Annotated in this window: 105 protein-coding genes, 3 pseudogenes and 1 riboswitch (1 of these 109 running past the window's edge); of the genes and pseudogenes, 75 read left to right on the forward strand and 33 right to left on the reverse strand. The window is 31.6% G+C overall.

Annotated features, from left to right (window positions below):
- Nucleotides 1-85: 85 nt before the first annotated feature.
- A complete protein-coding gene (locus tag ACVBFA_RS03825; RefSeq protein WP_002475913.1) occupies nt 86-886 on the reverse strand; it encodes a LysM peptidoglycan-binding domain-containing protein in 801 nt (266 codons plus the stop codon).
- Nucleotides 887-1,296: 410 nt separating this feature from the next.
- Here ACVBFA_RS03825 and ACVBFA_RS03830 point away from each other — a divergent pair, with 410 nt between their 5' ends.
- The 5 genes from ACVBFA_RS03830 (at nt 1,297) to ACVBFA_RS03850 (ending at nt 6,312) form a co-directional block, all read left to right on the forward strand.
- Entirely contained in the window at nt 1,297-1,956 is a 660-nt protein-coding gene (locus ACVBFA_RS03830) for a Bax inhibitor-1/YccA family protein (RefSeq protein ID WP_002457532.1), read from the forward strand.
- Nucleotides 1,957-2,220: 264 nt separating this feature from the next.
- A complete protein-coding gene (locus tag ACVBFA_RS03835; protein ID WP_126122174.1) occupies nt 2,221-4,395 on the forward strand; it encodes a helix-turn-helix transcriptional regulator in 2,175 nt (724 codons plus the stop codon).
- Nucleotides 4,396-4,508: 113 nt separating this feature from the next.
- Entirely contained in the window at nt 4,509-4,868 is a 360-nt protein-coding gene (locus ACVBFA_RS03840; RefSeq protein ID WP_126122175.1) for a transcriptional regulator, SarA/Rot family, read from the forward strand.
- Between the two features lie 251 nt (nt 4,869-5,119).
- On the forward strand, nt 5,120-5,836 hold the full coding sequence (locus tag ACVBFA_RS03845; protein ID WP_002445853.1) for a YebC/PmpR family DNA-binding transcriptional regulator: 717 nt from the start codon (nt 5,120-5,122) through the stop codon (nt 5,834-5,836).
- The gene (locus ACVBFA_RS03850; RefSeq protein WP_126122176.1) at nt 5,836-6,312 is read left to right on the forward strand and encodes a cupin domain-containing protein; all 477 of its coding nucleotides are present in this window, start codon (nt 5,836-5,838) and stop codon (nt 6,310-6,312) included. Before ACVBFA_RS03845 ends, ACVBFA_RS03850 begins: the two co-directional genes overlap by 1 nt.
- Nucleotides 6,313-6,681: 369 nt before the next feature.
- Here the strand turns inward: ACVBFA_RS03850 and scdA are convergent, their stop codons facing one another.
- Nucleotides 6,682-7,356: an iron-sulfur cluster repair di-iron protein ScdA gene (scdA, locus tag ACVBFA_RS03855; RefSeq protein WP_002499628.1), complete on the reverse strand. Its 675-nt coding sequence runs from the start codon at nt 7,354-7,356 to the stop codon at nt 6,682-6,684.
- A 171-nt stretch (nt 7,357-7,527) separates the two neighbouring features.
- Here scdA and ACVBFA_RS03860 point away from each other — a divergent pair, with 171 nt between their 5' ends.
- From ACVBFA_RS03860 to ACVBFA_RS03885, 6 genes are all read left to right on the forward strand, one after another.
- Complete coding sequence (locus ACVBFA_RS03860) at nt 7,528-8,673, forward strand: globin domain-containing protein (RefSeq protein ID WP_002475902.1); 1,146 nt, start codon at nt 7,528-7,530, stop codon at nt 8,671-8,673.
- Between the two features lie 19 nt (nt 8,674-8,692).
- Nucleotides 8,693-8,878 (forward strand): hypothetical protein, encoded by a 186-nt coding sequence (locus tag ACVBFA_RS03865; RefSeq protein WP_002457527.1) that lies wholly within the window; start codon nt 8,693-8,695, stop codon nt 8,876-8,878.
- 294 nt (nt 8,879-9,172) lie between these two features.
- On the forward strand, nt 9,173-9,766 hold the full coding sequence (locus tag ACVBFA_RS03870; RefSeq protein WP_002475896.1) for a DUF402 domain-containing protein: 594 nt from the start codon (nt 9,173-9,175) through the stop codon (nt 9,764-9,766).
- Between the two features lie 80 nt (nt 9,767-9,846).
- Nucleotides 9,847-10,701 (forward strand): LysR family transcriptional regulator, encoded by an 855-nt coding sequence (locus ACVBFA_RS03875; protein ID WP_002445859.1) that lies wholly within the window; start codon nt 9,847-9,849, stop codon nt 10,699-10,701.
- A 57-nt stretch (nt 10,702-10,758) separates the two neighbouring features.
- Nucleotides 10,759-11,967, forward strand: a complete 1,209-nt coding sequence (locus ACVBFA_RS03880) for a sugar efflux transporter (protein ID WP_070592488.1) — start codon at nt 10,759-10,761, stop codon at nt 11,965-11,967.
- Between the two features lie 6 nt (nt 11,968-11,973).
- Entirely contained in the window at nt 11,974-12,462 is a 489-nt protein-coding gene (locus tag ACVBFA_RS03885) for a DUF456 domain-containing protein (protein ID WP_002445860.1), read from the forward strand.
- A 55-nt stretch (nt 12,463-12,517) separates the two neighbouring features.
- On the opposite strand, the gene ACVBFA_RS03890 is transcribed toward ACVBFA_RS03885, so the two are convergent.
- Nucleotides 12,518-13,207, reverse strand: a complete 690-nt coding sequence (locus tag ACVBFA_RS03890) for a DUF1129 family protein (RefSeq protein ID WP_070592870.1) — start codon at nt 13,205-13,207, stop codon at nt 12,518-12,520.
- Between the two features lie 441 nt (nt 13,208-13,648).
- Here ACVBFA_RS03890 and ACVBFA_RS03895 point away from each other — a divergent pair, with 441 nt between their 5' ends.
- From ACVBFA_RS03895 to ACVBFA_RS03905, 3 genes are all read left to right on the forward strand, one after another.
- Nucleotides 13,649-14,068 carry an SA0632 family lipoprotein gene (locus ACVBFA_RS03895; protein WP_002499291.1) on the forward strand — a complete coding sequence of 140 codons (420 nt, stop codon included), beginning with the start codon at nt 13,649-13,651 and terminating at the stop codon, nt 14,066-14,068.
- A gap of 133 nt (nt 14,069-14,201) precedes the next feature.
- Nucleotides 14,202-14,498 (forward strand): hypothetical protein, encoded by a 297-nt coding sequence (locus ACVBFA_RS03900; protein WP_002445863.1) that lies wholly within the window; start codon nt 14,202-14,204, stop codon nt 14,496-14,498.
- A gap of 125 nt (nt 14,499-14,623) precedes the next feature.
- A complete protein-coding gene (locus ACVBFA_RS03905) occupies nt 14,624-15,172 on the forward strand; it encodes a GNAT family N-acetyltransferase (RefSeq protein ID WP_002496368.1) in 549 nt (182 codons plus the stop codon).
- Between the two features lie 318 nt (nt 15,173-15,490).
- On the opposite strand, the gene ACVBFA_RS03910 is transcribed toward ACVBFA_RS03905, so the two are convergent.
- The 3 genes from ACVBFA_RS03910 to ACVBFA_RS03920 are packed head-to-tail and all read right to left on the reverse strand — an operon-like array spanning nt 15,491 to nt 17,200.
- On the reverse strand, nt 15,491-16,057 hold the full coding sequence (locus ACVBFA_RS03910; protein ID WP_002445865.1) for an LOG family protein: 567 nt from the start codon (nt 16,055-16,057) through the stop codon (nt 15,491-15,493).
- Between the two features lie 10 nt (nt 16,058-16,067).
- On the reverse strand, nt 16,068-16,517 hold the full coding sequence (locus tag ACVBFA_RS03915) for a YaiI/YqxD family protein (protein ID WP_002475907.1): 450 nt from the start codon (nt 16,515-16,517) through the stop codon (nt 16,068-16,070).
- Between the two features lie 2 nt (nt 16,518-16,519).
- Nucleotides 16,520-17,200, reverse strand: coding sequence for a hypothetical protein (locus ACVBFA_RS03920; RefSeq protein WP_126122177.1), 681 nt, complete (start codon nt 17,198-17,200; stop codon nt 16,520-16,522).
- Nucleotides 17,201-17,395: 195 nt separating this feature from the next.
- On the opposite strand from ACVBFA_RS03920, the gene ACVBFA_RS03925 reads away from it, so the two are divergent.
- On the forward strand, nt 17,396-17,860 hold the full coding sequence (locus tag ACVBFA_RS03925) for a GyrI-like domain-containing protein (RefSeq protein WP_126122178.1): 465 nt from the start codon (nt 17,396-17,398) through the stop codon (nt 17,858-17,860).
- Nucleotides 17,861-18,152: 292 nt separating this feature from the next.
- Here ACVBFA_RS03925 and ACVBFA_RS03930 read toward each other — a convergent pair whose 3' ends face one another.
- On the reverse strand, nt 18,153-19,025 hold the full coding sequence (locus ACVBFA_RS03930; RefSeq protein WP_126122179.1) for an undecaprenyl-diphosphate phosphatase: 873 nt from the start codon (nt 19,023-19,025) through the stop codon (nt 18,153-18,155).
- 210 nt (nt 19,026-19,235) lie between these two features.
- On the opposite strand from ACVBFA_RS03930, the gene ACVBFA_RS03935 reads away from it, so the two are divergent.
- Nucleotides 19,236-20,870, forward strand: coding sequence for an ABC transporter ATP-binding protein/permease (locus ACVBFA_RS03935; protein WP_164539688.1), 1,635 nt, complete (start codon nt 19,236-19,238; stop codon nt 20,868-20,870).
- Entirely contained in the window at nt 20,867-22,561 is a 1,695-nt protein-coding gene (gene cydC, locus ACVBFA_RS03940) for a thiol reductant ABC exporter subunit CydC (protein WP_126122181.1), read from the forward strand. The genes ACVBFA_RS03935 and cydC overlap by 4 nt, the downstream gene beginning before the upstream one ends.
- A 239-nt stretch (nt 22,562-22,800) precedes the next feature.
- Here cydC and mgrA read toward each other — a convergent pair whose 3' ends face one another.
- On the reverse strand, nt 22,801-23,244 hold the full coding sequence (mgrA, locus tag ACVBFA_RS03945) for an HTH-type transcriptional regulator MgrA (RefSeq protein WP_002445872.1): 444 nt from the start codon (nt 23,242-23,244) through the stop codon (nt 22,801-22,803).
- A 221-nt stretch (nt 23,245-23,465) separates the two neighbouring features.
- Between mgrA and ACVBFA_RS03950 the strand changes: the two genes are divergently transcribed.
- The 5 genes from ACVBFA_RS03950 (at nt 23,466) to ACVBFA_RS03970 (ending at nt 29,034) form a co-directional block, all read left to right on the forward strand.
- The gene (locus ACVBFA_RS03950) at nt 23,466-24,392 is read left to right on the forward strand and encodes a CobW family GTP-binding protein (RefSeq protein ID WP_126122182.1); all 927 of its coding nucleotides are present in this window, start codon (nt 23,466-23,468) and stop codon (nt 24,390-24,392) included.
- A 20-nt stretch (nt 24,393-24,412) separates the two neighbouring features.
- Nucleotides 24,413-24,706, forward strand: a complete 294-nt coding sequence (locus ACVBFA_RS03955) for a hypothetical protein (RefSeq protein ID WP_002457641.1) — start codon at nt 24,413-24,415, stop codon at nt 24,704-24,706.
- Nucleotides 24,707-24,834: 128 nt separating this feature from the next.
- Nucleotides 24,835-25,776, forward strand: a complete 942-nt coding sequence (mdh, locus tag ACVBFA_RS03960) for a malate dehydrogenase (RefSeq protein WP_164539689.1) — start codon at nt 24,835-24,837, stop codon at nt 25,774-25,776.
- Between the two features lie 132 nt (nt 25,777-25,908).
- Nucleotides 25,909-27,465 carry an SLC13 family permease gene (locus ACVBFA_RS03965; protein ID WP_126122184.1) on the forward strand — a complete coding sequence of 519 codons (1,557 nt, stop codon included), beginning with the start codon at nt 25,909-25,911 and terminating at the stop codon, nt 27,463-27,465.
- A gap of 195 nt (nt 27,466-27,660) precedes the next feature.
- Nucleotides 27,661-29,034, forward strand: a complete 1,374-nt coding sequence (locus tag ACVBFA_RS03970) for a cryptochrome/photolyase family protein (RefSeq protein ID WP_126122185.1) — start codon at nt 27,661-27,663, stop codon at nt 29,032-29,034.
- Between the two features lie 49 nt (nt 29,035-29,083).
- Here the strand turns inward: ACVBFA_RS03970 and ACVBFA_RS03975 are convergent, their stop codons facing one another.
- On the reverse strand, nt 29,084-29,353 hold the full coding sequence (locus ACVBFA_RS03975) for a hypothetical protein (protein WP_002445879.1): 270 nt from the start codon (nt 29,351-29,353) through the stop codon (nt 29,084-29,086).
- Nucleotides 29,350-29,967 carry a DUF1361 domain-containing protein gene (locus ACVBFA_RS03980; RefSeq protein ID WP_002445880.1) on the reverse strand — a complete coding sequence of 206 codons (618 nt, stop codon included), beginning with the start codon at nt 29,965-29,967 and terminating at the stop codon, nt 29,350-29,352. The genes ACVBFA_RS03975 and ACVBFA_RS03980 overlap by 4 nt, the downstream gene beginning before the upstream one ends.
- 415 nt (nt 29,968-30,382) lie before the next feature.
- On the opposite strand from ACVBFA_RS03980, the gene norA reads away from it, so the two are divergent.
- The 10 genes from norA to ACVBFA_RS04030 all read left to right on the forward strand — a co-directional run bounded on the left by norA (nt 30,383) and on the right by ACVBFA_RS04030 (nt 42,391).
- Nucleotides 30,383-31,546 (forward strand): multidrug efflux MFS transporter NorA, encoded by a 1,164-nt coding sequence (norA, locus tag ACVBFA_RS03985; protein WP_002476307.1) that lies wholly within the window; start codon nt 30,383-30,385, stop codon nt 31,544-31,546.
- 395 nt (nt 31,547-31,941) lie between these two features.
- Nucleotides 31,942-32,406 (forward strand): hypothetical protein, encoded by a 465-nt coding sequence (locus ACVBFA_RS03990; RefSeq protein ID WP_020363638.1) that lies wholly within the window; start codon nt 31,942-31,944, stop codon nt 32,404-32,406.
- A gap of 109 nt (nt 32,407-32,515) precedes the next feature.
- On the forward strand, nt 32,516-32,998 hold the full coding sequence (ybaK, locus tag ACVBFA_RS03995; RefSeq protein WP_002457634.1) for a Cys-tRNA(Pro) deacylase: 483 nt from the start codon (nt 32,516-32,518) through the stop codon (nt 32,996-32,998).
- Nucleotides 32,999-33,253: 255 nt separating this feature from the next.
- Nucleotides 33,254-34,012, forward strand: coding sequence for a DeoR/GlpR family DNA-binding transcription regulator (locus tag ACVBFA_RS04000; RefSeq protein WP_002457633.1), 759 nt, complete (start codon nt 33,254-33,256; stop codon nt 34,010-34,012).
- A complete protein-coding gene (pfkB, locus tag ACVBFA_RS04005; protein WP_002476306.1) occupies nt 34,009-34,929 on the forward strand; it encodes a 1-phosphofructokinase in 921 nt (306 codons plus the stop codon). Before ACVBFA_RS04000 ends, pfkB begins: the two co-directional genes overlap by 4 nt.
- 5 nt (nt 34,930-34,934) lie before the next feature.
- On the forward strand, nt 34,935-36,887 hold the full coding sequence (locus ACVBFA_RS04010; RefSeq protein ID WP_126122656.1) for a PTS fructose transporter subunit IIABC: 1,953 nt from the start codon (nt 34,935-34,937) through the stop codon (nt 36,885-36,887).
- Between the two features lie 355 nt (nt 36,888-37,242).
- Nucleotides 37,243-38,415, forward strand: a complete 1,173-nt coding sequence (gene nagA / locus ACVBFA_RS04015) for an N-acetylglucosamine-6-phosphate deacetylase (protein WP_002445893.1) — start codon at nt 37,243-37,245, stop codon at nt 38,413-38,415.
- 236 nt (nt 38,416-38,651) lie between these two features.
- A complete protein-coding gene (locus ACVBFA_RS04020) occupies nt 38,652-40,001 on the forward strand; it encodes a hemolysin family protein (protein WP_002445894.1) in 1,350 nt (449 codons plus the stop codon).
- Between the two features lie 241 nt (nt 40,002-40,242).
- Nucleotides 40,243-41,082 carry an aldo/keto reductase gene (locus ACVBFA_RS04025; protein WP_126122657.1) on the forward strand — a complete coding sequence of 280 codons (840 nt, stop codon included), beginning with the start codon at nt 40,243-40,245 and terminating at the stop codon, nt 41,080-41,082.
- Between the two features lie 202 nt (nt 41,083-41,284).
- Nucleotides 41,285-42,391 (forward strand): glycosyltransferase family 2 protein, encoded by a 1,107-nt coding sequence (locus ACVBFA_RS04030; protein WP_447158784.1) that lies wholly within the window; start codon nt 41,285-41,287, stop codon nt 42,389-42,391.
- A gap of 68 nt (nt 42,392-42,459) precedes the next feature.
- Here the strand turns inward: ACVBFA_RS04030 and ACVBFA_RS04035 are convergent, their stop codons facing one another.
- The 9 genes and pseudogenes from ACVBFA_RS04035 to queC all read right to left on the reverse strand — a co-directional run bounded on the left by ACVBFA_RS04035 (nt 42,460) and on the right by queC (nt 48,891).
- On the reverse strand, nt 42,460-43,512 hold the full coding sequence (locus ACVBFA_RS04035) for a sensor histidine kinase (RefSeq protein WP_447158787.1): 1,053 nt from the start codon (nt 43,510-43,512) through the stop codon (nt 42,460-42,462).
- Nucleotides 43,513-43,514: 2 nt separating this feature from the next.
- Entirely contained in the window at nt 43,515-44,204 is a 690-nt protein-coding gene (gene saeR / locus ACVBFA_RS04040; protein ID WP_002475960.1) for a response regulator transcription factor SaeR, read from the reverse strand.
- Nucleotides 44,179-44,652, reverse strand: a complete 474-nt coding sequence (locus ACVBFA_RS04045) for a DoxX family protein (RefSeq protein WP_001830332.1) — start codon at nt 44,650-44,652, stop codon at nt 44,179-44,181. Before ACVBFA_RS04045 ends, saeR begins: the two co-directional genes overlap by 26 nt.
- A gap of 50 nt (nt 44,653-44,702) precedes the next feature.
- Nucleotides 44,703-45,140, reverse strand: coding sequence for a DM13 domain-containing protein (locus ACVBFA_RS04050; RefSeq protein ID WP_002475954.1), 438 nt, complete (start codon nt 45,138-45,140; stop codon nt 44,703-44,705).
- Between the two features lie 449 nt (nt 45,141-45,589).
- Nucleotides 45,590-46,032: pseudogene (locus ACVBFA_RS04055) on the reverse strand (hypothetical protein).
- Between the two features lie 350 nt (nt 46,033-46,382).
- Nucleotides 46,383-46,982 (reverse strand): hypothetical protein, encoded by a 600-nt coding sequence (locus ACVBFA_RS04060; protein ID WP_002445900.1) that lies wholly within the window; start codon nt 46,980-46,982, stop codon nt 46,383-46,385.
- A gap of 99 nt (nt 46,983-47,081) precedes the next feature.
- Nucleotides 47,082-47,795 carry a 7-carboxy-7-deazaguanine synthase QueE gene (queE, locus tag ACVBFA_RS04065; RefSeq protein ID WP_002457623.1) on the reverse strand — a complete coding sequence of 238 codons (714 nt, stop codon included), beginning with the start codon at nt 47,793-47,795 and terminating at the stop codon, nt 47,082-47,084.
- Nucleotides 47,796-48,215: a 6-carboxytetrahydropterin synthase QueD gene (queD, locus tag ACVBFA_RS04070; protein WP_126122689.1), complete on the reverse strand. Its 420-nt coding sequence runs from the start codon at nt 48,213-48,215 to the stop codon at nt 47,796-47,798.
- Nucleotides 48,216-48,219: 4 nt separating this feature from the next.
- Nucleotides 48,220-48,891 (reverse strand): 7-cyano-7-deazaguanine synthase QueC, encoded by a 672-nt coding sequence (gene queC, locus ACVBFA_RS04075; RefSeq protein ID WP_126122688.1) that lies wholly within the window; start codon nt 48,889-48,891, stop codon nt 48,220-48,222.
- Between the two features lie 130 nt (nt 48,892-49,021).
- Nucleotides 49,022-49,068: riboswitch (PreQ1 riboswitch) on the reverse strand.
- A gap of 118 nt (nt 49,069-49,186) precedes the next feature.
- Between queC and ACVBFA_RS04080 the strand changes: the two genes are divergently transcribed.
- The 8 genes and pseudogenes from ACVBFA_RS04080 to ACVBFA_RS04115 all read left to right on the forward strand — a co-directional run.
- Nucleotides 49,187-49,774 carry an anthranilate synthase component II gene (locus ACVBFA_RS04080; protein ID WP_002487106.1) on the forward strand — a complete coding sequence of 196 codons (588 nt, stop codon included), beginning with the start codon at nt 49,187-49,189 and terminating at the stop codon, nt 49,772-49,774.
- Nucleotides 49,764-50,915, forward strand: coding sequence for a chorismate-binding protein (locus tag ACVBFA_RS04085; RefSeq protein ID WP_002445905.1), 1,152 nt, complete (start codon nt 49,764-49,766; stop codon nt 50,913-50,915). Before ACVBFA_RS04080 ends, ACVBFA_RS04085 begins: the two co-directional genes overlap by 11 nt.
- Nucleotide 50,916: 1 nt before the next feature.
- The gene (locus ACVBFA_RS04090) at nt 50,917-51,525 is read left to right on the forward strand and encodes an aminotransferase class IV (protein ID WP_002490714.1); all 609 of its coding nucleotides are present in this window, start codon (nt 50,917-50,919) and stop codon (nt 51,523-51,525) included.
- Nucleotides 51,526-51,573: 48 nt separating this feature from the next.
- Complete coding sequence (locus ACVBFA_RS04095; RefSeq protein WP_001830353.1) at nt 51,574-51,780, forward strand: hypothetical protein; 207 nt, start codon at nt 51,574-51,576, stop codon at nt 51,778-51,780.
- 18 nt (nt 51,781-51,798) lie between these two features.
- The gene (locus ACVBFA_RS04100; protein ID WP_126122687.1) at nt 51,799-52,530 is read left to right on the forward strand and encodes a 5-oxoprolinase subunit B family protein; all 732 of its coding nucleotides are present in this window, start codon (nt 51,799-51,801) and stop codon (nt 52,528-52,530) included.
- Entirely contained in the window at nt 52,518-53,522 is a 1,005-nt protein-coding gene (locus ACVBFA_RS04105) for a 5-oxoprolinase subunit C family protein (protein ID WP_126122686.1), read from the forward strand. The genes ACVBFA_RS04100 and ACVBFA_RS04105 overlap by 13 nt, the downstream gene beginning before the upstream one ends.
- 508 nt (nt 53,523-54,030) lie before the next feature.
- Nucleotides 54,031-55,971, forward strand: a complete 1,941-nt coding sequence (gene ltaS / locus ACVBFA_RS04110) for a polyglycerol-phosphate lipoteichoic acid synthase LtaS (protein ID WP_126122685.1) — start codon at nt 54,031-54,033, stop codon at nt 55,969-55,971.
- A 324-nt stretch (nt 55,972-56,295) separates the two neighbouring features.
- Nucleotides 56,296-56,846: pseudogene (locus ACVBFA_RS04115) on the forward strand (transposase); the annotation flags it as partial.
- Between the two features lie 304 nt (nt 56,847-57,150).
- On the opposite strand, the gene ACVBFA_RS04120 reads toward ACVBFA_RS04115, so the two are convergent.
- A complete protein-coding gene (locus tag ACVBFA_RS04120; RefSeq protein WP_126122497.1) occupies nt 57,151-57,966 on the reverse strand; it encodes a ZIP family metal transporter in 816 nt (271 codons plus the stop codon).
- 121 nt (nt 57,967-58,087) lie between these two features.
- Here ACVBFA_RS04120 and ACVBFA_RS04125 point away from each other — a divergent pair, with 121 nt between their 5' ends.
- The 6 genes from ACVBFA_RS04125 to ACVBFA_RS04150 all read left to right on the forward strand — a co-directional run bounded on the left by ACVBFA_RS04125 (nt 58,088) and on the right by ACVBFA_RS04150 (nt 66,369).
- Entirely contained in the window at nt 58,088-59,977 is a 1,890-nt protein-coding gene (locus ACVBFA_RS04125) for an ABC-F family ATP-binding cassette domain-containing protein (RefSeq protein ID WP_185843289.1), read from the forward strand.
- A gap of 10 nt (nt 59,978-59,987) precedes the next feature.
- Nucleotides 59,988-61,769: a DNA helicase RecQ gene (recQ, locus tag ACVBFA_RS04130; protein ID WP_126122517.1), complete on the forward strand. Its 1,782-nt coding sequence runs from the start codon at nt 59,988-59,990 to the stop codon at nt 61,767-61,769.
- Between the two features lie 199 nt (nt 61,770-61,968).
- Nucleotides 61,969-62,943 carry an ABC transporter ATP-binding protein gene (locus ACVBFA_RS04135; protein ID WP_002486651.1) on the forward strand — a complete coding sequence of 325 codons (975 nt, stop codon included), beginning with the start codon at nt 61,969-61,971 and terminating at the stop codon, nt 62,941-62,943.
- Entirely contained in the window at nt 62,936-64,450 is a 1,515-nt protein-coding gene (locus ACVBFA_RS04140) for an ABC transporter permease/substrate-binding protein (protein WP_237638955.1), read from the forward strand. Before ACVBFA_RS04135 ends, ACVBFA_RS04140 begins: the two co-directional genes overlap by 8 nt.
- 202 nt (nt 64,451-64,652) lie before the next feature.
- Nucleotides 64,653-65,708, forward strand: coding sequence for a histidinol-phosphate transaminase (hisC, locus tag ACVBFA_RS04145; RefSeq protein ID WP_126122500.1), 1,056 nt, complete (start codon nt 64,653-64,655; stop codon nt 65,706-65,708).
- Between the two features lie 121 nt (nt 65,709-65,829).
- Nucleotides 65,830-66,369, forward strand: a complete 540-nt coding sequence (locus ACVBFA_RS04150; protein ID WP_126122501.1) for a 5' nucleotidase, NT5C type — start codon at nt 65,830-65,832, stop codon at nt 66,367-66,369.
- A gap of 66 nt (nt 66,370-66,435) precedes the next feature.
- Here ACVBFA_RS04150 and adhE read toward each other — a convergent pair whose 3' ends face one another.
- From adhE to ACVBFA_RS04175, 5 genes are all read right to left on the reverse strand, one after another.
- Nucleotides 66,436-69,045, reverse strand: a complete 2,610-nt coding sequence (gene adhE / locus ACVBFA_RS04155) for a bifunctional acetaldehyde-CoA/alcohol dehydrogenase (protein ID WP_126122502.1) — start codon at nt 69,043-69,045, stop codon at nt 66,436-66,438.
- Between the two features lie 396 nt (nt 69,046-69,441).
- A complete protein-coding gene (locus ACVBFA_RS04160; RefSeq protein WP_002486672.1) occupies nt 69,442-70,365 on the reverse strand; it encodes a diacylglycerol/lipid kinase family protein in 924 nt (307 codons plus the stop codon).
- A 625-nt stretch (nt 70,366-70,990) separates the two neighbouring features.
- Nucleotides 70,991-72,496: a peptide MFS transporter gene (locus ACVBFA_RS04165; RefSeq protein WP_002486654.1), complete on the reverse strand. Its 1,506-nt coding sequence runs from the start codon at nt 72,494-72,496 to the stop codon at nt 70,991-70,993.
- A gap of 281 nt (nt 72,497-72,777) precedes the next feature.
- Nucleotides 72,778-73,278, reverse strand: coding sequence for a preQ(1) synthase (queF, locus tag ACVBFA_RS04170; protein WP_002468857.1), 501 nt, complete (start codon nt 73,276-73,278; stop codon nt 72,778-72,780).
- A gap of 13 nt (nt 73,279-73,291) precedes the next feature.
- Nucleotides 73,292-74,167, reverse strand: a complete 876-nt coding sequence (locus ACVBFA_RS04175; protein WP_002445920.1) for a DMT family transporter — start codon at nt 74,165-74,167, stop codon at nt 73,292-73,294.
- 753 nt (nt 74,168-74,920) lie between these two features.
- On the opposite strand from ACVBFA_RS04175, the gene nrdI reads away from it, so the two are divergent.
- From nrdI to ACVBFA_RS04215, 8 genes and pseudogenes are all read left to right on the forward strand, one after another.
- The gene (gene nrdI, locus ACVBFA_RS04180) at nt 74,921-75,319 is read left to right on the forward strand and encodes a class Ib ribonucleoside-diphosphate reductase assembly flavoprotein NrdI (protein WP_001829589.1); all 399 of its coding nucleotides are present in this window, start codon (nt 74,921-74,923) and stop codon (nt 75,317-75,319) included.
- On the forward strand, nt 75,282-77,387 hold the full coding sequence (gene nrdE, locus ACVBFA_RS04185) for a class 1b ribonucleoside-diphosphate reductase subunit alpha (RefSeq protein ID WP_002457603.1): 2,106 nt from the start codon (nt 75,282-75,284) through the stop codon (nt 77,385-77,387). Before nrdI ends, nrdE begins: the two co-directional genes overlap by 38 nt.
- 118 nt (nt 77,388-77,505) lie before the next feature.
- Nucleotides 77,506-78,474 (forward strand): class 1b ribonucleoside-diphosphate reductase subunit beta, encoded by a 969-nt coding sequence (nrdF, locus tag ACVBFA_RS04190; protein ID WP_001829597.1) that lies wholly within the window; start codon nt 77,506-77,508, stop codon nt 78,472-78,474.
- Nucleotides 78,449-78,705 (forward strand): annotated as a pseudogene (locus ACVBFA_RS04195) (hypothetical protein). The gene nrdF and the pseudogene ACVBFA_RS04195 overlap by 26 nt, the downstream one beginning before the upstream one ends.
- 15 nt (nt 78,706-78,720) lie before the next feature.
- Complete coding sequence (locus ACVBFA_RS04200) at nt 78,721-79,695, forward strand: ABC transporter permease (protein ID WP_002491228.1); 975 nt, start codon at nt 78,721-78,723, stop codon at nt 79,693-79,695.
- Nucleotides 79,679-80,638 carry an iron chelate uptake ABC transporter family permease subunit gene (locus tag ACVBFA_RS04205; RefSeq protein ID WP_046044482.1) on the forward strand — a complete coding sequence of 320 codons (960 nt, stop codon included), beginning with the start codon at nt 79,679-79,681 and terminating at the stop codon, nt 80,636-80,638. The genes ACVBFA_RS04200 and ACVBFA_RS04205 overlap by 17 nt, the downstream gene beginning before the upstream one ends.
- Nucleotides 80,635-81,414 (forward strand): iron ABC transporter ATP-binding protein, encoded by a 780-nt coding sequence (locus ACVBFA_RS04210; protein WP_002505671.1) that lies wholly within the window; start codon nt 80,635-80,637, stop codon nt 81,412-81,414. Before ACVBFA_RS04205 ends, ACVBFA_RS04210 begins: the two co-directional genes overlap by 4 nt.
- 79 nt (nt 81,415-81,493) lie before the next feature.
- The gene (locus ACVBFA_RS04215; protein ID WP_447158785.1) at nt 81,494-82,537 is read left to right on the forward strand and encodes a ferrated catecholamine ABC transporter substrate-binding lipoprotein SstD; all 1,044 of its coding nucleotides are present in this window, start codon (nt 81,494-81,496) and stop codon (nt 82,535-82,537) included.
- Between the two features lie 151 nt (nt 82,538-82,688).
- Here the strand turns inward: ACVBFA_RS04215 and ACVBFA_RS04220 are convergent, their stop codons facing one another.
- From ACVBFA_RS04220 to ACVBFA_RS04230, 3 genes are all read right to left on the reverse strand, one after another.
- Complete coding sequence (locus tag ACVBFA_RS04220) at nt 82,689-83,003, reverse strand: CHY zinc finger protein (RefSeq protein WP_001829567.1); 315 nt, start codon at nt 83,001-83,003, stop codon at nt 82,689-82,691.
- A 21-nt stretch (nt 83,004-83,024) separates the two neighbouring features.
- The gene (gene murB / locus ACVBFA_RS04225) at nt 83,025-83,957 is read right to left on the reverse strand and encodes a UDP-N-acetylmuramate dehydrogenase (RefSeq protein ID WP_002445929.1); all 933 of its coding nucleotides are present in this window, start codon (nt 83,955-83,957) and stop codon (nt 83,025-83,027) included.
- A 116-nt stretch (nt 83,958-84,073) separates the two neighbouring features.
- Nucleotides 84,074-84,601: a GrpB family protein gene (locus tag ACVBFA_RS04230; RefSeq protein WP_046044484.1), complete on the reverse strand. Its 528-nt coding sequence runs from the start codon at nt 84,599-84,601 to the stop codon at nt 84,074-84,076.
- Nucleotides 84,602-84,717: 116 nt separating this feature from the next.
- On the opposite strand from ACVBFA_RS04230, the gene ACVBFA_RS04235 reads away from it, so the two are divergent.
- From ACVBFA_RS04235 to ACVBFA_RS04245, 3 genes are all read left to right on the forward strand, one after another.
- On the forward strand, nt 84,718-85,608 hold the full coding sequence (locus tag ACVBFA_RS04235; RefSeq protein WP_002491236.1) for an EMYY motif lipoprotein: 891 nt from the start codon (nt 84,718-84,720) through the stop codon (nt 85,606-85,608).
- 148 nt (nt 85,609-85,756) lie between these two features.
- The gene (gene ytxJ, locus ACVBFA_RS04240) at nt 85,757-86,077 is read left to right on the forward strand and encodes a bacillithiol system redox-active protein YtxJ (RefSeq protein WP_126122504.1); all 321 of its coding nucleotides are present in this window, start codon (nt 85,757-85,759) and stop codon (nt 86,075-86,077) included.
- Nucleotides 86,078-86,347: 270 nt separating this feature from the next.
- Nucleotides 86,348-87,478: a glycerate kinase gene (locus ACVBFA_RS04245; RefSeq protein WP_002457596.1), complete on the forward strand. Its 1,131-nt coding sequence runs from the start codon at nt 86,348-86,350 to the stop codon at nt 87,476-87,478.
- Between the two features lie 90 nt (nt 87,479-87,568).
- On the opposite strand, the gene pepT is transcribed toward ACVBFA_RS04245, so the two are convergent.
- From pepT to gdpS, 4 genes are all read right to left on the reverse strand, one after another.
- Nucleotides 87,569-88,807 (reverse strand): peptidase T, encoded by a 1,239-nt coding sequence (gene pepT, locus ACVBFA_RS04250; protein WP_002499906.1) that lies wholly within the window; start codon nt 88,805-88,807, stop codon nt 87,569-87,571.
- Nucleotides 88,808-88,827: 20 nt separating this feature from the next.
- Nucleotides 88,828-89,322 carry a threonine/serine exporter family protein gene (locus ACVBFA_RS04255; RefSeq protein WP_001829634.1) on the reverse strand — a complete coding sequence of 165 codons (495 nt, stop codon included), beginning with the start codon at nt 89,320-89,322 and terminating at the stop codon, nt 88,828-88,830.
- Between the two features lie 15 nt (nt 89,323-89,337).
- The gene (locus tag ACVBFA_RS04260) at nt 89,338-90,099 is read right to left on the reverse strand and encodes a threonine/serine exporter family protein (RefSeq protein ID WP_002445935.1); all 762 of its coding nucleotides are present in this window, start codon (nt 90,097-90,099) and stop codon (nt 89,338-89,340) included.
- Between the two features lie 195 nt (nt 90,100-90,294).
- Nucleotides 90,295-91,365, reverse strand: coding sequence for a GGDEF domain-containing protein GdpS (gene gdpS / locus ACVBFA_RS04265; RefSeq protein WP_002457594.1), 1,071 nt, complete (start codon nt 91,363-91,365; stop codon nt 90,295-90,297).
- A 341-nt stretch (nt 91,366-91,706) separates the two neighbouring features.
- Between gdpS and ACVBFA_RS04270 the strand changes: the two genes are divergently transcribed.
- Nucleotides 91,707-92,786, forward strand: a complete 1,080-nt coding sequence (locus tag ACVBFA_RS04270) for a glycosyltransferase family 4 protein (protein WP_002457593.1) — start codon at nt 91,707-91,709, stop codon at nt 92,784-92,786.
- A gap of 59 nt (nt 92,787-92,845) precedes the next feature.
- Here the strand turns inward: ACVBFA_RS04270 and ACVBFA_RS04275 are convergent, their stop codons facing one another.
- On the reverse strand, nt 92,846-93,487 hold the full coding sequence (locus ACVBFA_RS04275; RefSeq protein ID WP_002445938.1) for a YigZ family protein: 642 nt from the start codon (nt 93,485-93,487) through the stop codon (nt 92,846-92,848).
- Nucleotides 93,488-93,631: 144 nt separating this feature from the next.
- Here ACVBFA_RS04275 and fakB1 point away from each other — a divergent pair, with 144 nt between their 5' ends.
- The 17 genes from fakB1 to rapZ form a co-directional block, all read left to right on the forward strand.
- Entirely contained in the window at nt 93,632-94,498 is an 867-nt protein-coding gene (fakB1, locus tag ACVBFA_RS04280) for a fatty acid kinase binding subunit FakB1 (RefSeq protein ID WP_002445939.1), read from the forward strand.
- A 323-nt stretch (nt 94,499-94,821) separates the two neighbouring features.
- The gene (locus ACVBFA_RS04285) at nt 94,822-95,904 is read left to right on the forward strand and encodes a DEAD/DEAH box helicase family protein (RefSeq protein WP_126122505.1); all 1,083 of its coding nucleotides are present in this window, start codon (nt 94,822-94,824) and stop codon (nt 95,902-95,904) included.
- Entirely contained in the window at nt 95,897-96,571 is a 675-nt protein-coding gene (locus tag ACVBFA_RS04290) for a ComF family protein (protein WP_002486656.1), read from the forward strand. The genes ACVBFA_RS04285 and ACVBFA_RS04290 overlap by 8 nt, the downstream gene beginning before the upstream one ends.
- A 60-nt stretch (nt 96,572-96,631) precedes the next feature.
- Complete coding sequence (gene hpf, locus ACVBFA_RS04295) at nt 96,632-97,201, forward strand: ribosome hibernation-promoting factor, HPF/YfiA family (protein ID WP_002445942.1); 570 nt, start codon at nt 96,632-96,634, stop codon at nt 97,199-97,201.
- 667 nt (nt 97,202-97,868) lie between these two features.
- Nucleotides 97,869-100,403: a preprotein translocase subunit SecA gene (secA, locus tag ACVBFA_RS04300; RefSeq protein ID WP_002476191.1), complete on the forward strand. Its 2,535-nt coding sequence runs from the start codon at nt 97,869-97,871 to the stop codon at nt 100,401-100,403.
- 195 nt (nt 100,404-100,598) lie between these two features.
- Nucleotides 100,599-101,715, forward strand: a protein-coding gene (prfB, locus tag ACVBFA_RS04305) for a peptide chain release factor 2 (RefSeq protein WP_126122507.1) whose coding sequence is annotated in 2 segments (ribosomal slippage) — nt 100,599-100,670 and nt 100,672-101,715 — 1,116 coding nt in all. Because the reading frame shifts where the segments join, the coding sequence is not laid out codon by codon here.
- A 346-nt stretch (nt 101,716-102,061) separates the two neighbouring features.
- On the forward strand, nt 102,062-102,862 hold the full coding sequence (locus ACVBFA_RS04310) for a COG3942 and LysM peptidoglycan-binding domain-containing protein (protein WP_126122508.1): 801 nt from the start codon (nt 102,062-102,064) through the stop codon (nt 102,860-102,862).
- A gap of 308 nt (nt 102,863-103,170) precedes the next feature.
- A complete protein-coding gene (locus ACVBFA_RS04315; protein WP_002476221.1) occupies nt 103,171-103,812 on the forward strand; it encodes a YfbR-like 5'-deoxynucleotidase in 642 nt (213 codons plus the stop codon).
- Between the two features lie 5 nt (nt 103,813-103,817).
- A complete protein-coding gene (locus tag ACVBFA_RS04320; protein ID WP_002445947.1) occupies nt 103,818-104,051 on the forward strand; it encodes a CsbA family protein in 234 nt (77 codons plus the stop codon).
- A 558-nt stretch (nt 104,052-104,609) separates the two neighbouring features.
- The gene (gene uvrB / locus ACVBFA_RS04325; protein WP_002438912.1) at nt 104,610-106,595 is read left to right on the forward strand and encodes an excinuclease ABC subunit UvrB; all 1,986 of its coding nucleotides are present in this window, start codon (nt 104,610-104,612) and stop codon (nt 106,593-106,595) included.
- A gap of 7 nt (nt 106,596-106,602) precedes the next feature.
- A complete protein-coding gene (gene uvrA / locus ACVBFA_RS04330) occupies nt 106,603-109,437 on the forward strand; it encodes an excinuclease ABC subunit UvrA (RefSeq protein WP_126122509.1) in 2,835 nt (944 codons plus the stop codon).
- A 354-nt stretch (nt 109,438-109,791) separates the two neighbouring features.
- On the forward strand, nt 109,792-110,724 hold the full coding sequence (gene hprK / locus ACVBFA_RS04335) for an HPr(Ser) kinase/phosphatase (protein ID WP_126122510.1): 933 nt from the start codon (nt 109,792-109,794) through the stop codon (nt 110,722-110,724).
- A gap of 5 nt (nt 110,725-110,729) precedes the next feature.
- Nucleotides 110,730-111,569 carry a prolipoprotein diacylglyceryl transferase gene (gene lgt, locus ACVBFA_RS04340; protein WP_126122511.1) on the forward strand — a complete coding sequence of 280 codons (840 nt, stop codon included), beginning with the start codon at nt 110,730-110,732 and terminating at the stop codon, nt 111,567-111,569.
- The gene (locus ACVBFA_RS04345) at nt 111,566-112,102 is read left to right on the forward strand and encodes an acyltransferase (RefSeq protein WP_447158786.1); all 537 of its coding nucleotides are present in this window, start codon (nt 111,566-111,568) and stop codon (nt 112,100-112,102) included. Before lgt ends, ACVBFA_RS04345 begins: the two co-directional genes overlap by 4 nt.
- Complete coding sequence (locus ACVBFA_RS04350; protein WP_126122513.1) at nt 112,069-113,508, forward strand: tetratricopeptide repeat protein; 1,440 nt, start codon at nt 112,069-112,071, stop codon at nt 113,506-113,508. The genes ACVBFA_RS04345 and ACVBFA_RS04350 overlap by 34 nt, the downstream gene beginning before the upstream one ends.
- A 64-nt stretch (nt 113,509-113,572) precedes the next feature.
- Complete coding sequence (trxB, locus tag ACVBFA_RS04355; protein WP_002438914.1) at nt 113,573-114,505, forward strand: thioredoxin-disulfide reductase; 933 nt, start codon at nt 113,573-113,575, stop codon at nt 114,503-114,505.
- 175 nt (nt 114,506-114,680) lie between these two features.
- A protein-coding gene (rapZ, locus tag ACVBFA_RS04360; RefSeq protein ID WP_002457583.1) for an RNase adapter RapZ crosses the window boundary here: on the forward strand, nt 114,681-115,343 show its 5' portion. 246 nt of this gene lie beyond the right edge of the window; 663 of the gene's 909 nt are visible here — the first part of the coding sequence; the start codon lies at nt 114,681-114,683; its stop codon lies beyond the right edge, outside the window.

Genomic DNA, 115,343 nt, shown 5'->3' on the forward strand with positions numbered 1-115,343 from the left:
TTTATTTGAATTGCCTAAAATATAAAATAAAAAAACTACAAGGTATGCTCCTTTACCTTGTAGTAAAATCATTAATCATCAATGATTAGTGGATAAATGCATATGAAGATACTTCTGAAGCTGGGATAGTACGATAGTTCATATTGTATGGACCATTTGTATAATTCATTTCTGAAATTAAAATACTACCATCACCATTAATACGTTCCACGTATGCTACATGGCCATATGGTCCAGGTGTACTTTGCATAATTGCACCAACAGATGGTGTGTTATCAACTTGATAACCATCATTCGCTGCATTTGATGCCCAATATTTTGCATCAGACCAGTAAGTACTGATAGGTTTACCAGCTTGAGAACGTTTATCGAACACATACCATGTGCATTGACCTTCAGTGTATAAGTTTTGATGATTGAATGAAGGTGAAGTATAATTACCGCTAGTTTGAGTTGCTGTACCACCTGATCCTGAACCAGAACCACCATTAGGGATAGTTAATGTTTGGTTAGGCATAATTAAATAACCATTTAGATGATTTGCTTGCATTAATGCATCAACTGAAACACCATATTTATTAGCTATGATATTTAATGACTCACCTGCTACTACAGTATGTGAAGATGCTGAACTTGAAGAAGTGTTTGAACTAGTACTTTGTGAAGCACTTCCACCTACATTAATAACTTGTCCTGGGAATACCATATTGTTGCTAAGATTATTATTCTGCTTAATGCTTTCTACTGAAGTATTGTATTGTTGAGCAATAGTCCATAAAGATTCTCCAGATTGAACCTTATGTTGTGTAGAAGCTTCAGCATCATGATGTGATAGAACTGCTGCTGCGCCTGAAGCGGCTGTAATTGCAAAGGCTAACTTTTTCAAAGTAACTCCTCCTTAAATATAACAAAGATTTAATTGATTTAAGTTTAATGATTTAGATAATTGTCCCGACAAGTCTCCGTACATTAACTTTTTGTTTTTTTATTACGTACCCCATACTAACAAAAATATTTGACTTTGTGGGCTTTGTTATTATCTTGTAACATTGTTAAAATAATGTATTGTTCTGAACATTTATTAAAGAAAGTTGATATATCGCTATTTATAAGACATATTTCTTTACTTTTCTTAATATTTATTAGATAAATTGTAATAAAGTAAAGTTCATTGTAATGAGTTTTCTAAAACTTCTATATATTTAGAATTTATGAACTTAAATACTTTTGTAATTCTTTATAGTATTGTAAAATTTTTATTACCCAATTATTTAATATAGAAAAGGAGTTATTATAATGTCACAATCGACACACCAATCAACTGATCATAAAAGACAATCTCAAGATAAGAACCAAACACATGCCTATGCAAAAGTATGGTTATATTTTATGTATTATTGGATAATTTTTGGGATTGGTTGTTATTTTGGACAATATCTTCCCATGTCATGGAGAAAACCATTGTCTCTAGGATTGTTAATTCTGATATTAGCAACGTTATTTATTAAACGTGCGCGAAAATATGGTTTAGTGATCTCCCATATATACGCCATTATTGTAGGGTTGCTTTCGTATGCTCTTTTTACGACTTACTTACAAAATTTAGGAGCAGAAGTATTCTATAAAAATATTATTCTTGCTATTGGTGCATTTATAGCTTTTGGTATTGTGGGTTACTTTTTAATAAAAGACGCTTCGAGTATGGGAAAATATCTGTTTGTGACATTAATTGCGCTAATTATAGCTGGGATTATAGGGATATTTATTAATAATCCAATTTTTCATACTGTTATTACAATAGTGAGCTTATTATTGTTTCTCCTTTATACTTTATACGATTTTAATAGAATGAAAAGAGGTCAATTCTCACCAAGAGAAATGGGATTTAATTTGTTTATCAACTTATTAAATATCATCGAAGATATACTTAGTTTAGCAAATCGCTTTAAAAACTAAAGAGATCATGAAGGAATTAAAAGATGTGATCGTGTTTCTCTATCAGAGAGTTTCTGAGTTTTTCATTTAATGTTGAACTCTCAACACGACACATCTTTTTTGTATCTAATTAGAAAAGGTAAAGAACAAAAATAAAAAAATGATTAAATACATCATTTTTCTTTTTGATTTATTTTTTATGTTGTGTTAGATTGTTTTCTGATACTTGTGAAAATTTACATGAATTGGTATGGGCATAAAAGACTGAGGGAAAGAGGTAAAGATATGGCAAATTCTTGTTTGCATATACTTTCAAAAAAAGAATATACGGCAACACGATGTCAAGACGGCATTTTATTATTTTGGCCTATCGAAGGGAGTATGTACTTTCAACAATTTATGAAAGAAAGGATACTCACAGATGAGTTATATATTGTGAATAATATGGATGTGTTTAGTATCAGTGACAATGGCATCACACTAGAAGTATATATTTCTAGTGATTGGTTTACAGAGTTAGGCTATTCTTTTTTCAATTACCATTATACTTCGGATTTAATACAATCTAAGAACGAAATTAAAGAACTAGTTGCTCAACTTACGTTGAATTTTTTAGATGGTAATGTGGATAAAGAACAAGATATTATCAATAAAATTGTTCATATTCTTGCTAATGAAGCTATTATTGACAAAAAAATTGCTGAAGACCAATATATGTATGATTATTATGGTGAGTTAAAGGATGAATTGAATTATATATATAATCACATCGAAGAAAGACTGACCCTAAAAGATATTTCCAATAAGTTGTATGTTTCTAAGTCCAATCTTTCTACGCAGTTTCATTTGTTATTAGGTATGGGATTTAAAAAATATATAGATACACTTAAAATTAGTAAATCTATAGAGATGCTACTTACGACAACTAAAACGATAAGCCAAATTAGTGAAACGTTAGGATTTAGTAATGCATCTACATATTCCAGACAATTCAAAAATTATTTAAGTGTAACACCCAATGCATATCGTGCAATGAAAAAATATGATAAGTATAATGGATGTTCTGATGATGATGTTTCAGAACACTTAAAATCACGTGTCCAATCATTAATATGTTCTAAAATGCCAACGAATGAGTTAGATAATTATGATGAAATTGTTATTGACCAATATCCAACTTCTAATGTTTCAACGTTTTATTCTGTCGTTCAAATTAATTCAATTGACGAAATTAAAATGTTGTTTTTGCAAGGTATTCATAAAAAAATAGGGTATGAAGGTTCAAAAATTATTTTTTGTATTATGCCTAACTTATGCCAATATAAAAATACGTTCTCTCAAGAAGAGATGAATGGTATCATTAAAATTATTATTGAATATCACTTGCACGTTGCATTTAGCATCGATAAAATCGAGCAAATATATGAACTCAATCAACTTTTTACATATCAATATGATAACTTAAAAAATATGAATAAACGTTTTGTTTCAGATTACAATGTGCAATTTATATTTAATTTGGACGAAAAAAGTATTCGAGAAATTTATCGTAATATATTGAAGATACAAAACATCAAATTGGAATATAAAATAGGTTTAGATATTAGTTGTATGTTTAATGACACTGCACAATTTAAATCATTAGCTTCACAAATAAAGCGTTTAAAATTTGACTATCTTTATATTGATAATGCTAGATTAAAGTCACCCTATTTACTTGATAATGAGGAAGGTTTATTACTCAAAAATATCCTGCAACTTAAGCATTTAATAGATGATTTAAAGCAGTTTGACTTTAGTAGTGAAAATTTAATTTTTCTAAATTTATACAATCATCAATTACTGAATAATAATGAAATTGATTTAAGTAATAGTGCACCATTACTATTTCAAGCAATTTCAAAACTAAAAAAACATTTTAAAGGCTACGGATTAAATGTATTTTCAAATCCTAAAGTCTTTAACGCTGTACATTTATTTGATGAGAATGGGTTTAAAACAACTTTTGGCCTGATTTTTAATCATTTGAGTTGGATGATTAATCAAAATCAAATTCAACAACGATTCTATAATATTATTGAAAATACTGATCAATATTACCTCTACTTATATGATTGGCGTGTGATTGAAAGTGAATCGAATGAGAGCGACTTTAAAGATGTTGATATATGGATTAATTTTGAAGATGAAGCGTTAATAGATGAATATATTTGTGTGATTGCTAAAGTTGATGATGAAGGTGGCAATATTAATCATATGATTTCTCAAAATTTACGTCATAAATATGTTTGGTCTACACCGTTCTTGATGAGAGTTGAGGAGAACTTTAGACCATACATGAACATTATGGAACATGACTTTAAAAAGGGCCCATTGAAAATCAGAATGAAATATAATGCAGTATATTTAGTTGAAATATATAAAAAAGGTAAAATAAATAAAAGACGTAGCACAACTTAAATTGTGTTTATTCGTAATTTTGACAATTGTTTAAAAACAAATGTCAAAGACAATTATCCAAATATTTAAGATAATGATATATGCATTGTCACTTATATTTGGAGGTGCAGATTTTGAATGAGCAGAAATTAATTAAATTACTAGAATTTTACAAACAATATAAAGCATTATCTGGATATATAGATAAAAAATATAAGTTGACGTTAAACGATCTTGCTGTACTATATTTAGCTAAAAAATATTGCTTAGATGAGCGAATTCTTATGCAAACTTTTCTAAAACTGGCTACTGGAGAGTTAGATATTAGTAGAACTAAGATTTTGATGTCTATTAGAAGATTGATAGACAAAGAAAAGTTAAATAAAGTAAGATCGAATAGAGATGAAAAAAAAATTTTTCTATATATGGATGAAAATAATATGAGTGAATTTGATGCTTTATTTGAAGATGTTGAAAAATTCTTAAGTTGTTAACGACATTTTAATCACTATACAAAATGTATAGAGAAGTGTCGAAATGAATCAAGCTACATAAAATGAGTTTGCTGTCGTCAAAAGTTTTATTTTGATGACAGTTTTTTATTAAGAATGTTTATTGTATTATGCTGAACAATAGGTATCTATAATGATTGATTTAACAATGTTTGTAACATATTCACAGATTTTACAAAGGCGGTAGCTAAATATATAATATGGTACATAGATGATGAAAGTGAGATGACATTATGGGACGTAAATGGAACAACATTAAAGAGAAAAAAGCCCAAAAAGATAAAAATACTAGTAGAATATATGCCAAATTTGGTAAAGAAATATATGTAGCTGCAAAATCTGGTGAGCCTAATCCAGAGTCAAATCAAACTTTAAGATTAGTATTAGAACGTGCAAAAACATATTCAGTACCTAATCATATTATTGATAGAGCTATTGATAAGGCTAAAGGCGCTGGTGATGAAAACTACGATCACTTAAGATACGAAGGTTTTGGTCCGAATGGCTCAATGCTTATTGTTGACGCATTAACAAACAATGTAAATCGTACAGCATCAGATGTACGTGCTGCGTTCGGTAAAAATGGAGGAAATATGGGGGTATCTGGTTCGGTAGCTTATATGTTTGACCATACTGCAACCTTTGGTGTAGAAGGCAAATCTGTAGATGAAGTCTTAGAAACACTAATGGAGCAAGATATTGATGTCAGAGATGTAATTGATGACAATGGCTTGACTATTGTTTACGCAGAACCAGATCAGTTTGCACAAGTTCAGGATGCATTACGTGAAGCTGGCGTTGAGGAATTCAAAGTAGCAGAGTTTGAAATGTTACCTCAAACTGATATTGAGTTGTCTGAAGAGGATCAAGCTACTTTTGAAAAATTAATCGATGCACTTGAAGACTTGGAAGATGTTCAAAATGTTTTCCATAATGTAGATTTAAAATAATGATGACTGCTGATGATTGGATAAATCGGTTGGGATTAATTTCGCATCCAGAAGGCGGATATTTTAAAGAGACAATGAGAGGCGACAGTAATGGAAGAGCGTCTTTTAGCAGTATTTATTTTCTATTAACACAGCACGATATATCACATTTTCATAGAATAGATGCAGATGAAGTATGGTATTATCATGCTGGCCAGACGTTGAAGATTCATATGATAACCCCAAAAGGTGAATATCAAACTGTTAAATTAGGTAGAGATATAGATTGTGGTGAGTGTTTACAATACTGTGTGCCTAAAGGGACAATTTTTGCCTCTACATTAGATAACGCAGAAGGATATAGTCTAGTTGGATGTATGTGTCAACCTGGATTTGAATACGAGCATTTTGAACTTTTAACACAAGAATCTTTGATTCCTCAATATCCGCAATATGAAAACATAATAAAAAGATTAGCTATATCTCAAGATGATTAATAGAATATATATTAAGTAGAAGAACCTGAGACATCGGTAATAGTCTCAGGTTTTTTAATATATTGACAGTCGATAACTAAATTAAAATATGACAATTTCAATTTTTTTAGAACCCAACATAGAGAATTTCACCGAGAAATTCAACAAGCAAAGCAAGTTGGGGTTCGGGGCCCCAACACAGAGAATTTCACCGAGAAATTCAACAAGCAAAGCAAGTTGGGGTTCGGGGCCCCAACACAGAGAATTTCATCGGGAAATTCAACAAGCAAAGCAAGTTGGGGTTCGGGCTTCTGGACGTGTGGCAACGAATTCAATTTGAATTTTGACATGTGCACGCAGTTAATTAAATGAAGCCTAAGTCTTAATTAATTAACTTACCTTTTTAAATAACACATGGTTTTCAAGATGTACATGTTGGTGTGTTTGATGTTCGATATTTTGTAATCTTTGGTAAACAAGCTTCCATGTTCCACATGCTTCTTCTGGTGCTTGATAATCAGAGGTTAGTTGATTCATAACCTTTAATAATTGTCCAGTATCTTCGTGGTCATTAATTAAATCTTCTAATATGATTTTAATATTTTGTACATCTTGTCCTTGACTATATTGAATGAGTTTAGGAAAGTCCTCCTCATCTTCTTTACGTATATGATCCAACATACTATCACGAAACTCGCGATATAAGTCTTGTAATTTTAATAAGTATGGGTGACTAGGACCATGTACTTTTGTCAATTTAGTCACGTAAGGTGTAAGGTTCTTAAATTCTTCTTTAAGCGTTTCGTGATAAGCTGATTGTATATATTGTATAAGAGATTCAACATTTAAAAATTTAGGATTAATGGTACTGTTACTTTCTGTATTATCAATATGATTCAACTTATTTAACAAGGAATTTAAGTCAATATTTGGTTTATGATTGACAGCAGAAGCGATACTCTCTTGCCCGCCACAACAAAAATCTATTCCTTCATTTCTAAATATATCTGCACTTTTAGGAAAATCTGTTACAACATCTGCAACAATATCTTCTTTTTTAATCATAAAAACTCCTCCTTAATATTTAGTATAGATGAAAAGTAAAAAATTGAATCAATCATAAAGATAAACTTCATAAAATATTCAAATAATAATAAAAAGTTTACAATTCATAAATTTATACTTTGAAAAATAGCATAATAACTATCATAATTAGAAATGAGGGAGGAATGAATCATGCTAACTGAAAAAGAGCAAGATATTATTAAACAAACTGTACCATTATTACAAGATAAAGGAACTGAGATTACTTCAATTTTTTATCCAAAGATGTTTGAGGCTAACCCAGAATTATTAAATATGTTTAACCAAACAAACCAAAAGAAAGGTATGCAATCTGCTGCATTAGCACAAGCAGTACTAGCTGCAGCAATGAACATTAATAATTTAGGTGCAATTAAGCCAGCAATTATGCCTGTGGCACATAAGCACTGTGCTTTACAAGTTTATCCCGAACATTATCCAATTGTAGGTGAAAATTTACTTGCTGCAATTCAAGATGTGACAGGGTTAGAAAGTGACGACCCAGTAATTCAAACGTGGGCAAAAGCATATGGAGAAATTGCAGATGTATTTATCAAATTAGAGCAAGAAATATACAACCATATGTTATGGAAAGGTTTTAAACCATTTAAAATCACAAACATTACACAAGAAACAAGTGACATCAAATCTTTCACAGTTGAATCTGACGAATATGATTTAAGTCAATTCGAACCGGGTCAATACATTACCGTAGATGTTTCTAGTGAAAAGTTACCATATAGAGCTAAACGTCATTATTCAATCATAGATGGAGATGAAAATCACTTAATATTTGGTGTGAAACGTGATGTGACTACTGAACATGAAGGTGAAGTTTCAACAATTTTACATGATGAAATATCAGAAGGTGACATGATTAATCTATCTGCTCCTGTTGGTGGTTTTTCAATAGAAAATACTGAAAGACCGCAATTGTTTATTGGTTCTGGCGTAGGTATGACACCATTAGTTTCAATGTTTAAAAAAGCTGCTTCATTAAACGTTCCAACTCAAATGATTCAAGCGGTTGTAACAGAAGATGAACGACCATTTGCTCAAAAACTTGATAGTATTACAGCTAATCATGAGCAAGCACAGTTACATTTACACGTGAAAGATAAAGAAGGTTATTTAGAAGCTAAAGAATTAGAACAATATTTAAGTGAACAACCTGAAATTTATATTTGCGGTGGTACGAATTTCTTACATTCAATTATAAATTCCCTTAAAGAATTAAATTATGATATGAATCATGTTCATTTTGAAACATTTATTCCTCGTTTAAGTGTTCAAGTATAGTTTTAAAGAAGGTCATATAATGAAAATGAATCCAAGATATGTAAAAGTGTTTTTTCTTTATTTAGTAAGTACATTTATTTCTGATCGCTTAACAACGAAGAAATCTTTGTGCAAAACATTAATGCAAGGCATTTTAGGTTATGGTTTATTTGCATTAGGGTTAAAGTACTTAACTATTAAGAAAAAACAACATCAAGCGCAATAGAATTTTAATGATTGTTTTACCATTATATAAAATAGGTATTTTATCAAGCAACGAGTAACAGTGTTTATGACTCTGTCACTCGTTGCTTATTTTTATGTTCACATTTGTTTTTTTAATTTCAATATTCATGTGATAAAACCTAGTATTTCTATCTATTTTAAGTAAAATACATCTATTTATAGTAGAATAGTCTTAATGATTTAATAAGAACATTTATGTAAACAGCATTTATCTGAGACTTAAGATGACATTGACACCCTAGTTTAATATAATAAAAGCAAGGAGTTGGTGACTGTGAAAGTAAAATATATAGACAAACGTCACTGGCGTCGCCTGGTAGAGAGAGAATATACAGAGGTTAAAGTTAATAATAATAGATTTAAAGGTATTATAGGCTTGGTCACGATGAAAAAGGTTCGTGAGCCTTTAGAGGTGACGGTAGTTGGACAAAACATAATAGTTGCAGATGACAATTATAAATGGTTACAGATACTACCGGATAAGAAGCGGTATAGTATAACTGTCATGTTTGATAATAAAGGTAATCCATTAGAATATTATTTTGACATTAATATAAAGAACATTACTCAAAAAGGAAATGCACGTACCATCGATTTATGTTTAGACGTTCTCGTTCTACCTAATGGTGAGTATGAACTTGTAGATGAAGATGATTTAATGTACGCACTACAAAATAAACAAATTTCAAAGAAGCAATATCATGAGGCTTATATTATCGCCCATCAATTAATGATTGAAATAGAAGATAATTTTTCAGAAATACAAGATAAGGTTATGCGTTGTTATCATAAAATCAATCATAAAGCACAGAAAATGAAACATAAACGTCCCTATAAAGCTAAAAAGAAATCACACCGACGACATTAACTATTTTAATCAATTTATCGATGATGGTAAGTTAAGTCGTTTCACTAAGATTAAAGTATAAACATATGTAGGGGGACGCTATGAAAATAGATGATTATCGTTTGCTCATTACTTTAGATGAGACAAAAACTTTGCGCAAAGCAGCAGAAATTCTATATATATCTCAACCTGCAGTTACTCAACGTTTAAAAGCAATTGAGGCAGCATTTGGAGTTGAGATTTTTATTCGTACAAAAAAACAGCTCATTACTACGACTGAAGGTTCAATGATTATTGAACATGCGCGTGATATGCTCAAACGTGAGCGTTTATTTTTTGATAAAATACAAGCACATATCGGTGAAGTGAACGGTACAATTTCAATCGGTTGCTCTTCGCTTATTGGACAAACATTACTTCCTGAAGTATTGAGTCTTTATAATTCGCAATTTCCTAATGTGGAGATTCAGGTTCAAGTAGGATCTACTGAACAAATAAAAGCGCATCATCGAGACTACCATGTGATGATTACACGTGGAAATAAAGTAATGAATTTATCGAATACACATTTATTTAACGATGAGCATTATTTTATATATCCTAAGGATCGTAAGGAAGATGTAACTAAACTGCCTTTTATTGAATTTCAAGCAGATCCAATTTATATTAATCAAATTAAACAATGGTATAACAATCATTTGGGACATGATTATCACGCGACGATCACAGTTGATCAAGTTGCCACATGTAAAGAAATGTTGCTTAGTGGTGTAGGGGTAACAATACTACCAAAAATTATGATAAAAAATATCGACAAGAACATGTTTGAATTTGAAAAAGTCACTATTGATAAAAAGCCGCTTATTCGGTCAACATACATGAGTTATGACGCAAGTATGCTACAACTTCCTCAAGTAGACGCATTCGTAAATTTAATGTTGAACTTTATTAGGTAATTGAGGCTAAATTTTGTTGTGTAACTGCAATCTAAAAATAGGATAGAGGTCGAGAAGATGTTTACAGCATTATTGCAAATAAAGAATTATAAATTGTTTGTGGTCAATATGTTGTTACTAGGTATGGGAATAGCAGTGACTGTACCTTATTTAATTTTATTTGCTACAAAAGATTTGGGGATGACGACGACACAATATGGACTGCTACTTGCACTTGCTGCGATAAGTCAGTTTATAGTCAATTCCATTATTGCAAGGTTTTCTGATACACATCACCTTAATAGAAAGATTCTAATCATCACTGCTTTGTTTATGGGGGCAGTGAGCTTTTCAATTTATTTCTACGTTCATCAAATATGGTTGTTCATCGTGCTATATGCGCTGTTTCAAGGTTTATTTGCACCAGCAATGCCACAATTGTATGCCTCTGCCAGGGAATCAATCAATGCTTCAAGTTCACGTGATCGTGCTAAGTTTGCTAATACTGTTTTACGTTCAATATTTTCACTTGGTTTTTTATTTGGGCCATTTATAGGTGCGCAACTTATTGAGTTAAAAGGTTATTCTGGATTATTTGGTGGCACAATAGCTATTATTTTATTTACTTTAATTTTACAAGTGTTTTTTTATAAAAATTTACCGGTGAAAAATCAAATTTCTGAACAACAGCATATTGAGAAAATTGCACCAAATATGTTTAAAGATAAATCATTATTTATTCCATTTATAGCGTTTATATTACTTCATATTGGGCAATGGATGTATACGATGAATATGCCACTTTTTGTGACAGATTATTTAAATGAAAAAGAAAGGTATGTAGGCTATTTAGCAAGTTTATGTGCGGGTTTAGAAGTGCCGTTTATGGTTATTTTAGGTATATTATCAGCTAAATTGCCAACTCGAACTTTATTGATCATTGGCTCTGTATTTGGTGGCGCATTTTACTTTAGTATTGGTGTATTTAAAAATTTTCATATGATGCTTGTTGGGCAAATATGTTTAGCCATCTTTCTAGCAATATTACTAGGTCTTGGGATTAGTTATTTTCAAGATATTCTTCCTGATTTTCCTGGTTATGCATCAACACTTTTTGCCAATGCCATGGTAATAGGACAACTTGGTGGTAATTTGCTAGGTGGTGTGATGAGTCATTGGGTTGGTTTGGAAAATGTATTCTTTGTCTCAGCAAGTTCTATCTTCGTAGGGATGATACTCATCTTGTTTACGAAAGATCAAAAAATTACAATAGAAGATGTGGAGTAGATAGAGATGACAGCGATATTATGGATTTTAATTATTATAGCCTTTGCATTAGCATTTATTGGTTTAATTAAACCGGTGATACCATCACTTTTAATGCTATGGATTGGGTTTTTAATTTATCAATTTGGTTTTCATGATGGAAGATTATCGTGGATTTTTTATGTTGCAATGATCATCTTTACCATTATGATATTAGTAGCCGATTTTGTGATGAATAAATATTTCGTCAATCGTTTTGGAGGAAGTAAAATAGGTGAATACACAGCGCTCATAGGTGTGATTGTAGGGTGTTTCGTTTTTCCTCCCTTTGGTATTATCATTATTCCTTTTGTTGCTGTGTTCATTGTTGAATTGGTTCAAGGATTTAACTTTCAACAAGCTATAAAGGTGAGTTTTGGCTCAGTGATTGCATTTTTAGCGAGTACAGTTGCTCAAGGTCTAATAATGATTGTGATGGTTATTTGGTTCTTTTTAGATGTCTTTCTAATAAATTAAATTGAGATCAAATAAAGACTTACACTCAAAACAAACGTTTTGAGTGTAAGTCTTTTTATATGCGTGTATTTGCTTCTTTATTATAAAAGTGATGATTCACATAAAATGAAATAGGGGTGATTATTATCGCAATAATGATGAAAGTCCAATTACTAACTTTAATATATGGTCCAAACGCTAAAAATGATTGCGGTATAAAAAAAACATAAAAAAGAGTGATTAATAATAATGCAATGACACCATAGGTGAGCCACCAGGTCCAATAAGAGTTGTTAAAGCACTGTAATTGTACCGTTTTAAAGTTCATCCAAATAAATAAAAATATAATTACTAAACCAATAATGACAGTTAGGGGAAACGTATAAAAATATAGTAAATTACTATCGCCCCCTATAAAAAAGCCAATCAATCCTTTGAGAAAACAAAAAATACCTATTAAAAGAATGAAGTTATGACTTATATATTTAAAAATGTTTTTAAATGTTTCATTTGGGAGTGCTCTTATCTCTTTTTTAGCATGTGCTTTAGGATCATGGTTGAAAAACTCCATCGCAAGCATTCCAGTGTCACCTGCACGAATTAAGTGTTTCAAAGTACGGTTTAACATTAATTCTGAATCATGAGGGTTAACACGTAAGTCAGCACGCACATATGTCATGTAATTTTCAAATATTTCACGATCGGTATTGTTCAGTCGTAAAGCTTTGACATTATTCTCCTTTGTTAATTGCGCAGTGGATTTCATAATAAAATACTCCCTTAAATTTTAAATTCATAAATAAATACTACTTTAAAAAGGATAACTAAGCTAAATTATCATTTAAAAACATGATGATTAGTATGATAAACACAATCATATCATAATTATTACCTGTATATCATTACTCTTATACAAGTTCAAACGGCTATTGCACAAAATGATAAGAATTGTAAATCTTTTTTCTATTTCACACAAATATCGTTTAATTTTGATAAAAAAGCGCGAATGATATCATAACTAAAAATATAGCTTTAATAAAAGTAAACTTTTATAAATAAAGAGTAAATAATTTCCCATTAAATATATATGTTACTTTGTGAAATTAAATGTAATGAAATGAATTGATATTTTATGTTAAAAAATGATTAAATCAAAAAACCATGTTAAAATAAAGTGTATCGATGAGTAACTACAAAGGAGTCTATCATGAAAAAATGGTTAACCTTACTATTAATTACAACATTGGTGTTAACTGCATGTGGTAAAAGTAACGAAAAAGCTTCTTTAGAAAAAAGCATTGACCAATTAAAAAAAGAAAATAAAGATTTAAAAAAGCAGAAGAAAAAGTTACAAGAGCAAAAGGATAAGCTTAAACACAAACAGGATAGTCTCCAAGAAGATGTAAACGAATTACCTGCTAAAAGCACATCCCGAGATAAGAAAAATAAAGATAATCATGATGCAAAAGAAAAGTCTTCAAATAATCAATCAACATCTGCTAATCATGATGATCAAACTAACAAAATAAAAAGCAATCAAGATGAACATGACGGTCAATCCTCTAAACCACATACACAGCAGAAGCCATCAGAGGATAATAGAAAAAATAATCATCGACAAGAATGATAGTAGTTATTCCTAACGTTTGAATACGAAATGAGAAGGGTATTATATGTGGCGAATAGGTATTAGTGAGTTTAACAAACATTTAGATTGGAAGATAGCGAATAGTTGATAGCTTTAAGAGGAGAGAAGAACGATGCATGAACAAGATTTTAATATTTTAGAAGGTAAAAAGATGACATTAGTAGAGTTAGGTCGTGAGTTAGAGAATCTGACTGGTCGAACTATTAAAGATACAACAGGTGATATTAAACGAGTCATTGCACATTTGCCTAACTTTGAATCAGATACAGATACATTTGTGGCAACATACCACCTTAATCACCAAAATGATTTTATTGATGCGACGTTTGTTGCACCTAAAAATCAAAGTGATCGTTTGAAAGAAATACCGGTACACATTAAACTGATTAGTTATATTTCTAAAAACTAATAAATATAAAAAAGAATATATGTTTAAATAACGCGATATGAGTAGAGTTAAAAACTTCATAACGCGTTAATTTTATATTAAAATATAGGCAAAATAAACATTTTCGATTAAATGGAGTGTTTAAGATGGTTATTTATATTGAAACTGAACGTTTAAACTTAAGAGATTGGAAAACCGAAGATTTATTACCCTTTCAAAAAATGAATGCTAATACGCAAGTACGTAGATACTTCCCTAGTTTACTTAGTTATCGTCGTTCTGAGATAGACATGGAAAATATGGATAGCATAATACAAGAAAGTGGCCTAGGTTTATTTGCTGTCGAGTTGAAAGAGACGGGAGAATGGTTAGGTTTTATAGGTGTGAATTACGTATCAAAAGATAGCCATTACCCTTTTAAAGAGTTACCGTTTTATGAAATAGGGTGGAGGCTAATTCCAGAAGTATGGGGAAATGGTCTAGCTACAGAAGGGGCGGAAGCCGTAATGAAATATGCTAGAGATAAAGGAATTAAAGAATTATATAGTTTTACTTCTGAAAATAATTTGCCCTCTAGAAAAGTCATGGAAAAATTAGGAATGACTTTTTTAGACAATTTTGAATATCCGAATCTTAGTAAATACCATCCCCTTAAACGTCATGTAAGATATTATAAAGAGCTACTTCCTTCTTGAAAGGAAAGTTAGTAGTTCTTGTAAAAATGAAAATTATGACTCATAAAAGCGCCTACATGAAATGGGATTTGTAGTTTTTGTATAATTGAAAATGATCATCCATATAATAAAGAACTGAAGAATAATAAGTTAATAATATAAACTACAAAGTTATTAATTACCAAATTTCTACTTAAATAAGATACGATTATGTTTATTTGATACTTAATTTTAAGATAAATTTTAATAAAGATGAAAGAGTTTGATAATTTTATTGAAAAATACCCACAAATGTTTCTTTAGAGGAAATCATTTGTGGGTTCTCTACTTTTTACGTTATTAATCGTATGTACGTACACCTAACGGTTTGTAATGTTTAAGTCCTTCGATGAGTGATTCTTTAGTATCATATAATGGGGCAAGTTTTTGATATTTCTCATCAATAAATCCTTCTTTAATCATATGGTCGATTAAGTGTTGTAGTGGCTCAAAGAATCCATTTAAATTAAATACACCAATAGGCTTTTGGTGTATACCAATTTGAGCCCAACTATACATTTCAAAAAATTCTTCTAATGAACCAGCGCCACCTGGAGCCATAATAAAAGCATCGGCAAGTTCAGTCATTTTATTTTTTCGCTCATGCATAGAATCTACTAATATAAGCTCACTTACTTTTTGACTTGTTATTTCTCGTTCATCTAACATTTTAGGCATGACGCCGATAGCTTTACCACCATGCTCAAGTACGCCATCTTGAATCGCTCCCATAATGCCGACTGATCCTGCTCCGAATACAAGCTCGTATCCTTGTTCAGCCATATATTTTCCTAATTCGTATGCCTCTTTAACGTAAGACGGGTCTTTTCCTTTACTTGCACCACAATAAACAGCAATTCTTTTCATAATATGCCTCCTAGATTTGATTAATGATTTTTCTAAAAGCCTGCTCGAATTTAAGTCTATCTTCTGTTGTGAAGGGAGGAGGGCCTTTGTGACGACCACCTCGTCTTCTTATTTGAGCATTTAGATATCTTTGATCTAATAAGCTTTGGATGTTGTCTGAGTGATAAATATTTCCTTTATGATGCATGACAGTATGTACTTTGTCTATCAGTAGACTGGCAAGTCCATAATCTTGTGTGATGACGATATCATTATTGCTAGCAAGTTCGACTATTTTATAGTCTACCGCATCGGGACCGTCATCAACATATACAGTTTTTACATGTTCGGGTTGTATTTGTTGTGAAAAATGGCTAAAACTTCTTAAAATCGTAACAAAAATGCCTGTCCCTTTCGTCAATTCAATGACAGAATTAACAACAGGACAAGCATCTCCATCTATAATTACGTTAGTCTTCATGGTTAAGAATGATTTGATTCCTTATGTTGTTTTACGACACTGTCAGCCACGTAATTTTCATATTTTTTAAATTCTTTTTTTCTAGCTTTTTCTGCTTCTTCACGCTGTTTTTGTTCTTCTTTATGACGTTTTTCAATATTCTTTTGAAGCTTTTTGTCTAGTTTTTTAATATCTTTACGATTATCTTTTTCTAGTTTTTCGCCTTTTTTCTCAATTTCGTGATCTATTTTACCAGGAGTTAAGCCAACTTGCTCTTCGTATTTTTGAGATTTTTTCATGTCTTTAATACGTTGTTTCTGATTAGCTTCATGTTGTTTTTGTTCTTCTTTATGACGTTTTTCAATATTCTTTTGAAGCTTTTTGTCCATTTTGTCTGCTTCTTTACGATTTTGTTTAGCTAATTTTTCGCCTTTTTTCTCAATGTAAGCTGGATCATTTTCCTTCGCAATTTTCTTCAATTCACGCTTATTATCAAATTCTTGCTTTTTATCTCCTACGTACTCTTTGACGTCTGAAGCTTTATTTGAAATTGCAGATGTTGTTTTTGAAGTTGCTTTAGATGTAGCATTAGTTACTTTCTGTACATCTGGATGTTTTTTAATACGCTTACGTTCAGTTACTAATGGTACGATAACGATTGGTAATACATTGATAAGTGTTTTAATGAGTTTCTTTTTGTCCATACACGTTGCCTCCATAACTTTTACTATTCTTTTTCATACCCTATGATACATGAAAATAAACGATTGATACTAGTTGTATGGTTGAAAATGAATTTTTCATATTAACATCATAAAGCGTTTTTTGTATAACAAAATTTTAAAATTCATATTGCAAAAAATTTTAACTCGGGTTACTTTCTCAGTGGAGGCGATAATATGAAATATAAGATTGAAAAATTGGATGACAGTAGCGTCGTTTATATGAGAATGATAGGTACTTATCAAAGTGATAAAAACTTTGAAATGATGAAGGCCTTTAAGCATTGGATTCATACTCATCATTATTGGAAATATGTTGAGAAATACGGTGTGTTAGGTATAGCATTAGATAATCCTCTCCACGTTCAAAGTAATCAATGTAGATATGACGTTGTTTTGAGAATAGATGAAACAGTAAATGATCAGACAATATCTAAAAGAAATTTTATAGGTGGCATTTATGCTGTGTTTAAAATTAGTCATACAAAAAGAAATATAGAGAATTTCTTTAGTCATTTAGAAAATATTTTAAATGAAACTCATTTGCGTATGAGAAATGAACCAATTATAGAGAGATACATTGAGGAAGAGGGAACAGATAAAGTGTGTGAAATGTTAGTGCCTATCTATGAAGTAAATTAAAAAAATAGACAAATTCGATATTTTTTAGTACTCATACTAAAAAACCTTTATAGCAACAAAGTACATTTTATTTATAATAAAGAAAATATAAGGAACAATAAGTTTAATAAAAAACTCCCACCTGTCTGGCGAGAGTTTAATGATTGGTAACTTTCATTACCTAGTAAAACCTGAAACATCTTACAATATTTCAATTTTATACGTAATGATGGTAAACATACTGAAAATAAGTTGATATACAACCATTTCTATATTATTGAAATAGACTAATATATTTCATACGTGTGTTTTATTAAATTCCTTTGCCAATACCGAATCCGAAGTATAGGATTGCTATAAAAATAACTAAGACAATTCTATAAATGGCAAAAGGGACTAACTTAACTTTATTAATTAAGTGTAAGAATGTTTTAATTGCAATTAATCCAACAATAAATGCCGCTAAAAATCCTAAAATGTAGAATGGTATATGTGCTAAATGAATGTACTCATAATGTTTTAGTAAAGATAACCCACTTGCAGCTAACATAATAGGTACCGACATAATAAAAGTGAAATCAGATGCAGCTTTATGATTCAATTTCATAAGAACACCTGTTGAAATCGTTGAACCAGATCTACTAAATCCAGGCCACATAGCTATTGCTTGAGAGATACCAATAACAAATGCTTGGAAATAATTAATTTGATCTACTCTTTGAGGATGCTGAACAGTTTTAGAATACTTATCAGCTATAATCATATAAATAGCACCTATAAATAAACCAATTAAGACTGTTGGAACACTAAATAAGTATTTTTCAATTAAATCATCAAATAAAAATCCTAAAATCCCTGCTGGGACCATACCTACTAATACATGTATTAAATTCAGACGTCGTGGTTTTGAACGTCTATCTCCTAAAGTGGAAGGTTCAGGTTTATGTTGACCAATGTGTAAAATTTCTAAGAAGCGTTCTCTAAATACCCAAGCAGCCGCAAATACCGAACCTAACTGTATAACAACTTTAAATGTGAATGCTGATTGAGAACCGAGAAAATTAGTTGACTTTAACCACATATCATCGACAAGTATCATGTGCCCAGTAGAAGAAACAGGGGCGAATTCGGTAAGTCCTTCTACGATACCTAAGATGATGCCTTTTATTAATTCAAGTAAAAACATACTTTACCCACTTTCTTATCTCTATTAATTTATTACTAGTACTCAAAATACCATATTATCATAGCATAGAAAATCATATTGATGGTGTTTACAATCTAAATACTAGACCAAAGTCTTATAAATGTATTAAGTTATGACTAGAATTATTCTGTGAGCGAAATGATTTTAATTTTTTGTAAACACTCTATAATATATGTAGGTGAGATTATTGTGAAAAAACTAACAAAAATGGTTTTAAGTTATAAATTATACCCCGCACTCATGTTAATCATGAGCGTTTTTTTATCTTTTACGGTCGTTGTGCAAAACATTTCAATTTCACACTTTTTAAATCACTTACTGTATTACCAACAACAATCTTTATTATTATTGTTATCAGTTATTTTTATCTCCCTTATTTTAAGGGCAACATTTAATATGCTGATTCAATTTTTAGGAGATCATTTGGCATTTAAAATAAAACATATGCTTAGAGAACAAATGATTTTGAAGAAAAGTGTCCGTTCAATTGGTAAAGAAATAAATATTTTAACTGAAAGTATTGATGGTATCGGTCCGTTCTTTCAGAGTTATTTACCTCAAGTCTTTAAATCAATGTTAATTCCTATCGTTATTATTATTACCATGTGTTTTGTTCATTTACCTACTGCTATTATTATGATAGTTACCGCACCTTTTATTCCATTGTTTTATGTTATTTTTGGACTTAAAACAAGAGATGAGTCGAAGGATCAAATGACATATTTAAACCAGTTTAGTCAACGTTTTTTAAATACTGCTAAAGGTCTTATTACATTTAAACTTTTAAATCAAACGAAACATTCTGAGCAACAACTTTATAAAGACAGTACACGTTTTAGAGATTTAACAATGCGTATTTTGAAAAGTGCCTTTTTATCAGGACTTATGCTTGAATTCATAAGTATGTTAGGGATTGGATTGGTCGCATTGGAAGTGGCTTTAAGCTTAGTTGTGTTTAACCATATCAACTTTGTGACTGCAGCGATTGCGATTATTTTAGCTCCTGAATTTTATAATGCGATTAAAGACTTAGGTCAAGCATTTCATACAGGCAAGCAAAGTGAAGGTTCTAGCGATGTGGTGTTTTCATTTTTAGAATCTGAAGATAAAGCTGACTCTCCTACATTAAAAGTGGATGAGAAACAGTTTGAACAAGTTTTAATCAAACATGTTGATTTTCAATACGCTAATAGTAATCATATGGCATTGAAAAACATTTCATTTTCGGTAAATAAAGGAGAAAAGGTTGCTATTGTGGGACCGAGTGGTGCAGGGAAATCCACTTTAGCTAAGTTGCTTAGTCAATCAGTAACACCCACACATGGAACACTTTCATTTAACCAAGCATCATTAAATATTGGATTTCTAAGTCAGCGCCCATATATATTTGCAGATTCTATCAAAAATAATATTGCAATGTATGATGATGAGATATGTGATGCGCAAGTGATTCAAGTGCTTGATGAAGTGGGGTTAAAAGAGAAAGTACTTTCATTGAAATATGGTATCTATACTTCTATTGGTGAAGGTGGGGAAATGTTATCAGGTGGACAAATGAGACGTATTGAGTTAAGTCGTTTATTATTATTGAAACCTGATATTGTTATTTTTGATGAACCAGCGATAGGATTAGATATTGAAACTGAAAAGGTCATACAACAAGTATTAGAGCATCATTTTTCTACAACGACAGTGTTTATTATTGCACACCGTGATTCAACCATTCGAAGTTCAGCACGGCGTATATATCTCGAAAGTGGTCATCTTATAAAAGATGACTCGATCATTTCTGTTTCGCGTAGTGAGGTGACGATAGATCAATGAAATCACGTATTCATTTTAGTATAGATAGAGATTTAACATGCGCTATCATGGTAGGTGTTTTAGGTGGAATTATAGCATTAGCAATGTTCTTTTTAAGTGGTTATATGATTACTCAAAGTGCGCTAGGTACGCCACTCTATGCATTAATGATTTTAGTTGTATCTGTTAAATTGTTTGGATTTTTAAGAGCAATCACACGCTATATAGAAAGATTACTTTCACACAAGACGACATTTACAATGTTACGTAATGTACGAGTTCAATTTTTAAAAATGCTATATCCAGTCGTTCCAGATATCTATAGAAAATTTAATTCAAGTGATCTTATTACAAAAATGATAAGCCGTGTAGAAGCTTTACAAAACATATATCTGAGAGTATATTACCCACCGATTGTAATCGGATTAACTGCAATTGTTTCAGTAATGACTATGTTGTTTTTATCTCCTCTACATGCATTAGTGATTACTTTAAGTATGTTATTAACTTTATGGATTGTTCCTTGGTTAAGCGCTAAGAAAGCACGTAAATTAAAGCAACAAGTGACTCAAACGCAAAAAATATTTCTTAAAAGATATTATGATTATAAAGAAGGTCATGAAGAATTAAAACGTTTCAATCGTAGCGATGACTTCAAAAAGACAGTTTCCCATGCTTTACGACAATTTGATGATATGCAACTTAAGGAACGCCGATTTCTTTCAATTTATGACTACTTGTTAAACTTAATTGCAATGTTCTCAATATTTATGTGTTTAGTGTTAGGCGCGCAACAGATTCATGATGGTCAGCTCAATGCTATTTATATTACAAGTATTATATTGATGATATTAACTTTATTTGAACAAGCAGTACCTATGAGCAATGTGGCATATTATAAAGCGGATACAGACCAGGCACTTGAAGAGATACACGAGGTTATTGTACCTAAGTATAAAATTCCTTCAGAACATACAAACTTAAAGCGTTCGCAAAATGTTTTATTAAAAATTAAAAATGTCACTTTTAAATATGAACATCAATATCACTCTATTCTAAAACAGATTAATCTAACCTTTGAATATGGTGATAAGGTAGCGATCATTGGTCCTTCTGGATCAGGTAAAAGTACTTTACTTCAAGTATTACTTGGGCTATATCAAATAGAAGAGGGAAAAGTGAGATTAAATGGTAAAGATATGAACAGTATCAATGACAATGAAAAATATCAAACATTTAATGCAATGCTTCAATCTCAATATATTTTTGATGGTACAATTCGTGATAATTTATTTTCTGAGCAATCAGATGATAATCTCAAAAAGGTTCTCGGAGATGTTGGATTAGAATATTTAAATTTAGATAGAATAGTTACGTTAGACGGTCATAATTTATCAGGTGGGGAAGCTCAACGTCTAAGTTTAGCGAGATTGCTATTAAGACCTTCGGCCGATTTTTGGATATTAGATGAACCTACTACAGCACTAGATATTAATAATACCCAAAAAATTATAAATTTGATTGAATCCTTATCCCAAACACTCATCATAGCTACACATGATTTAGAAATACTTCCAAGATTTAATAAAATTATAGTCATGAATGATGGAGAAATATTAGAAAATGGCTCATATCAAGAATTAATGCAGCATGACGGTTATTTAAAAAAAGTAATAGAAATGAATAGAAACGAAATGAAATTTTTTAATTAAATCATATATAACAAAATCCTAAGACACTAAATTTTGTCTCAGGATTTTGTTATATATTGGTAGTCGATGACTAAGATGAAAAAGAACTTGTATTCAGTCTTCTCAGTCATAGTTCTCGTTACCACAGGAAGAACATGAATTTAATTCAAATTCTGTCCACACCTTTATTATATAATATGTTTAAGTGTACAATGTATTTAAAACTTAACCTTTAACTTTAGTTTCATGACAGCAACACATTACTTTTCTTTTGTTTCGATAAATGCATCGATGACTTTACCTAATAAACGATTAAGTTCTTTGACCTCATCTTTAGATAAAGAAGAAGCAGTTGCAACTTTCTCAGATGCGTTGCTTAATTCGGGCCTAATCATTTCACTTTTGTCTGTTAAGTGAATAAATACTTCACGTTGATCTACCTCAGAACGTTCACGTTTGATTAAATCAACTTGTTCCATTCTCTTGAGTAATGGTGATACAGTTCCAGTATCAAGTGCTAATTCTGTAACGACCTTTTTGACGTTAACAGGTGATTCATCCCATAATATTGTTAAAACAAGAAATTGTGGGTATGTTAGATTGTACTTTTTAAAGACTTTGTTTGAATAGTAGCGATTAACTTGTCTTTGAGCGTTGTACAAACTAAAGCATAGCTGCTCTTTTAAATTATGTTGTTCAGACATTAAAGTTCTCCTCCAGACATTCTATCCGTATTCTCTTTTTTTTCGGATTGGAATCCATCTATGTTGCTTGTTTTATATACAACACTATGATTCAATGTCATGCTAAAATTAAAGTATGTTTAAAGTTTAGAAGATATCTTACATTAAATCAAGTAAAAAGATAATTAAATATTTATGTTATCATATATTAAAATGTTTGTAATAGTAAAGGATATATTAAAATGAAAAATAATAAAAATGAAAAGTTGAAAATCACAATCGTTAGCGGTTTCTTAGGCAGTGGTAAAACCACGTTCCTGACACATTATATTAATGAATTATTAAAAATTGATGAGAAAATAACAGTAATTATGAACGAATTTGGATCATTTGATGTAGATGGTAACCATTTGAGTGAATTAGTCAAAGTGTATCCATTATTGAATGGTTGTGTTTGTTGTGATATGAAATCAGATTTAGTTCAACAAATTGAGATGCTCAGTCACAACCATGAAACGGACCATATTATAATAGAAGCAACTGGTATCGCGCATCCTATTGAATTGATCATGGCGTGTCAAGATCCTCGCATAGTTCAGTTTGTTGAACGTCCCCATTTTGTTAGTATTGTTGATGCACTTCGCTTTTTACAAAGACAACAATATACTGACTCCACAAAGCGTCTCATGGAAGAACAACTCGAGGTAAGCGATGTGCTCGTCGTTAATAAATTAGATTTAATAACTGTTGAAGACAGAGATACTTTAAAAAAACAACTTAACGAAGTAAACAAATATAGTTCAAAAATATATACTATTTATGGACAAGTTAATATCGATGAGATGTCACAATTTCGTGATCAATTAGTAATGACACATACACATTCTCATCACCATGGTATAAATAGTATGCAATACACATTTACAACAGCCATTGATCGACAATTATTTTACCAATTTATTTTGCGTATGACTGATAATGTTTTAAGATTAAAAGGATATGTACAATTTAAAGATGAACCCAATGTGACATATGAGTTTCAATATTCATTTGGTATGCCAGATTATGAAGTTATTAATGGGGATTATCCGTTAACGATAGTATTGATTGGTGAACAACTTGATGTTAACAGATTAAAAAATAAACTCGATATGTTGCAATTCTCATAAATAAGGAGAGTAAGATAAAAATGAATGAAGATAATCGTAACAAACAAATTAAATTTGAAAGAAACCTAATCACTTTTCCATATTTAGGTTTTGCCTTTGTTGTTTTATTATTTAATATCTTTTATACCGATGTAAAAATTACAATGGTCTTATTTGGTCTATTCTTTGCTTACAATTTAGGAATGCTTTTTATAGCCTTCATAAGACATTTTAAACGTACACTTATATTAACCTTAATACTAACAATATTAAGTGGTATAGCATTTTTTGTACTGCTTTATGTTTTTGGATTAAATCATGATATTTTTGGATAGTCAATCATTATATAAATATTTATTTCACATAAGTCTTCAAGCGCTTTGTCATTTCAATGTTATAATTAACATGAATTGGCAAAGCTTTTTGATTTTTAAAGAGAAAATTAAACAAGGGGGCATTGCTTATGGTCAATAGAAGAAAGATATCAATTATTGGTGCGGGACATACAGGAGGGACTCTAGCATTCATTCTTGCACAAAAGGAATTAGCAGAAATTGTGTTGATTGAACGCCAGCAATCAGAGGGGATGGCTAAAGGAAAGGCGTTAGATATTTTAGAAAGCGGACCCATTTGGGGGTTTGACACACCTATACATGGTTCAGTAAATATAGAAGATATTAAAGACTCAGACGTAGTGGTGATGACTGCAGGTATACCTAGGAAATCAGGAATGACAAGAGAAGACTTAGTTCAAACTAATGAACAAATAGTACGAGAAACTGCACTACAAATTGCAACGTATGCACCTCAGTCAATAATTATTGTACTGACTAATCCGGTTGATGCTATGACATATACAGCATTTAAAGCATCAGGTTTTCCTAAAGAACGTATTATTGGTCAATCTGGAATTTTAGACGCTGCAAGATATCGAACTTTTATCGCTCAAGAACTTAACGTGTCTGTCAAAGATGTAAATGGGTTTGTGTTAGGAGGACACGGTGATACGATGTTACCTTTGGTAAATACAACACACATTAATGGGATTCCCGTTAAGCATCTTATTTCTAAAGAAAAGATTGATCAAATTGTTGAACGTACACGTAAGGGTGGTGCAGAAATTGTTGAATTATTAGGTCAAGGCTCAGCTTATTATGCACCAGCAACTGCCATATATGAAACCATAGATGCAATTTTTAATGATCGGAAACGTTTATTACCAAGTATTGCTTATCTAGAAGGAGAATACGGATGCTCAGATATTTGTTTTGGTGTTCCTACTATAATAGGATATCAAGGAATAGAAAAGATTATAGAAGTAGATATGAATAATGATGAGTATCAACAACTACAACACTCTGCGCAAGCTGTGAGTGAAGTTAAAAACTCATTAAAATTCAAATAAATAACTAGGAAGTCCTTCATCGTGAATTGTTAGATTTTTGTGAAAATTGTGTGAAGTGTATTTATCGTTGAAATATAAAAGCGCTTTCTTGATATAATGAACATATATTCATAGAATAAGGAGACGATGATAATGGCTAAAGGTGACCAATATCAAGCGCATACTGAAAAATATCATGATAAAAAGTCTAAAAAAAATTATAAACCTGTGTGGATTATCATTAGTTTTATTATTTTAATTACTATCTTGTTATTACCCACACCATCAGGATTGCCTGTAATGGCTAAAGCAGCATTAGCTATTCTAGCTTTCGCTGTAGTTATGTGGGTTACAGAAGCAGTTACTTATCCAGTTTCTGCAACATTAATTTTAGCATTAATGATACTTTTACTAGGTTTAAGTCCAGTTCAAGATTTATCCGAAAAACTTGGAAACCCTAAAAGTGGCGACATAATACTAAAAGGTAGCGATATTTTAGGAACGAATAACGCGCTTAGTCACGCTTTCAGTGGTTTTTCAACCTCAGCCGTAGCACTTGTAGCTGCAGCATTATTTTTAGCAGCAGCAATGCAGGAAACCAATTTACATAAACGACTTGCATTACTTGTGCTATCAATTGTAGGAAATAAAACTAGAAATATAGTCATTGGTGCTATTTTAGTATCTATTGTTCTAGCATTTTTTGTACCATCAGCTACAGCGCGTGCTGGTGCAGTTGTCCCAATATTACTGGGAATGATTGCTGCATTTAATGTGAGTAAGGATAGTAGACTTGCTTCATTATTAATTATTACTGCTGTACAAGCAGTTTCGATATGGAATATAGGTATTAAAACGGCTGCAGCACAAAATATTGTAGCCATCAATTTTATTAACCAAAATTTAGGACATGATGTATCATGGGGAGAGTGGTTTTTATATGCTGCGCCGTGGTCAATCATTATGTCTATAGCTCTTTATTTTATAATGATTAAGTTTATGCCACCTGAACATGATAAAATTGAAGGTGGCAAAGAGTTAATTAAAAAGGAACTTAATAAATTAGGACCAGTCAGTCATAGAGAATGGCGACTAATTGTGATTTCAGTGCTTTTATTATTCTTCTGGTCGACTGAGAAAGTATTACATCCGATTGATTCAGCTTCGATTACACTAGTTGCTCTAGGTATTATGCTGATGCCAAAGATTGGTGTTATTACTTGGAAAGGTGTTGAAAAGAAGATTCCGTGGGGAACGATTATAGTATTTGGTGTAGGAATCTCACTTGGTAATGTATTACTTAAAACAGGAGCCGCTCAATGGTTAAGCGATCAAACATTTGGTTTAATGGGGCTTAAACATTTACCAATCATAGCAACTATTGCGTTAATTACCTTATTTAATATATTAATACATTTAGGTTTTGCAAGTGCAACGAGCTTAGCCTCTGCGTTAATACCTGTGTTTATTTCTTTGACTTCAACGCTAAATTTAGGTGATCATGCTATTGGTTTTGTATTAATACAACAATTTGTGATTAGTTTTGGTTTCCTGCTACCTGTTAGTGCACCACAAAATATGCTTGCATATGGTACTGGGACTTTTACTGTAAAGGATTTTTTAAAGACAGGTATACCTTTAACGATAGTAGGTTATATTTTAGTTATCGTATTTAGTTTGACGTATTGGAAATGGCTTGGTTTAGTGTAAGTAAAAGATTTAGGTATTTAAATGATAATTATAAATGTCTCGTAAAGTTTAATATTTTAACTTTACGAGACATATTTTATAAATTCGTGGCAAGTTAATCTTAATAGTTGAAATGAAGCGTATAAAAATATATGAATGTAAATAGAATTTAGTATTAGGGTATAACAAAAAATTAATGTTAGGTGGTAATTTCTAATGGCTATAGGTGTCATATTAAATAGAGTTTTTAGGATAAATAATAATCCCTTATTTGATTATATATATAGAAATAAAGAATCTATAAATCAATGTTATTTTATTATTCCAACTGAAGAGTTTGAAGAAGAAGCAAAAAAGAAAGCACAATACTATTATGGGTCCATACAGAAGTTTATGTATGAACTACAACGATATGATATAGAACCCTTTTTGATGTCTTATGATAAATTAATAGATTTTTGTAAAAAACAAACTATAGACAAGGTTGTTGTTGCAGGTGATATTATGAGTTATCATCACGAAGAATATGATATTTTACATCAAAGAAAACGGTTTAAACAAGCTGATATTCAAGTAATAACATTAAGGGCAAACCATTATTTTAAACCTTGCAAAACACATAATAAACAAGGTGAACCATATAAAGTATTTACCAGTTTTTATAGAAAATGGCGTCCTTACTTAATGATTAGAGATGAATATGACTATCATTTAGAAGATATTACAAAGGTTGCAGTGAAATCTCAACATAAAATTAAAGAAGATTATCATTCATATGGCATAAGTGAACGTGATGTTCAAAATCGTTGGTCTGAATTTTTATCTCAAGATATCGAAAATTATAAAGAAAACAGGGAATATTTGCCTGAAGTATTAACAAGCCAACTAAGTATTTACTTAGCTTATGGAATGATAGATATTATACAAGTTTTCAACGATTTACTTCAAAATTATGATAAAAATGAACAAAATTACGAAGCTTTTATACGTGAATTGATTTTTAGAGAGTTTTATTATGTATTGATGACCAATTATCCCGAAACAGCTCATGTTGCTTTTAAAGAAAAATACCAACAATTGAAATGGTCTTATAATGAAGAGAATTTTAAATTGTGGAAAGATGGGAATACTGGTTTTCCTATTATTGATGCAGCAATGGAGGAACTTAAAACAACTGGATTTATGCATAATCGCATGAGAATGGTAGTTTCTCAATTTTTAACTAAGGATTTGTTTATTGACTGGATTTGGGGTGAGTCATTTTTCAAACAAAAATTAATAGATTATGATGCAGCTTCAAATGTTCACGGATGGCAATGGTCGGCTTCTACTGGAACAGATGCTGTACCATACTTTAGAATGTTTAATCCTATAAGACAAAGCGAGCGTTTTGATAATAATGCTCGATATATTAAAACTTACATTCCAAAATTAAATCAGATAGATGCTAAGTATTTACACGATACCCATAAATTCGAGCAACAAATAAAGGGTCAAGGTGTTGAAATAGGTAAAGACTATCCTAAACAAATGATTGATCACAAAGAAAGTAGACAAAGTGTAATGTCAGAATTCAAAGCATTAGATTAAAGAAAAAAGATCTGAACAACAGTATACGTGCGTTCAGATCTTTATCTAGTTACATAAAAAAACAAACATAGATTAAAATATATTCTAACAAAGTTAAAATATACATATATTTAAGGTTTAATTTAGTTTTAAAAGGGACTTCCCAATTTGTATAACGGGTCTCATAATAAAATAATTGCATCAAATATAATCCTATCCCCAACGGTAAACACATTAATAAAATAGCTTTAGTATAGCTCCATCCTATTTGATGCCATAAATGACCTATCATGAGTTGAATCATGATGAGACATACCATTAATATTACTTCAATCATCATTGGTAAAATCTCACCCCTTTAACAAACAATATGACTGTTGCTTGTATGAGCACCATTAGAATGACAAATAGTAACGCTTTAACATCAATGATTAAAAAAACCTCTTTCACAATTTTTAAAGGTGCATTTAATAAATAGACAGTATGTAATCTTAAGAATCGACCGATGTAAATACCTAATCCATTTAAGAACATTAATATAACTATCAATAGTCGATTTAACCATACATAAGACGTAAAATGTGCAATTTCTAAAAATATAAGAATTGTGAGGTATATTGCTAAGAGTACGCCAAGTATTAGATAGGTGAAATAAATCCATTCTGTGATGTTTAATCCAGCTAAAAAGTTAAATTGAAATTGGTTTAAGTGTATGAGATCGGTAATCATATAAAATGTATTTGGAACTAATAATAGAAATATGAGTCCGAAAACAATAAATAAGGGCCATTCAAAAGCTTTGACTGGTTTGAATAATTTTAAAAGTAGACAAAGTTCAAAAGGCACGTATGCTAAAAATAAATTTAATGTCATAAAGTTAAAAATATGTGATTCAGTCATAGATATAGCAAATAAGATAATGAAATATATTCTTGCAAAGTAACGAGATTGCATAACCACGCACTACTTTCTATAGAGTTTGATAGTCGAGAGTTAATGATAACTTTTACAGTGAGGCATTTCAAACAATTTGAGGTGCTTTCTGTTTATACAGATGAGAAAGCGAAGAAAAATTACTCCATACATTCATTAGACTTTGGTAAATTTGATTAAGATTTTGTCGAAAGTTTAGGAAGATACAGTTTCGTTTAATTATATGTTAAATTTTTAACTAAAAAATAGAGTTTAGTGAAATTTAAATATTAAAGTTTTTCAAAATGATTGTCATGCCACGTTAAATTGTTATACAATGTAGAAACTTTTAGTAAAGTAAAGTTTTTATGCGGGACATTAAAATTAAAAAATAAACTTGCGATAAAATTCAAAATGATTGGTATGCTTACTATATTAGAAAAAAGGGGGGTGTCATATGAAAAAGCAATTATTTATTCTTTATTTTAATATATTTCTTATATTTTTAGGAATTGGGTTAGTTATTCCTGTACTTCCTGTATATTTAAAGGATTTAGGATTAAAAGGTAGTGATTTAGGAATGCTAGTTGCTGCCTTTGCATTATCACAAATGATTATTTCACCATTTGGTGGGACACTAGCTGATAAATTGGGGAAAAAATTAATTATATGTATCGGTTTAGTATTCTTTTCTGTCTCTGAATTTATGTTCGCAGCCGGTCAAAGTTTTACCATTTTAATCATTTCACGTGTTTTAGGTGGTTTTAGTGCAGGCATGGTCATGCCTGGTGTAACAGGTATGATTGCAGATATTTCTCCAGGAGCTGATAAAGCTAAAAACTTTGGTTATATGTCGGCAATTATTAATTCAGGTTTCATATTAGGACCTGGATTTGGAGGGTTTTTAGCTGAAATTTCACATAGATTACCTTTCTATGTTGCTGGAACATTAGGTGTTGTTGCATTCATTATGTCAGTTTTATTAATTCATAATCCTCACAAAGCAACCACAGATGGATTCCACCAATATCAACCAGAATTATTCACTAAAATTAATTGGAAAGTATTTATTACGCCAGTTATATTAACACTTGTATTAGCATTTGGTTTATCTGCTTTTGAAACATTGTTTTCTTTATATACAGCTGACAAAGTAAATTATACTCCTAAAGATATTTCGATAGCTATTATCGGTGGAGGCGTGTTTGGCGCATTATTCCAGGTATTCTTCTTTGATAAATTTATGAAACATATGAGTGAACTTAATTTTATTGCATGGTCATTACTATATTCAGCTATTGTTCTCGTTATGTTAGTGCTTGCAAACGGTTATTGGACGATTATGATGATTAGCTTTGTTGTTTTTATAGGTTTTGATATGATTAGACCGGCTTTAACCAATTACTTCTCGAATATAGCAGGTAAACGGCAAGGTTTTGCAGGTGGATTGAATTCAACTTTTACCAGTATGGGTAACTTTATAGGTCCTCTTGTAGCTGGTGCATTATTCGATGTTAATTTAGAGTTTCCTTTATATATGGCTATTGCGGTTTCATTAAGTGGAATTATCATTATTTTTATTGAAAAAGGACTTAAGTCACGTCGTAAAGAAGCAAATTAATACTCAATATGAAATGTGGGGCCCCAACAAAAAGAATTTCACCGAGAAATTCTACGGACAGAGCAAGTTGGGGTTCGGGGCCCCAACAAAAAGAATTTCACCGAGAAATTCTACGGACAAGGCAAGTTTGGGCGGACGAGGTGGGACACAGTGTTCAAGACGGAATCTGTGCCCCACTTCTTTTGTTTTATAACTTGTAATGCAAAGTTGATCTTACCTTAAATATAAGTTTTAAAAGATTATGAATTATTAGTGGTTTATGTAACAAAAATAACAACTACATTAATGTTATTGTTACAAATATTACAATCTATTTAAATTGTAATCTACATATCTTTTATTAAAAGTTGTTGTGTTAAGATAGAATAAATCTTAAGAGAAATGTGGGTAAGGAGATGAAATTGAAAAACTTATTTTTAAGTTCTGTTGCAGTTATTTTGTCAATTTGTTTAGTACTTTTATTATTTTTAGCTACAAACCAAAATGCATTAGCGAAAGTCCATAAAACAATTTGCACTTTTACTAAAGTAAAAACAGTTTCTCATAACAATATATTCCCTAACTTAAATATGAATCATGTTGCTGAAGCTTCAGAAAAAAACTTTGATCATCAAAAGAATGTTAATAAAGCAAATCAACAAAGTGTAAGAACGCAAACATCTTATGATTTCAACCCACAGGAATGTAAAGTAATTGCTTTGAATTACGCTGAGAATCATTTAAGTAAAAAATATAATATAGAGCGTACCTTCAACGAGTCGCTTCATTCAGAATATGTATTTTCTAGTGAAAATAAACTTCATCAAACTAAGGTTAAAGTCAATAAAAGTGGGACTGTACATGCATCAAACATTAATTAACACGCTTTCTACTATATAAGAAAGGGTGTTTTTTAATAGTGTTAGTGTAAATGAAATAAAGTTTTCATGTTAAAATAAGATGTGAATGATTGTTATAAAGGGTGAGTATATGTCTAAAACTAAAAAAACAAATGCAATGCGGATTTTAGATAGAGCTAAAATTAATTATCAAATGAATACTTACGAAGTTACTGACAAGCATCAACATGGAGAGGAGATTGCACAACTCGTAGGTGCTAAAATAGAAGAAGTCTTTAAAACACTTGTATTAGAGAATTCTAATCATGAACACTATGTTTTTGTCATTCCAGTTAATGAAACGTTAGATATGAAGAAGGCGGCTCATGTTGTTAATGAAAAGAAATTGAATTTAATGCCTCTCGATCAATTAAAACAAGTAACAGGGTATGTTAGAGGAGGATGTTCACCTATCGGTATGAAACATTCCTTTAAAACGACGATTGATGCTTCCGCTAGAAATTTAGAGAAAGTTTATATTAGCGGAGGTCAAAGAGGAATGCAAATTATCATTCATGTGAATGATTTAATTGACATGACAAAGGCTCAAGTAGAATCTATTACACAGAATTAATCGTGTATAGACATTTAATGTTTCAACATTATTTGAATAAATTTGTAAAGACATTGTTTAATACTTAGAAAATGATCTCTGAAAATTAAAATGTACGACTTAAATTGTGATGATGTAATCCATTTTAAACACCTAATCTGAAAGGTGTTTTTATTTTTGTCACAAAATGATTGTTTTTGATTGAAAATGGAAGATTTTGATTGAAATATGTAAGCGTAGCCATTACAATATAAGTGAGTTAGGGGAGGTATAGCAGTGATATCAGAAAAACGACAGAATTTAATTTTACAAGAATTAACTCAAAAGGACTTTTTAACACTTCAAGATTTAGTTGATAGAACAGGATGTAGTGCATCAACTATACGAAGAGATTTATCTAAGTTGCAAAATATGGGTAAATTACAACGTGTACATGGTGGCGCTACAATTCATCAAAATCGAGTTAAGGAACCTAAGTTATCTGAAAAAAGAACTCAGAATTTACGTGAAAAACAAGAAATCGCTAAACGTGCTGCATGTGATATACAAGATCATGAATGTATATTTCTAGATGCGGGTTCCTCAACTTTTGAGTTAATTCAATATATTGAGGCAAAGGATATTACTGTTGTAACAAACGGAATGACACATGTTGAAGAACTATTAAAGCACGGTATTAAAACTTTAATGGTTGGTGGCCAAGTTAAACCTACGACAATGGCTACAGTTGGTGCTAACGCGTTAGAAACATTAAGACGTTATTGTTTTGATCGCGCTTTTATAGGAATGAACGGTATTGATTTAAAATATGGATTAACAACCCCTGATGAACAAGAAGCTTTGATTAAAGAAACAGCTATGAAACTATCAAATCATAAATATGTGCTTGTCGATCAATCAAAGTTTAATCAAATTTATTTTGCAAGAGTTCCAATTTTAGATGGGCTTAGCATCATAACTTCGCAAAAGGCAATGCAAAGCAAGATGACTGAAGCTTACATGAATGAATTTAATTTTATAGGAGGGAAATCATGATATATACAGTTACTTTCAATCCTTCAATCGATTACATCATTTTTACTGATGGATTTGAAATAGCAGGATTAAATCGGGCAAAAGCAACGTATAAATTTGCTGGAGGTAAGGGGATCAATGTATCAAGAGTACTTAAAACTTTAGATGTTGATTCTACAGCTTTAGGATTTTCAGGAGGTTTCCCTGGGGATTTTATTACTCAAACACTTGAGGACAGTAATATTCAATCAGATTTTGTTCAAGTAGATGAGGATACGCGTATTAATGTGAAACTAAAATCAGGTCAAGAAACAGAAATCAATGCACCCGGACCTAAAGTGACACACGCGCAATTTGAACAACTTTTATCACAAATACGTCGCACTACAAAAGACGATATTGTTATTGTAGCTGGAAGTGTACCGAACAGTATTCCAAGTGATGCTTATGCACAAATCGCACAAATCACTGAAAAAACTGGTGCGCAACTAGTTGTTGATGCAGAAAAAGATCTTGTTGAAACAGTATTACCATATCGACCATTATTTATTAAACCAAACAAAGATGAATTAGAAGTAATGTTTAACACTACAGTCAAGAGTGATGAAGATGTTATAAAATATGGTAAAGAAATTTTAAAAAAAGGGGCACAATCAGTCATCATTTCACTTGGTGGCGATGGTGCGATATATGTTGATCAACATCAAAGTATTAAAGCTGTGAATCCACAAGGACATGTAGTTAATACAGTAGGATCTGGTGATAGTACAGTGGCAGGTATGGTAGCAGGGTTGTCCATGGGTCTTAATGTAGATGAAGCTTTTCAACAGGCCGTAGCTTCAGGAACAGCGACTGCTTTTTCAGAAGATTTAGCGACAAGAGATGCTATAGAAAATATTAAATCTCAAGTGACAATTTCTGTACTTGATGGGGAGTGAAAAAGATGAGAATTACTGAACTGTTAACTAAAGAAACAATAGCGATGGATTTAGATGCTTCTGATAAGAGTGGGGTGATTACTGAGCTAGTTAATCAATTGGATAAAGCAGGTAAGTTAAGTGACCCTGTATCGTTTAAAGAGGCAATTCATAATCGTGAATCTCAGAGTACAACAGGGATTGGTGAAGGTATTGCTATACCACATGCTAAAGTTGCAGCAGTTAAAACACCTGCAATTGCATTCGGTAAATCTAAAGAAGGTGTGGATTATCAGAGTTTAGACATGCAACCTGCACACTTATTCTTTATGATTGCAGCGCCTGAAGGTGGAGCACAAACGCACTTAGATGCACTTGCGAAACTTTCCGGAATATTAATGGATGAGAAAATACGTGAAAAATTAATTCATGCTGAATCTCCTGAAGAAGTGTTAAACATTATCGATGAAGCGGATGATGAAGCAACAAAAGAAGAAGAAGCAGAAGCGAATGAAAATTCAACTGTTTCAACTGACAACTCAAATCAAGATAATAATGAGCCTTATGTTTTAGCAGTTACAGCATGCCCAACTGGTATAGCCCACACATATATGGCACGTGATGCTTTGAAAAAGCAAGCTGAGAAGATGAACATCAAAATTAAAGTTGAAACAAATGGTTCTAGTGGTATTAAAAATCATTTAACTGAACAAGACATAGAACGTGCAACTGGAATAATTGTTGCAGCAGATGTCCATGTAGAAACTGATCGTTTTGATGGAAAAAATGTGGTTGAGGTTCCTGTTGCTGATGGTATTAAACGCCCCGAAGAACTAATTAATACAGCATTAGATACAAATCGTAAACCATTCGTAGCGCAAGGTGGATCGAAAAAACATGACGATAATGAAGAAAAGTTAAGTCCAGGAAAAGCATTCTATAAACACTTAATGAATGGTGTTTCTAATATGTTACCACTTGTTATTTCGGGTGGTATCTTAATGGCAATTGTATTCTTATTCGGCGCAAACTCATTTAAACCTGATAGTTCAGAATATAATGCATTTGCTGAACAATTATGGAATATCGGTAAAAATAGTGCCTTTGCTTTAATTATTCCGATTTTAGCTGGTTTCATTGCACGTAGTATTGCAGATAAACCAGGTTTTGCAGCTGGTTTAGTTGGTGGTATGTTAGCTATTTCTGGAGGTTCTGGATTTATTGGTGGAATTATTGCAGGTTTCTTAGCAGGTTATTTAACTCAAGGAATTAAATATATTACACGTAAATTGCCACAAGCAATTGAAGGCTTGAAACCTACTTTAATCTATCCATTGCTTTCTGTTTCAATTACTGGATTATTAATGGTGTATGTCTTTAATCCGCCAGCAGCTTGGTTAAATCATTTGTTATTAAATGGTTTAAATAGTTTGTCAGGCTCTAATATTATGTTACTTGGTCTTGTGATTGGAGCTATGATGGCAATTGACATGGGCGGTCCATTTAATAAAGCAGCTTATGTATTTGCTACTGCTGCACTAACTGAAGGTAATGCAGCTCCTATTACTGCAGCGATGATTGGTGGTATGATTCCTCCATTAGCTATCGCTACAGCAATGTTAATCTTTAGAAGAAAATTCACTAAAGAGCAAAGAGGCTCAATTGTACCAAACTATGTTATGGGATTATCATTTATTACTGAAGGTGCCATCCCATTCGCAGCTGCCGATCCATTACGTGTGATTCCTTCAATGATGGTTGGTTCAGGTGTGGCTGGAGCAATAGCTTTAGGTTTAGGATCAAGTATCAAAGCACCTCACGGTGGAATTTTCGTCATTGTTGGTACTGATTTTAGCCATATACTTCAAACTCTTATTGCTTTAGTTGTAGGTACGTTAGTTTCAGCTTTACTTTATGGTTTCTTGAAACCAAAAGTAACAGACAATGAAATTCAAGCATCTCAAGCTATGGATGAATAGTAATCATATAATTAGTAATAACAATGCTTTAAATATTTAGAAAATTAATTGAATTAAACGGTGATTTCCATTTCAAAATAAATGGGAATTGCCGTTTTTTTAATAGAAATTTATGTTGCATTAGTTAGATTGAATGTTATCGTTGTAATAAAGAATAAGAAGTTTAATAATTAAATAGTTATTGTGTATGAAAATAATATCTTAAATTAAAAATACAGTTATTAAATTAAGAATATATAGTAAAATTCATCTGTTAACCAGTAAAATATTGAAAAAGTGATATTCAATACAAAGAAAGATATAATAAAATAGTTCAATCAACTACTATTAATTTAAAGAAAAGAAGGGTTCAATCATGTCAGAATATGTTTTAACGAATGGCATCGTATATACAGAAAATGAAATGATTAACAATGGATATGTTCATATTAAAGATGGGAAAATTTTGGACGTTGGTAAGTGTCCTTTTCATCCGTCATCGTCTCATAATACAATTGACATTATTGATGTAAAAAAACGACATATACTGCCTGGGTTTATAGATATTCACATTCATGGGGGGTATGGTGAAGATGCCATGGATGCATCTGAACAGGGTTTACAACATTTAGCAGAATCACTCCTTTCTGAGGGGACAACATCTTTTTTAGCAACAACAATGACACAGTCAACGGTCAACATTGAGCGGGCTCTTCAAACTATTGCTAAATATACTCAACAACAAGATGTTACAAATGCTGCCGAAATTGTCGGAGTACATCTTGAAGGTCCATTTATTTCAGAACATAAAGTAGGCGCACAACACCCTCAATTCGTACAACGTCCTACGGTTGATAAAATAAAGTCGTTTCAGAAAGTAGCGAATGGACTAATTAAGATTATTACGTACGCTCCTGAAGTTGATGGAGCAACAGAAACTTTAAAGACAATGAAAAATGATATCATTTTTTCAATCGGACATACGGTGGCAACGTTTGATCAAGCGAATGCAGCTGTAAGTCATGGTGCCAAACATATCACTCATTTGTATAATGCAGCGACCGGCTTTCAACATCGAGAACCGGGCGTATTTGGTGCAGCCTGGTTAAATCAAGGATTGCATACTGAAATGATTGTGGACGGTATTCATTCACATCCGGCATCCATCGCACTTGCATATAGGCTTAAGGGGAATCAAAGTTGTTATTTAATTACAGATGCGATGAGAGCTAAAGGAATGCCAGAAGGACATTATGATTTAGGTGGTCAGGATGTGATTGTAAAGGGAAGTGAAGCACGTCTGTCTTCTGGGGCTTTAGCTGGAAGTATACTCAAAATGAACGAAGGACTTAAAAACTTAATACAATTTACAGGTGACACGATTGAGCATTTATGGAGAGTAACAAGTTTAAATCAAGCGGTGACATTAGGCATAGATGACGTAAAAGGTAGTATTAAAATCGGGAAAGATGCAGATATTGTTATCATAGATGATGCATGTAATGTTGAAACGACGATTAAAAATGGAAAATATCATGCTTTCAAATGATTTATCATTGGTTGAACAAAAAAATTATTTTGTCTACAATATAGCATTGGCATATGTTTAACATATAACAAAAGATTTATGATAGAATGAAGCCAATCACATTTTTTACGGGGAGTGTCACGATGGGAAGGTCTTAGCATGTAGTTGTCACTTATTGATTCATGATGATTTAAATACGTGTTACCTAAGCGTGACACAATATATATGGAGGTGAATCCCTAGAAATAGGGAATTAATTGGAAACTTCGACCATAATTAGTTTAGTTATATTTTTTCTTTTGATTGCATTAACAACAGTATTCGTTGGGTCAGAATTTGCATTAGTAAAAGTGAGATCAACGCGTATTGAACAATTAGTAGATGAGGGTAATAAGAGTGCAAAAATTGTCAAAAAGATGATAGACAATCTTGACTATTACTTATCTGCCTGTCAATTAGGTATCACAGTAACGTCTTTAGGCTTAGGTTGGTTAGGTGAACCAACATTTGAAAAGATGATGCACCCACTATTCGAGTTATTACATTTACCGAGTCCTTTAACAACGACGATTTCATTTGTTGTTTCATTCATTGTTGTGACATATTTACATGTTGTATTAGGCGAATTGGCACCTAAATCATTTGCTATTCAACATACAGAACAACTTGCACTTTTATATTCAAGACCACTATTTTATTTTGGTAATTTTATGAAACCACTTATATGGTTAATGAATGGTTCTTCTCGTGTGATTGTCAGAATGTTTGGATTTGATCCAGATGCTCAAACTGATGCAATGTCAGAAGAAGAAATAAAAATTATTATAAACAATAGTTATAATGGTGGAGAGATTAACCAAACCGAGCTTGCGTATATGCAAAATATTTTTTCATTTGATGAACGTCATGCAAAAGATATTATGGTGCCACGTACACAAATGGTTACGCTCAACGAACCATTTAACGTAGATGAATTATTAGATACTATCAAAGAACATCAGTTTACAAGATATCCAATCACTGAAGATGGTGATAAAGACCATGTAAAAGGATTTATAAATGTTAAAGAGTTTTTAACAGAATATGCGTCAGGTAAACCGATTAAAATCGCCAATTATATTCATGAATTACCCATGATTTCAGAAACAACTAGAATAAGTGATGCTCTTGTAAGAATGCAAAGAGAGCATGTACATATTAGTTTGATTATAGATGAATATGGTGGGACAGCAGGTATTTTAACAATGGAAGATATTTTAGAAGAAATTGTTGGTGAAATCAGAGACGAATTTGATGATGATGAAGTTAACGATATAGTTAAACTTGATGATCATACTTATCAAATTAATGGTCGTGTTTTACTTGATGATTTAAATGAAAAATTTGACATAGAGTTTGAAGATTCTGAGGATATTGATACTATTGGTGGTTGGTTACAATCACAAAATACTAATTTGCAAAAAGATGACTTCGTTGATACTGAATATGATCGTTGGACGATTACAGAAATCGACAATCATCAAATTATTTGGGTCAATTTGAATTATGAATTTAATAGTGGACGTCCTTCTGTTGATGAAGAACAAGAAGATGACGAACGTGATTAATACTTAAAAAGATAAGTTGTGGGATAGAATACCAAGTGAATTCTATCCCACTTTTTGTTTTATATAAGGATAGTTAAAATGTTGAAGTTAACAAAGATACTCATCATTTAAGGAATAATAAATTACTTTATATTAAAATAACAGAATGAATAGCTCAAATTTGTTTTATCAGTAAATAAAAAAGGTATTAAAATGATAATAAGTGAATAATATCTATGTAAATAAGGAGAGTTAATGTACTATGACAAATGATGTTCAAATTTTAAATAACGGTTATCCAATGCCTGCAGTTGGATTAGGAGTTTATAAGATAGCGGATGAGCAGATGGAAGAGGTTGTTCGTACAGCTTTAGATGCAGGATATCGCGCATTTGATACGGCTTACTTTTATGGAAATGAAAAAGCGTTAGGTAGTGCATTAAAACAATCAAATATTAAAAGGGACGAGTTATTCATAACATCTAAACTTTGGAATGATTATCAAGGTTATGACCAAACAATAGAGTACTTTAATAAATCATTGGACAATTTAGGGTTAGACTATTTAGATTTATTTTTAATTCATTGGCCTTGCGAAAATGATCAATTGTATATTGAATCATATAAAGCCTTAGAACATTTATATGAAGAAGGTAAAATAAAAGCCATTGGTGTATGTAACTTTAAGATACATCATTTAGAAAAGTTAATGAGAGAAACTAAAATTACACCACAGGTGAATCAAATTGAGTTGCATCCGTACTTTAACCAACAAGATGTACAAGACTTTTGTGATGAACATGATATTAAAGTAACAGCATGGATGCCGTTAATGCGTAATAAAGGATTGCTTGATGATCCTGTAATTACAGATATTGCTCATCGTTATGATAAAACACCTGCACAAATTGTCTTACGTTGGCATCTCGCACATAATCGTATTATCATTCCTAAATCACAAACACCTCAACGTATTAAAGAAAATTTTGATATTTTTGATTTTAATCTTGAGTTAACAGATGTTGCAGAAATAGATAGTTTAAATAAAAATGCTAGACAAGGAAAAGATCCTGATGATGTCAGTATTGGAGATTTGAAATAAATATAATTAACCAGTTAGCGTTAACTTTTAAAAGATAATTAAATTCTTTTTACTAAAAATTAATATAATGCTCATAAAAGAAAATGTTTAAAACTATTAAGCTTAAGTTAAGATTATGTAAATACACACTATTTAACTAGAATGTATGACAAGGAAATTGATAAAATGATAGCAAATAGTTCAGAGAAAAGGATGTCATTTAATGAAAATCAGAGTCATCGTCCCTTGTTATAATGAAGGCGAAGTCGTTTTGAAAACTTATGACAAATTAACTGAAATAATGAAGAAAGATAGTTTAATCAAAAACTATGAATACGATTTACTCTTTATTAACGATGGTATTAAAGATACGACAATACATCATATCAAGAATATTGTTGCGTATGATAACCATGTTAAATATCTTTCGTTCAGTCGAAACTTTGGCAAAGAAGCTGCAATGATTGCTGGATATCAGCATAGCACAATGCACGACGCGGTGATTATGATTGATGGAGATTTACAACATCCGCCTGAATATATTCCACAAATGATAGAGGGTTACATTGAAGGTTACGATCAAGTGGTTGCTAAGAGGAATCGTCAGGGAGAGAATTTTGTACGTAAAACGTTGTCTCGATGTTATTATAAGTTAATTAATGCATTTGTAGAGGATATCCAATTTGAAGACGGCGTTGGTGATTTTAGATTACTCAGTCGACGTGCAGTTCAAGCTTTAACAACCCTTGATGAATATAATCGTTTCTCTAAAGGTCTATTTGAATGGATAGGTTATGAAACAAAAGTATTTCAATATGAAAATGTGACCCGAGAAGATGGAGAATCTAAGTGGACTTTTAGAAAGTTACTCAACTATGGTATAGATGGACTCATCTCTTTTAACAATAAGCCTTTACGCATGATGATATACCTAGGTATGTTCACGTTTTCTATCAGTATTTTATATATAATTTATTTGTTAATAAATATTTTGATTAATGGTATAAATATACCTGGTTATTTTACTACGATTGCTGCTATATTATTGTTGGGTGGTATTCAATTAATGTCTATTGGCGTAGTAGGAGAATATATCGGTCGTATTTATTATGAAGTTAAACATAGACCGAAGTATATTGTTGAAAATTCTAATATTCAGACTGAGAATCTCGACATGAGATATAATGCTTTAAACCTGAATAAAAATAGAAATAACAAGCGTAGTAATGATTTATATAAATTAAGTTCTTTTTATAAAGTTAAAACATATAGTGATACGTATGCATCAAATTATTCTCAAGAAGAAGGCTTTAAAGAGCGTGTACATTAATGAAAACCGAATGTAGCTAGAATGTTCAAACTCATTCCAGCTACATTCGGTTTTTTATACAGTACAAATTACTTTTTAAATTGAAATTTTTTTAAGGTAAGTGTCATCGTGGTTCCAATGTCTAAATCACTTTGGACTGTGATAGAGGCGTCAATTTGTTGTGCTAACTCATTAGCAATGTATAACCCTAACCCCGAACCACCAGTCTTAGTATTTCGAGAATCTTCAACTCTAAAAGTTCTTTCAAAGATACGTGATTGAAGTTCTGGAACGATACCTATCCCCTCATCTTTTATTGCAATACTAATGGCGTCGTTTTCTTTACACTCAGAAATAATAATATCAATACGGCTAACAGAATTAGAAAATTTTAATGCATTATCTAGTAAATTAGTCAAAATACGTTCGATTGGAGGTCGATACTGGTAGAATGCATCAATATCTGTGCAGAAATTAACTTCAAGCGTACGATTTTCTTGTTTTATGTGTTGTTCGTATGGTTGTAATATATTAACAAGTAATTGATCGAGCTGTATTAATTCTAAAGGATAAGAACGTCCAGTATTTAAATTAATCACATGTGTAATGTCATCAAATAAAATTGATAAACGATTTGCTTGTTTGATTAATGTTTCATATGCTTCATGAACTTCTTGAGGATTACTAATGACGCCATCTCGCAGACCTTCAGAATATGATCGAATACCAGCTAAAGGTGTTTTTAAATCATGTGCAAGGTTTTGTATAATTTCAGTTTTTTCTTGTTGCTCGTTTTTTATCATATTCATTTGATTATTGATTTCATACGCCATTTTATTAAATGAATCATTCAACTCTTTAATTTCTCTTGGAGACTGGAATGTTTCATCATCGATGAATTTTTCGTGATTTATAAATTGCTTAGTCTTAATGTTGAATTGCTTAATCTTCTGAATTAAAGGATTAATAAAAATACTACAAATCGAAAGTGTTAAACAGCTTGTTATCATAGTAGTGATGGCTAAAGTGAGTGTCATGTGACCATTAAACCACATGAGCTTATATGCAATAACCAGTATAATTGTTGTTAAAATAACACTTGAAATGACACCGATAATGATTTGACTTCTTATTGAAAAAATAGCTATCGGCTCCTTTCAAACTTATAACCAAGTCCCCATACAGTTGTAATAGTGTAGGGTAAAAAATCATGTTTTTCTAATTTCTCGCGAATTCTATGTATGTGGACATTGACAGTGTTAGCATCTTCGTAGTAGTCATACCCCCATACTTTTTCTAGAAGTTCGGATTTAGAAATAACTTCACCTTCTCTAGAAGCAAGATACCAAAGCAATTCAAATTCTTTAATGCGCATAGGTATCTCTATGTTGTTAATGGTAAGCGTCTTGCTTAAATTTTTTAAAACTAAACCATCAAATTCTAATTGTTCAATTTTATTAGAATGATTTGACTTACTCATTCTGGCAAGAAGGTTATTAGTACGTAATACTAGTTCTCTTGGGCTAAAGGGTTTTTTAATATAGTCATCAGCACCTAATGTCAGTGCGTATATCGTGTCATGTTCTTGAGTTTTTGCTGTTAGATATATGAAAGGTATATCAAGTTGCATATCTTTCATTTTTTTGACAATATCGTATCCGTTAACTTCAGGCATCATAATATCTAAAATCATAATATCAATATCTGAAGATAATAATTTTAGTGCTTCTTTACCACATGTTGTTGTCGTAACTTGATATCCTTCATATTCGAAATACGTTTGACAAATGTCTACAATATCTTTTTCATCATCCACGATTAGTAAGTGGGTCATGCTTATCTTCACCTCTGTTATTACGGTCTCTAAAATAAGCGATGATTTCTTTAAGTGATACCTTAGCCAATAAAGAGTGACTCATGAGTAAAATAATAAAGAAAGCTAATTGTAGAGGGTACGTAAAAATCATATCTGCTAAAATATAATTTATCATAACGAAGGCTCCAAAGAAACTTGCGGCGTATGCAAATATACCTAAAATTAAACCTAAACCAATGGCCATTTCCCCTAAAGGCACGATTATATTAAATAATCCTGTTGTGTGTGCAACAATATGTTCAAAAAACCATTTATACCATTGTGGAGAATCTGTGTTATCTCTAATTACCGGAACTAGCCCGTTTAATGTAAAATCACCTGTAAATTTCTCCCATCCTTGTCTGAAAATAACAATGCCTGAAATTACACGAATTAAAAATATTATAAATAAACTTATTTTCTTCATGATTAACACTCTCTTTCTATAGTTAAAAACGTCTACATTTAATAGCTAAATTATTTTAATTTAGCGCCACCAAAAATGACATGTGCTTTTTCGCAATAAATTGTTACTTCATTGTATTTTTCTAAATCTACATTTTTTAAATCAAAAGTTTGTTTGGATTTATTGTAGTCTACTGTTGAAATCTTTTTACCGGATTTAATATCTCCGTTTTTAGTTAGGTAAACATACAGGTCTGGACCTTTTGAAGATTTGTAATTCTCTAACATAAGTTTGCCATTTTCAATTTTAGCTTTACCTTCTACTTTTTCTCCGTTTTTAGATTCAAAATTACCAGATAATTTTTTCGTTGTGTCTGTTTTTACATTACTTTCTTCTTGTTGTTTATCTTTGTGATTAGCGTGATCACTTTCTGAGTTAGAATTTCCACATGCGCCTAACGTAAGTGATGTAACAATTGCTCCGACTGCTAATAAATATTTTGTATTCATAATGTATTCCTCTTTTCTGTTTTTATTTAAGAATAGTTTAATCGGAATACGTGAACATAACCATTAACTGTTTCTTAACTACATTTAAAAAAGAATTAAATCAAAATGATTTTTATTTATAATTATAAAAATGAAAGAGTTTTATTAGAATGTAATAGGCTTGATAAATAAAAAATGAAATAAATAAAAGAGATAAAATGAAGAAAAGGTGTCAATATTGAAAATTAATATGAATTAACAGTTGGAGGACGAGGGTATTCATTTTGAATTCTTTATCCTAATATGAGTTCGACACAACTTATATAACAAGTGAAATTTCTCAGTGACATTTTCTTATTGAATCAAGTGTTTAAATTGGAAATTGCTATAAAGATATTCTCAATTCTGTATTAGACTGTCTAAAAAATATGCCTAATCCAATCATTTATGACCTAAGCTCAAAAGATGTTTCACTTTATATATTGTCTACAAATAAAAGAGGCTGCGACATAAAGTTCTAGGATAAGTAAATAAAGACAATTTCTATTGAAATAATATAGAAATTGTCTTTTCTATAACTTTTTTGAGTATTCTCAGCTCGTTGAGCTGTTACTTTTATTATATTAAGTGTCATTAGCACAAATCCTAGTTCTCTTTCGAACGGACATACAAGTGGAACCCAAAATAAGCTTCATAAATCCAAAAAAAGCTCCACATCAATTTTTATACCAGAAAATACAGATTGTGTGTAAACATATAGAACTACTTTTAACATCATTTTTGGATAATATGATGTTGCACCTCGATGATGTCTGAATTCAGTCTTGGGAATTTCTACAATATCATTTGTGGGGATAAGAACTGAAGTTTCCATTGGTAGAATAAGTTGATCCATGTTATAATCTTTATACATAAGGCGCCTCGTTAATTTAGTTTAGTGATGTTTATTAAATTATACGAAAGTGCCTTATTTTTTAGAGTATTTCAATGTAAAATTACATATAAATACAAAGTATTTTGGCGAGACTCTTGAGGAAACAGGACAAGCTGAAGACTAAAGGCTGAAGCTGTCCCCTAAGAAAGCGAGCCAACAATACGAAGTATTGTAAATAAAGAAGCCAGTAAATGAATTTATAAAAAACTCATTTACTGGCTATTTTGCTAGGAATTATGTCCCAGCCTCTATCTTATAAATCAATGTAAAGTTTGGATGATGTATCGTATTTTAATGTGAAAGGATTATTTTAACTGTAACAACGATAATTATTTTTTATTTTTTATGAAAAAAACACCTTGCCATAATATAAAACCAATGAGTAAGCTATAAATGATTAAAAAGACATACCAAAAGGGCGTTAAAATCATCGTTGATATGAGAGATAGGATAATAATAATTGTACCTGTTGTCATTGGTCTTTTAATTTTACGAAATAGTGAAAGACGTTCAACTTCGTCTATTTTGAAAGTACCTACAAAAAGTAAAATCGCACCTATTATAAATATCGTGGGTGATAAATATGGGATGGACATATACACCGATTGTGTGCTCGATTTATCAGTAATAAATTGCAATAAGCTTATAACAATAGCTAGTATTATAGCAATAAACTTTTGGTCAGAAATTACAAAAGGATATAGCTTGAAATTTAAATATATTTGTAAAAGTGTCCATATCATAAAGAGTGTGACGGTAAACATCGTAATAAAATTGAATTGATTAATCGCAAAAATATCAATCACGCTATTGATTAAAATAGATAATAATATGGAGCTAAACTTAAGCTGTCTGAAACGATGTCGGTATAAATCGATGCCAAGAATTAGCAAGACGATGGCGATGTTAATTAATATATATATAATCATGTTGAACTCCTATTCGTAATTCTTCATCTCTTCATTATACCAATTAACATTAACTTAATCATTTCATAACACTCAGAAATATTTAACGTATTTTCAATATTAGACGCCTTTTTTATTACTCCATAATAATGTATGTAATTGTGGTAGTACATAGACATGATTCATATCACTACTTTGCATTACACGATCCACTAATTTCTCATATCTTTCAAGTAATTTATCTGTATGTTGGTCAACGTTATCATCAAGATAAGGATTGCCTACTTGTAGATAGAATGGGATGTTAGGATAACGATGATGAATTAATTTTGCAAAATCATAGTCTGCATCGTCAAAAATCACCACTTTCAAATTAAGTGAATGAAATGTACATTGATTTATAACAGAATCTAATACTTCTAGATTAGTTTTCATTCCCGAACTAGGGGGTTTTGGACTAATCGTTAAATCGTCAATTTGTGTCATCCATGATTGGAAACGACTACCTTGTGTCTCTAAAGCTGTATAAATATGTTTCTCTTCAAATAAATCTACTAATTCCTGTATACCTTTGATTAAAGCAGGGTTACCTCCAGATATAGTCACGTGATTAAATCGATGACCACCTATTTCAAGTAACGCTTCATAAATTTCTTCAGCAGTCATTAATTTGATATCTTCTTTAGCACTACCGTCCCAAGTAAATGCAGAATCACACCAGCTACATCTATAATCACAACCAGCTGTTCGCACAAACATTGTTTTTCTTCCTATTACACGACCTTCACCTTGAATTGTTGGTCCGAAAATTTCTAAAACGGGTATTTTAGCCATTTACATTTGATCTTCCTTTGGTCTATAAACTACGTAACTTGAAGGTGTTTCTCTAAGATAAACTTGAACACATTTCGGTTGATTCTCTCTTTGATTTAACTCTTTTTGAACAATGTGGTAAATCGTTTGTGCGACAATTTCTGTTGAGGGACTTTTATCCTTAAAAGCAGGCAAGTCATTAAGCAAATAATGGTCAAATTGTTCGTGAACTAGCTTTTTTAAATCTCTAAAATTAACTAAAAATCCACATTTATCTAGTGTATTGCCAACAATTGTTAAGTTGACGTAATATGTATGACCATGTGTACGAATACATTTTCCTGCTTCTTCAAAGGGAATATAATGTGCAGCAGAAAAGTTAAAATCTTTGTTAAGTTCGAATTGATATGGGTGAGTGACACTTGGATAAATTTGTTGCATTTTCTTATTCTTCTCCTTTATGTTCAAGATAATGTTTTAAACCTCTAGCTCTTAAGTGACATGCTGGACATTCACCACAGCCATCACCAATGATACCGTTATAACATGTTAATGTGTTGTGGCGAATATAATCTAACACACCTAGCTTATCGCTCAGTGCCCATGTCTGTGCTTTGTCTAACCACATTAATGGCGTGTAAATGACAAAGTCTTTATCCATTGAAAGACTTAAAGTTACATTCATAGATTTGATAAAGCTATCTCTACAATCTGGATAACCTGAAAAATCTGTTTCACAAACACCAGTAATAATATGTTTAGCATGAATTTGATAGGCCAACGCGCCAGCAAAAGATAAAAACAATAGATTTCTAGCTGGTACGAAAGTATTAGGAATACCATCATCATTATCTTCAATTTTTAACTCATGTTGTGTAAGTGCATTGGGAGTAAGTTGAGATAGTAATGACATGTCTAAAATATGATGTTTTAAATTTTGTTCTTTTGCAATTTTTTTTGCAACTTCAATTTCTGTATCATGTCGTTGTCCATAATTAAATGTAACGAGTTCAACTTCTTTAAAATGTTTTTTAGCGTAAAATAAACATGTCGTACTATCTTGACCACCACTAAATACGACAAGTGCTTTTTCTTTATTTAAGTCATTTTGCGACATTGATATGACTCCTCATCATTGTGATAATTTTGCATAAAAAAAGTCTATCTCTATAAAAAAGATAGACAGAAATATTAAAGACATATATAGTCTTAACGTTATAATATGAAGAAATTCATTGTTGAAATTTTCATGTCTAGTTTTTTATAGAGGGTTTCGGCTAGGAACCTCTGTTATTATTTTGTACGGAACATAGAATAAACGAAATGCTATATAAAATCAAGTCATGTTCTGTGATAATAGAGGGTAAGAACTATAATAATTAACAATCTTTATCGATAATTGAGGTATGAATATGATTTTAATGATAGATAATCAAGATTCTTTTACATATAACTTAATAGATTATATTAAGGTACAAACTACTGAAGAAGTGAAAATCATTTCTGTAAATGATTTGATGATACAGCATCTCGATGCATTAAATCCGAGAGCGATTGTCATTTCACCTGGACCTGGGAAACCAAGTGATTATCCAATACTATCATCAGTATTAGAAATATTTCATCGTCACGTTCCCATTTTGGGTGTCTGTTTAGGTTTTCAATTAATCATTGAATACTTTGGAGGAAACATTATCCATAATGATAAACCTGTTCATGGACATATTACCAAGATAAGCCATAGCAATGAGGGTATTTTTAAAGGGCTACCATTGTATTTTAACGTAATGCGATACCATTCACTTATGGCTGACCCTTCTACAATATCTAGCGCATTAAAAGTCACAGCGCTGAACAACGAGAATGTTATCATGGCTGTTGCGCATCGTAAGTATCCTATTTATGGTTTACAGTATCATCCCGAATCAATACTAAGTGAATATGGTCACGAACAATTAAATTTATTCTTAACCGAGGTAGGGGTTAAATATGCACATTGAATTTAAGTATCGCTATTATGAGAATGAAAAGGACTATGAAGACTATCAATTAGAAATGGATAACGTTCAAGATTCTAAAATTGCATATCGTCTTGATGAAGTAGGGGATGTCATTCACTTTGCAGAACAAGAACAACGTAACGGAAGTTATGTTGCACTTTATGTTACTTATGAAGCAGCACCTTTTTTTAATAAGGAAATGGTGGTCAATATCGTGGAACAATCCCATATTTTTGCTGCAGCTTATTCATTTAAATCGGTCAATTCGATAAAAAATATAAAAAAAGTAATGTCTACTAAAAATCATATAAAAACTGAAGGATTTTATTTTTGTGAAAGTGATAAAGCGATGATTAACAAGGTCAAATCGATTCATAAAGCCATCATCGAAGGGGCAACGTATCAGGTGAATTACACAACGCGCTTAAAAGCAGAAATTTTCTGTCCTATAAGTCACTTATATCATCAACTTACTATGTCACAAAATGGTAATTATACCGTTTTAATGGACACACCTGATATAAAAGTAGCATCAATATCGCCTGAACTTTTCTTTCAAAAAGGTGACTATAAAGGTAAATCAAATATGATTGTTAGCAAGCCGATGAAAGGAACCATGCCTAGAGGGAAAAATGTTAAAGAAGATGAGCTATATTATAATAATTTAAAAACTTCCTCTAAAGATATGGCAGAGAATGTGATGATTGTAGACTTATTACGTAACGATATTACAAGAATTGCTCAAAGTGGAACTATAGATGTACCTGAACTGTTTTCGATTGAGAAATATGACACAGTTTTCCAAATGACCAGTACAGTTTGTGGCCAATTACAAGATGACATTCAATTAATAGATATGATGCGAGCGCTCTTTCCTTGTGGTTCTATTACAGGTGCACCAAAAATAAATACAATGCAATATATAGCTCAGTTGGAAGACATGCCAAGATCCATTTACTGTGGAACAATTGGCTTATTACTTCCAAACCAAAGGATGATATTTAATATACCTATACGGACAATTGAGTATAATCATGAAGAAGCGGTTTATGGGGTGGGTGCTGGTATAACAATTGATTCAATACCTGAAAATGAAGTTCAAGAATTTCACGATAAAACTAAAATTTTGGAGCGGTTATAATATGCATTTATTTGAAACAATGAAATTGGATAGGGGATTCATTCCTCGGCTTGAATACCATTATCAACGTATTTCAACTTCTAGTGAGCATCTAGGATTTCAATTTGATCATCTATTATGGAAGCAGTTTATTCATAATATAAAAACCTTGCATTCAAAAGGCGTATATCGTTTGAAGGTGACGTTAAACAAAGAAGGGGAACTCAACTATGAGTTATTTCCGATACCCGATAAACCTTTTTTTACCGCACGACTAGTTCAACAAAAAAAGAATATTGATAAAGTAATCATAACTAATAAAACAACAGAACGTGATTATTTAACACATAATCATTTCACAGATTTAATACTGATCTATGATGAAGAAGGTAAAATTTTAGAGTTTGACATTGGCAACGTAATGATACAAGAAAGAGATAAATTGTATACACCAACATATAAAGAAGACATGCTCCCCGGCTGTATGAGACAATCTCTTATTGATCAAGGGGAAGTTATAGAAAAAGATTTTTATATCGAAGAATTTAAAGAAAAAATCAAATCGAGTCAAATCAACGTCTATTTAATCAATAGCTTAAGAGAGGTTGTCGGTGTTAAAGTATATGTATAATATATTTATGAAAAAGAATTTTAATGATAAAAAATAATGAGGTAGCCTATGACATTATTATGGTTAGCTATATTAATACTTCTTACTGTATTAGGTAAAAAGATGTCAAACCAAGCCATTAAAAACAATCAAGTGCTTATTGCTAAGTTAATAGCTACTATAACTACATTTTGTGCGTTTGTGTTGGTTTATTTGCTTATGCAATCTATAATGCCACATATTATTAAATTGATGAATGTGTTTTATCATCATTAATTTTGACGAGGTGATATTATGAAAATATATAGTCAAGGCGACCAAGCCATTGTTGTTTCAATAGAGAAAAATGTATCTCAAAGACTGACAGAGGATTTACTTTCATTGAGAGCATATTTAATTGATAAATCATATCCATTTATTACTGAAATTGTAGCTACAGAATCTGACCTAATGATTTGCTATGACGCAAGAGATATGATTAAACATCACCATATTCAGTCACCATTTTTATATATGAAAGCTTTAATTGATTCTATAAAATTAGAAATTAGACATCATCGGCAACAACTTCAAGCGAGATATATTCAAAAACAACAATCTGTTAATATTCCAGTTATATATGGCGGAGAATTTGGGCCTGATTTACAACATTTGTTAAAACATCTTAAACTCAAATTAGAGGATTTTGTAAAACTACACACTCAAGAAAAATATTTTGTATCAATGATGGGGTATTCACCAGGATTTCCGTATCTTACCGGAATGAATAAAAAATTACATGTGAACCACACAAGTAAAAAGAAAAAATTCATCCCTTGTGGATCAGTTATTATTGAAGGGAAAAAATGTGGAATAGTGACTACTGATACATATAATGATTGGTTAGTTATAGGATATACACCAGTTCAACTTTTCTTTCCTGAGCAACAAAACTTTACATTATTAAAGCTAGGAGACAATGTCACATTTGAGTCTAAAGATATCAATGAAATAGAACTAGGAGATTATAAAACATGTCAATCATAATTGAAAATAGTGGTCTATTTAGTAGCTTTCAAGATTTTGGCAGAAAGGGATATGAACATGAAGGTGTCATCCCTAGTGGTGCACTAGATGAATTAGCACATGAAATAGCCAACCGTCTGGTTGCAAATGACAAGAATGAAGCAACACTTGAAATGACTCAAAAAATGGCAACAATTCGCTTCACTGAGCCGGCACTAATAGCTTTAACAGGTGGTAATTTTAAAGCTGAAACTGAACATATGAAAATTTATCCTAATAAATTATATCTCATCAATGAAGGTGAGACATTGAAATTTAATGAAACCAGTCGTACATCACGCGTTTATCTAGCAGTTGGTGGCGGTTTTAAACTAGAAAAATGGCTTCATTCAGCATCTACAGATTTTAATGTGGAGATTGGTGGTTTTAAGGGAAGAAAGCTTAAAAAAGGTGATGAAATAGAATTAAAACACCATTATTCTCAACGACATCTTAAGCTATTTGAAAACTTATCTGACAAACGTACAACTGATTGGGGAATTGATGGTTACGCATTGTCTTTTAATTATGTTTCAGATGTTTTTCATGTGATTAGAAATAAGGGAACGGAAGATTTTAAAAAAGAGGCGACGCGTCGTTTTACAACGGCTGAATATAGTGTGTCTAGTAAAACAAATAGAGTAGGTATGGTGCTTGATGGACCCCAAATCAAAGCATACTATGATGATATGCCGGCTCATCAATCAGTAAAAAGAGGAACCATTCAAGTTAAGAGAGATGGCACACCGATTGTATTATTAAACGATCATTATACATTAGGGAGTTATCCTCAAATAGGTACAATCGCAAGCTATCATCTAACAAAATTAGCACAAAAACCACAAGGCTCAAAATTGAAATTTCAATTTATAGATATCGAAACTGCAGAAAAAAACTTAATAAAGTATAGCAATTGGTTAAATCAATTGTTCCATGGTATTGAACATCGTATGCAATTAGAAATGTTAAAGTGACGTATAACTATGGAATTGTTTTCCCATAAATAAAAAAGAAGTAGTCTTGTGCACGTACATCAGATTTGGAACTTAAATTGAATCGTCCTGGAGACTGATGAACATAAGAAATACTGAGTTTATAATGAATCATTATATATGTAAAAGAACTCAATTATTTAAAATTTTAATAGCACTTTTATGTTGACAATTTACCTGTATAGCGTGCTTTTACTTGATATTTAAGACATAATACTATATATTTATAAATTGAACTATGTATTTTTATTACAATAAGATTACAAACATTTAAAAATCTTAATAAAAAGTTAACAACTACATAGTCTAAACAATGACGTATTCGCATTTACGATTTATATCAAATTTTTAAATTTATAAATAGAAATAATCGATTTAATCAAATGAATATAAAGTAATTTAAGCAGATAGTTATAATTTGAATTAACTGAAGGTAAAGTGAATCATTTAATGTAAAAATGATTCATTACTAAAAACGGAGGAAACAAACATGAGTTTACCCAAGAAGAAAATAGGAATTTTTACGTTCTTCTTATTAACGGTATTCACCATTACTTTGAAGACATATTTTTCATATTATGTTGACTTTTCTTTAGGTGTCAAGGGTTTAGTACAAAACTTAATATTGCTTATGAATCCTTATAGTTTGATTGCACTTGTACTAAGTGTTTTCCTATTTTTTAAAGGTAAGAAGGCATTTTGGTTCATCTTTATTGGAGGATTTTTACTTACGTTTCTACTTTACGCAAACGTTGTGTACTTCAGATTTTTCTCAGATTTCTTAACTTTTAGTACACTAAACCAGGCAGGCAACGTTGAATCAATGGGTGGTGCAGTAAGTGCTTCTTTCAAATGGTATGACTTTGTCTATTTCATTGATACTATTATCTATCTTGTCATTTTAATATTTAAACGTAAATGGTTAGATAATAGAGCATTCAGTAAAAAATTTGTACCCGTTGTGATGGCTACGTCAGTAGCATTATTTTTCTTAAATTTAGCGTTTGCAGAAACAGATCGTCCCGAATTATTAACAAGAACTTTTGATCATAAATATCTTGTGAAATACTTAGGACCATATAACTTCACTGTTTATGATGGTGTAAAAACAATCGAAAATAATCAGCAAAAAGCACTAGCTTCTGAAGACGACTTAACTAAAGTGTTGAATTACACTAAGCAGAAACGTACTGAACCTAATCCTGAATATTATGGTGCAGCGAAAAAGAAAAATATAATTAAAATTCACCTTGAAAGTTTCCAGACTTTCTTAATCAATAAAAAGGTAAATGGTAAAGAGGTTACACCGTTTTTAAATAAATTATCTAGTGGTAACCAAGATTTTACGTATTTCCCAAACTTTTTCCATCAAACAGGACAAGGTAAAACATCTGACTCAGAGTTTACAATGGACAACAGTTTATATGGCTTGCCGCAAGGATCAGCCTATTCACTGAAAGGAGATAATACGTATCAATCATTACCTGCTATACTAGATCAAAAGCAAGGTTATACATCTAATGTAATGCATGGTGACTACAAAACATTTTGGAATCGAGATCAAGTTTATAAACATTTCGGTATTGACAATTTCTATGATGCCACTTACTATGACATGTCTGACGACAATATTGTTAATCTTGGTTTAAAAGATAAACCATTCTTTAAAGCATCAGCAGATTATCAATCTAAAATGAAAAAGCCGTTTTATTCACACTTAATTACTTTAACTAACCACTATCCTTTCACATTAGATGAAGAGGATGCTTCTATTGATAAACCTAATACTGGTGACTCAACAGTAGACGGTTATATACAAACGGCACACTATCTTGACCAAGCTTTAGAGGAATATATTACTGATCTTAAGAAAAAAGGTCTATATGATAATTCAGTCATTATGATTTATGGAGACCATTATGGTATTTCAGAAAATCATAATAATGCTATGGAAAAATTATTAGGTGAGAAGATTACACCAGCTAAATTTACAGATTTAAACCGCACTGGTTTCTGGTTAAAAGTTCCAGGTAAATCAGGAGGCGTAAATAAAGAGTATGCTGGGCAAATGGATGTTATGCCTACATTACTACATCTTGTTGGTATTGATAGCAAGAATTACCTAATGTTTGGCTCTGACATGTTCTCTAAACAACACAATAGCGTAGTACCATTTAGAAATGGTGATTTTATCACTGAAGATTATAAGTATGTGAATGGTAAAATTTACTCAAATAAAGATAATGAATTGCTTACTGAAAAACCTAAAGACTTCGATAAAAATAAAAAGCAAGTAGAGAAAGATCTTGAAATGAGTGACAGTGTGTTGAATGGTGACTTGTTCAGATTCTACAAAAATCCTGACTTTAAAAAAGTAAATCCTAGTAAATATGAATATAAATCAGGTCCAAAAGGGAACGAAAAAAAATAGTTTTTCAGTGAGTTGAAATTGTTAAGTGGTTGAGACATAATTCCTAGCAAAATAGCCAGTAAATGAGTTTTTATAAATTCATTTACTGGCTTCTTTATTTATAATACTTTGTATTTATATGTAATTTTTCATTGAAATACTAAAAAATAAGGCCCTTTCGTATAATTTAATAAATACCAATAAACTAAATTAACGAGATGCCTTATGTATCAAGATTATAACAAGACTCAACATACTCTACCAATGGAAACTTCAGTTCTTATCCCAACAAATGATATTTCACGAGATGTAAATAATACTGTAGAAACAATTCCCGAGACTGAATTCGATGAATTTATTTGTCTGAACAATAAAAGACTAGGATTTAAAAGATTTGACTATCGTCATGATAAATATGGTTTTAAACGAGACTTTAAATTATATGAATGTGATGATTGTTCAGAATGTCCTCTGAAACACCAATTTATTAACTTCAATTCAAAAACAAATAAAAAAATAATGAAGAATTATAATTGGGAATATTTTGAAGCCCAAACTAATAAAAAGGTTTCAGAACCAAAAACTATCTACAGTCAAAGAAAAATTGTTGTGGAGTGTTTTTGGATTTATGAAGGCTATTTTGGGCTTTACTCGAATGTCCGTTCGAGGGATAAATAAATTCAAAAAAGAACTAGGATTTGTGCTAATGTCACTTAATATAATAAAAGTAAAAGCTCAACGAGCTGAAAATAATCAAAAAAAATTATAAAAAAGACAATTTCTATATTATTTCAATAGAAATTGTCTTTATTGACTTATCCTGGAACTTTATGTGCTGGGCTCTTGTTTTTATATTAATCTTTTTATTAATCATTTTGAAATTAGAATATCTTTAAGAGTGACTTCAGTATTTAATATATCTTTGTATAAATAAAGTAACTTTGAAACTTTGAATGAAACACCTTTTTCAGAAAAAACATTAATATCAACTTTTAACTTTATAAGTATGTCTTATTTATATTGGAATTAATTGAAGTCATTTGTTTTAGTAACTATAAAACAAAATTTTAAATTTTTATTACGATTAACGTTAAGAACAATGAAGTTCTCTGATTATAAATGATTGGGTTACAAGGCTAAATATAAAGTAAAGCAATATAGTTGATTAATCTATTATGATTCTTTTTTAAATGCTATAAATTATCCAAGTGCAACGTCAAGAATCATCATAATTGTAAAACCAAGCATTAGACTTAAAGTTGCCAAATCAGTGTTGTTACTTGATTGAGAATCAGGTATCAGTTCTTCAACAACAACGAAAATCATGGCACCTGCAGCAAACGCCAGTGCATAAGGCAATATAGGGTTTACCACTAAAATTGCTGCAGCACCGATAGTAGCGAAAATAGGCTCAACAATTGCTGAAGCTTGTCCATAATTAAATGCTTTCCAACGTGTTGCACCTGCAGCACGGATTGGCATCGATAGTGCTGCACCTTCAGGAATATTCTGTATGCCGATACCTATCGCTAGACCAATCGCACCTAAAAATGTAGCGTGACTGTTGCCAGATACAACACCACCGAATGCAACTCCGATAGATAGTCCTTCAGGTATGTTGTGAAGTGTGATAGCTAACACAAGTAATGCATTTTTTCCAAGAGAGGTAGGCATACCCTCTTGTTGTTGGTTTTTATCTTGGGCATTTTTGTGAATATGGGGAATAATATAATCTAGAATCCTGATAAAAACACCACCGAGAATAAAACCTATTGCTGCAGGAAGCCATGGCATAGCGCTATTTTCACTTGATTCAATTGCGGGTTGTAATAATGACCAAAAACTTGCTGCTATCATGATTCCAGCTGCAAAACCTTGCATCGAATTTAAGACTTTATCATTCACTTTCTTAAATATAAAAACTGCTGCCGCACCCAAAGCAGTTAGTAACCACGTGATTATTCCGGCTATAAGCGCCTGAATGTAGGGTGGTGCGTTTTGGAATAAATCTGACATATCTAAGTCTCCTTATATCTTTTGAATCTAAAAAGGTGTATAATATATAGAACTGAATTTAGCTTAACAAAATTTTTTTGAAAATTCGATAGTTGACAATTTCCAGTATTTGAAAAGGAAGATAAGCATGGAAGCATACAAAATTGAACATTTAAATAAATCCTATGCAGATAAAGAAATTTTTAATGATCTTAACCTATCTATATCTGAGCATGAAAGAATTGGATTAGTAGGTATTAATGGAACAGGTAAAAGTACACTATTAAAAGTCATTGGTGGTCTAGACGAAGATTTTACTGCAGATATTACCCACCCTAATCAATATCGCATTCGTTATTCCTCTCAAAAACAAGACCTCAATGGTCATATGACTGTGTTCGAAGCTGTTTTAAGTTCGGATACCCCTACATTAAGAATTATAAAAAAATATGAAGAAGCGGTTAATCGCTATGCGTTAGATCAAAGTGACTCTAATTTTAATAAAATGATGGAAGCACAAGAAGAAATGGATCAAAAGGATGCATGGGATTATAATGCAGAAATTAAAACGATTTTATCTAAACTAGGGATTCACGATACAACTAAGAAAATAGTTGAACTTTCGGGTGGTCAACAAAAAAGAGTTGTATTGGCTAAAACTCTAATAGAGCAACCGGATTTACTTTTGCTAGATGAACCGACGAACCATCTTGACTTTGAATCCATCCGTTGGCTTATTAATTATGTTAAGCAATATCCGCATACAGTTTTATTTGTAACACATGATCGCTACTTTTTAAATGAAGTATCGACGCGAATTATTGAACTGGACAGAGGGAAGTTAAAAACATATCCAGGTAATTATGAAGATTACATAGTAATGCGTGCAGAAAATGAATTAGTAGAACAAAAGCAACAAGAAAAACAAAAAGCATTGTATAAACAAGAGCTAGCATGGATGCGAGCAGGAGCAAAGGCAAGAACTACTAAACAACAGGCACGTATCAATAGATTTAATCAACTGGAATCAGATGTTAAGACGCAACATACACAAGATAAGGGTGAACTTAATCTTGCATATTCAAGGTTAGGTAAACAAGTATATGAGTTAAAGAATTTATCAAAATCAATTAATAATAAAGTTTTATTTGAAGGTGTCACTGAAATTATTCAAAGTGGTAGACGTATAGGTATTGTAGGACCTAATGGAGCGGGGAAAACAACATTACTTAATATTTTAAGTAATGAAGATCAGGACTATGAGGGTGATCTCAAAATTGGTCAGACTGTTAAGGTTGCTTATTTTAAGCAAACCGAAGAGACACTTGAACGTGATATTAGAGTGATTGACTATCTAAGAGAAGAAAGTGAAATGGCTAAAGAAAAAGATGGTACCTCAATTTCAGTTACACAATTGTTAGAAAGATTTTTATTTCCGAGCGCTACACACGGTAAAAAAGTTTATAAACTTTCAGGTGGAGAACAAAAGCGCCTGTATTTATTGCGTTTACTTGTTCATAAACCTAATGTACTCCTTTTAGATGAACCGACTAATGATTTAGATACTGAAACACTTACGATTTTAGAAGATTACATTGATGATTTTGGTGGTTCTGTTATTACGGTCAGTCATGATCGTTATTTCTTAAATAAAGTGGTACAAGAATATTGGTTTATTCATGATGGTAAAATCGAAAAAATTATTGGATCATTTGAAGATTATGAATCTTTTAAAAAGGAACATGAACGCCAAGCCATGTTATCTAAACAAACTGAACAACAAAATAAATATAAGCATCAACCAAAAAAGAAAACAGGACTTTCCTATAAAGAGAAGTTAGAATACGAAACAATTATGACGCGTATAGAAATGACTGAAACGCGTTTAGAAGAGCTTGAACAAGAAATGATTAATGCAAGTGATAATTATGCAAGAATCAAAGAACTTAATGAGGAAAAAGAGCAACTTGAAGCAACTTATGAAGCAGACATCACGAGATGGAGTGAGCTTGAAAAAATTAAAGAACAATAAGGGGAATGTAATCATGCAAGAGACTTTATCGCATTATTTTGGTTATAAGTCATTTCGACCAGGACAAGAAGAAATTATAACTAAAATATTAAATCATCAGCATACACTGGGTGTACTACCTACCGGTGGCGGTAAATCGATATGCTATCAAGTACCGGGTTTAATGCAGGGTGGCACAACTATTGTTATAAGTCCACTTATTTCTTTGATGAAAGACCAAGTTGATCAACTACAAGCAATGGGAATTCAAGCTGCATATTTGAATAGTAGTTTGACTCATAAACAACAAAAAAAGATTGAAGAGCGAATAAAGCGTGGCGCCATTCAGTTTTTATATGTAGCTCCAGAACGCTTTGAAAATACATTTTTTCTAAATTTATTACGTAAAATAAAAATACCCCTTATCGCTTTTGATGAAGCACACTGTATATCGAAGTGGGGACATGATTTTAGACCTAGTTACCAAAGTGTCATACAAAAAGTTTTTACATTACCTCAAAACTTCACAATAGTTGCACTTACAGCTACGGCAACTGCTGAAGTTCAACAAGATATCATGTCTAAGTTATCAATTGGACAAAATGATGTTGTCAAAACAAGTACTAAAAGACGCAATTTAATCTTCAAAGTCAATCCGACTTATCAGCGCCAAAAATTTGTTTTGGATTATGTTGCAAATCATGAAGGGCAGGCAGGAATCATTTATTGTTCCACTCGTAAGCAGGTTGAAGAATTACACGAAGCTCTAAATAGTGAAAAAATTAAGAGCACAATTTATCATGCTGGTTTAACGAATAAAGAGAGAATTGAGGCGCAAAATGATTTCTTGTATGATCGTGTAGAGGTTGTCATTGCGACAAATGCATTTGGTATGGGTATTGATAAATCGAATGTACGTTATGTCATTCACTATAACATGCCTGGAGATTTGGAATCTTACTATCAGGAAGCTGGACGTGCGGGACGTGATGGTTTAAAAAGTGAATGCATCCTTTTGTTTAGTGAACGAGATAAGGGATTACATGAGTATTTTATTACTGTATCCCAAGCTGATGATGACTATAAAGATAAAATGGGCGAAAAATTAACAAAAATGATTCAATATACCAAAACGAAAAAGTGTTTAGAAGCGACAATTGTTCATTATTTTGAACCCAATGAAAATCTAGAGGAATGCAATCAATGCAGTAATTGTATACAGGAAAATAAAACGTATGATATGACACGTGAAGCTAAAATGATTATTAGCTGTATTGCTCGAATGAAGCAACAGGAAAGTTATAGTGTTATTATACAAGTTTTACGTGGAGAAGTGACAGATTATATAAAACACCATCATTATAATGAATTAACGACACATGGATTGATGAAAAATTACACAACATCTGAGTTATCACACTTAATTGATGAGTTACGTTTCAAAGGATATTTAAATGAAAATGATGAAATTCTTATGTGTGATACATCCGTGAAGCAATTACTAAATAATCATACCAAGGTTTATACCACTCCGTTTAAACAAAAAACTAAAGAGAAGGTATTTATCAACACTGTTGAAGGTGTGGATAGAGCGTTATATCGTGAGCTTGTTGATGTACGTAAACAGCTAAGTGATACACTTGGAATAGCACCTGTAAGTATATTTTCTGATTACACACTCGAAGAATTTGCTAAGCGTAAACCTGAATCGAAACAAGAAATGATTGCTATTGATGGTGTAGGAAGTTATAAATTAAAGCATTATTGTCCTAAGTTTATCGAAACCATACAAAGCTATAAAACTAGTATATAAATGATTAAACGACGAGATCTCCTATCTTTTGATTTCGTCGTTTTTTAATTATATGAAGTTAGATTTTAAGTATTAATAATACTTTTTGTTAATTTGGATTTTGAAATACAATAAATGTTAATTTTCAATTAAAAATGATTTAATAGGGAATATAGATTAAAATGGTCTACTATTTTGTAGAGGGAATGAAGGTGAAAAAGTGATTAAATTTAAAAATGTCACAAAGCGATATGGTAATAATATTGCTGTAGATAATGTAAGTTTTAATATTAAAGAAGGAGAATTTTTTGTGTTAATTGGTCCTTCAGGTTGTGGTAAGACAACAACACTTAAAATGATCAATCGTTTAATTCCTTTAAGCGAAGGTTACATATATTTTAAAGATAAACCAATTAGTGATTATCCAGTTTACGAAATGCGTTGGGATATTGGATATGTACTACAACAAATTGCATTATTTCCTCATATGACCATCAAAGAAAACATTGCACAAGTACCCCAAATGAAAAAGTGGAAAGATAACGATATTAATTTACGTGTGGATGAATTATTGACTATGGTAGGTTTAAACCCTGAGCAATTTAAAAATAGAAAACCTGATGAACTATCGGGTGGACAACGACAAAGGGTTGGTGTAGTGCGAGCATTAGCTGCAGATCCTCCCGTTATTATCATGGATGAGCCTTTTAGTGCGCTTGACCCAATTAGCAGAGAGAAGTTGCAGGACGATTTAATTGACTTACAAACGCAAATTAAGAAAACAATAGTTTTTGTAACGCATGATATCCAAGAAGCGATGAAACTAGGTGACAGAATTTGTTTACTTAATGAAGGCCATGTTGAACAAATTGATACACCTGAAGGTTTTAGAACGCGACCTAAAAGTGATTTTGTAAAGCAATTCATGGGTAGTCATTTGGATACAACGCATAATATTGTGAATCAAGTGAAGATTAAAGATTTAGGAATTAATCGACCTGTAGATGACAACACAAGCGTTATTCATTATCCTGAAGTAGATGCTGAGTTGTACTTAAATAATATTTATGAAGATTTGTCTCATTATGATGCAGTTGTGGTCAACGATAAAGAACAACATCGTCGATATTTGTTAAATAGAGAAGATGTGTTTACTTATTTATCTCTCAATAAGGAGGATGCGACACATGAATGAGTTCTTTGCGACATTAAGTGATAGAAAAGGACAGCTATTTTCTACTATAATTGAACACATTCAACTTTCTTTTATAGCCCTTTTCATTGCAACTCTTATAGCAGTACCACTTGCAATTTTGCTTACTAAAACAAAAAAACTTTCAGAAATCGTCATGAATATTGCAGCTGTTCTACAAACAATTCCATCACTGGCACTACTTGGTTTGATGATACCAATTTTCGGAATTGGGAGACTTCCGGCAATTATCGCCTTAGTTGTATATGCGTTACTTCCTATTCTACGTAATACATACACAGGTATTAAGGAGGTCGATCCCTCTCTTATTGAAGCGGCTAAAGGTATTGGGATGAAACCACTTAGAAGATTGACCAAAGTCGAACTCCCTATTGCAATGCCTGTCATCATGGCAGGAATACGCACAGCTATGGTATTAATCATTGGTACTGCTACACTCGCAGCTTTAATAGGCGCTGGTGGTCTAGGAGATTTAATATTATTAGGCATAGATCGTAACAATAGTGCACTCATTTTAATAGGTGCTATTCCAGCTGCACTTCTAGCTATTATTTTTGACTTTATTTTAAGATACATGGAACGTTTATCATATAAAAAATTGCTCATTTCTTTAGGGACAATTGTAATTGTGATTATCATAGCTATTGCTATACCTATGGCAGCTCAAAAAGGTGATAAAATCACATTCGCAGGTAAGCTGGGATCAGAACCGTCAATTATTACTAATATGTATAAAATACTTATCGAAGAAGACACAGATGATACTGTAGAAGTCAAAGATGGCATGGGTAAAACATCATTCTTATTTAATGCGCTTAAGTCAGATGAAATTGATGGTTATTTAGAATTTACAGGTACCGTATTAGGTGAATTAACGAAAGAAGATTTAAAGTCTAAAAAAGAGAAAGACGTATATCAACAAGCAAAGTCTAGTTTAGAAAAAAAATATCATATGACAATGCTTAAACCGATGAAATATAATAATACGTATGCATTAGCTGTAAAACGAGACTTTGCGGAAAAACATCAAATTAAAACAATAGGTGATTTACGCAAGGTGGAAGATAAACTTAAACCAGGTTTTACATTGGAATTTAATGATAGACCAGATGGATACAAAGCTGTTAAAAAAACGTACCATCTTAATCTTTCTAATGTTAAAACTATGGAACCTAAATTACGTTATACTGCAGTTAAAAAGGGAGATATTAATCTCATAGACGCATATTCTACTGATGCTGAATTAAAACAATATAACATGGTAGTATTAAAAGATGATCAACATGTATTTCCTCCATACCAAGGAGCACCGCTATTTAAAGAAAAATATTTAAATGACCATCCTGAAGTTAAAAAACCACTCAATAAATTGGCGAATAGAATTACAGATGAAGAAATGCAAGAAATGAACTATAAGGTAACAGTGAAGAAAGAGGATCCTTATAAAGTAGCAAGAGAATACTTAGAAAAAGAAAAATTAATAAAATAAAATTGTGCGTTTCTAGATTGATTTGATAGCTATTCGATGTACCATTTAAACATCGAATAGCTATTTATAATTTAACTATTTCAACTGATATAGCGAATTTAAAATGTAATCTTAGAAGTGTGATTGATTTTAAGGTATGAGTTTGTTTATAATAGGTACTAAGTTTTTTAAAATTTCAGTCAATTTAAGGTGTGATTTATGTATGAAGAAACAATTAGACCAATTAACAGCATATACGCCAGGGCTTTCTCCAGAATCTTTAAAAAAACAGTATGGTATTAAAGGTGAATTACATAAACTTGCTTCAAATGAAAATGTATATGGTCCAAGTCCAAAAGTTAAAACGGCTATTCAATCTCATTTAGATGAATTATATTATTATCCGGAATCTGGATCGCCAAAATTAAGGGAAGCAATAAGTCAACAACTTAATGTTGATGCATCTCGTATTTTATTTGGTGCAGGTTTAGATGAGGTCATTCTAATGATATCAAGAGCCGTATTATCACCAGGAGATAAGATTATCACTAGTGAATCTACTTTCGGACAATATTATCATAATGCAATTGTGGAATCTGCTGATGTTATCCAAGTGCCTCTCAAAGATGGTGGATTTGATTTAGATGGTATATTACAACAGATTGATAATAAAACGTCTTTAATTTGGTTATGCAATCCTAACAATCCAACTGGGACTTACTTTTCGCACGATGAATTATTTAACTTCTTAAAACGTGTCCCAAGTGATATTCCTGTATTAATTGACGAAGCATATGTAGAATTTGTTACTGCTGATGATTTTCCTGATACGCTAAAGTTACAGGAGGATTTTAACAATGCCTTTTTATTACGTACTTTTTCTAAGGCATATGGATTAGCTGGATTAAGAGTAGGATATGTTATAGCTTCTGAAGACGCCATTGAAAAGTGGAATATTATTCGTCCACCATTTAATGTTACTAGAATTTCAGAATATGCAGCAATCGCTGCCTTAGAAGATCAAGAGTATTTGAAAGAAGTGACAGAAAAAAATAGTTTTGAACGAGATAAATTTTATCAAATTCCTCAAAGTCAGTATTTTTTACCAAGTCAAGCTAATTTTGTCTTTGTTAAAACTTCAAGAAGTCAAGCACTTTATGATGCATTGTTAAACGTAGGATGTATTACACGTTTATTCCCTAACGGTGTTAGAATTACTATTGGTTTACCAGAACAAAATGATAAGATGATTGAAGTTTTAAAACATTTTGAGTATTAAACTAACACTCTTTGATAGCTTCTGATTTAAAAAGATGTGATATCGCAGTTAAATAGATTAAACAGAAGGAAAAAATTTTGCTATACTAAACACGTATATCAAGAACAGGGAGTGTAAGCGCATGACGCGAGAGAGAATCGCCATTGATATGGATGAAGTGCTTGCTGATACATTGGGTGCTGTTGTTAAAGCGGTCAATGAACGAGCGGATTTAAATATCAAAATGGAATCATTAAACGGTAAAAAATTAAAACATATGATACCCGAACATGAGGGGTTAGTCATGGATATTTTAAAAGAACCTGGATTCTTTAGAAATTTAGATGTAATGCCGCATGCTCAAGAAGTTGTAAAACAACTCAATGAGTATTACGACATATACATAGCCACAGCAGCGATGGATGTACCAACCTCTTTTCATGACAAATATGAATGGTTATTAGAATTCTTTCCTTTTTTAGATCCACAACATTTTGTATTTTGTGGTAGAAAGAATATTATTCTTGCAGATTATCTTATTGATGATAATCCAAAGCAATTGGAAATTTTTGAAGGGAAATCAATTATGTTTACTGCTTCTCATAATGTTAATGAACATAGATTTGAACGCGTAAGTGGTTGGAGAGATGTAAAGAATTATTTTAATTCAATTGAAAAATAGAGAAGATAAAAGTCATAGGTCACTTTATTTGATGGCCTATGACTTTTTTATTAAACATTTTTGAAGTTATCTTTCATAATCATATGCTCTTTCGATAATGCCTTTAAGCTCACTAATTAGCGGTTCTTTTGGATTAGCAGTTGTACATTGATCTTCAAATGCTAATTCAGCCATTCTGTCTATAGTAGAATGAAGAAGCTCTTCAGTTACGCCTTGCGATTTTAAATTCATGTCAATACCAATTGAACATCCCAAATCATACACCGCATTAGCTAGAGCTTCCACTAATTCTTCAGTTGTATTACCTTTGAGTCCTAAAAATTTTGCAATGTCAGCATAGTCTGTATCTGCTCTAAAGAAATCATATTTAGGAAACAGTGTATGTTTTTGTGGATCTTTGGCATTATAACGAATGACATGTGGTAATAAAATAGCATTTGTTCTACCGTGGGGAATACCGTATTCACCACCAATTTTATGTGCGATAGAATGAGAAATTCCTAAAAAAGCATTGGCAAACGCCATACCGGCCATTGTTGAAGCATTATGCATTTTTTCTCGTGAGTGTTTGTCATTTTCTTGAACTGATGATTTGAGATAGTCAAAAGTTAACTTTATTGCTTGTAAGCTTAAGCCCCTTGTATAATCTGAAGCCATGACAGAGACGTAAGATTCAATGGCATGTGTCAAAACATCCATTCCTGTATCTGCGGCAATATCTTTAGGTACACTTAATACGAATTGTGGATCGACGATAGCAATATCGGGAGTTAACGCATAATCTGCTAGTGGATATTTAACGTGCGTCTCGCTATCAGTAATTACTGCAAAAGGTGTCACTTCAGAACCAGTTCCTGATGTCGTTGGTATACATATAAATTTTGCGTTTTTAGGTTTGCTAATTTTATAAGTACGTTTACGAATATCTAAGAACTTTTGTTTTGCCCCAAAAAATGAAGTTTCTGGATGCTCAAAGAACATCCATATTGCTTTGGCTGCATCCATTGCCGAACCACCACCGAGTGCAATAATAGTATCAGGTTGGAAATTCATAAACATTTCTAATCCCTTATAGACTGTATGAGTTGATGGATTAGGTTCAACTTCGTTAAACACTTTAATTTGAGGTTGGTTTTCTCGGCGTCTCAACACTTGTTCAACTATATCAGTATAACCAATATTAACCATCCCTGGATCACAAACTATCATTGCACGTTCAACATTATCCATCTCTGTCAAATACATAACTGAATTTTCTTCAAAATAAACTTTAGGTGGGAGTTTAAACCATTGCATATTATTACGACGTTTTGCTATTGTTTTAATATTTAATAAGTCTACTGCGCTTACATTATGAGAAATAGAATTTCTACCATATGAACCACAACCTAACGTAAGAGAAGGAATGAGTTCATTATACATATTTCCAATTCCTCCAACAGCAGAAGGTGTATTTACCAATACACGGCAAGCTTTCATTTTTAGACCGAATTTTTGTTGTAATTGACTATCCTCGGTGTGAATTACAGCAGTGTGACCTAAACCACCAAATTTTAATGTGTCTTCACAAATTTGTAGTGCATGTCTTGTTGATTTTGCAGTTACCATTGCGAGTACAGGTGATAATTTCTCACGTGATAAAGGATAATCTTTTCCAATTCCATCAATTTCTGCGACTAATAATTTTGTTTTTTCTGGAACACTAATTCCTGACAATTTCGCTATATTTACAGCAGATTTACCAACTATGTCAGGTTTGACTGCAGTTTTATCTTCATTCATGATGGCATCTTCTAATTGTTGTAGTTCATTTTTATTAACAAAATATGTTTGGTGTAATTTGAATTCTTTAACGACGTCAGAGTATACTTCTTTATCAACAACCATGACTTGTTCAGAAGCACAAATCATACCATTATCAAAAGTTTTAGAACCAATGATATCATTAACAGCACGTTTGATATGTGCAGTTTTTTCAATATAAGTAGGAACATTACCTGGACCGACTCCTAATGCAGGTTTACCTGTCGAATATGCGGACTTTACCATTCCAGAGCCTCCAGTCGCTAGAACTAAAGCAATGTCTTTATGATTCATTAATTGTTTAGTTGCTTCAATTGATGGTATTTCTATCCATTGAATACAATCTTTAGGAGCACCTGCTTTTATTGCTGCTTCCAAAATGACTTTAGCAGCATGTTTTGATGATTGTTGTGCACTTGGATGAAATGCGAAAATAATTGGATTACCTGTTTTAATAGCAATCATTGCTTTGAAAATAGTTGTAGATGTAGGGTTGGTCGTTGGTGTCACTCCACAAATAACGCCTATAGGTTCAGCTACATACGTTAATCCTTTTTGTTTATCTTCACCTATGATACCTACTGTTTTATTGTCTTTGATTGAATTCCATATGTACTCTGAGGCATATAAATTTTTGATAGCTTTGTCTTCATAAATACCTCTACCTGTTTCGTCGTAAGCGAGTTTAGCTAAATGCATATGCTGATCAACAGTAGCCATGCTCATCTGATGTACAATGTCATTAATCTCTTGTTGAGATTTTTTAGATAATTCTTTTAGAGCTTCTTGTCCTTTTTCTGCTAATGAATCAATCATTTGTGTAACTTCATCTTTGTTTGATTCATATGTATTTTTTTTAGTTACAGATAACATATACAACCACTCCTTAGATATTGTGAAATAATTCACAAACATTATAGTACACCTTTTTTCAAATTAAAAGAAAATACAGACTATTAAAGAGTCAATTGTGATGTTTATATGAACACGTTGTTAATCTGTATATTTAGTCGGGATTAATGTGTAAGACTTGATACAAAGGGAACAAAACGTATTTGGTAATTAAAAAAATCTATTTTTAAAAGAAGTAAATTTTAAAAAATTTATTGTAAGTATTCATACTAAAAATAATAAGGATATTGTAATGAAATTATCGTCCCACACGACTAACGATGTTATCAATTTTTAAAATAAAAACTGAGACAATCATTAATGTCTCAGTCGCTCATGCTTTTAAAATAAATTGATAAAGAATAAGTAAAATTTATTTTAATTATTTTGTTCAGTTGCAGTAAGAAGTTGTATCGCTTTGGGTAATACTTCAATCTCAATTGGTGTTTCTAAGTTAATTTCGCCATCAATATCCACTTTCATACTAGGGTTTGTTGAGAGTGTGATGTGCTTTCCTGATATGTGGTCAATACCTTGCGTGATTTCGTTCCAATTCATACTATCACGTTTTTTTAATATATCATTCAATATATTTAGTGTTTGATCATTAAATACAAATGTGTTTGCTCTTCCATCTTGTGATGATAAATCGGTTAGCGGAATTTGTCCACCACCTATATTGGCACCATTTGCTACTAACATCATCGAAGTATTTCCTTCTTTTGTTTCACCATCAACAGTCAATGAGAAATCAAATTTAACAGGATTTAATAACGTTTTAACAGTTGATCCAATATAGCTGAATTTACCGAATATATCTTTAGAACCATCTTGAACATTCTCTGCATTTTGTACTATTAAGCCTAGTCCAACGAAATTAAGTACATATAAATCGTTCACTTTTAACACATCATATGATTCAACGTGCGATGTTAATAATTGCTCACTAGCTATTTTAAAATTAGGGTGCAGTTGAAGTGTTTTTGTAAAATCGTTAAAGGTACCACCTGGTATTACACCGATTGGTAAATCTAATTGATATTGCATAACGCCATTTACTAGTTCATTAAGTGTACCATCTCCACCTAAAATAAATAAAATGTCTACATCAGAACTGTAATTTTCATTTTTAATAGCTTTACAATATTTAATAATATCGCCTTTATTTTCACTGAGTTGAAGAGAGAGGTGTTTACACATTGAACTAAGAGATTTTGCAACTTCTCCTATGCCATTATGTATATCTTTCAAACCGCTATGTTCATGATAGAAAAGAACACCATGGTTATACGGTTGTTTCATAAATATATACCTACTTTCGATAAATAGTCTATGTAATTAGATTGTTTGAATATCCACTTATGTTTGATTTACATTATAAATTAAAATTTATGTTATTGAAACTTAAGTGTTCTATAGAGATAGATGTTCAAAATAAAATAGCATAAAATTAAGAATAAGAATATAAGGTTGGCAAAAAATTTGTGTAGGCATATAACACTATTTTTAATTTCATTTTGGGATGATATAATGTTGCGCCACGATGATGTCTGAATTCAGTATCGGGAATTGTTTCAACAATATCATTGTGGGGATAAGGACTGAAGTTTCAATCTGGTAGAGTGAGTTAAGCCTCTTTATACATAAGACACCTCGTTAATTTAGTTTAGTGATGTTTATTAAATTATACGAAAGGACCTTATTTTTTTAAGTATTTCAATGTAAAATTACATATAAACACAAAGTATTTTGGCGAGATTCTTGAGGAAACAGGATAAGTTGAAGACTACAGGCTGAAGCTGTTCATTAAGAAAGCGAGCCAACAATACGAAGTATTATAAATAAAAAGCCAGTAAATGAATTTATAAAAACTCATTTACTGGCTATTTTTCTAAAATTTACATTCCATCTCATTTTAGTCAAATGATTAGCGAATACCTTTCATTGCTTTAGAAATCTTAGGAATAAACGCTAATATAATTAAAGTAATCACGGTTGCAACAACACCTAAGAAGATAAAGTAATTGGTTTGACCAAGTGGTTTAATTAATTTAACTAATGTCCCGTTAATGGCCTGAGCTGAAGCGTTAGTTAATAACCAAAGACTCATCATTTGTGCGTTAAACGCCTTAGGTGCTAATTTAACTGCTGCACTACTACCAGTTGGAGAGAGACAAAGCTCACCAATAACACAGATAACGTAGGAAAGAATAACCCAGTTAACTGAGAATTGTGTATCCCCGTAGATATGACCGATTGCTCCCATCAGTATGTAAGATGCGCCTGCTAAAATAGTACCAATTGCAAACTTAATAGGTAGGCTAGGTTGTTTTTTCCCTAGCTTTTGCCATAAAAGAGTAACAACGGGTGCAAATAATAAAATAAATAATGGGTTAATAGTTTGGAAAATAGCTTCACCAAAATGTGTTTTCCAACCAAATAAATTTAATTTCATATCAGAGTTTTCAATACCATAGATATTTAATACATTAGATCCCTGTTCTTGAATTGACCAAAATAACATACCTAAAATGAATAATGGAATAAATGCTTTTACTCTTGATCTTTCAGTATCAGTAACTTCTTTACTTCTAATCATTGTTGTAAAGTAAATGATTGGTAAAGCAATACCTAAAATTAAAACAGTATTACTGATTAGATTAAATGATAGCGTATGTGTAAAGTAAGCAATCATAAGGATTAATACTATTGCTATAACAACGATTCCGATGATTGTTCCATACTTTTTCTTTTCAGAAGAAGATAATGGGTTCGTCGGTTTCATACCGATACTACCTAAAGTTTTACGGTTAAATAATAAGTACCAAACTAATCCAAGAGCCATTCCTATTGCTGCAATCAAGAAGCCACCATGGAAATTTCTAATATCAATATAGTGTTGTAAAATAATTGGTGAAACGAGTGCACCCATATTCACTGACATATAGAAGATAACAAATCCAGCATCCATACGTACGTCGTTTTCGGGATAGAGTCTACCAACAATATTTGAAATGTTTGGTTTCATTAAACCTGATCCTACAATAATAAAGAACATAGAAGTGAATAAACCAACCATTGCAAAAGGAAGGCTTAAACATATGTGACCTATAATAATTAATATAGCTCCGATTAGTGTGGCACCTCGGGTACCTGTAATTCTATCAGCTATCCAGCCACCTGGAATTGAAGACATATAAATTAATGATCCATATACAGACATGATAGACATGGCTGTTGTTTTGTCCATTCCAAGTCCGTTTTCCTGGAGTGCAAAATACATATAAAAAATAAGCATTGCTCTCATTCCGTAATAGCTGAATCTCTCCCAAAATTCTACGAAAAAGAGAACGCCTAATCCTTTTGGATGTCCGAAGAATCCATGTTGTGGTATATCTTGAACTGCTTGTTCATGGGACTTATTTGAAGTCATAAATCATCCCAACCTTTCTTGCCCAAATCACCTTATTAAATTGTTTTAAGGTGATTTTACTATTGTGATAAAAAAATTTCAATAATTTTCAAAAAATTTAAAAAAGAAAATTCTATCAATTGATATAATTTGTAACATTTAATCCGATGATATAATTTCAATAATTTTATTACTATATTTATTCAATGACGCGCTATATATAAAATACGCTTTAATGCAGTAAAGTGCAACAAAAATCTCTACCATCAAATATAACAGTAGAGATTTTTATAAAATACATATTAACGATTATCTATTTTTTCTGGATACATATCATGATTCATTAATCGATGTTCAGCCATTTTTTCATATTTTGTATTAGGACGACCATAATTCGTGTAAGGATCTATGGAAATGCCACCTCTTGGAGTAAATTTACCCCAAACTTCAATATAATGTGGGTCCATTAAATTAATTAAATCATTCATAATAATATTCATACAATCTTCGTGAAAATCTCCGTGGTTTCTAAAACTAAATAAATATAACTTTAATGATTTAGATTCCACCATCTTGATATTAGGGATATACGAAATATAAATTGTCGCAAAATCTGGTTGACCCGTAATAGGGCATAGTGATGTGAATTCTGGACAATTAAACTTAACAAAATAATCACGACCTTGATGCTTATTATCAAAAGTTTCTAAAACTTCCGGTCTATAATCAAATTCATAAGTGTTATTTTGATTGCCTAATAAAGTAATATCTTTTAATTCATCTTTTTGACGTCCTTGTGTCAATTTTCTAGCTCCTTTAATTATTTTGATTTAGAGTTGTTTCACGTCTTGCTTTATCAAACATATAGTAACTTGCTCCGATAATGACAATATATCCTACTGTTGCAAGCATATCAGGTGATTCTCCAAACAGAATAAATCCAAATAATGCAGTAAATATTATAGACGCATATGTGAAGATGGAGATATCTTTTGCTGGAGCAAAACTATAAGCTAATGTTATACCAATTTGTCCTACAGCTGCTGATAATCCAGCGCCGAGTAAGAAAAGAATTTGAATTGTTGTCATAGGTGTATAAGTAAATATTGAAAAAGGTATAAGCACTACAACTGAGAATAATGAAAAATAAAACACTATCGTATAAGGTTTTTCACGAGTGCTGAGTGCTCTAACACATGTGTAGGCAGATGCTGCAAAAATACCTGATAGTAATCCTGCTATTGAAGGAATAACTGATGATGAAAATTCTGGTTTAACAATTAAAAGCATCCCTAATATAGCAATAATCATCGCCGTAATTTGATATTTTCGTACCTTTTCATGTAAAAAAATTAAACTAAGAACAATTGTCCAAAAAGGATTTAATTTCATTAATGTATCAGCATCACTTAATACCATGTGATCAATTGCGTAGATATTAAGTAAGACACCGATTAACCCAAGTGTTGAACGTGAGATGAGTAGAGGTTGACTGCTTAATTTCCCAAACATAGGTTGTCTATATTTATAAATAAAAAATAATGGTATAAACATGGCTACAAAATTTCTAGCTAAAGATTTTTGAAAGACTGGTAAATCACCGGCCAATCTAAAAAAGACTGACATAAAACTAAAACCCACAGCTGAAATCAATATAGCAATAATACCTTTAACTTTCGGATTCAATATCATCGCCTCAATATTATATGATTAACGACATTATATTAGCATATAAACTTTAATTATGCATAAGTTCTTGAAAATTCAATGGAAACGAGCTATAATAAAAATCGAACAAACGTTCGTGTTCGAAGTTGTTATTACTGTTGTGCAATTTAATAAAAAGCTAGAATCATGTTTTAAAAAATGTAATTTATATCTGTTATTGTAGAAATTTACGTAACTATTCATTTAACTCTATATGTCTAATTTCAATAGAAAAGCAAGTAAAGACACTCAAAAAAATTTTTTTATTTTAAAATAATGACACTAAACTCGTAGTGATGCACTTTCCAAATGATAGGTTGTTACTGCCACTAATTTTTAACTTTCATTAGTGATATGAGTTATGTATAATGAAACACAGAATATAGTATTAAATCAGAAGCACAAACACTATATATAGTGTTTGACTGAAAATCTAACGTTGTAGCATTTAATCATTTTAATGCAATTTGACACTACTTTTATCTCGGGAATATTGCAATTATAGTAAAATCCTACTAAAAAGATAATTTATCATGTAGTGCAAATTTAAGTTTTAACCACTATATATTGTGGTTATTTATATATTTTAAAGGTTATTTACAGATTGAAAAAATTTTACGTAAAAGTAACTATTTTCAACTGTTTTTATAAGTAGATGATTTAAATTATATTAAAGATATTTAATCATTTCTAATCTACTTTTAGCAGAATCAATGGTTGACGAAAGAAGGTGATCCAATGAAAGTAGTATATTATTCATTTTCTGGTAATGTTAGACGATTTATTAGTCGTGCTGGTATTAAAGATACATTTGAAATTACTCAAGATAATTGTAACGAATCAGTTAATGAACCCTACATTTTAGTTACTGGCACTATTGGATTTGGAGAGGTGCCGCAGCCGGTTCAATCTTTTTTAAATGTAAATCATACTCAGTTACAAGCTGTTGCTGCGAGTGGAAATCGAAATTGGGGACAAAATTTCGCTAAAGCCGGCCATACAATTTCTGAGGAATATAAAGTTCCATTAATGATGAAGTTTGAAGTACAAGGGACAAATAAAGACATTATTGAATTTAAGGATAAGGTGGGCAATTTCAATGAAAACCATGGAAGAAAAGAAATACAATCATATTGAATTAAATAATGAAGTGACCAAGAGAAAAGACAATGGTTTCTTTAATTTAGAGAAAGATCAAGAAGCATTGAAGGTGTATCTTGAAGAAATCCATGATAAAATGATTTCCTTTGATGATGAAATCGAAAGACTTCATTATCTTGTTGACAATAATTTTTATTTTAATGTTTTCGAAAAATATAGTGAAGCAGAATTAAGTGAAATTACTGAATACGCAAAATCAATTCACTTCCAATTTGCTAGTTATATGTCGGCAAGTAAGTTTTATAAAGATTATGCTTTAAAAACGAATGATAAAACTAAGTTTCTTGAGGATTATAATCAGCACGTCGCAATCGTTGCACTTTATTTAGCGAACGGTAATGTTAAACAAGCTAAACAATTTATTTCTGCAATGGTGGAACAACGCTATCAACCGGCGACACCAACATTCTTGAATGCAGGTAGAGCAAGACGTGGAGAACTTGTTTCATGTTTCTTATTAGAAGTAGACGATAGCTTAAATTCTATTAATTTCATTGATTCAACTGCAAAACAACTTAGTAAAATTGGTGGTGGTGTGGCCATTAATTTATCTAAACTTCGTGCACGTGGAGAAGCAATTAAAGGAATTAAAGGTGTAGCTAAAGGTGTTTTACCTGTTGCTAAGGCACTTGAAGGTGGATTTAGTTATGCAGATCAATTAGGACAACGTCCTGGCGCTGGGGCAGTGTACTTAAATATTTTCCATTACGATGTTGAAGAGTTTTTAGATACTAAGAAAGTGAATGCTGATGAAGATTTACGTTTATCTACTATTTCGACTGGTCTTATTGTGCCTTCTAAATTCTTTGATTTGGCAAAAGAGGGTAAAGATTTCTATATGTTTGCACCTCATACAGTTAAACAAGAATACGGTGTGACTTTAGATGATATTGATTTAGAAAAATATTACGATGATATGGTTGCAAACCCTAATATCGAGAAAAAGAAAAAAGACGCGCGTGAAATGTTAAATATGATTGCTCAAACACAATTACAATCTGGTTATCCATATCTTATGTTTAAAGATAATGCAAACAAAGTACATGCAAATTCAAATATTGGGCAAATTAAAATGAGTAATTTATGTACTGAAATTTTCCAATTACAAGAGACATCAGTAATCAACGACTATGGAACTGAAGATGAAATTAAAAGAGATATTTCATGTAACTTAGGTTCGTTGAATATCGTGAATGTTATGGAATCAGGTAAATTCAGAGATTCTGTGTTCACAGGTATGGATGCTCTTACAGTTGTAAGTGATGAAGCAAATATTCAAAATGCACCAGGCGTAAAAAAAGCGAATAGTGAACTACATTCTGTTGGACTAGGAGTAATGAACTTACATGGATATCTAGCTAAAAATAAAATTGGCTATGAATCTGAAGAAGCGAAAGACTTTGCTAATATATTCTTTATGATTATGAACTATTATTCCATCGAACGTTCAATGGAAATTGCGAAAGAGCGTGGAGAAAAGTATCAAGACTTTGAGCAATCAGACTATGCAAATGGTAAATATTTTGAATTCTATACATCTCAAGAATTTGAACCGAAATTTGAAAAGGTTCGTCAACTTTTTGATGGTATCGATATACCTACTTCAAATGATTGGAAAGAACTGCAAAATAAAGTAGAACAATATGGACTTTATCACGCTTATAGATTAGCTATTGCTCCGACTCAAAGTATTTCTTATGTTCAAAATGCGACAAGTTCTGTTATGCCTATTGTTGACCAAATTGAACGTCGTACGTATGGAAATGCGGAAACATTTTATCCAATGCCATTTTTATCACCAGAAACAATGTGGTATTACAAATCAGCATTTAATACTGATCAAATGAAACTTATTGATCTAGTAGCTACAATTCAAACTCACGTCGACCAAGGTATTTCAACGATACTTTACGTTAATTCAGAAATTTCAACACGTGAGCTTTCAAGATTATATGTCTATGCACACCATAAAGGGCTTAAATCTTTATACTATACACGTAATAAATTATTAAGTGTGGAAGAATGTACAAGTTGTGCAATTTAATTAATTAAGTTGTAAATATTTTAGGGTAGAGTGATGAATCGATGTATTTCTTTAAATTATAGATTTACATTGGTTCAAAACTCTTTATTTTATACATAAATATGACAGGAGGATTTTAATGAAGGCGGTAAATTGGAACACCCAAGAAGATATGACTAATATGTTCTGGCGGCAAAATATCTCACAAATGTGGGTGGAAACAGAATTTAAAGTATCAAAAGATATAGCAAGTTGGAAAACATTAACAGATTCAGAGAAAAATACTTTTAAAAAAGCGCTTGCAGGTTTAACAGGTTTAGATACACATCAAGCTGATGATGGTATGCCATTAATCATGCTTCATACTACTGATTTAAGAAAGAAAGCTGTTTATTCATTTATGGCTATGATGGAACAAATCCATGCGAAAAGTTATTCTCATATCTTCACTACATTATTACCATCTAGCGAAACCAATTATTTATTGGATACTTGGGTTATTGAGGAGCCACATTTAAAATATAAATCAGATAAAATTGTAGAAAATTACCACAAACTTTGGGGTAAAGAAGCATCGATTTATGATCAATATATTGCTCGTGTTTCTAGTGTGTTCTTAGAAACATTTCTATTCTATTCTGGCTTCTATTATCCATTATATCTCGCAGGACAAGGAAAAATGACTACGTCAGGTGAAATTATACGTAAGATACTTTTAGATGAATCTATACATGGCGTGTTCACAGGTTTAGATGCACAAAGTCTGCGTAATGAGTTATCTGAAAGTGAGAAACAAAAAGCTGATCAAGAAATGTATAAATTATTAAATGAACTTTATGATAATGAAGTTTCATATACACATTTATTATATGATGATATTGGCCTTGCTGAAGATGTATTAAATTATGTACGATATAATGGAAATAAAGCATTATCGAATTTAGGTTTTGAACCATATTTCGAAGAAAGAGAGTTTAATCCTATTATTGAAAATGCCCTAGATACATCTACAAAGAACCACGATTTCTTCTCTGTTAAAGGTGATGGCTATACATTGGCTTTAAATGTTGAGCCTCTTCGTGATGAAGACTTTGTTTTTGATAATTAGTATAGTACTTTTAAAGAGATTCCTATTAAAATTAGTAGGAATCTCTTTTTTTATGAAAGTTGGTATTATAAAATATTCTGATGAATTATTACTGCTGGATAAAACATTTATAAAATTTCTAAAAAATATGAAAAACTATTGAAAAAAGAAAATAGAGTCTATAATATTGATGTTAATGATAATCATTATCATTACTTTCGTATATTGACCTTATACATCTTTAATATTTAGCAAGGAGAATAACTAGTGAAATTTATTTTTAAAGGTTATACCTTATTTATTTTATTAGTGATTTTAACTATTGTCTCTTTATTTATAGGGGTGAGTCAACTCTCTCTAATAGATATTTTCCATTTAAGTGATGAACAAATGAACATTTTGTTTTCGAGTCGAATTCCCAGAACAGTTAGTATTCTACTTTCAGGTAGTTCACTAGCTTTATCAGGATTAATTATGCAACAGATGATGCAAAATAAATTTGTAAGCCCAACGACTGCTGGCACTATGGAGTGGGCAAAATTAGGTATTTTATTGTCATTGTTGTTCTTTCCTAATGGTCACATTTTAATCAAATTATTATTTGCTGTTGTCCTAAGTATTGTTGGAACGTTTCTATTTGTCCAATTAATTAATCTTATCCGTGCGAAAGATGTAATCTTTGTTCCACTTTTAGGCATTATGATTGGTGGCATTTTATCCAGTTTTACTACATTTGTAGCGTTGAGAACCAACGCTTTACAAAGTATTGGGAACTGGTTAACTGGTAACTTTGCAGTTATAACGAGTGGTCGTTTTGAGGTGTTGTATCTTACAATACCATTACTTATTTTGGCATTTGTATTTGCAAATCATTTTACTATTGCAGGTATGGGAAAAGACTTTAGTCATAATTTAGGTGTAAGTTATGAAAAAATCATTAAAATAGCATTATTCATAACAGCAACGCTAACAGCATTAGTTGTTGTTACTGTTGGAACATTACCATTTTTAGGTTTAATCGTACCGAATATCATATCTATCTATAGAGGCGATCATTTGAAAAATGCATTACCACATACACTTATGCTCGGTGCAATTTTTGTTTTAATTGCTGATATTATTGGTAGAATAATTGTTTACCCTTACGAAATTAATATTGGATTGACGATAGGTGTATTTGGCACAATTATTTTCCTAATCTTGCTGATGAAAGGTAGGAAAAATTATGCAAATGAGCACTAGTAAAAAAATAAGTATACTGGTCGTTATGGCAATTTGTATGTCAATTTTTTATTTATTGGTAGGTTTAGATTTTGATATATTTGAATATCAATTCCAAAGCCGTTTCAAAAAATTTATTCTTATATTATTAGTAGGAGCAGCGATAGGAACGTCCGTAGTTATTTTCCAATCTATTACTACGAATAGATTGTTAACTCCTTCTATTATGGGACTTGATTCTGTGTATTTATTTGTCAAAGTCTTACCTATTTTTATTTTAGGTGAACAAGCAACCGTGGTTACAAATATCTATCTTAATTTTTTAATTACTTTGATTGCAATGGTGCTTTTTTCATTGCTGCTATTTCAAGTTATATTTAAACTAGGTCACTTTTCAGTCTACTTCATATTACTAGTTGGTGTAATATTAGGAACTTTCTTCCGTAGTATTACAAGTTTTCTCCAACTTATAATGAATCCTGAATCTTTTTTAGCAGTTCAAAATGTTATGTTTGCTAGCTTTGAAGCATCAAATTCTAAATTAGTAACTGTTTCAGGCATATTATTAGTTATCTTAATAATTGTTACAATAATACTTCGACCATATTTAGATGTTCTTTTGTTAGGTAGAGCACAAGCAATTAATCTAGGTGTTTCTTATGAGAATATGACGCGTATGTTTCTTATTTTGGTTGCTTTACTCGTCTCTATATCTACTGCATTAATAGGTCCTGTAACATTTCTTGGCTTATTAACTGTCAACTTAGCACACGAATTTATGAAGACCTATGAACACAAATTTATTTTACCGGCAACAATATTATTCAGCTGGATTAGTTTATTTATAGCGCAATGGGTAGTTGAAAATCTATTCGAAGCAACAACTGAATTCAGTTTGATAGTAGATTTAGTTGGTGGAAGTTACTTCATATATTTGCTTGTTAAAAGGAGAAATGCAAATTGATTCAAATTCGAAATTTAGATAAAACGATAGACAATAAACCTATTTTAAAAGATATTAGCGTAGATATTAAAAAGGGAAAATTGACTTCACTCATAGGTCCTAACGGTGCAGGTAAGAGTACATTATTATCTGCTATCAGTCGCTTATTTAGTTATGAGAAAGGGTCAATTTTGATTGAAGACAAAGAAATTTCAGAATATAAAACTGACGATTTAGCTAAAAAATTAAGTATTTTAAAACAATCTAATCACACTGATATGAACATAACTATCGAGCAACTAGTTAAATTTGGTCGTTTTCCATATTCAAAAGGTCGAATGAAGCAAGAAGACTATGACAAAGTGGAATATGCTCTTGACTTATTACAGCTTAATGAAATTAAGCATCGTAATATTAAAACACTATCTGGAGGTCAGCGACAACGTGCATATATTGCTATGACTATAGCACAAGATACTGATTATATATTATTAGACGAGCCTTTAAATAATTTAGATATGAAACATTCAGTACAGATTATGCAAACGTTGCGAGATTTATGTCGTCAGTTAAATAAAACAATCGTTATCGTATTACATGATATCAACTTTGCTTCTTGTTATTCAGACGACATCATTGCACTTAAACAAGGTGAACTAGTTAAAGCTGATGATAAAGATAATGTTATTCAGCCTGACATTTTAAAAAGTTTATATGAGATGGAAGTACGTATAGAAGAGATAAGGGGACAACGTATTTGTCTATATTATGATGAAACTACTTTTGACTCAGTTTAATGATTAAAATTGATACTCATAGTAAAAGAGGTTAACCATACGAAAAAGAAATTATAAATTTGATTAGGGAGTTGCACATATGAAAAAAACAGTCTTATTTTTATTATTGTCTCTAGTTTTAGTTTTAACGGCTTGTAATAATAGTTCGAATAATAATTCAACTTCGAAAAAAAATAATAGTGATTCTAAAGAAACTGTAACAATCAAGAATAGTTTTGAAACAAGTGGTAAAGAAAATAATGGCAGTGATAAGAAAAAAATCTCTAATACTGTCAAGGTACCAAAGAATCCTAAAAATGCCGTTGTATTAGATTATGGGGCACTTGATGTATTGAAAGAATTAGGTGTGGCTGATAAAGTAAAAGGCTTACCTAAAGGTGAAAATAACCAATCTTTACCTAAATTTTTAGATGCATTTAAAGATGATAAGTATATTAATACTGGAAATTTAAAAGAAGTGAATTTTGATAAAGTTGCATCAGCTAAACCAGATGTGATTTTTATTTCAGGAAGAACAGCTAATCAGAAAAATTTAGATGAATTTAAAAAAGCTGCACCAAAAGCTAAAGTCGTATATGTAGGTACAAGTGATGACAACTTAATTAAAGATATGAAAAGAAATACAGAAAATTTAGGGAAAATCTACGATAAAGAAGATAAAGCTAAAAAAATTAATAAAGATTTAGATAGAAAAATATCTGATATGAAAGATAAAACTAAAGACTTTAATAAGAAAGTAGTGTATTTATTGGTTAACGAAGGTGAACTATCAACGTTTGGACCAGGAGGAAGATTTGGTGGTTTAGTGTTTGATACATTAGGATTTAAACCTGCAGACAAAAAGGTTAGCAAAAGCCCACATGGTCAAAATATAAATAATGAATATATTAACAAACAGAATCCAGATGTTATTTTAGCTATGGATCGTGGTTCAGTTGTAGGTGGTAAAGCAACAACAAATCAAGTTTTAAAAAACAAAGTTATAAAAAATGTAAAAGCAGTAAAAAGTAATCATATTTACGAATTAGATCCAAAACTATGGTATTTCTCTTCAGGATCTTCAACGACAACTATCAAACAAATTGATGAATTAAATGAAGTAGTAGAGAAAGTTGAAAAATAATCTTATAATAAGAGAAAAACCAACCAAGGTATAAGAAGAAAACTTTAAATACATGAATAGAATGTTGATATAAGAAGAGCTCCTAAAACGAATTTTTAAATAAAATTCACTTTAGGAGCTCAAATATTTCAAAAACTTTGTAACAAGTTATTTATACTTCAAAATATAAATGATAATGAAATTTACAACGACTGTTAAAATGCGCTTTACAACGAGGACACATTTCTACCATCATATAGTCACGGATACGCATCTCATGTTTACAAACACCACACATAATAGCTTTTTCATCAAACTCATTTTCAGCCCATCTTTCAATTGTATGAGATACGTGTTCATTATGACATTTATAACACGGATAATATTTGTTGCAACATTTAAATTTAATGGCAATAACATCTAAAGATGAGTAATAATGTGTACATCGTGTTTCATTATCTATGAGTGATCCATAAACCTTTGCCAATGATGTGCCCTCCTTAAAGAATTAATCTGTAGGATGTTCACCTATAATACGTACCTCAGTATTCAATTCAACATCAAATTTTTCTTTAACTGTTTTTTGTACGTGATGTATAAGTGCTTCATAATCAGTTGCTGTTCCGTTGTCTACATTAACCATAAATCCAGCATGCTTAGTTGAAACTTCAACGCCACCAATTCGATAGCCCTGTAAATTTGAATCTTGAATGAGTTTACCTGCAAAATGACCCGGTGGTCTTTGGAAGACACTTCCGCAAGAAGGGAATTCAAGTGGTTGTTTAGATTCACGTCTTTCAGTAAGATCATCCATTTTAGCCTGAATTTCATCTAATTTACCTGGTTCTAAGGTGAAAGCAGCCTCTAATACAACTAAATGTTTTTGTTGTACCACACTATTTCTATAGTCTAATTCCAGTTCAGCTGTAGTGAGCTTTAATAAATCACCTTTTTCATTGACACATAATGCATAGTCAATACAGTCTTTAACTTCTCCACCATAAGCACCAGCATTCATGAATACAGCGCCACCAATTGACCCAGGGATACCGCATGCAAATTCTAAACCGGTTAATACATGGTCACGTGCAACATTTGAAACGTCAATAATTGCTGCGCCACTACCTGCTATAATTGCATCATCAGAGGTTTCAATATGATTGAGAGATAGTAAGCTGAGTACGATTCCTCGAATTCCACCTTCTCGAATGATGATGTTCGACCCATTTCCTAGATAAGTTACCGGTATACTGTTCTCATGGGCAAACTTTACGATGGCTTGGACTTCTTCATTTTTGGTAGGGGATAAATAAAAATCTGCCTTTCCTCCTGTTTCTGTATATGTATAACGCTTGAGAGGTTCATCCACTTTAATAATATCTTTAGGAAGAATTGACTCTAGTCCGCGTAAGATGTCATTTTTATTCAATGTTTTGAACATCCTTTCTCATCTTCTTAATATCAACATTATTATATCAATTATAAAAGTTATTTGCGAAATTTGGATATATGAATTGATTATAAATATAAAATGGTTATGTCGTACTTTATGAGTATTTACAATAACAAATTAGATTCCTTATACAATTTCTCAAACAAATTTTGTTTTTGAGACTCATATTCACGTATCTTTTTAGCATGTTGCACAATTTCATTTTTCTTACTTGCAAACCATTCTGCTATTGCTTTATCGTTATGTAATAAATGATTGACTGTTTGATATTGTTTAAAAAGAGGAGTTTTCATTTGAATAATATGTAATCTTACTTCTTGTTTTAATTCACTTAAATTATTAAAACGTGCCATGACAACTTTCTTCTTGTAAGAATGGTGCAAACGATAAAATCCAGCATAATTTAAGCGCTTTTCATCTAGTGAAGTAATATCGTGCAAGTTATTTACACCAACAAGTATATCTAAAATGGGTTCAGTTTGATAATTAAAATGACAGGTACCACCGATATGCTGAGTGTATTTAATAGGAGAATCTAAAATTGTAAACAATACGTCTTTCACTTTGTTATATTCATATGTAAATTGTTTCATAGATTCTTTTTTAATAAAAGGTTGAACATTAGCGTACATGAAATACTCCTCATTTATAAAAATAATATATACAATAAAGTCTGACATACTATAACACAATTCATTTTCATAATAAATACGTTTATGTATAATGTTTAGTGATAAGGAGTGCAAATATGAAAAAACTACTATTTATCATAACAGTTATCATTTTAACCATAGTTGTATCTGCTTGTGGAAATGAATCAAAAAGAGATATTAAACAATTTGAAAGTCAATATAAAGAAATTCATCAAAAACAACACAGTGTAGAAAAAGTTATGGATAAAATACCATTAAAAGAGTTAGATAATTTAAGTAAAACTGATACCACTGATAAAAATAAAAAAGAATTTCGTGCACTTCAGCAGGATATTAATAACTATTTGATACCTGAGTTTAAAAAATATAAAAATTCCACTCAACATTTAACAGCAGATACTAATGAAGTTAAGCACTTGAAAGAGGATTATCTAAAAACTGTTGAAAATAAAGAGAAATCTATATATGATTTAAAAGAATTTGTAGATTTATGTAATCGCTCAATTAAAGATAATGAAGATATTTTGGATTATACTAAATTATTCGAGAAAAATAGAACTGAAGTGGAGTCTGACATTAATAAAGCACAAAATAAAGAAGATGCAAGTCAACTTAAATCAAAATTAGAAGAAAATAATCAACAATTAAAAGATACTGCTAAAAAATATTTAAATTCTTCAAATAATGACTCTGACTCAGCGAAAGAAGCAATCAAAGATCATATTTCACCACTTATTGACAAACAAATTACGGATATTAATAAAACAAATATTTCTGATAATCATGTTGATAATGCTAGAAAAAATGCAATTGAGATGTATTATAGTTTGCAAAATTATTATGATACGAGAGTAGATACGATTAAAACTAGCGAAAAATTAGCTCAAATTGATGTTGATCGATTGCCAAAAGAGGGAAAAGATATATCAGAAATGGATAAATCGTTCAAAAGAGAATTTAAAAAAATAAAAGAAAGTATAAATTAAATGCTATCTGAATTTAAAAAAATGAAAATTTATGGTTAACATTACATAGCAGAGTGTGTATAATTGTACCCATTGATAAGATTTTAGGGATAAAAATTTCACGCATATGCTTAGTATGAAGTGATAAATATTTTTAGAGGTGAATAGAATGGCTATTAAGCTGAGTTCAATTGACCAGTTTGAACAAGTATTAGAAGAAAATAAATATGTTTTTGTATTAAAACACAGTGAAACTTGTCCAATTTCTGCAAATGCGTATGATCAATTTAATAAGTTTTTATATGAAAGAGACATAGATGGTTATTATCTAATCGTTCAACAAGAGCGTAAACTATGTGATTATATCGCAGAGAAAACAAACGTAAAACACGAATCACCACAAGCTTTTTATTTTGTAGATGGTGAAATGAAGTGGAATGCAGATCACGATGATATTAACGTTTCTCAACTTGCTCAAGCTGAGGAATAATTAGAAAAGAATGAAATGATGAAGTAGCTTGCCTCAAATGTCAATGTTAGACAGATACAGGCAAGCTATTCTTATGTTATGAAAATTTTAAAATAGTTATGTATAATGTGATAATAAGTATAATTAATGGACATAATAAAGAACATGCAGAAGATATGTTATTCCTTTAATGTCAAATCATTGTTACTTAGATTTATAGATTATTCTCATACATCCTTTAGTATGTTTAAAATAATTTTTGGAAAAGAGAAAAATAAGGTGGTTAAGACAATGAAAGTTTTAGTAGCCATGGACGAATTTAATGAAATTATTTCTAGTTACCAAGCTAATAGATATGTTGAAGAAGCGGTAGCAAGTCAAATTGAAGATGCAGATATCGTTCAAGTTCCACTATTTAACGGTCGTCACGAATTATTAGATTCAGTCTTTCTTTGGCAATCAGGAAATAAATATCGTGTGAGTGCGCATGATGCTGACATGAAAGAAACCGAAGCAATATATGGACAAACGGATAGTGGTATGACTATTATCGAAGGGCACTTATTTTTAAATGGCAAAAAACCTATTCAACATCGATCAAGTTACGGTTTGGGAGAGGTTATAAAAGCAGCATTGGACAATCATACAGAACATCTTGTTATCTCTTTAGGTGGAATAGGAAGTTTTGATGGCGGTGCAGGCATGTTGCAAGCATTGGGTGCAAGATTTTATGATGATGAAGCACAAATTGTCGATATGAGGAAAGGTGCAGATTTAATAAAATATATTAGACGTATTGATTTATCAGGTGTTCATCCACAATTAGCGAAGGTAAACATTCAATTAATGTCAGATTTCTCAAGTCGGTTGTATGGGAAAAAAAGTGAAATCATGCAAACATACGAATCATTAGATTTGTCTCAAAATGAAGCAGCCGAGATAGATAATTTAATTTGGTATTTTAGTGAATTATTTAAGAATGAATTGAAAATAGCAATGGGACCAATCGAGCGCGGTGGTGCTGGAGGTGGTATAGCAGCTGTATTAAATAGTCTCTATCAAGCTGAGATTTTAACAAGCCATGAATTAGTGAATCAAATCACACATTTAGAAAACTTAATTCAACAGGCAGATCTTATTATTTTCGGAGAAGGTTTGAAAGAAGAAGATCAAATTCTAGAGACTACAACAATACGTATAGCAGAACTTACCCAACAATACAACAAGCCAGCTATTGCAATTTGTGCTACAAATGATAAATTTGATTTGTTTGAATCGTTGAATGTTACAGCAATGTTTAATACATTTATTGATATGCCTGATTCATATACAGATTTTAAGATGGGTATTCAAATCAGACATTACACAGTACAAGCACTAAAATTATTGAAAACGCAAATAAACTTACCGCTTTCATCCTAATATTAGAAAAAGTTTTTATACACATTTAATTTAAAAGCCATTGACAGTAAAAATAGTTTTAGAGCTACATACTGACAATGGCTTTCTATGTTATTTATAAGATTGATGGCTGTTTGCTACTTCTTGAGCAATACCAACGACAACATGAACAGCTTTTTCCATTACATCGATAGAAGCGTATTCAAAAGGACCGTGGAAATTGCCACACCCCGTAAAAATATTAGGTGTAGGTAACCCCATAAAAGATAATTGTGATCCATCTGTACCGCCTCGAATAGGTTCAGTGTTAGGTACGATGTCTAAAGCGTCAAAGACACGTTTAGGTATATCTATGATGTGTTTCAAAGGTTTAATTTTTTCGGCCATGTTAAAATATTGGTCATGTACATCTACTTTAATTGGAAAATGATTATAATGAACATTAATATCATCACGAATTTCCATCATGCGTTTTTTACGTAGCTCAAACTGCTCTTTATCATGGTCGCGAATAATATATTGTAGAGTTGCTTTTTCAACATTACCTGTAAAATTCATTAAATGATAGAACCCTTCGTATCCTTCAGTTCTTTCAGGTACTTCATGTGAAGGAAGTAAACTATTAAACTGTTGACCTAAACTAATTGCATTAACCATGGCATTTTTAGCTGAACCTGGATGAACGTTAACACCGTGACAAGTGACAGTTACTTCTGCTGCATTGAAACTTTCGAATTGTAGTTCTCCTAATTGACTGCCATCCATTGTATATGCAAAATCTGCATTAAATCGACTAACATCAAATTGATGCGGGCCTCGTCCAATTTCTTCATCAGGTGTAAAGCCTACTCGAATTGTACCGTGTTTAATTTCAGGATGATCAATTAAATACTTTATCCCTTCCATTATTTCCACAACACCTGCTTTATCATCGGCGCCTAGTAGAGATGTACCATCTGTCACCATTAGTGTATGCCCCACAACTTTATTTAATTCAGGAAAAACATCAGGATCTAAGATACGCTGAGATTCACCAAGTTTGATAGGTTGCCCATTATAGGCTTCAATGATATGCGGATTTACATGAGAAGCATTGAAATCTGGTGAAGTGTCTACATGTGCTAAAAAACCGACAGTAGGTACATTATAATTAATATTGCTTTCGAGTGTAGCAAATAAGTAACCATGTTCATCCATGTCTGTTTTAAGCCCTAATGATTGAAGCTCTTCTTCCAATAGATTTAATAAATCCCACTGTTTATTCGTAGATGGCGTAGTCTTGGAATCAGGATTAGATTGTGTATCAATTTTTACATATCTCGTTAATCTTTCGATAATTTGTTTCTTCATACGAGTTCATCCCCTTAGATTTATACTCTATTATTCATATTATAGGATTTTTTATAAGTTTTACCCTTGATTTTACCATAAGATTGCTTGATGCGTGAATAAATGTAATAGACGATTTCAGATACAAGTATACCGAATGCAATTGCACCAGAAATGAGTGTTACCTCTAAAAAAGTATTAACTGCATTCGTATAATCATTTGATACTAAAAATCTTGTAGCTTCATATGCTGCGCCACCTGGAACGAGAGGTATAATGCCGGGGACGATAAATATAATAACAGGTTGCTTGTACCGTCTACTCATTGTATGACTCATTAATCCTAATATTAGACTTCCTAAAAATGAAGCGCCAACTTTACCTAAATCCATACCTACTGTCATCTGATATATTGTCCAAGCAACAGCTCCAACAAATCCACAAGCTAACAGTAATTTTTTAGGTGCATTAAATATAATTGAAAAAAGGACTGTGGCAATGAAACTAATGATAAAGTGAAACAGATAAATAAACATAACTAACAGCCTTTCTTATAATAATAGTAATACAATAGCTACACCTGCACCAATAGCAAATGCAGTTAAAGCAGCTTCAACACCACGTGACATACCAGCAAGTAACTCTCCGGCAAGTAAGTCACGTATAGCGTTAGTAATCAAAATACCAGGAACGAGAGGCATGACACTTGCAATAGTAATAATGTCTTGATTTTTAGCTATACCTAGTTTAGTGAATATTGCTGCAATGCTAATAACAACAGCAGATGCCACAAACTCTGAAAAGAATTTAATTTGTATATACTTTTGCACGAAACTAAACGTTAAAAAAGCTATGCCACCCGCTAGACATGCAATCCAAGCGTCGGAAGCTACGCCACCAAACATGAATAAGAAAAAACCACAAGCTACAAAGGCAGCAATGAGATTTGTTAAGAAAGAAAACTGAAGAGACGCACGTTTAAGTTGCAGTAACTCATTTTTTGCTTCGTCAATTGTAAGTTGCTTACTCGAAATTTTACGAGATAGGCTATTGGTTAAAGCAATTTTCTCAAGGTCGGTTGTACGCTCGCGAATACGAATCAATCTCGTACTAGTACGATCATTTAATGAGAAAATAATTGCAGTTGATGTCACAAAACTGTATGTATCATGTAAACCATAACTATGGGCAATACGATTCATTGTATCCTCAATTCGATATGTTTCAGCGCCTGCTTCAAGTAAGATTCGCCCAGCAATTAAGACTACATCAATCACTTTATTTTCATCAATGATAGTGATTGAATCTGACATATCTCATCACCTCCGAAGCTATTTAATATTTTTATGAACAATTGAAGTTTACAACTTGAAGACTTAAGTTTCAATAGAGAGCTTGATTTTAATAACATTTTCAATACTAATTAAAAATAGTAAAAAAATGCTATGCATAACTGTATACGCTTTAATGATTTTTTTACGTAGCAGTTAACATAGCATTTAGATTGATTATAATTTGACAATAGGATTAAACATGACTTTATTTCTTCCTTCACTTTTAGCCACATGTACCATATCATCAGCATCTTTAAATACTTTACGTTGAGATTTACGATCATCTTGAGTTAAGTATCCAACACCAATTGAAACTGATAGCTTGATTACTTCTTTGTTTGGTAGGTGGAAAGAAGATTTTTCAACACCGCTTCGAATATTTTCTGCTAATTTCACGCTTTGATCTAGTGTGTAATCTCTGATTACAACAGAAAATTCTTCGCCACCGTTTCTAAAGATTTTGAACTGGTTTGGAACATAGTTTTTTAATAGTTGAGACATTTGTTTGAGAACAGCATCTCCTGATTGGTGTGAATAATGATCGTTTACATCTTTAAAGCCATCGATATCAATGAGAAGTAAGGCTAAACTTTGTTTCTTTTCTTCAGCTTTACTTGAGACCTCATTTAAGTGTCTATCAAATTCTTTTACATTACCTAGACCTGTAAGATAATCGTATTTATCTTCATTTTCATAACGATTGACTAAAGAGAAAAAGTGCCATATATCAACGAATGTTATTGCTGAAGCAATTGTAATAATAAATGAAATAGGGATAAGCACTAAAATCTCTACGAGTTCATAAATAGGACTTAATAATGCTAAAAATAACAAAATGACAATGCTAATCAAATTTAAAATAAGTAAAGAAATGATATCGTTTTGCTTTAAAAATGGTCCAACTGCACTGACAATACCTGCAATAACGATTAATGTAATACCATAAATAATTGAGTTTCCAAAGATAAATACATCGACTAAAGATACGATAAAAGCAGCCGTGAGTGTATATATCATGTTGGTATAACGTCCTAAAAACAAAAGAGGTACAAATGTTAAATGAACAAGGTATTCGTTCTGAAACGGGATAGGGTATGCCGCTAAAAGTAAAGAAACGAATGTCATTAGTACTGTTACATATTCTTTAGAAAAAATCATTCTTTTATTTTCAGAATATTGTAACCTATGAAATAAATATATTCCTGCCACCATGACAGATATGTTATATATGATAGCTTCAAACATTTCCATACCGACTCCTTTTTTAACCATTAGCTATTGTAAGTGAAAACTTACAATTTGTCATCATCTAGCAACAGAAATTACACACAAACAATGGTATTTAATGTTAAAATAAGCACTTAAATGGTATGATTAAAAAAATGTATAGACAATACAAAGATAATGTAAAGGTTAATCTTTGTAATTTAGACAATAGCTATGTAACATGGATATTTATGATTTTAGTTCAATGAAAACGACATTTATGGTTGATAAATATTTGCGCATATAAATATTGCATTAAAAATGATAGATAACAAATTTTACATAGCGTGAGGTACAACTTATTCAATGAAGGTGAACTGATGTATACACTATTACTTATAGCTTTTACTATGATAGTCAGTTTAATAATTACACCCATTATTATTGTAATATCAAAAAAATTAGATTTAGTAGATCGTCCTAATTTCAGAAAAGTACATACGAAACCTATCTCAGTGATGGGAGGAACGGTCATTTTATTTTCTTTCTTAATAGGGATTTGGCTCGGACACCCTATTGAACGTGAGGTTAAACCGCTTATATTAGGTGCAATTACAATGTATATGGTTGGATTGATTGATGATATTTACGATCTAAGACCTTATTTAAAGTTAGCAGGTCAAATTGTTGCAGCTTTAATTGTTACGTTTTATGGAATTACAATAGACTTTATTTCATTGCCAATTGGACCAACGATTCATTTTGGCATATTTAGTATTCCTATTACAGTAATATGGATTGTAGCAATTACCAATGCTATTAATCTTATCGACGGACTTGATGGACTTGCCTCAGGCGTCTCAGCATTGGCATTAATGACTATTGGATTCATCGCTATTTTACAAGCGAACATATTTATTATCATGATTTGTTGTGTACTTTTAGGGTCTTTACTTGGTTTCTTGTTTTATAACTTTCACCCAGCGAAAATTTTCCTAGGTGATAGTGGCGCATTAATGATAGGATTTATTATCGGTTTCTTATCATTACTCGGCTTTAAAAACATCACATTTATTGCTTTATTCTTTCCTATTGTTATATTAGCAGTGCCATTTATTGATACATTGTTTGCAATGATTCGTCGAATGAAAAAAGGACAACATATAATGCAAGCAGACAAGTCACATTTACATCATAAATTACTTGCTTTAGGATATACCCATAGACAAACCGTTTTACTTATTTATTCAATAGCGATTATGTTTAGTTTATCTAGTGTTATCCTCTATTTGTCCCAACCTTTGGGTGCACTTATGATGTTCATTCTCATTGTCTTTACGATTGAGTTGATCGTTGAATTTACTGGATTAATAGATGATAATTATCGACCAATATTAAATTTAATTACAAAAAAAGGGAATGGCAAGCCACATCATTATGATGAACATCATCGTTCATAATAAAAAACACTATGTAGGTCATAAGCACGCGTTGCTTTAACTTACATAGTGTTTTTTATTTAATTGGTTTCAATATCAAAAGGTAATAGTTTAATGTCTTCTTGTTTCAAATCATAATTTCCGGAAGTAATTCGATTTAAAAAGTCTATAAAAGTATCATATTCATTTTTTACTACGTCAATTTGATAACTTACTTTATCGGTATAAAATTGTTCTCTTAATAAGAATGTGGTAGAGGCAAGTTCATATTCAAATTTTCCTGTCTGATCATAATCTAACGTAACGGTTACTGGAATAGCTTCTCTTAATTCGACTCTACCCATATCATATATCACGTCACGCACGGCGCCACTATATGCCCTAATAAGACCGCCTGCACCTAATTTGATACCACCGAAGTAGCGTGTCACGACGACGCAAACATTGTGTATCTCTAATTTTTTCAGTATCTCAAGCATTGGGATGCCGGCTGTTCCACTTGGTTCGCCATCGTCGTTTGCTTTTTGAATATTCATCTCCGGTCCGACAGTATAGGCTGAGCAATTATGAGTTGCATCTTTATGCTTTATTTTAATTTCATCTATAAAAGCTTTTGCTTCATTTTCAGTCGAAACAGGCTTAATATATGCTATAAAGCGTGATTTACTTATCACATTTTCAATTGAATGTGCTTGTTTAATAGTAATTATGGATTTATCCATCTTATTTTTGCCACCTACAATTCAGTTTTCTAACAATATTATACACGTAACAAGATAGGTTCTAAATTATTACGATGATATTTTCTTTTTTAAAAAATTATTGTATCATAACTATGAGTATAATTGAGGAGGATAAGTATTAAGATGAAGATTGCAGTTATGACCGATTCTACAAGTTATTTACCACAACATATAATAGATCAATATAACATACCAGTCGCTTCACTAAGTGTAACTTTCGATGATGGAGTGAATTTCACTGAGAGTGATGATTTTTCTGTAGATGATTTTTATAAAAAAATGGCTTCATCTAAAACTATACCAACAACAAGCCAACCTGCTATTGGCGATTGGATTGAGAATTTTGAAAGATTAAGAGAACAAGGATACACTGATGTCATCGTGATTAACTTATCAAGTGGTATAAGCGGAAGCTATCCTTCAGCAACACAAGCTGGTGAAATGGTTGAAGATATTCAAGTACATACGTTTGATAGCCGTCTTGCTGCGATGATTGAAGGTAGCTTTGCAATTTACGCTGCTCAATTGGTACAAAAGGGATATAAACCTGATGATATTATTAATGAACTAACTGAAATAAGACAACATATTGGTGCATACTTAATTGTTGATGATTTAAAAAATTTACAAAAAAGTGGTCGTATCACTGGAGCTCAAGCTTGGGTAGGTACATTGTTGAAAATGAAACCTGTCTTGCATTTTGAAGAAGATGGTAAAATACATCCACACGAAAAAGTACGTACAAAAAAACGTGCGCTAAAATCTTTAGAAACAAACATTTTTAAAGAAATAGAAGGCTTGGAAGATGTGACTGTATTTGTAATAAACGGTGATAAAACAGAAGATGGAAAGTCATTTCTTCAGCAATTAAAGGAAGATCATCCTAATGTTCATATTCAGTATTGTGAATTTGGACCAGTGATAGCATCACATTTAGGATCAGGCGGTTTAGGATTGGGTTACTTCCCAAGAAGAATAGACATTAATTAATATATAATCAAAAGTCTGAAAGCTTGATAGGAAAGAACACAGTGGTAATATCATTAGATATCACTTGTGTTCGCTTATTTGAGTATTTCAGACTTTTTTGAAAGTAGTGAAATAAAATTAAATATTACGGCAGACTGATTTCTCCAACGCATCAACTTGAAGATGAATTAGCATCTCAAGTTTCAAAAGGTGTTATAAAAGACAGTGAGCGTTGGTATTGTATTCAATGTGGAAACACTTCTTTGCAATATTTTGTGACTTACAATTCAACGATATTGGATAAAACAATCACATACTGTAGACGATGCATTCAACTAAGCAGAATGGATAGTATTACAGATATATGTATCGTAAAAAGTTTTCAAAAAGCAACAAAAGCGAATTATCAGTTACCCTTTGAATTATCAAAGCAACAGCAGTACGCTTCAGAAGCTATCGTTCAAGCTATAAAAAATAATAATGATCTCTTGTTATATGCCGTCACAGGAGCAGGGAAAACTGAAATGATGTTTGAGGGGATTAGGATAGCTCGTCAAATGGGACATAATATTGCTATCGTATCACCTCGTGTAGACGTTATTATTGAGATAAGTCATCGAATTAAAGATGCTTTTATCGATGAACGTATAGATGTGCTACATCAATCCAGTAGACAGCAATATAATGGTCATTTTGTTATTGCTAGTATCCATCAATTATTGAGGTTTAAACAGCATTTTGATATTGTATTTGTCGATGAGGTAGATGCTTTTCCGTTGTCTATGGATCCACAATTATCAAATGCAATACAACTTGCTTCAAAGTTGAATCATTCACATATTTTCATGACGGCCACACCACCGCGTCATTTTTTAAAACAATTCCCCTCAGAAGAAGTAATTAAGTTACCAGCCCGTTTTCACCGACACCCTCTACCTATTCCTAAGTTCAAATATTTCAAATTAAAATCAACACGAAAACAAAATTTATTACTTAATTTATTTAGAAATCAAATTAACCAACAACGGTTTACTTTGGTCTTTTTTAATAATATAGAGATAATGAATAAAACGTATCAACAGTATAAAATGGACATCGCTGATTTGATTTACGTTCACAGTGAAGATGATTTACGATTTGAAAAAATTGAAGATTTAAGACGAGGACAACACAAAATTGTATTCACTACAACTATTTTAGAAAGAGGATTCACCATGACACACTTAGATGTCGTTGTAGTTGATGCAGGAAGTTTTCAACAAGAGGCTTTAATTCAAATTGCTGGTCGCGTAGGACGTAAACAGCAGTCTCCAAGTGGCTTAGTTTTATTTCTTCATGAAGGTGTTACATTATCAATGGTTTTAGCTAAAAGAAACATTATTTCAATGAATCGGTTGGCAATTAAAAGGGGATGGGTTGATGCGTAAATGTATTCAGTGCAATCAAACTATTCAAGAGACCATTCATATTTATAACTTATTTAAACCACCTCAGATATTTTGTGAAAGATGTGAAACATTATGGCTTAACTCCAAAATTCATAAAGATGGTAGGTGTCCTAAGTGTCTTAATAACAAAATCTCTACTGATGGCGAATGTCATGACTGTCAATTTTTAAGTAAAACATTTTATTTAATGGAACAATTGTTTTGTGATTATAGTTATGATGGTGTGATGAAAGAAATCATACACCAATATAAGATTATGCGAGACTTCTATTTAGCAGAAGTATTGGCAAGAAGATTAGTTTTACCTCAAACGCAATATGATTATATAGTTCCAATTCCTTCTCCAATTGAACGCGACATTGAACGTACATTTAATCCGGTGACCACCGTCTTAGATAAAATGGGCATCTCATATCAAGATGTATTAGGTACACATATACGTCCTAAGCAGTCAAAGTTAGGAAAGGTTGAACGTTCAAAAGCCTCTAATCCATTTTATATAAAAGATGAAGAGATAAATATCGAAGGGAAAGTAATACTACTCATAGATGATATTTATACAACAGGGTTAACGATTCATCACGCGGGGTGTAAATTATATGATAAAAAAGTCAGAAAATTCAAAGTGTTTGCGTTTGCACGATAACATAAACATGGTAAAATATAGGTAAGAAGTATCAATATAGAGGTTTAAGGAGAGATTACTATGATTAGATTTGAAATTCATGGAGATAACCTCACTATCACAGATGCAATTCGCAACTATATTGAGGAGAAAGTAGGTAAATTAGAAAGATATTTTAACAATGTGCCAAATGCTGTAGCACATGTTAGAGTTAAAACTTATTCTAATTCTACAACTAAAATTGAAGTTACAATTCCTTTAAAAGATGTCACTCTTAGAGCTGAAGAAAGACATGATGATTTATATGCAGGTATTGATTTAATTACTAACAAATTGGAAAGACAAGTACGTAAATACAAAACTCGTGTAAATCGTAAACATAGAGATCGTGGAGATCAAGATATCTTTGTTGCTGAAGTACAAGAGTCTACAGCAAACAATCAAGCAGATGATATAGAAAGTGAAAATGATATTGAAATTATTCGTTCTAAACAATTCAGCTTAAAACCAATGGATTCTGAGGAAGCAGTATTGCAAATGAATTTATTGGGACATGATTTCTTTATTTTTACCGATAGAGAAACTGATGGTACGAGCATTGTTTATAGACGAAAAGATGGCAAATACGGTCTGATTGAAACAACTGAATAAATTGACTTGTATATTATAAACTATAATATTGCCAAAGTTGAATTAAGAATTCTTATCAGTTTATTGAATAAGGTAATAATGATTAATAGAATCAGGGTTACCAATACACATATGTATTCTTAGTTTGCTTGACTACAAATATAGAAGTTAATAAACATAGGCTGGGGCATTGTTTTGATATGTTCACTTCAAAGTAGATATGACATTAATCAAGCTTTGGAGTTCGTATTCTTAATAAGTGTCTCAGCTTATTTTGTGTGTTTAAATTTTGAATTCACAACCTAAATGAGTAATTAATAGACAGTATGCTTACAAATATGCTAGTGTGATTTGACGATTTATATTTAAACTTTGATTTTAAATTCCTATATTAGTTAATGGTATTGCGTTACATTATTTTTTAAAAACGTGTTTGATTGCGAGAAAAAAATGATTGCAACGTGTTAAAATAAAATTATTGTTAATTGAAGTGTCTATAGACATTTTACAATATAAATGATTGTCTATAGAAAAGAGGCTGTTGCTAGTTGAATCAAAGTGAAGTGTTGTGAAATATTGAGTTAACACGCATTACTTCATGAGTATATAAGTATAAATTTAGCGATATAAATGATAAGATAAATTGTTGTAAGCCAAACAGTTTTTAGTTAAAGGAGCGACGCGTGCAATGGGATTTTTATCGAAAATTGTTGACGGCAATAAAAAAGAAATTAAAAGATTAGGTAAGTTAGCAGATAAAGTACTTGCTTTAGAGGAAGATACTGCGATATTAACCGATGAAGAAATACGTGAAAAAACAAAATCTTTTCAAAAAGAGTTAGCAGAAATTGAAGATGTAAAAAAACAAAATGATTATTTAGATAAAATTTTACCTGAAGCTTATGCACTTGTACGTGAGGGGTCAAAGAGAGTATTTAATATGATTCCTTATAAAGTACAAGTAATGGGTGGTATTGCTATACATAAAGGTGATATTGCGGAAATGAGAACAGGTGAAGGGAAAACATTGACTGCAACCATGCCGACGTATTTGAATGCTTTAGCCGGTAGAGGTGTACATGTTATTACAGTCAATGAATATTTATCAAGTTCACAAAGTGAAGAAATGGCTGAACTATATAACTATCTTGGCTTAACTGTAGGTTTGAACTTAAATAGTAAGTCAACAGAAGAAAAACGTGAGGCTTACGCACAAGACATCACTTATAGTACGAATAATGAACTTGGGTTTGATTATCTTAGAGATAATATGGTGAACTATGCTGAAGAGAGAGTAATGCGTCCTCTACATTTTGCAATTATTGATGAGGTCGATTCCATATTGATCGACGAAGCAAGAACACCTTTAATTATTTCTGGTGAAGCGGAAAAATCTACTTCTTTATATACTCAAGCAAATGTTTTTGCAAAAATGCTTAAAGCTGAAGATGATTATAACTATGACGAAAAAACCAAAGCTGTACATCTTACAGAACAAGGTGCAGATAAAGCTGAACGTATGTTCAAGGTAGATAATCTTTATGATGTTCAAAATGTGGAAGTGATTAGTCATATTAATACAGCTTTAAGAGCTCATGTTACATTGCAACGCGATGTTGATTACATGGTCGTTGACGGTGAAGTATTAATAGTTGACCAATTTACTGGACGTACAATGCCTGGACGTCGTTTTTCTGAAGGTTTACACCAAGCAATTGAAGCTAAAGAAGGCGTAGCAATTCAAAATGAGTCTAAAACGATGGCATCCATTACTTTCCAAAACTATTTCAGAATGTATAATAAGTTAGCGGGGATGACTGGTACAGCGAAAACCGAAGAGGAAGAATTTCGTAATATCTATAATATGACAGTTACTCAAATTCCAACTAACAAACCTGTTCAACGTAAAGATAATTCAGATTTAATTTATATTAGTCAAAAAGGTAAGTTTGATGCGGTAGTTGAAGATGTTGTAGAAAAACATAAAAAAGGGCAACCCGTCTTACTAGGTACTGTTGCTGTTGAGACTTCTGAATATATTTCAAATTTACTAAAAAAACGTGGTGTCAGACATGACGTATTAAACGCTAAAAATCATGAACGAGAAGCTGAAATCGTTTCAAACGCTGGGCAAAAAGGTGCAGTTACAATTGCCACAAATATGGCTGGACGTGGAACAGATATTAAACTTGGTGATGGTGTTGAAGAGTTAGGTGGACTTGCTGTTATTGGTACTGAGCGTCATGAATCAAGACGTATTGATGATCAATTACGTGGACGTTCAGGACGCCAAGGTGATAGAGGAGATAGTCGTTTTTACCTATCTTTACAAGATGAATTAATGGTACGTTTTGGTTCAGAACGCTTACAGAAAATGATGAACCGTTTAGGAATGGATGATTCGACGCCAATCGAGTCGAAAATGGTATCTCGTGCTGTAGAATCAGCTCAAAAACGAGTAGAAGGTAATAACTTTGATGCGCGTAAACGTATTCTAGAATATGATGAAGTTTTACGTAAGCAACGTGAAATTATTTATAATGAGCGTAATGAAATCATTGATAGTGAAGACAGTTCTCAAGTCGTTAACGCGATGTTACGTTCTACATTGCAACGTGCGATTAATCATTTTATTAATGAAGAAGACGATAATCCGGACTATACGCCATTTATTAATTACGTTAATGATGTGTTCTTGCAAGAAGGAGATCTTCAAGATACAGAAATTAAAGGTAAAGATTCAGAAGATATTTTTGAAATTGTGTGGTCTAAAATTGAAAAAGCGTATGCACAGCAACAAGAAACATTAGGAGACCAAATGAGTGAATTTGAGCGGATGATTTTATTACGTTCAATTGATACACATTGGACTGATCATATTGATACGATGGATCAATTGCGTCAAGGTATTCATTTACGTTCATATGCACAACAAAACCCACTTCGTGATTATCAAAATGAAGGTCATGAATTATTTGATATCATGATGCAAAATATCGAGGAAGATACATGTAAGTATATCTTGAAATCAGTGGTTCAGTTTGAAGATGATGTAGAACGTGAAAAATCTAAAAGCTTTGGTGAAGCAAAACATGTAACTGCTGAAGATGGCAAAGAAAAAGCAAAGCCACAACCGATTGTAAAAGGTGATCAGGTAGGTAGAAATGATCCATGCCCATGTGGTAGTGGTAAAAAATATAAAAATTGTCATGGAAAAGCGTAATCAATAAAATAGTTTAAATTTAAAGGCTGAGGCATATCTAATTATGAATGACTCAGTCTTTATTTACATCGCTTGTAAGTTAAATGCTTAGTAATATGATATAGAGATGAAATGGCCGTTTATTTTTAAAAAATAGACATATACTGTATGATATAAATATTATGACATAGTATGATTAAATAGGAGAGAAGATGAATGGAATTATCTGAGATTAAACGAAATTTAGAAGAATATCAAAATCACTTAAATCAAATTAGGGGGTCTCTTTGACTTAGAAAATAAAGAGACGAACATACAAGAGTATGAAGAAATGATGACTGATCCCGATTTTTGGAATGATCAAACTAAAGCACAAGATATCATTGATAAGAACAATGCACTAAAATCTATAGTAAATGGGTATTATCAACTGACAAATGCTGTTGATGATATGAGTGCGACGAGAGAGTTATTACAAGAAGAATGTGATGAGGATATGAAGAAAGAATTAGAAGAGGAAGTTCAACAATTTGAAGAACAAATTGATCAATATGAATTACAATTACTCCTCGACGGACCACATGATGCCAATAATGCTATATTAGAGCTTCATCCCGGTGCTGGCGGTACAGAATCACAAGATTGGGCAAGTATGCTTCTTAGGATGTATCAACGTTACTGTGAACAAAATGGCTTTAAAGTTGAAACAGTTGATTATCTTCCAGGAGATGAAGCAGGCGTTAAAAGTGTTACATTACTTATAAAAGGGCATAATGCTTATGGATATTTAAAGGCAGAAAAGGGTGTTCATCGTTTAGTTAGAATTTCACCTTTCGATTCATCTGGTAGACGACATACTTCTTTTGCATCATGTGATGTTATTCCTGATTTTAATAATGATGAAATTGAAATTGAGATTAACCCAGATGATATTACAGTGGATACTTTTAGAGCTTCAGGCGCTGGTGGACAACATATTAACAAAACTGAGTCTGCAATTAGAATTACACATCACCCTACAGGTATTGTAGTCAACAACCAAAATGAACGATCTCAAATAAAAAATAGAGAAGCTGCAATGAAAATGTTGAAGTCCAAACTTTATCAATTAAAGTTAGAAGAGCAAGAGCAAGAAATGGCTGAAATTCGTGGCGAACAAAAAGACATTGGATGGGGAAGTCAGATTCGTTCTTACGTCTTTCATCCATATTCAATGGTTAAAGATCATCGTACGAATGAAGAAACTGGTAAAGTAGACGCTGTTATGGATGGAGAAATAGGCCCGTTCATAGAAGCTTATTTAAGAAAAGAAATGGATCGACAAGACATATAATTGATACACGCATAATCATTATTTGATTTATCGATGATTATGCGTATTTTTCATTAAATAGAAAACAGACAAAATAGGGAGTTTATTTTTTAAGCTATATGTACTTTATATGTAGTCTGCATTTTCTAATGTTACCGAAGTAAATTTAGTCTCAGACGAGAATGACTTAAATTTGACCTGTACATCATAAGGTTAGGAACTAGTAGAGTAGATAATTATCTCTTAGTGTAAAAACACTCTTTTTAACTATTATATTACATCAATATAACAATACCCTTATCCTCATTTGATTGTGCTATATTAAATTTGTGAATTAATAATCAACTAGCAAAGGAATGACAACTAGATGAAAAAAACGCTAACTGTAACGTTAAGTTCGATTGCAGCTTTTATTGCAATTAACACTGCAGCTAACGCACAAGAATCTGAGACGTCGCAACTAGACTCATATGCAACGAGTAATGTAATTACAAATCAATCAAATTTAGGTATTTACACTGTAAAACCTGGAGATAGTTTATATAAAATTGCTTTAGAACATCATCTTACTTTAGAAGAACTTTATGCTTTAAATCCTGGTATAGAACCTCTTATTTTTCCAGGAGATGAAATTGTAGTATCTGAAACTGCATTTGAACAATTTAATAACACAAACACATTCGTAAATTATGAAACTAACTATATTCCAGTAGGATATAATAATGTATCAACTGATACATCCAACACTACTTATGATAATTATAACAGTGAATCAACTGATACATACTCTGTGCCAAACGCCTACAATGGTCTAAGAAGTGTATCTAACTCAGGTAATTTATACACTACTGGTCAATGTACTTATTATGCATTCGATCGTCGCGCTGAGCTAGGGAAACCAATTGGAAGTCTATGGGGCAACGCTAGTAACTGGGCATATTCAGCTAATCAGGCTGGCTTTAATGTAGATCACACACCTGAGGTTGGTGCTGTATTCCAAAGTGGTTCGGGTCAAAATGGGGCTGGCGCTTATGGACATGTTGGCGTTGTTGAATCAATCAATTCTAATGGTTCTGTAACTGTTTCGGAAATGAACTGGAATGTTGGCGTTAACGTAAAATCTTACAGAACTATTAGCAATCCTAATTCATATAATTACATTCACTAAATGACTATTTATATTCAAGGTGTGAATGAACTTCGCGTATAACTGTCTCTTATGTTATATAAACGTTCTAGACAATTAAATTGAACATCATGTTGGTAGAACAACTTCTTCATATATATCAACATGTTTTATCCATAAGTTACGTATTAGAGTAGAATAGTGAGTTCAAAATGAATTCATTATTCTACTTTTTCTTTTATAATAAAATAGAAATGATTTACATGATAATTTACTTTCAATAATAATATTGATTGATATAATAACAATAAGAATATAGACTAATTTTAATATTAAGGAGGTGTCTTATTATGGGAGTGCATCAATATTTTAAAAGACTATCAGATTTAGAAAAATTAATAAGATTACCAGGTAAATTTAAATATTTTGAACATAATGTTGCTGCTCATTCTTTTAAAGTAACTAAAATTGCGCAATATTTAGCTACTGTCGAAGAATATCATGGAAATAAAATCGATTGGAAGAGTCTCTATGAAAAGTCACTCAACCACGACTTTGCTGAAGTGTTTACAGGTGATATCAAAACACCGGTAAAATACGCAAGTAAGGAATTAAAACATTTATTCTCCCAAGTTGAAGAAGAAATGGTAGATACGTTTATCAAAGAGGAGATACCAACACAATATCAGCACGTGTATCGTGAACGTTTACAAGAAGGTAAGGATGATTCTCTAGAAGGTCAAATTCTATCTGTTGCTGATAAAATTGATTTATTGTATGAAACATTTGGAGAAATACAAAAACGTAATCCTGAACCACTATTTTTTGAAATATATGAAATGAGTTTAGAAACTATTATACAATTTGATCACTTAGAATCTGTAAAAGATTTTATTGAAAATGTAATACCTGAAATGCTCACAGAAAACTTTATTCCTCGAACTGAATTACGTGAAACAACAATGTCAATTCTAAGCAGAAGAAATGGGTGACGATAATGATTTGGTATGTTTGTGCGGCCTTTTTTCCTTGTATATTAGTTGTGCTGTTTAGTGTGGTGACTAGAAGTAAATGGATTGGTACATTAGTCACATTGATAATAATAGGTGCATCAGTTTATAAAGGATTCTTTCACAACGAATGGATTATTTTTATAGATGTGACAAGTTTATTAGCTGGTTATTTAATAATTGATCAACTTGAATTTCATAAGAACCAAAATGATTCTTAAGATGTGTTTATGCAAACAAAAATTTTGAAGTATTTGTTTTTTTGATTTATTATTACTTTAAACTGTAATTATAGTGATTATGATTTAATTTAAAAATTGTTGGATTATTATTTATTGTTCATTTTTTACTTTAAATTAATGTTTATATTATTTTGAATATTAAGTAATCCATGGTGTAAACATTAATAACTAAATATTAATTAGTAAATATTTTAATGGCTAGAACATAATAATTGATACATTGTGAATATAAAAGCGAAAGATTTTAAAGTACAGTGTGTATATAATATGTATCTGATTGTACTTTTAAGAAAAAACATCGCACAGCATACATTACTGATTAAATAAAGCTCTAAGACAATTTCTTACATAAGAAATCATCTTAGAGCTCTTGTTTTAGAATAAGCATTAAAAATGTTAAACTTCTCAAGCGAACAAATGTTTGTATTGTTCTTGTAGAATTTGTTAAAATAGAAAATAATATTCATGAAAAAGTAATTGATACGAGATGTGTAAAATCTTTATAAATGATAACAATAATAGGAGGCGTATTTTGGAATGGTAGAACATGTTCCATTTAAGTTAAAGTCTGAATTTGAGCCACAAGGTGATCAGCCACAAGCGATACAAAAAATTGTGGATGGCGTAAATGAAGGGAAACGTCATCAAACCTTATTAGGTGCAACTGGGACAGGTAAAACTTTTACTATGAGTAACGTAATTAAAGAGGTTGGTAAACCTACACTTATTATTGCACATAACAAGACACTGGCAGGTCAACTATATAGTGAATTTAAAGAATTTTTCCCAGAAAATAGAGTTGAATATTTCGTTAGTTATTACGACTACTATCAACCTGAAGCATACGTGCCTTCAACAGATACCTTTATTGAAAAAGACGCCTCCATTAACGATGAAATTGACCAACTACGACATTCTGCTACAAGTTCTTTATTTGAACGTGATGATGTCATTATTATCGCAAGTGTTAGTTGTATTTATGGTTTAGGTAATCCGGAAGAATATAAAAATTTGGTTGTTAGTGTACGTGTTGGTATGGAGATGGAACGAAGCGAATTGTTGAGAAAGTTAGTTGATGTACAATACTCACGTAATGACATAGATTTTCAACGTGGTACATTTAGAGTGCGTGGGGATGTTGTTGAAATATTCCCAGCTTCTAGAGAAGAAATGTGTATCCGCGTAGAATTTTTTGGAGATGAAATTGATCGTATCAGAGAGGTTAACTATTTAACTGGTGAAGTAATTCGAGAACGTGAGCATTTTACAATTTTCCCAGCTTCGCACTTCGTTACTCGTGAAGAGAAAATGAAAGTAGCTATTGAAAGAATCGAAAAAGAATTAGAAGAGAGACTAAAAGAATTACGGGATGAGAACAAATTATTAGAAGCACAAAGGTTAGAACAACGTACTAACTATGATTTAGAAATGATGAGAGAAATGGGCTTTTGTTCAGGTATTGAAAACTATTCCGTTCACTTAACTTTAAGACCATTAGGTTCAACACCATATACATTGCTTGATTATTTTGGAGACGATTGGCTTGTCATGATTGATGAGTCACACGTTACGTTACCTCAAATTCGTGGTATGTACAATGGGGATAGAGCTCGTAAACAAGTATTAATAGACCATGGATTTCGTTTGCCAAGTGCGTTGGATAACCGACCATTAAAATTTGAAGAATTTGAAGAAAAAACAAAACAACTTGTTTATGTTTCAGCTACACCAGGCCCATATGAGTTAGAACATACAGATGAAATGGTTGAACAAATTATACGACCTACTGGTTTACTTGATCCTAAAATTGATGTGCGTCCAACTGAGAATCAAATCGATGATCTTTTAAGTGAAATCCAAGATCGTGTTGACAAAGATGAACGTGTACTTGTGACAACACTTACTAAAAAAATGAGTGAAGATTTAACTACATATATGAAAGAAGCGGGGATTAAAGTTAATTATTTACACTCAGAAATTAAAACATTAGAACGAATAGAAATTATTCGAGACTTACGTATGGGTACTTACGACGCAATAGTTGGAATCAATCTGCTGAGAGAGGGTATAGATATACCTGAAGTATCTTTGGTCGTAATTTTAGATGCAGATAAGGAAGGCTTCTTACGTTCTGATAGATCTCTAATTCAAACTATTGGGCGAGCAGCACGTAATGACAAAGGAGAAGTCATTATGTATGCGGATAAAATTACAGATTCTATGCAATATGCAATAGATGAAACACAAAGACGTAGAGAAATACAAATTGCTCATAACAAAGAACATGGCATCACGCCGAAAACAATTAACAAAAAGATTCACGACGTCATTAGTGCTACTGTGGAGAGCGATGAAACAAATCAACAACAACAAACTGAATTACCTAAGAAAATGACAAAGAAAGAACGTCAAAAAACAATAGAAAATATAGAGAAAGAAATGAAAAAAGCAGCCAAAGATTTAGATTTCGAAAAAGCTACAGAGTTAAGAGATATGTTATTTGAATTAAAAGCAGAAGGGTGACGATTAAATGAAAGGACCGTCAATTGTAGTAAAAGGTGCGCAAGCACATAATTTAAAAGGAGTAGATATTGAATTACCTAAAAACAAGTTGATTGTCATGACTGGACTTTCAGGCTCAGGTAAGTCTTCGTTAGCATTCGATACTATTTATGCTGAAGGTCAACGACGTTATGTGGAATCGTTAAGTGCATATGCGCGACAATTTTTAGGACAAATGGACAAACCTGATGTAGATACCATTGAAGGTTTGTCACCGGCAATATCTATTGATCAGAAGACGACAAGTAAAAACCCACGTTCTACCGTTGCCACTGTGACTGAAATCTATGATTATATTCGATTATTATATGCGCGTGTCGGTAAACCGTACTGTCCTTACCACGGTATAGAAATTGAATCACAAACTGTTCAACAAATGGTTGATCGTATTTTAGAATTGGAAGAACGTACAAAAATTCAATTACTCGCACCAGTCATTTCACATAGAAAAGGAAGTCATGAAAAGTTAATTGAAGATATAGGTAAGAAAGGATATGTGCGTTTACGTGTTGATGATGAAATCGTCGATGTAAATGAAGTGCCTCAATTGGATAAAAATAAAAATCACACAATTGAAGTTGTTGTTGATAGACTTGTAGTTAAAGACGGCATTGAGACGCGTCTAGCGGACTCTATTGAGACAGCACTTGAACTTGCTGAAGGTAATTTAACAGTTGACGTTATTAATGGAGAGGAACTTAAATTCTCTGAGAACCACGCATGTCCTATTTGTGGTTTCTCTATTGGTGAATTAGAACCAAGAATGTTTAGTTTCAATAGTCCGTTTGGTGCGTGTCCAACTTGTGATGGTTTAGGTCAAAAACTAAAAGTAGACCTAGATTTAGTCATTCCAGATAAAAATAAAACTTTAAATGAAGGCGCAATTGAACCATGGGAACCAACAAGTTCGGATTTTTATCCAACTTTATTAAAACGTGTATGTGAAGTCTACAAAATTAATATGGATAAGCCATATAAAAAATTGACTGATAGACAAAAAAATATACTGATGAATGGTTCTGGAGAAAAAGAAATTGAATTTACATTTACGCAACGAAATGGTGGTACTCGTAAACGTAAAATGGTTTTTGAAGGTGTGGTACCTAATATTGACCGTCGATACCATGAATCTCCCTCTGAATATACACGCGAAATGATGAGTAAATACATGACAGAGTTACCGTGTGAAACTTGTCATGGCAAACGTTTAAGCAAAGAAGCGTTATCTGTATATGTAGGCGACTATAATATAGGTGAAGTCGTTGAATATTCAATTAAAAATGCACTTTATTATTTCGAAAACTTAAAATTAAGCGATCAAGATAAATCGATTGCAGATCAAATTTTAAAAGAGATTATTTCAAGATTATCATTTTTAAATAATGTTGGTTTAGAATATTTGACTTTAGATCGTTCATCTGGAACTTTATCTGGAGGGGAAGCTCAACGTATTCGTTTAGCAACACAGATCGGTTCGCGATTAACCGGAGTACTGTATGTTTTAGATGAACCTTCTATTGGATTACATCAAAGAGATAATGATAGATTAATTAACACTTTAAAAGAAATGCGTGATTTAGGTAATACACTCATTGTCGTTGAACATGATGATGATACGATGAGAGCAGCTGATTATTTAGTTGATGTGGGTCCGGGAGCTGGTAACCACGGTGGAGAGGTTGTCTCAAGTGGTACTCCTAATAAAGTAATGAAAGATAAAAAGTCTTTAACTGGTCAATATTTAAGCGGAAAAAAACGAATAGAAGTCCCTGAATACAGACGTGAAATCACTGATAGAAAGATTCAAATTAAAGGTGCCAAAAGTAATAATTTGAAAAATGTAAATGTAGACTTCCCACTATCCGTCTTAACTGTAGTTACAGGTGTTTCAGGTTCTGGCAAAAGTTCACTCGTCAATGAAATTTTATATAAAGCATTAGCTCAAAAAATTAATAAATCTAAAGTGAAACCTGGGAATTTTGATGAAATCAAAGGAATCGATCAATTAGATAAAATCATTGATATTGATCAATCGCCAATAGGTAGAACACCACGTTCTAACCCAGCCACATACACTGGTGTCTTTGATGATATAAGAGATGTCTTTGCACAAACGAATGAAGCCAAAATACGAGGTTATCAAAAGGGTAGATTTAGTTTTAATGTCAAAGGTGGACGATGTGAAGCCTGTAAAGGTGATGGAATTATAAAAATTGAAATGCATTTTTTACCAGATGTCTATGTACCTTGTGAAGTGTGTGATGGTAAACGTTATAATCGTGAGACTTTAGAGGTAACATACAAAGGGAAAAATATTGCGGATGTGTTAGAAATGACTGTTGAAGAAGCTACGCATTTCTTTGAAAATATCCCTAAGATTAAGCGAAAATTACAAACACTTGTAGATGTTGGGTTGGGGTACATTACTTTAGGTCAACAAGCTACTACATTATCTGGTGGTGAAGCGCAACGTGTAAAACTAGCATCAGAATTGCACAAGCGTTCAACGGGGCGTTCTATTTACATTCTTGATGAACCAACTACAGGATTACATGTCGATGATATAAGTCGTTTATTAAAGGTATTGAATCGTATAGTGGAAAATGGTGATACGGTCGTTATTATCGAACACAATCTTGATGTTATTAAAACGGCTGATTATATTATTGATTTAGGTCCAGAAGGCGGTGAAGGTGGAGGAACAATCATCGCAACTGGTACACCTGAAGAGATTGCTCAAAATAAACGATCTTACACTGGTCAATACTTAAAGCCAGTATTAGAGAGAGACAGAGTTGAATAGTAAGATGTATGACTAGTAATAAAATGATAGATTAACTTAAAAAGCTCTAAGATGACTTCTACACAAAGAATCTTAGAGCTTTATATATTAAATTAATTTCATTAATTTGAGCATAAATCATCAAATAGTCATTTGAATTTCGATTTAGATTATTATTTAAGGTATATTTTTTAACTCAATCAGTCAACTACTCGATTGTAAAATGGAAGTGAAATCTAGTTTGTCTCAAAACAGCAATGATTTAAGAAACTTTTAAAATTTAAAATCATCATTTTAATATAAAACATGAGTTGATTTTTGATATGATAATAGAAAAGGAAGATACGAATGGCTTATGAAATTTGAGGTGAATGCATGTTAACAACAGATAGATTAGTTAATACGTTAAATTTAGAATTACTTACTGGTGAAGAAGGTTTAGATAGACCAATTAAAAACACAGATATTTCACGTCCAGGTTTAGAAATGGCTGGATATTTTTCACATTATGCTTCAGACCGTATTCAATTATTAGGGACAACGGAGTTATCATTTTATAATTTACTTCCAGATGAAGAAAAGAAAGGAAGAATGAGAAAATTATGCCGACCTGAAACTCCAGCGATTATTGTTACACGTGGGTTAGAACCACCAGCAGAACTCATAAGTGCATCTCAAGAAACGCATACACCAATTATTGTTGCGAAAGATGCCACAACGAGTTTAATGAGTAGGTTAACGACATTTCTCGAACATGAACTCGCGAAAACCACTTCTTTGCACGGTGTACTTGTTGATGTTTATGGTGTAGGTGTACTAATTACAGGAGATTCTGGCATTGGAAAAAGTGAAACTGCATTAGAATTAGTCAAACGTGGTCATAGATTAGTGGCTGATGATAATGTAGAAATCAAAGAAATTACTAAGGATGAACTTGTTGGAAAACCTCCTAAACTTATCGAACATTTGCTAGAGATTCGTGGTCTCGGTATCATTAATGTTATGACTTTATTTGGAGCAGGATCAATATTAACTGAAAAACAAATTCGATTAAATATTAATTTAGAAAATTGGAATAAGAATAAGTTATACGATCGTGTAGGTCTTAATGAAGAAACATTGAAGATTCTTGATACGGAAATCACTAAAAAAACGATACCAGTTAGACCAGGGCGTAATGTAGCAGTAATTATTGAAGTAGCGGCTATGAATTATCGTCTTAATATCATGGGTATTAATACAGCAGTTGAATTTAATGAGAGACTCAATGAAGAAATCGTTCGAAATAGTCATAAAAGTGAGGAGTAACACAAATGAATATAACATTAGGATATATCGATCCTGTTGCCTTTAGCTTGGGACCAATCCAAGTTCGATGGTATGGAATTATTATTGCTTGTGGTATCTTACTTGGATATTTCATTGCACAAGCAGCATTGAAACAGGTTGGATTACATAAAGACACTTTAATCGATATAATATTTTATAGCGCGATTGTTGGATTCATAGTTGCGAGAATATACTTTGTTACATTTCAATGGCCATATTACATGAATCACTTGAGTGAGATACCAAAAATTTGGCATGGTGGTATAGCCATACATGGCGGTTTAATTGGTGGACTTATCACTGGGATTATTGTTTGTAAAATCAAAAATCTACATCCGTTTCAAATAGGAGATATTGTGGCACCAAGTATTATTTTAGCTCAAGGGATAGGACGCTGGGGGAACTTTATGAATCATGAAGCGCATGGAGGTCCAGTATCTAGAGCTTTTCTAGAACATTTACATTTGCCAGACTTTATTATTAGAAATATGTATATTGAAGGTCAATATTATCACCCGACATTTCTATATGAGTCAATTTGGGATGTGATAGGTTTTGTCATTTTAATTACTTTAAGGAAACGTCTAAAACTTGGAGAGACATTCTTTGGTTATCTTATTTGGTATTCTGTAGGACGCTTCTTCGTTGAGGCGATGAGAACCGATAGTTTGATGCTTACGAGTCATATACGTGTCGCGCAACTTGTTTCTGTCGTGCTTATTATGATTAGTGTGATATTCGTAATTTATAGAAGAGTTAAACATCAACCAATAAAATATGAAAATTCAGGACCATTAACATGGCCGATTAAAAAGGCTAAGTGATTATTTTGAGACGATTAAGTAAAGAGAAGTATCATCAAGTGAATCCTTTATGGCATATATATAGAAAAATTAAATTCGTAAAAGTGCTAAAGCAAACGGTGGTTATAGAAATTGCAAGATTTGTTCCTAGTATGAAACTTAAAAATAAAATATATAAAAAGCTTTTAAAAATGGATGTCGGGAATCATGCTTCATTTGCATATAAAGTGTTGCCTGATTTGTTTTATCCAGAATACATTTCGGTTGGCAAGAATACAGTCATTGGTTATAATACAACAATATTAACTCACGAAGTTCTTGTTGATGAGTGGAGAGTGGGAAAAGTCATTATAGGCGATTACACTTTAATAGGTGCAAATACGACAATATTACCAGGGAAAACTATAGGAAATGATGTTAAAATTGGTGCGGGTACGGTTGTGTCTAAAGATGTTCCCGATTACAGTTTTGCATTTGGTAATCCTATGCAAATACAATTAGATTCAGGAGGTGACAATGAATGGCACAAAAAGAAAATAATATCATTCCAATGATTTTTGATGAGACTTTTTACCGTAAAATGGCTACCCAAAAGTGGCAACAACAAGATTACAAGAAGGCGGCAGAATATTATGAAAAAGTGCTTGAGTTGTCACCTGAGGATTTTGATATTCAACAACACTATGCGCAATGTTTAGTTAAATTAAATATCGGCAAAAAAGCAGAACATCTTTTTTATGAGAATATTGTTAAAGACTTTCATGTAGAAGAAAGCTTCTATGAACTAAGTCAATTAAATATAGAATTAAACGAGCCAAACAAGGCATTCTTGTTTGGTATTAATTATGTAATATTGTCAGATGATAAAGATTTTAGAGAAATGCTTGAAAAAACATTCGAAGTCACGTATACAAGTGAACAAAAAATTGAATTAGAAGCACAATTGTTTTCAACACAACTTTTATTTCAATTTCTCTTTTCACAAGGTAGGTTAGAAGAAGCCCGAGCATTTATTTTGAATCAATCTTACGAGATTCAACAGCATAGGGTGATTAGGAATTTACTTGCAATGTGTTATTTGTATCTAGGTGAGTATGATAGTGCCAAAGCAATGTTTGAAGAACTTTTAAAGGAAGATAATTCAGATGTGCATGCACTTTGTCACTACACATTATTACTTTATAATAAAAAGGAAACAGAAAAATATCAAAAATATCTTAAAATACTTAATAAAGTAGTACCACTAAATGACGACGAAACCTTTAAATTAGGAATAGTATTGAGTTATTTAAAACAGTATCGTGCTTCTCAGAATTTACTTTATCCACTTTATAAAAAAGGTAAATTTGTCTCTATTCAACTGTATAATGCATTGAGCTTCAATTTTTATTACCTAGGAAATAAAGACGAAAGTATTGAGATGTGGAACAAGCTCACTCAAATTTCTAAAGTTGATGTAGGTTATGCACCTTGGGTAATTGAGGAAAGTAAAACGGTATTTGAATCACGAGTGTTACCATTATTACTAGATGATAATAATCATTATCGACTTTACGGTATTTTTTTACTTCATCAATTAAATGGAAAAGAAATACTAATGACTGAAGATATTTGGTCAATTCTTGAATCAATGAATGACTATGAGAAACTTTATCTCACATATTTGGTACAAGGACTCACACTCAATAAATTAGATTTTATACACAGAGGTATGCAAAGGTTGTATAATTTTAAGCAATTCAAATATAACACGTCTTTATTTACAGATTGGATTAATCAAGCAGAAATGATTATAGCTGAAAATGTAGATTTAGTAGATGTCGATAGATATGTCGCTGCATTTGTTTACCTAACGTATTGTCGTTCTAGCCAACCATTCACCAAGAAGCAATTGATGGACGATTTTAATGTTTCTAAATACAAACTGAATAAAGCAATTGAATTTATATTGAGCATATAAATTTATGAAATGAAAAGTATGATATATAATGCGCATAATGATTAATAAGTAGGAGGCATTTAAAATGACTGAAGTAGATTTTGATGTAGCAATAATCGGTGCAGGTCCTGCCGGCATGACAGCAGCAGTATATGCATCACGTGCCAATTTAAAAACTGTCATGATTGAACGCGGTATGCCAGGCGGTCAAATGGCAAACACTGAAGAAGTAGAGAATTTTCCAGGATTTGAGATGATCACAGGCCCTGATTTATCTACTAAAATGTTTGAACATGCTAAAAAATTTGGTGCGGAATACCAATATGGCGATATTAAATCTGTTGAAGATAAAGGTGACTATAAAGTTATCAATTTAGGGAATAAAGAGATAACAGCTCATGCAGTTATTATCTCAACTGGAGCAGAGTATAAAAAGATTGGCGTTCCTGGTGAACAAGAATTAGGAGGACGTGGAGTAAGTTATTGTGCGGTTTGTGATGGAGCATTCTTTAAAAATAAACGTCTTTTCGTAATTGGCGGTGGAGATTCAGCGGTAGAAGAAGGAACTTTCTTAACTAAATTTGCAGATAAAGTAACAATTGTTCATCGTAGAGATGAATTACGTGCACAAAACATCTTGCAAGAACGTGCCTTCAAAAATGATAAGGTTGACTTTATTTGGAGTCATACACTTAAAACAATTAATGAAAAAGATGGTAAAGTTGGTTCAGTTACACTTGAATCAACTAAAGATGGTGCTGAACAGACTTATGATGCCGATGGTGTATTCATTTATATTGGAATGAAACCACTCACAGCGCCATTTAAAAATCTTGGTATTACAAATGACGCAGGATACATTGTCACACAAGATGACATGAGTACTAAAGTACGAGGTATTTTTGCTGCAGGTGATGTTCGTGATAAAGGATTACGTCAAATTGTTACTGCTACAGGAGACGGTAGTATTGCGGCGCAAAGTGCAGCTGACTATATTACAGAATTAAAAGATAATTAAAATTTAACTCATTTTACACATAGCTAGAACATTGTTTGCGTCAAAGTATCGTCATCAATGATTCTAGCTTTTTTAATTACAATATAAGTATGTTACTTTGCATATTTGAGTGTGATAAGATGAATTTAATATAATGATATTGATTGAAGATTATAATTGGCGGTGACTTAAGAAAATGGCAAGCAACGAAAAAGAAATGGGTAAAAGTGAATTGTTAGTTGTTACAGGTATGTCTGGAGCGGGTAAATCATTGGTGATTCAAAGTCTCGAAGATATGGGTTTTTTCTGTGTAGATAATTTACCACCTGTACTGTTACCTAAATTTGTAGAATTGATGGCTCAAGGAAATCCTTCATTGCAAAAAGTAGCAATTGCAATAGATTTAAGAGGTAAGGAATTATTTAAATCTCTAGTTAAAGAAATTGATATTATTAAAAGTCGCAATGACGTGATTTTAGATGTTATGTTTTTGGAAGCTAAAACAGAAAAAATTATTTCACGTTATAAAGAATCAAGAAGAGCGCACCCACTAAATGAACAAGGACAAAGATCATTAATAGATGCAATAAATGAGGAACGTGAACATCTATCAGAAATCCGAAGTATCGCTAATTACGTGATTGATACAACAAAATTAAAACCTAAAGAATTAAAGCAACGCATTTCAAAGTTTTATTTAGATGAAAACTTTGAAACATTTACTATCAACGTGACAAGTTTTGGTTTCAAGCATGGTATACAAATGGATGCTGATTTAGTTTTTGATGTCAGATTTCTACCTAATCCTTACTATGTAGAGGAATTGCGTCCATTTACTGGTTTAGATGAGCCAGTGTAC

Source organism: Staphylococcus sp. MSU001 (genome assembly GCF_052976705.1).

Bases quoted from the DNA above. Each gene is read 5' to 3' on its own strand.
- ACVBFA_RS03830 (WP_002457532.1), top strand. From the start codon at position 1,297: ATGTCACAATCGACACACCAATCAACTGATCATAAAAGACAATCTCAA.
- ACVBFA_RS03835 (WP_126122174.1), top strand. From the start codon at position 2,221: ATGGCAAATTCTTGTTTGCATATACTTTCAAAAAAAGAATATACGGCA.
- ACVBFA_RS03845 (WP_002445853.1), top strand. From the start codon at position 5,120: ATGGGACGTAAATGGAACAACATTAAAGAGAAAAAAGCCCAAAAAGAT.
- ACVBFA_RS03850 (WP_126122176.1), top strand. From the start codon at position 5,836: ATGATGACTGCTGATGATTGGATAAATCGGTTGGGATTAATTTCGCAT.
- scdA (WP_002499628.1), bottom strand. From the start codon at position 7,356: ATGATTAAAAAAGAAGATATTGTTGCAGATGTTGTAACAGATTTTCCT.
- ACVBFA_RS03860 (WP_002475902.1), top strand. From the start codon at position 7,528: ATGCTAACTGAAAAAGAGCAAGATATTATTAAACAAACTGTACCATTA.
- ACVBFA_RS03865 (WP_002457527.1), top strand. From the start codon at position 8,693: ATGAAAATGAATCCAAGATATGTAAAAGTGTTTTTTCTTTATTTAGTA.
- ACVBFA_RS03875 (WP_002445859.1), top strand. From the start codon at position 9,847: ATGAAAATAGATGATTATCGTTTGCTCATTACTTTAGATGAGACAAAA.
- ACVBFA_RS03880 (WP_070592488.1), top strand. From the start codon at position 10,759: ATGTTTACAGCATTATTGCAAATAAAGAATTATAAATTGTTTGTGGTC.
- ACVBFA_RS03885 (WP_002445860.1), top strand. From the start codon at position 11,974: ATGACAGCGATATTATGGATTTTAATTATTATAGCCTTTGCATTAGCA.
- ACVBFA_RS03890 (WP_070592870.1), bottom strand. From the start codon at position 13,207: ATGAAATCCACTGCGCAATTAACAAAGGAGAATAATGTCAAAGCTTTA.
- ACVBFA_RS03895 (WP_002499291.1), top strand. From the start codon at position 13,649: ATGAAAAAATGGTTAACCTTACTATTAATTACAACATTGGTGTTAACT.
- ACVBFA_RS03900 (WP_002445863.1), top strand. From the start codon at position 14,202: ATGCATGAACAAGATTTTAATATTTTAGAAGGTAAAAAGATGACATTA.
- ACVBFA_RS03905 (WP_002496368.1), top strand. From the start codon at position 14,624: ATGGTTATTTATATTGAAACTGAACGTTTAAACTTAAGAGATTGGAAA.
- ACVBFA_RS03910 (WP_002445865.1), bottom strand. From the start codon at position 16,057: ATGAAAAGAATTGCTGTTTATTGTGGTGCAAGTAAAGGAAAAGACCCG.
- ACVBFA_RS03915 (WP_002475907.1), bottom strand. From the start codon at position 16,517: ATGAAGACTAACGTAATTATAGATGGAGATGCTTGTCCTGTTGTTAAT.
- ACVBFA_RS03920 (WP_126122177.1), bottom strand. From the start codon at position 17,200: ATGGACAAAAAGAAACTCATTAAAACACTTATCAATGTATTACCAATC.
- ACVBFA_RS03925 (WP_126122178.1), top strand. From the start codon at position 17,396: ATGAAATATAAGATTGAAAAATTGGATGACAGTAGCGTCGTTTATATG.
- ACVBFA_RS03930 (WP_126122179.1), bottom strand. From the start codon at position 19,025: ATGTTTTTACTTGAATTAATAAAAGGCATCATCTTAGGTATCGTAGAA.
- cydC (WP_126122181.1), top strand. From the start codon at position 20,867: ATGAAATCACGTATTCATTTTAGTATAGATAGAGATTTAACATGCGCT.
- mgrA (WP_002445872.1), bottom strand. From the start codon at position 23,244: ATGTCTGAACAACATAATTTAAAAGAGCAGCTATGCTTTAGTTTGTAC.
- ACVBFA_RS03950 (WP_126122182.1), top strand. From the start codon at position 23,466: ATGAAAAATAATAAAAATGAAAAGTTGAAAATCACAATCGTTAGCGGT.
- ACVBFA_RS03955 (WP_002457641.1), top strand. From the start codon at position 24,413: ATGAATGAAGATAATCGTAACAAACAAATTAAATTTGAAAGAAACCTA.
- mdh (WP_164539689.1), top strand. From the start codon at position 24,835: ATGGTCAATAGAAGAAAGATATCAATTATTGGTGCGGGACATACAGGA.
- ACVBFA_RS03965 (WP_126122184.1), top strand. From the start codon at position 25,909: ATGGCTAAAGGTGACCAATATCAAGCGCATACTGAAAAATATCATGAT.
- ACVBFA_RS03970 (WP_126122185.1), top strand. From the start codon at position 27,661: ATGGCTATAGGTGTCATATTAAATAGAGTTTTTAGGATAAATAATAAT.
- ACVBFA_RS03975 (WP_002445879.1), bottom strand. From the start codon at position 29,353: ATGATGATTGAAGTAATATTAATGGTATGTCTCATCATGATTCAACTC.
- ACVBFA_RS03980 (WP_002445880.1), bottom strand. From the start codon at position 29,967: ATGCAATCTCGTTACTTTGCAAGAATATATTTCATTATCTTATTTGCT.
- norA (WP_002476307.1), top strand. From the start codon at position 30,383: ATGAAAAAGCAATTATTTATTCTTTATTTTAATATATTTCTTATATTT.
- ACVBFA_RS03990 (WP_020363638.1), top strand. From the start codon at position 31,942: ATGAAATTGAAAAACTTATTTTTAAGTTCTGTTGCAGTTATTTTGTCA.
- ybaK (WP_002457634.1), top strand. From the start codon at position 32,516: ATGTCTAAAACTAAAAAAACAAATGCAATGCGGATTTTAGATAGAGCT.
- pfkB (WP_002476306.1), top strand. From the start codon at position 34,009: ATGATATATACAGTTACTTTCAATCCTTCAATCGATTACATCATTTTT.
- ACVBFA_RS04010 (WP_126122656.1), top strand. From the start codon at position 34,935: ATGAGAATTACTGAACTGTTAACTAAAGAAACAATAGCGATGGATTTA.
- nagA (WP_002445893.1), top strand. From the start codon at position 37,243: ATGTCAGAATATGTTTTAACGAATGGCATCGTATATACAGAAAATGAA.
- ACVBFA_RS04025 (WP_126122657.1), top strand. From the start codon at position 40,243: ATGACAAATGATGTTCAAATTTTAAATAACGGTTATCCAATGCCTGCA.
- ACVBFA_RS04030 (WP_447158784.1), top strand. From the start codon at position 41,285: ATGAAAATCAGAGTCATCGTCCCTTGTTATAATGAAGGCGAAGTCGTT.
- saeR (WP_002475960.1), bottom strand. From the start codon at position 44,204: ATGACCCACTTACTAATCGTGGATGATGAAAAAGATATTGTAGACATT.
- ACVBFA_RS04045 (WP_001830332.1), bottom strand. From the start codon at position 44,652: ATGAAGAAAATAAGTTTATTTATAATATTTTTAATTCGTGTAATTTCA.
- ACVBFA_RS04050 (WP_002475954.1), bottom strand. From the start codon at position 45,140: ATGAATACAAAATATTTATTAGCAGTCGGAGCAATTGTTACATCACTT.
- ACVBFA_RS04060 (WP_002445900.1), bottom strand. From the start codon at position 46,982: ATGATTATATATATATTAATTAACATCGCCATCGTCTTGCTAATTCTT.
- queE (WP_002457623.1), bottom strand. From the start codon at position 47,795: ATGGCTAAAATACCCGTTTTAGAAATTTTCGGACCAACAATTCAAGGT.
- queD (WP_126122689.1), bottom strand. From the start codon at position 48,215: ATGCAACAAATTTATCCAAGTGTCACTCACCCATATCAATTCGAACTT.
- queC (WP_126122688.1), bottom strand. From the start codon at position 48,891: ATGTCGCAAAATGACTTAAATAAAGAAAAAGCACTTGTCGTATTTAGT.
- ACVBFA_RS04080 (WP_002487106.1), top strand. From the start codon at position 49,187: ATGATTTTAATGATAGATAATCAAGATTCTTTTACATATAACTTAATA.
- ACVBFA_RS04085 (WP_002445905.1), top strand. From the start codon at position 49,764: ATGCACATTGAATTTAAGTATCGCTATTATGAGAATGAAAAGGACTAT.
- ACVBFA_RS04090 (WP_002490714.1), top strand. From the start codon at position 50,917: ATGCATTTATTTGAAACAATGAAATTGGATAGGGGATTCATTCCTCGG.
- ACVBFA_RS04095 (WP_001830353.1), top strand. From the start codon at position 51,574: ATGACATTATTATGGTTAGCTATATTAATACTTCTTACTGTATTAGGT.
- ACVBFA_RS04100 (WP_126122687.1), top strand. From the start codon at position 51,799: ATGAAAATATATAGTCAAGGCGACCAAGCCATTGTTGTTTCAATAGAG.
- ACVBFA_RS04105 (WP_126122686.1), top strand. From the start codon at position 52,518: ATGTCAATCATAATTGAAAATAGTGGTCTATTTAGTAGCTTTCAAGAT.
- ltaS (WP_126122685.1), top strand. From the start codon at position 54,031: ATGAGTTTACCCAAGAAGAAAATAGGAATTTTTACGTTCTTCTTATTA.
- ACVBFA_RS04120 (WP_126122497.1), bottom strand. From the start codon at position 57,966: ATGTCAGATTTATTCCAAAACGCACCACCCTACATTCAGGCGCTTATA.
- ACVBFA_RS04140 (WP_237638955.1), top strand. From the start codon at position 62,936: ATGAATGAGTTCTTTGCGACATTAAGTGATAGAAAAGGACAGCTATTT.
- hisC (WP_126122500.1), top strand. From the start codon at position 64,653: ATGAAGAAACAATTAGACCAATTAACAGCATATACGCCAGGGCTTTCT.
- ACVBFA_RS04150 (WP_126122501.1), top strand. From the start codon at position 65,830: ATGACGCGAGAGAGAATCGCCATTGATATGGATGAAGTGCTTGCTGAT.
- adhE (WP_126122502.1), bottom strand. From the start codon at position 69,045: ATGTTATCTGTAACTAAAAAAAATACATATGAATCAAACAAAGATGAA.
- ACVBFA_RS04160 (WP_002486672.1), bottom strand. From the start codon at position 70,365: ATGAAACAACCGTATAACCATGGTGTTCTTTTCTATCATGAACATAGC.
- ACVBFA_RS04165 (WP_002486654.1), bottom strand. From the start codon at position 72,496: ATGACTTCAAATAAGTCCCATGAACAAGCAGTTCAAGATATACCACAA.
- ACVBFA_RS04175 (WP_002445920.1), bottom strand. From the start codon at position 74,167: ATGATATTGAATCCGAAAGTTAAAGGTATTATTGCTATATTGATTTCA.
- nrdI (WP_001829589.1), top strand. From the start codon at position 74,921: ATGAAAGTAGTATATTATTCATTTTCTGGTAATGTTAGACGATTTATT.
- nrdE (WP_002457603.1), top strand. From the start codon at position 75,282: ATGAAAACCATGGAAGAAAAGAAATACAATCATATTGAATTAAATAAT.
- nrdF (WP_001829597.1), top strand. From the start codon at position 77,506: ATGAAGGCGGTAAATTGGAACACCCAAGAAGATATGACTAATATGTTC.
- ACVBFA_RS04205 (WP_046044482.1), top strand. From the start codon at position 79,679: ATGCAAATGAGCACTAGTAAAAAAATAAGTATACTGGTCGTTATGGCA.
- ACVBFA_RS04215 (WP_447158785.1), top strand. From the start codon at position 81,494: ATGAAAAAAACAGTCTTATTTTTATTATTGTCTCTAGTTTTAGTTTTA.
- murB (WP_002445929.1), bottom strand. From the start codon at position 83,957: ATGTTCAAAACATTGAATAAAAATGACATCTTACGCGGACTAGAGTCA.
- ACVBFA_RS04230 (WP_046044484.1), bottom strand. From the start codon at position 84,601: ATGTACGCTAATGTTCAACCTTTTATTAAAAAAGAATCTATGAAACAA.
- ACVBFA_RS04235 (WP_002491236.1), top strand. From the start codon at position 84,718: ATGAAAAAACTACTATTTATCATAACAGTTATCATTTTAACCATAGTT.
- ytxJ (WP_126122504.1), top strand. From the start codon at position 85,757: ATGGCTATTAAGCTGAGTTCAATTGACCAGTTTGAACAAGTATTAGAA.
- ACVBFA_RS04245 (WP_002457596.1), top strand. From the start codon at position 86,348: ATGAAAGTTTTAGTAGCCATGGACGAATTTAATGAAATTATTTCTAGT.
- pepT (WP_002499906.1), bottom strand. From the start codon at position 88,807: ATGAAGAAACAAATTATCGAAAGATTAACGAGATATGTAAAAATTGAT.
- ACVBFA_RS04255 (WP_001829634.1), bottom strand. From the start codon at position 89,322: ATGTTTATTTATCTGTTTCACTTTATCATTAGTTTCATTGCCACAGTC.
- ACVBFA_RS04260 (WP_002445935.1), bottom strand. From the start codon at position 90,099: ATGTCAGATTCAATCACTATCATTGATGAAAATAAAGTGATTGATGTA.
- gdpS (WP_002457594.1), bottom strand. From the start codon at position 91,365: ATGTTTGAAGCTATCATATATAACATATCTGTCATGGTGGCAGGAATA.
- ACVBFA_RS04270 (WP_002457593.1), top strand. From the start codon at position 91,707: ATGTATACACTATTACTTATAGCTTTTACTATGATAGTCAGTTTAATA.
- ACVBFA_RS04275 (WP_002445938.1), bottom strand. From the start codon at position 93,487: ATGGATAAATCCATAATTACTATTAAACAAGCACATTCAATTGAAAAT.
- fakB1 (WP_002445939.1), top strand. From the start codon at position 93,632: ATGAAGATTGCAGTTATGACCGATTCTACAAGTTATTTACCACAACAT.
- ACVBFA_RS04285 (WP_126122505.1), top strand. From the start codon at position 94,822: ATGGATAGTATTACAGATATATGTATCGTAAAAAGTTTTCAAAAAGCA.
- ACVBFA_RS04290 (WP_002486656.1), top strand. From the start codon at position 95,897: ATGCGTAAATGTATTCAGTGCAATCAAACTATTCAAGAGACCATTCAT.
- hpf (WP_002445942.1), top strand. From the start codon at position 96,632: ATGATTAGATTTGAAATTCATGGAGATAACCTCACTATCACAGATGCA.
- secA (WP_002476191.1), top strand. From the start codon at position 97,869: ATGGGATTTTTATCGAAAATTGTTGACGGCAATAAAAAAGAAATTAAA.
- ACVBFA_RS04310 (WP_126122508.1), top strand. From the start codon at position 102,062: ATGAAAAAAACGCTAACTGTAACGTTAAGTTCGATTGCAGCTTTTATT.
- ACVBFA_RS04315 (WP_002476221.1), top strand. From the start codon at position 103,171: ATGGGAGTGCATCAATATTTTAAAAGACTATCAGATTTAGAAAAATTA.
- ACVBFA_RS04320 (WP_002445947.1), top strand. From the start codon at position 103,818: ATGATTTGGTATGTTTGTGCGGCCTTTTTTCCTTGTATATTAGTTGTG.
- uvrB (WP_002438912.1), top strand. From the start codon at position 104,610: ATGGTAGAACATGTTCCATTTAAGTTAAAGTCTGAATTTGAGCCACAA.
- uvrA (WP_126122509.1), top strand. From the start codon at position 106,603: ATGAAAGGACCGTCAATTGTAGTAAAAGGTGCGCAAGCACATAATTTA.
- hprK (WP_126122510.1), top strand. From the start codon at position 109,792: ATGTTAACAACAGATAGATTAGTTAATACGTTAAATTTAGAATTACTT.
- lgt (WP_126122511.1), top strand. From the start codon at position 110,730: ATGAATATAACATTAGGATATATCGATCCTGTTGCCTTTAGCTTGGGA.
- ACVBFA_RS04350 (WP_126122513.1), top strand. From the start codon at position 112,069: ATGGCACAAAAAGAAAATAATATCATTCCAATGATTTTTGATGAGACT.
- trxB (WP_002438914.1), top strand. From the start codon at position 113,573: ATGACTGAAGTAGATTTTGATGTAGCAATAATCGGTGCAGGTCCTGCC.